At 71.6% G+C, this 114,389-nt stretch carries 100 protein-coding genes, 2 pseudogenes and 2 CRISPR repeat arrays; of the genes and pseudogenes, 47 read left to right on the plus strand and 55 right to left on the minus strand.

Annotated features, from left to right (window positions below):
* The 6 genes and pseudogenes from Sco07f_RS32065 to Sco07f_RS32090 all read right to left on the minus strand — a co-directional run.
* A pseudogene (locus Sco07f_RS32065) lies at positions 1–771 on the minus strand (type VI secretion protein); the annotation flags it as partial.
* On the minus strand, positions 771–2,330 hold the full coding sequence (locus Sco07f_RS32070) for an SCO6880 family protein (RefSeq protein WP_108989887.1): 1,560 nt from the start codon (positions 2,328–2,330) through the stop codon (positions 771–773). The pseudogene Sco07f_RS32065 and the gene Sco07f_RS32070, both read right to left, overlap by 1 nt.
* 3 nt (positions 2,331–2,333) lie before the next feature.
* Positions 2,334–4,178, minus strand: a complete 1,845-nt coding sequence (locus Sco07f_RS32075; RefSeq protein WP_159106998.1) for a TrbL/VirB6 family protein — start codon at positions 4,176–4,178, stop codon at positions 2,334–2,336.
* 109 nt (positions 4,179–4,287) lie between these two features.
* On the minus strand, positions 4,288–4,860 hold the full coding sequence (locus tag Sco07f_RS32080; protein ID WP_244942175.1) for a hypothetical protein: 573 nt from the start codon (positions 4,858–4,860) through the stop codon (positions 4,288–4,290).
* A 208-nt stretch (positions 4,861–5,068) separates the two neighbouring features.
* Positions 5,069–5,398 (minus strand): hypothetical protein, encoded by a 330-nt coding sequence (locus tag Sco07f_RS32085; RefSeq protein WP_108989889.1) that lies wholly within the window; start codon positions 5,396–5,398, stop codon positions 5,069–5,071.
* Between the two features lie 47 nt (positions 5,399–5,445).
* Positions 5,446–6,414: a hypothetical protein gene (locus tag Sco07f_RS32090; RefSeq protein ID WP_108989890.1), complete on the minus strand. Its 969-nt coding sequence runs from the start codon at positions 6,412–6,414 to the stop codon at positions 5,446–5,448.
* A 303-nt stretch (positions 6,415–6,717) separates the two neighbouring features.
* On the opposite strand from Sco07f_RS32090, the gene Sco07f_RS32095 reads away from it, so the two are divergent.
* Positions 6,718–7,761 carry a C40 family peptidase gene (locus Sco07f_RS32095; RefSeq protein WP_108989991.1) on the plus strand — a complete coding sequence of 348 codons (1,044 nt, stop codon included), beginning with the start codon at positions 6,718–6,720 and terminating at the stop codon, positions 7,759–7,761.
* A 29-nt stretch (positions 7,762–7,790) separates the two neighbouring features.
* Entirely contained in the window at positions 7,791–8,360 is a 570-nt protein-coding gene (locus Sco07f_RS32100) for a hypothetical protein (RefSeq protein WP_108989891.1), read from the plus strand.
* An 82-nt stretch (positions 8,361–8,442) separates the two neighbouring features.
* On the opposite strand, the gene Sco07f_RS32105 is transcribed toward Sco07f_RS32100, so the two are convergent.
* Positions 8,443–9,030: a hypothetical protein gene (locus Sco07f_RS32105; protein WP_244942176.1), complete on the minus strand. Its 588-nt coding sequence runs from the start codon at positions 9,028–9,030 to the stop codon at positions 8,443–8,445.
* 302 nt (positions 9,031–9,332) lie between these two features.
* Positions 9,333–11,190: a CRISPR direct-repeat array (repeat unit 28 nt; unit sequence GAGCTACCCCCGCGGGTGCGGGGACGAC).
* 139 nt (positions 11,191–11,329) lie between these two features.
* On the opposite strand from Sco07f_RS32105, the gene Sco07f_RS32110 reads away from it, so the two are divergent.
* The 8 genes from Sco07f_RS32110 to cas2e all read left to right on the plus strand — a co-directional run bounded on the left by Sco07f_RS32110 (position 11,330) and on the right by cas2e (position 21,656).
* Positions 11,330–14,260 carry a CRISPR-associated helicase/endonuclease Cas3 gene (locus Sco07f_RS32110; RefSeq protein WP_108989892.1) on the plus strand — a complete coding sequence of 977 codons (2,931 nt, stop codon included), beginning with the start codon at positions 11,330–11,332 and terminating at the stop codon, positions 14,258–14,260.
* A gap of 335 nt (positions 14,261–14,595) precedes the next feature.
* Positions 14,596–16,287 carry a type I-E CRISPR-associated protein Cse1/CasA gene (casA, locus tag Sco07f_RS32115; protein WP_108989893.1) on the plus strand — a complete coding sequence of 564 codons (1,692 nt, stop codon included), beginning with the start codon at positions 14,596–14,598 and terminating at the stop codon, positions 16,285–16,287.
* Positions 16,284–17,465 (plus strand): type I-E CRISPR-associated protein Cse2/CasB, encoded by a 1,182-nt coding sequence (casB, locus tag Sco07f_RS32120; RefSeq protein WP_108989894.1) that lies wholly within the window; start codon positions 16,284–16,286, stop codon positions 17,463–17,465. The genes casA and casB overlap by 4 nt, the downstream gene beginning before the upstream one ends.
* Positions 17,466–17,582: 117 nt before the next feature.
* Entirely contained in the window at positions 17,583–18,761 is a 1,179-nt protein-coding gene (gene cas7e / locus Sco07f_RS32125) for a type I-E CRISPR-associated protein Cas7/Cse4/CasC (protein WP_108989895.1), read from the plus strand.
* Complete coding sequence (gene cas5e / locus Sco07f_RS32130; RefSeq protein WP_108989896.1) at positions 18,758–19,549, plus strand: type I-E CRISPR-associated protein Cas5/CasD; 792 nt, start codon at positions 18,758–18,760, stop codon at positions 19,547–19,549. The genes cas7e and cas5e overlap by 4 nt, the downstream gene beginning before the upstream one ends.
* Before the next feature lie 4 nt (positions 19,550–19,553).
* Positions 19,554–20,339 (plus strand): type I-E CRISPR-associated protein Cas6/Cse3/CasE, encoded by a 786-nt coding sequence (cas6e, locus tag Sco07f_RS32135; protein WP_108989897.1) that lies wholly within the window; start codon positions 19,554–19,556, stop codon positions 20,337–20,339.
* Positions 20,332–21,315 carry a type I-E CRISPR-associated endonuclease Cas1e gene (gene cas1e, locus Sco07f_RS32140; protein ID WP_108989898.1) on the plus strand — a complete coding sequence of 328 codons (984 nt, stop codon included), beginning with the start codon at positions 20,332–20,334 and terminating at the stop codon, positions 21,313–21,315. Before cas6e ends, cas1e begins: the two co-directional genes overlap by 8 nt.
* Entirely contained in the window at positions 21,312–21,656 is a 345-nt protein-coding gene (gene cas2e, locus Sco07f_RS32145; RefSeq protein WP_108989899.1) for a type I-E CRISPR-associated endoribonuclease Cas2e, read from the plus strand. Before cas1e ends, cas2e begins: the two co-directional genes overlap by 4 nt.
* Before the next feature lie 21 nt (positions 21,657–21,677).
* A CRISPR array of direct repeats spans positions 21,678–22,742; the repeat unit is 28 nt; unit sequence GTCGTCCCCGCACCCGCGGGGGTTGCTC.
* 883 nt (positions 22,743–23,625) lie between these two features.
* Here cas2e and mobF read toward each other — a convergent pair.
* From mobF to Sco07f_RS32170, 5 genes are all read right to left on the minus strand, one after another.
* Positions 23,626–27,780, minus strand: a complete 4,155-nt coding sequence (gene mobF / locus Sco07f_RS32150) for a MobF family relaxase (protein ID WP_108989900.1) — start codon at positions 27,778–27,780, stop codon at positions 23,626–23,628.
* A 210-nt stretch (positions 27,781–27,990) separates the two neighbouring features.
* A complete protein-coding gene (locus tag Sco07f_RS32155; protein ID WP_108989901.1) occupies positions 27,991–28,809 on the minus strand; it encodes a hypothetical protein in 819 nt (272 codons plus the stop codon).
* Complete coding sequence (locus Sco07f_RS32160) at positions 28,806–30,332, minus strand: ATP-binding protein (protein ID WP_108989902.1); 1,527 nt, start codon at positions 30,330–30,332, stop codon at positions 28,806–28,808. Before Sco07f_RS32160 ends, Sco07f_RS32155 begins: the two co-directional genes overlap by 4 nt.
* The gene (locus tag Sco07f_RS32165) at positions 30,325–31,083 is read right to left on the minus strand and encodes an AAA family ATPase (protein ID WP_108989903.1); all 759 of its coding nucleotides are present in this window, start codon (positions 31,081–31,083) and stop codon (positions 30,325–30,327) included. The genes Sco07f_RS32160 and Sco07f_RS32165 overlap by 8 nt, the downstream gene beginning before the upstream one ends.
* Positions 31,084–32,664, minus strand: coding sequence for a Mu transposase C-terminal domain-containing protein (locus tag Sco07f_RS32170; RefSeq protein WP_108989904.1), 1,581 nt, complete (start codon positions 32,662–32,664; stop codon positions 31,084–31,086).
* 293 nt (positions 32,665–32,957) lie between these two features.
* Here Sco07f_RS32170 and Sco07f_RS32175 point away from each other — a divergent pair, with 293 nt between their 5' ends.
* Positions 32,958–33,818, plus strand: a complete 861-nt coding sequence (locus tag Sco07f_RS32175) for a recombinase family protein (protein ID WP_159106999.1) — start codon at positions 32,958–32,960, stop codon at positions 33,816–33,818.
* A gap of 22 nt (positions 33,819–33,840) precedes the next feature.
* On the opposite strand, the gene merB is transcribed toward Sco07f_RS32175, so the two are convergent.
* The gene (gene merB, locus Sco07f_RS32180) at positions 33,841–34,842 is read right to left on the minus strand and encodes an organomercurial lyase (protein ID WP_244942177.1); all 1,002 of its coding nucleotides are present in this window, start codon (positions 34,840–34,842) and stop codon (positions 33,841–33,843) included.
* 62 nt (positions 34,843–34,904) lie between these two features.
* Here merB and Sco07f_RS32185 point away from each other — a divergent pair, with 62 nt between their 5' ends.
* Complete coding sequence (locus Sco07f_RS32185; protein WP_108989907.1) at positions 34,905–35,303, plus strand: heavy metal-responsive transcriptional regulator; 399 nt, start codon at positions 34,905–34,907, stop codon at positions 35,301–35,303.
* A 403-nt stretch (positions 35,304–35,706) separates the two neighbouring features.
* Here the strand turns inward: Sco07f_RS32185 and Sco07f_RS32190 are convergent, their stop codons facing one another.
* Positions 35,707–36,861 (minus strand): ParB/RepB/Spo0J family partition protein, encoded by a 1,155-nt coding sequence (locus Sco07f_RS32190; RefSeq protein WP_108989908.1) that lies wholly within the window; start codon positions 36,859–36,861, stop codon positions 35,707–35,709.
* Entirely contained in the window at positions 36,858–38,021 is a 1,164-nt protein-coding gene (locus Sco07f_RS32195) for a ParA family protein (RefSeq protein WP_108989909.1), read from the minus strand. Before Sco07f_RS32195 ends, Sco07f_RS32190 begins: the two co-directional genes overlap by 4 nt.
* A 222-nt stretch (positions 38,022–38,243) precedes the next feature.
* Here Sco07f_RS32195 and Sco07f_RS32200 point away from each other — a divergent pair, with 222 nt between their 5' ends.
* Together Sco07f_RS32200 and Sco07f_RS32205 are read left to right on the plus strand one after the other, a co-directional pair.
* Positions 38,244–38,699, plus strand: a complete 456-nt coding sequence (locus tag Sco07f_RS32200; RefSeq protein WP_167468291.1) for a DUF6228 family protein — start codon at positions 38,244–38,246, stop codon at positions 38,697–38,699.
* A gap of 434 nt (positions 38,700–39,133) precedes the next feature.
* Positions 39,134–40,129 (plus strand): hypothetical protein, encoded by a 996-nt coding sequence (locus Sco07f_RS32205; protein WP_369695802.1) that lies wholly within the window; start codon positions 39,134–39,136, stop codon positions 40,127–40,129.
* A 445-nt stretch (positions 40,130–40,574) separates the two neighbouring features.
* On the opposite strand, the gene Sco07f_RS32210 is transcribed toward Sco07f_RS32205, so the two are convergent.
* The 3 genes from Sco07f_RS32210 to Sco07f_RS32220 form a co-directional block, all read right to left on the minus strand.
* On the minus strand, positions 40,575–42,692 hold the full coding sequence (locus tag Sco07f_RS32210) for an FG-GAP repeat domain-containing protein (protein ID WP_159107000.1): 2,118 nt from the start codon (positions 42,690–42,692) through the stop codon (positions 40,575–40,577).
* A gap of 585 nt (positions 42,693–43,277) precedes the next feature.
* Entirely contained in the window at positions 43,278–43,601 is a 324-nt protein-coding gene (locus tag Sco07f_RS32215; RefSeq protein ID WP_232249462.1) for a cyclic nucleotide-binding domain-containing protein, read from the minus strand.
* Positions 43,601–44,080 carry a MarR family transcriptional regulator gene (locus tag Sco07f_RS32220; RefSeq protein ID WP_087793168.1) on the minus strand — a complete coding sequence of 160 codons (480 nt, stop codon included), beginning with the start codon at positions 44,078–44,080 and terminating at the stop codon, positions 43,601–43,603. Before Sco07f_RS32220 ends, Sco07f_RS32215 begins: the two co-directional genes overlap by 1 nt.
* A gap of 671 nt (positions 44,081–44,751) precedes the next feature.
* Here Sco07f_RS32220 and Sco07f_RS32225 point away from each other — a divergent pair.
* Positions 44,752–45,384, plus strand: a complete 633-nt coding sequence (locus Sco07f_RS32225; RefSeq protein WP_108989913.1) for an SMI1/KNR4 family protein — start codon at positions 44,752–44,754, stop codon at positions 45,382–45,384.
* Positions 45,385–45,530: 146 nt separating this feature from the next.
* A complete protein-coding gene (locus tag Sco07f_RS32230) occupies positions 45,531–46,100 on the plus strand; it encodes a hypothetical protein (RefSeq protein WP_042821585.1) in 570 nt (189 codons plus the stop codon).
* Between the two features lie 23 nt (positions 46,101–46,123).
* Here the strand turns inward: Sco07f_RS32230 and Sco07f_RS32235 are convergent, their stop codons facing one another.
* The 3 genes from Sco07f_RS32235 to Sco07f_RS32245 form a co-directional block, all read right to left on the minus strand.
* Positions 46,124–46,723, minus strand: coding sequence for a cysteine hydrolase family protein (locus Sco07f_RS32235; protein WP_108989993.1), 600 nt, complete (start codon positions 46,721–46,723; stop codon positions 46,124–46,126).
* 97 nt (positions 46,724–46,820) lie between these two features.
* A complete protein-coding gene (locus Sco07f_RS32240; RefSeq protein WP_108989914.1) occupies positions 46,821–48,065 on the minus strand; it encodes an MFS transporter in 1,245 nt (414 codons plus the stop codon).
* 182 nt (positions 48,066–48,247) lie between these two features.
* Positions 48,248–48,622 carry a MerR family transcriptional regulator gene (locus Sco07f_RS32245; protein WP_108989915.1) on the minus strand — a complete coding sequence of 125 codons (375 nt, stop codon included), beginning with the start codon at positions 48,620–48,622 and terminating at the stop codon, positions 48,248–48,250.
* 66 nt (positions 48,623–48,688) lie between these two features.
* Here Sco07f_RS32245 and Sco07f_RS32250 point away from each other — a divergent pair, with 66 nt between their 5' ends.
* Together Sco07f_RS32250 and Sco07f_RS32255 are read left to right on the plus strand one after the other, a co-directional pair.
* Positions 48,689–49,090, plus strand: a complete 402-nt coding sequence (locus tag Sco07f_RS32250) for an EthD domain-containing protein (RefSeq protein WP_244942178.1) — start codon at positions 48,689–48,691, stop codon at positions 49,088–49,090.
* Between the two features lie 205 nt (positions 49,091–49,295).
* The gene (locus Sco07f_RS32255) at positions 49,296–50,144 is read left to right on the plus strand and encodes a hypothetical protein (RefSeq protein ID WP_108989916.1); all 849 of its coding nucleotides are present in this window, start codon (positions 49,296–49,298) and stop codon (positions 50,142–50,144) included.
* Between the two features lie 22 nt (positions 50,145–50,166).
* Here the strand turns inward: Sco07f_RS32255 and Sco07f_RS32260 are convergent, their stop codons facing one another.
* Positions 50,167–51,216, minus strand: coding sequence for a protein kinase family protein (locus Sco07f_RS32260; RefSeq protein WP_244942179.1), 1,050 nt, complete (start codon positions 51,214–51,216; stop codon positions 50,167–50,169).
* 253 nt (positions 51,217–51,469) lie between these two features.
* On the opposite strand from Sco07f_RS32260, the gene Sco07f_RS32265 reads away from it, so the two are divergent.
* Entirely contained in the window at positions 51,470–52,945 is a 1,476-nt protein-coding gene (locus Sco07f_RS32265; protein WP_159107001.1) for a serine/threonine-protein kinase, read from the plus strand.
* Between the two features lie 119 nt (positions 52,946–53,064).
* On the opposite strand, the pseudogene Sco07f_RS32270 reads toward Sco07f_RS32265, so the two are convergent.
* A pseudogene (locus Sco07f_RS32270) lies at positions 53,065–53,166 on the minus strand (Tn3 family transposase); the annotation flags it as partial.
* A gap of 551 nt (positions 53,167–53,717) precedes the next feature.
* The gene (locus tag Sco07f_RS32280) at positions 53,718–54,746 is read right to left on the minus strand and encodes an RNA polymerase subunit sigma-70 (RefSeq protein WP_108989919.1); all 1,029 of its coding nucleotides are present in this window, start codon (positions 54,744–54,746) and stop codon (positions 53,718–53,720) included.
* Positions 54,747–54,946: 200 nt separating this feature from the next.
* Here Sco07f_RS32280 and Sco07f_RS32285 point away from each other — a divergent pair, with 200 nt between their 5' ends.
* Together Sco07f_RS32285 and Sco07f_RS32290 are read left to right on the plus strand one after the other, a co-directional pair.
* Positions 54,947–55,525, plus strand: a complete 579-nt coding sequence (locus Sco07f_RS32285; protein WP_108989920.1) for a TetR/AcrR family transcriptional regulator — start codon at positions 54,947–54,949, stop codon at positions 55,523–55,525.
* A 103-nt stretch (positions 55,526–55,628) separates the two neighbouring features.
* On the plus strand, positions 55,629–56,510 hold the full coding sequence (locus Sco07f_RS32290) for an alpha/beta fold hydrolase (RefSeq protein WP_167468292.1): 882 nt from the start codon (positions 55,629–55,631) through the stop codon (positions 56,508–56,510).
* A 44-nt stretch (positions 56,511–56,554) separates the two neighbouring features.
* Here Sco07f_RS32290 and Sco07f_RS32295 read toward each other — a convergent pair whose 3' ends face one another.
* Positions 56,555–56,905, minus strand: coding sequence for a hypothetical protein (locus Sco07f_RS32295; RefSeq protein WP_054102607.1), 351 nt, complete (start codon positions 56,903–56,905; stop codon positions 56,555–56,557).
* Positions 56,902–57,405, minus strand: coding sequence for a DUF6232 family protein (locus Sco07f_RS32300; protein WP_054102608.1), 504 nt, complete (start codon positions 57,403–57,405; stop codon positions 56,902–56,904). Before Sco07f_RS32300 ends, Sco07f_RS32295 begins: the two co-directional genes overlap by 4 nt.
* 329 nt (positions 57,406–57,734) lie before the next feature.
* Here Sco07f_RS32300 and Sco07f_RS32305 point away from each other — a divergent pair, with 329 nt between their 5' ends.
* A complete protein-coding gene (locus Sco07f_RS32305) occupies positions 57,735–58,628 on the plus strand; it encodes a GNAT family N-acetyltransferase (protein ID WP_108989921.1) in 894 nt (297 codons plus the stop codon).
* Between the two features lie 31 nt (positions 58,629–58,659).
* On the opposite strand, the gene Sco07f_RS32310 is transcribed toward Sco07f_RS32305, so the two are convergent.
* From Sco07f_RS32310 to Sco07f_RS32320, 3 genes are all read right to left on the minus strand, one after another.
* Positions 58,660–59,034, minus strand: coding sequence for a PIN domain-containing protein (locus tag Sco07f_RS32310; RefSeq protein ID WP_167468293.1), 375 nt, complete (start codon positions 59,032–59,034; stop codon positions 58,660–58,662).
* Entirely contained in the window at positions 59,031–59,285 is a 255-nt protein-coding gene (locus tag Sco07f_RS32315) for a hypothetical protein (RefSeq protein ID WP_007387448.1), read from the minus strand. Before Sco07f_RS32315 ends, Sco07f_RS32310 begins: the two co-directional genes overlap by 4 nt.
* 136 nt (positions 59,286–59,421) lie before the next feature.
* The gene (locus tag Sco07f_RS32320) at positions 59,422–60,036 is read right to left on the minus strand and encodes a TetR/AcrR family transcriptional regulator (RefSeq protein ID WP_108989922.1); all 615 of its coding nucleotides are present in this window, start codon (positions 60,034–60,036) and stop codon (positions 59,422–59,424) included.
* Positions 60,037–60,122: 86 nt separating this feature from the next.
* Here Sco07f_RS32320 and Sco07f_RS32325 point away from each other — a divergent pair, with 86 nt between their 5' ends.
* Both Sco07f_RS32325 and Sco07f_RS32330 read left to right on the plus strand, forming a co-directional pair.
* The gene (locus tag Sco07f_RS32325) at positions 60,123–60,548 is read left to right on the plus strand and encodes a nuclear transport factor 2 family protein (RefSeq protein ID WP_054102612.1); all 426 of its coding nucleotides are present in this window, start codon (positions 60,123–60,125) and stop codon (positions 60,546–60,548) included.
* On the plus strand, positions 60,545–61,393 hold the full coding sequence (locus Sco07f_RS32330) for an NmrA family NAD(P)-binding protein (RefSeq protein WP_087793158.1): 849 nt from the start codon (positions 60,545–60,547) through the stop codon (positions 61,391–61,393). The genes Sco07f_RS32325 and Sco07f_RS32330 overlap by 4 nt, the downstream gene beginning before the upstream one ends.
* Before the next feature lie 59 nt (positions 61,394–61,452).
* On the opposite strand, the gene Sco07f_RS32335 is transcribed toward Sco07f_RS32330, so the two are convergent.
* Complete coding sequence (locus Sco07f_RS32335) at positions 61,453–62,031, minus strand: TetR/AcrR family transcriptional regulator (protein WP_108989923.1); 579 nt, start codon at positions 62,029–62,031, stop codon at positions 61,453–61,455.
* 91 nt (positions 62,032–62,122) lie between these two features.
* Here Sco07f_RS32335 and Sco07f_RS32340 point away from each other — a divergent pair, with 91 nt between their 5' ends.
* On the plus strand, positions 62,123–62,584 hold the full coding sequence (locus Sco07f_RS32340) for an anthrone oxygenase family protein (RefSeq protein ID WP_007387472.1): 462 nt from the start codon (positions 62,123–62,125) through the stop codon (positions 62,582–62,584).
* 55 nt (positions 62,585–62,639) lie between these two features.
* On the opposite strand, the gene Sco07f_RS32345 is transcribed toward Sco07f_RS32340, so the two are convergent.
* Complete coding sequence (locus Sco07f_RS32345; protein WP_244942180.1) at positions 62,640–63,089, minus strand: hypothetical protein; 450 nt, start codon at positions 63,087–63,089, stop codon at positions 62,640–62,642.
* 176 nt (positions 63,090–63,265) lie between these two features.
* Here Sco07f_RS32345 and Sco07f_RS32350 point away from each other — a divergent pair, with 176 nt between their 5' ends.
* Positions 63,266–64,612, plus strand: a complete 1,347-nt coding sequence (locus tag Sco07f_RS32350) for a site-specific integrase (protein WP_108989925.1) — start codon at positions 63,266–63,268, stop codon at positions 64,610–64,612.
* Positions 64,613–64,660: 48 nt separating this feature from the next.
* Here Sco07f_RS32350 and Sco07f_RS32355 read toward each other — a convergent pair whose 3' ends face one another.
* The 6 genes from Sco07f_RS32355 to Sco07f_RS32380 all read right to left on the minus strand — a co-directional run bounded on the left by Sco07f_RS32355 (position 64,661) and on the right by Sco07f_RS32380 (position 70,646).
* A complete protein-coding gene (locus tag Sco07f_RS32355; protein ID WP_108989926.1) occupies positions 64,661–65,047 on the minus strand; it encodes a PIN domain-containing protein in 387 nt (128 codons plus the stop codon).
* Entirely contained in the window at positions 65,044–65,304 is a 261-nt protein-coding gene (locus Sco07f_RS32360; RefSeq protein ID WP_007387454.1) for a ribbon-helix-helix protein, CopG family, read from the minus strand. The genes Sco07f_RS32355 and Sco07f_RS32360 overlap by 4 nt, the downstream gene beginning before the upstream one ends.
* 101 nt (positions 65,305–65,405) lie before the next feature.
* A complete protein-coding gene (locus Sco07f_RS32365; RefSeq protein WP_108989927.1) occupies positions 65,406–66,653 on the minus strand; it encodes a ketosynthase chain-length factor in 1,248 nt (415 codons plus the stop codon).
* Entirely contained in the window at positions 66,650–67,915 is a 1,266-nt protein-coding gene (locus Sco07f_RS32370) for a beta-ketoacyl-[acyl-carrier-protein] synthase family protein (protein WP_007389922.1), read from the minus strand. The genes Sco07f_RS32365 and Sco07f_RS32370 overlap by 4 nt, the downstream gene beginning before the upstream one ends.
* A gap of 10 nt (positions 67,916–67,925) precedes the next feature.
* Positions 67,926–68,732, minus strand: a complete 807-nt coding sequence (locus Sco07f_RS32375) for a thioesterase II family protein (protein WP_108989928.1) — start codon at positions 68,730–68,732, stop codon at positions 67,926–67,928.
* Positions 68,733–68,852: 120 nt separating this feature from the next.
* Positions 68,853–70,646 (minus strand): condensation domain-containing protein, encoded by a 1,794-nt coding sequence (locus Sco07f_RS32380; protein ID WP_108989929.1) that lies wholly within the window; start codon positions 70,644–70,646, stop codon positions 68,853–68,855.
* Between the two features lie 422 nt (positions 70,647–71,068).
* Between Sco07f_RS32380 and Sco07f_RS32385 the strand changes: the two genes are divergently transcribed.
* From Sco07f_RS32385 to Sco07f_RS32435, 11 genes are all read left to right on the plus strand, one after another.
* Positions 71,069–71,845, plus strand: a complete 777-nt coding sequence (locus tag Sco07f_RS32385; protein WP_007387476.1) for an alpha/beta fold hydrolase — start codon at positions 71,069–71,071, stop codon at positions 71,843–71,845.
* Positions 71,846–71,936: 91 nt separating this feature from the next.
* The gene (gene cysC, locus Sco07f_RS32390; protein WP_087793150.1) at positions 71,937–72,491 is read left to right on the plus strand and encodes an adenylyl-sulfate kinase; all 555 of its coding nucleotides are present in this window, start codon (positions 71,937–71,939) and stop codon (positions 72,489–72,491) included.
* A complete protein-coding gene (cysD, locus tag Sco07f_RS32395; protein WP_087793149.1) occupies positions 72,488–73,426 on the plus strand; it encodes a sulfate adenylyltransferase subunit CysD in 939 nt (312 codons plus the stop codon). The genes cysC and cysD overlap by 4 nt, the downstream gene beginning before the upstream one ends.
* Positions 73,427–73,428: 2 nt before the next feature.
* The gene (locus Sco07f_RS32400) at positions 73,429–74,745 is read left to right on the plus strand and encodes a sulfate adenylyltransferase subunit 1 (protein ID WP_007387479.1); all 1,317 of its coding nucleotides are present in this window, start codon (positions 73,429–73,431) and stop codon (positions 74,743–74,745) included.
* 38 nt (positions 74,746–74,783) lie between these two features.
* Complete coding sequence (locus Sco07f_RS32405; protein WP_108989930.1) at positions 74,784–75,887, plus strand: aliphatic sulfonate ABC transporter substrate-binding protein; 1,104 nt, start codon at positions 74,784–74,786, stop codon at positions 75,885–75,887.
* 40 nt (positions 75,888–75,927) lie between these two features.
* The gene (locus tag Sco07f_RS32410; RefSeq protein WP_108989931.1) at positions 75,928–76,776 is read left to right on the plus strand and encodes an ABC transporter ATP-binding protein; all 849 of its coding nucleotides are present in this window, start codon (positions 75,928–75,930) and stop codon (positions 76,774–76,776) included.
* Entirely contained in the window at positions 76,763–77,653 is an 891-nt protein-coding gene (locus tag Sco07f_RS32415; protein WP_108989932.1) for an ABC transporter permease, read from the plus strand. The genes Sco07f_RS32410 and Sco07f_RS32415 overlap by 14 nt, the downstream gene beginning before the upstream one ends.
* Positions 77,654–77,791: 138 nt before the next feature.
* Positions 77,792–79,207, plus strand: coding sequence for an FAD/NAD(P)-binding protein (locus tag Sco07f_RS32420; RefSeq protein ID WP_108989933.1), 1,416 nt, complete (start codon positions 77,792–77,794; stop codon positions 79,205–79,207).
* Between the two features lie 135 nt (positions 79,208–79,342).
* A complete protein-coding gene (locus Sco07f_RS32425; RefSeq protein WP_007389957.1) occupies positions 79,343–79,546 on the plus strand; it encodes a hypothetical protein in 204 nt (67 codons plus the stop codon).
* Between the two features lie 23 nt (positions 79,547–79,569).
* A complete protein-coding gene (locus tag Sco07f_RS32430; RefSeq protein WP_108989934.1) occupies positions 79,570–81,348 on the plus strand; it encodes an ABC transporter ATP-binding protein in 1,779 nt (592 codons plus the stop codon).
* A gap of 134 nt (positions 81,349–81,482) precedes the next feature.
* Complete coding sequence (locus Sco07f_RS32435) at positions 81,483–83,417, plus strand: multicopper oxidase family protein (RefSeq protein ID WP_108989935.1); 1,935 nt, start codon at positions 81,483–81,485, stop codon at positions 83,415–83,417.
* A gap of 84 nt (positions 83,418–83,501) precedes the next feature.
* On the opposite strand, the gene Sco07f_RS32440 is transcribed toward Sco07f_RS32435, so the two are convergent.
* On the minus strand, positions 83,502–83,765 hold the full coding sequence (locus Sco07f_RS32440) for a hypothetical protein (RefSeq protein WP_007389945.1): 264 nt from the start codon (positions 83,763–83,765) through the stop codon (positions 83,502–83,504).
* Between the two features lie 245 nt (positions 83,766–84,010).
* On the opposite strand from Sco07f_RS32440, the gene Sco07f_RS32445 reads away from it, so the two are divergent.
* Positions 84,011–85,186 carry a glycosyltransferase gene (locus Sco07f_RS32445; protein ID WP_007389960.1) on the plus strand — a complete coding sequence of 392 codons (1,176 nt, stop codon included), beginning with the start codon at positions 84,011–84,013 and terminating at the stop codon, positions 85,184–85,186.
* A 71-nt stretch (positions 85,187–85,257) separates the two neighbouring features.
* Here the strand turns inward: Sco07f_RS32445 and Sco07f_RS32450 are convergent, their stop codons facing one another.
* Together Sco07f_RS32450 and rfbA are read right to left on the minus strand one after the other, a co-directional pair.
* Complete coding sequence (locus Sco07f_RS32450) at positions 85,258–86,334, minus strand: glycosyltransferase (protein WP_108989936.1); 1,077 nt, start codon at positions 86,332–86,334, stop codon at positions 85,258–85,260.
* 86 nt (positions 86,335–86,420) lie between these two features.
* Complete coding sequence (gene rfbA, locus Sco07f_RS32455; protein ID WP_087793214.1) at positions 86,421–87,290, minus strand: glucose-1-phosphate thymidylyltransferase RfbA; 870 nt, start codon at positions 87,288–87,290, stop codon at positions 86,421–86,423.
* Positions 87,291–87,481: 191 nt separating this feature from the next.
* Between rfbA and Sco07f_RS32460 the strand changes: the two genes are divergently transcribed.
* Complete coding sequence (locus tag Sco07f_RS32460) at positions 87,482–88,495, plus strand: Gfo/Idh/MocA family protein (RefSeq protein WP_007389961.1); 1,014 nt, start codon at positions 87,482–87,484, stop codon at positions 88,493–88,495.
* A 75-nt stretch (positions 88,496–88,570) separates the two neighbouring features.
* On the opposite strand, the gene Sco07f_RS32465 is transcribed toward Sco07f_RS32460, so the two are convergent.
* The 4 genes from Sco07f_RS32465 to Sco07f_RS32480 are packed head-to-tail and all read right to left on the minus strand — an operon-like array spanning position 88,571 to position 91,415.
* Positions 88,571–89,197, minus strand: a complete 627-nt coding sequence (locus Sco07f_RS32465) for a dTDP-4-dehydrorhamnose 3,5-epimerase family protein (protein ID WP_174855448.1) — start codon at positions 89,195–89,197, stop codon at positions 88,571–88,573.
* Positions 89,198–89,214: 17 nt separating this feature from the next.
* On the minus strand, positions 89,215–89,877 hold the full coding sequence (locus Sco07f_RS32470; protein WP_108989938.1) for a sulfotransferase family protein: 663 nt from the start codon (positions 89,875–89,877) through the stop codon (positions 89,215–89,217).
* A gap of 14 nt (positions 89,878–89,891) precedes the next feature.
* Positions 89,892–90,332 carry a carboxymuconolactone decarboxylase family protein gene (locus tag Sco07f_RS32475; RefSeq protein ID WP_007389950.1) on the minus strand — a complete coding sequence of 147 codons (441 nt, stop codon included), beginning with the start codon at positions 90,330–90,332 and terminating at the stop codon, positions 89,892–89,894.
* Between the two features lie 54 nt (positions 90,333–90,386).
* Positions 90,387–91,415, minus strand: a complete 1,029-nt coding sequence (locus Sco07f_RS32480) for a methyltransferase (protein WP_007389951.1) — start codon at positions 91,413–91,415, stop codon at positions 90,387–90,389.
* Positions 91,416–91,625: 210 nt separating this feature from the next.
* Between Sco07f_RS32480 and Sco07f_RS32485 the strand changes: the two genes are divergently transcribed.
* Positions 91,626–92,252, plus strand: coding sequence for a mycothiol-dependent nitroreductase Rv2466c family protein (locus Sco07f_RS32485; RefSeq protein ID WP_280524575.1), 627 nt, complete (start codon positions 91,626–91,628; stop codon positions 92,250–92,252).
* 16 nt (positions 92,253–92,268) lie between these two features.
* Here the strand turns inward: Sco07f_RS32485 and Sco07f_RS32490 are convergent, their stop codons facing one another.
* Both Sco07f_RS32490 and Sco07f_RS32495 read right to left on the minus strand, forming a co-directional pair.
* On the minus strand, positions 92,269–93,174 hold the full coding sequence (locus Sco07f_RS32490; protein ID WP_159107002.1) for an NmrA/HSCARG family protein: 906 nt from the start codon (positions 93,172–93,174) through the stop codon (positions 92,269–92,271).
* A gap of 93 nt (positions 93,175–93,267) precedes the next feature.
* On the minus strand, positions 93,268–93,996 hold the full coding sequence (locus Sco07f_RS32495; RefSeq protein WP_007389953.1) for an SDR family oxidoreductase: 729 nt from the start codon (positions 93,994–93,996) through the stop codon (positions 93,268–93,270).
* Positions 93,997–94,220: 224 nt separating this feature from the next.
* Between Sco07f_RS32495 and Sco07f_RS32500 the strand changes: the two genes are divergently transcribed.
* The 3 genes from Sco07f_RS32500 (at position 94,221) to hemG (ending at position 98,818) form a co-directional block, all read left to right on the plus strand.
* Positions 94,221–95,699: an FAD-dependent monooxygenase gene (locus tag Sco07f_RS32500; protein ID WP_108989939.1), complete on the plus strand. Its 1,479-nt coding sequence runs from the start codon at positions 94,221–94,223 to the stop codon at positions 95,697–95,699.
* Positions 95,700–95,734: 35 nt separating this feature from the next.
* Positions 95,735–97,234, plus strand: coding sequence for an FAD-dependent monooxygenase (locus tag Sco07f_RS32505; RefSeq protein WP_108989940.1), 1,500 nt, complete (start codon positions 95,735–95,737; stop codon positions 97,232–97,234).
* 114 nt (positions 97,235–97,348) lie between these two features.
* Positions 97,349–98,818, plus strand: a complete 1,470-nt coding sequence (gene hemG, locus Sco07f_RS32510; RefSeq protein ID WP_108989941.1) for a protoporphyrinogen oxidase — start codon at positions 97,349–97,351, stop codon at positions 98,816–98,818.
* Between the two features lie 84 nt (positions 98,819–98,902).
* On the opposite strand, the gene Sco07f_RS32515 is transcribed toward hemG, so the two are convergent.
* The 6 genes from Sco07f_RS32515 to Sco07f_RS32540 form a co-directional block, all read right to left on the minus strand.
* Positions 98,903–100,654 carry an FAD-dependent monooxygenase gene (locus Sco07f_RS32515; RefSeq protein ID WP_108989942.1) on the minus strand — a complete coding sequence of 584 codons (1,752 nt, stop codon included), beginning with the start codon at positions 100,652–100,654 and terminating at the stop codon, positions 98,903–98,905.
* Positions 100,655–100,831: 177 nt separating this feature from the next.
* Positions 100,832–101,314 carry a pyridoxamine 5'-phosphate oxidase family protein gene (locus Sco07f_RS32520; RefSeq protein ID WP_054102567.1) on the minus strand — a complete coding sequence of 161 codons (483 nt, stop codon included), beginning with the start codon at positions 101,312–101,314 and terminating at the stop codon, positions 100,832–100,834.
* Positions 101,315–101,539: 225 nt separating this feature from the next.
* Complete coding sequence (locus tag Sco07f_RS32525; protein ID WP_159107003.1) at positions 101,540–102,835, minus strand: MFS transporter; 1,296 nt, start codon at positions 102,833–102,835, stop codon at positions 101,540–101,542.
* Positions 102,832–104,226: a formylglycine-generating enzyme family protein gene (locus Sco07f_RS32530; protein WP_108989944.1), complete on the minus strand. Its 1,395-nt coding sequence runs from the start codon at positions 104,224–104,226 to the stop codon at positions 102,832–102,834. The genes Sco07f_RS32525 and Sco07f_RS32530 overlap by 4 nt, the downstream gene beginning before the upstream one ends.
* On the minus strand, positions 104,223–105,002 hold the full coding sequence (locus Sco07f_RS32535) for a phytanoyl-CoA dioxygenase family protein (protein WP_007390197.1): 780 nt from the start codon (positions 105,000–105,002) through the stop codon (positions 104,223–104,225). Before Sco07f_RS32535 ends, Sco07f_RS32530 begins: the two co-directional genes overlap by 4 nt.
* Positions 104,999–106,351 (minus strand): formylglycine-generating enzyme family protein, encoded by a 1,353-nt coding sequence (locus Sco07f_RS32540; RefSeq protein WP_141652977.1) that lies wholly within the window; start codon positions 106,349–106,351, stop codon positions 104,999–105,001. The genes Sco07f_RS32535 and Sco07f_RS32540 overlap by 4 nt, the downstream gene beginning before the upstream one ends.
* Positions 106,352–106,808: 457 nt before the next feature.
* Here Sco07f_RS32540 and Sco07f_RS32545 point away from each other — a divergent pair, with 457 nt between their 5' ends.
* Entirely contained in the window at positions 106,809–108,125 is a 1,317-nt protein-coding gene (locus tag Sco07f_RS32545; RefSeq protein ID WP_108989945.1) for a nucleotide disphospho-sugar-binding domain-containing protein, read from the plus strand.
* Between the two features lie 70 nt (positions 108,126–108,195).
* On the opposite strand, the gene Sco07f_RS32550 is transcribed toward Sco07f_RS32545, so the two are convergent.
* Positions 108,196–109,743 carry an alpha/beta fold hydrolase gene (locus Sco07f_RS32550; RefSeq protein ID WP_108989946.1) on the minus strand — a complete coding sequence of 516 codons (1,548 nt, stop codon included), beginning with the start codon at positions 109,741–109,743 and terminating at the stop codon, positions 108,196–108,198.
* A 168-nt stretch (positions 109,744–109,911) separates the two neighbouring features.
* On the opposite strand from Sco07f_RS32550, the gene Sco07f_RS32555 reads away from it, so the two are divergent.
* The 3 genes from Sco07f_RS32555 to Sco07f_RS32565 all read left to right on the plus strand — a co-directional run bounded on the left by Sco07f_RS32555 (position 109,912) and on the right by Sco07f_RS32565 (position 112,775).
* Positions 109,912–110,259: a VOC family protein gene (locus Sco07f_RS32555; protein WP_007389929.1), complete on the plus strand. Its 348-nt coding sequence runs from the start codon at positions 109,912–109,914 to the stop codon at positions 110,257–110,259.
* 165 nt (positions 110,260–110,424) lie between these two features.
* On the plus strand, positions 110,425–111,405 hold the full coding sequence (rfbB, locus tag Sco07f_RS32560) for a dTDP-glucose 4,6-dehydratase (protein ID WP_108989947.1): 981 nt from the start codon (positions 110,425–110,427) through the stop codon (positions 111,403–111,405).
* Between the two features lie 17 nt (positions 111,406–111,422).
* Positions 111,423–112,775 carry an NDP-hexose 2,3-dehydratase family protein gene (locus Sco07f_RS32565; RefSeq protein WP_108989997.1) on the plus strand — a complete coding sequence of 451 codons (1,353 nt, stop codon included), beginning with the start codon at positions 111,423–111,425 and terminating at the stop codon, positions 112,773–112,775.
* A gap of 101 nt (positions 112,776–112,876) precedes the next feature.
* On the opposite strand, the gene Sco07f_RS32570 is transcribed toward Sco07f_RS32565, so the two are convergent.
* Both Sco07f_RS32570 and Sco07f_RS32575 read right to left on the minus strand, forming a co-directional pair.
* Positions 112,877–113,392 carry a carboxymuconolactone decarboxylase family protein gene (locus Sco07f_RS32570; protein WP_007389927.1) on the minus strand — a complete coding sequence of 172 codons (516 nt, stop codon included), beginning with the start codon at positions 113,390–113,392 and terminating at the stop codon, positions 112,877–112,879.
* Between the two features lie 98 nt (positions 113,393–113,490).
* Positions 113,491–114,228 (minus strand): gamma-glutamyl-gamma-aminobutyrate hydrolase family protein, encoded by a 738-nt coding sequence (locus Sco07f_RS32575; RefSeq protein WP_007389928.1) that lies wholly within the window; start codon positions 114,226–114,228, stop codon positions 113,491–113,493.
* Positions 114,229–114,389: the final 161 nt, after the last annotated feature.

Consider the following 114,389-nt stretch of genomic DNA (forward strand, 5'->3'; position numbering starts at 1 on the left):
CTCTTCCTGCGGCAGCAGAGTGCGGCGCGACTGCAGTTCCAGCAGGGCCTTGAGCAGGGTCAGCCGTCTGCGGTGGATCTCCCTGAGCCGGTTGTTCAGCTCGCCCGGGTCCCTGATCGCGTCTAGACCCTGGCCGAGCGGCCCGGCGTCGAGCGGGTTGACGCGGCCGTGCAGGCCAGGGCCGAGCCGGACCGGTTCCACCCCGAGGTGACGGCACAGGGCGGCATATTCGCCCTTCACATCGCCCGCGATCAGAGTCCGGTGGCCGAACGCCATCAGCCGGAAGCACAGCGCCTTGACGTGCGCGCTTTTCCCGCTGCCCGGGATACCGGTGATCATCACGTTCGGGTTGGTGCACAGCCCTTCCTTCACCCACACCGCGGGGTGTGCGCTGAAAGCCTCAGTGGTCAGGGTGTTCTGCCCGATGTACGCACCGACGGGCGGCAGGGAGGCGGCGTGCAGGAAGGGGTAGGCACCGGCTGCGTTGGCGGTATCGGCCCGGACTGCCTCGACGCGGGGCAGCGAGGCGGCACGCCCCGCGTACGGCTGCGCCCAGCCCTTCCTGGGCGCGACCCGCATGGCCGTGCCGGGGTCCTCCAGCAGCCTCGCGCGCCGTTGGTCACGGACGCTCGGCTCGGCCGGCGGCGCCTGTGCAGGACGCCGGTCAAGACCCGTGCCCTCGCCGAACGCGGACTCTTTCAGCAAGGTGTCGCCGGCTTCGCGGCGCTTGAAGGACCCGGACAAAGAGGACAGCAACGAGGGCAATGGCATCAGAATCCGATCCTCCGGTCCGGCAGCCCCTGTCCCAACGGCAGCGCAGCAGCCGCGAAGCCGGCGTCCTGGGCGCCCCACATGCGGCGCAGCTCCAGTCCGGAGGCGGCTGCGTCCGCCTGGAGTTCGGCGCAGGCGGTTTCCAGTTCGCCCGGGTCGGTGACGGTGACGGCGAGCACCGCGATCAGCCGCACCACGCCCTGGCCCGCGGCGCGTGCGACGTCCTGGGCCCTGGCCTTCTGGGCCTCGAGCAGCTCGTCGGCGGACTCGTCGCGGCCGGTCTTGGCACGCAGTTTGCGGGCGGACTCCCGTTTGGCCTTCTCACGGGCGAGGTCCTGCCGGGCCCGGCGCGGCCCGATCGGTTCGTAGACGATGCTCAGGCTGCGGCGGGCGTTCTGCCGGGGCCTGAGCAACGGCTGCAGGAAGGTGGCGTACACGTCCGACTGCGGCCAGGTGCGGATCTGGTACGAGACGGTCCACGCACCGTCGTGACGGTAGGTGCCCCAGTCGGTCTCGGCGTACGCCGGGCCCGCCAGTTCGGGGATCACCCCCGGCTCCAGACCCTGCCAGTCGGGCGCCTGGGCGGCGGCGTTGCGGGTGGCAAGCATCAACTGCGCCTCCGGGTCGTACGCAGTACGCACTACCTGGGCCAGTGCGCGCGGGGCGAGCCACTCGACGATCTGCAGGCTCGCCGACGACAGGGAGCCGTACATCGCGTGCAGCTCGCGCACCAGGACCGCGGCCGCCCCGGCCTGCCCGCCGCCGGCGCCCTTGACGGCCGTTCGGGCCCTGGCAGCGGACAGGGTGACCGACAGATAGGTCTCGCGGGTCGTGGCAGCCGGGCCTGCTCCCTCCATCAACTCCGTGAGCGCGGCGACGGCCTCCTCGGGTGCGTCCGCCGCCAGATGCCGGCCGGTCCAGGAGCGCAGGGCCGCACCGTCGTCGGGCAGGCACCGCTGGTGCACCGCGATCCGGACGATCGGCGAGTCCTCGGTACAGAAGCCGCGCAGGAAACCCGCCCAGGCCGCGACCCGGGTGGTCTGCCGGTCGCTATCGACGAGGGCCAGGCCTGGAAAGGTAATGCGGGCCACAGCCGTGTAGGTGTTCGCCACCGGGTCGTGGGAAACGCCCAGGTCGCCGCCGAGACCGTCAGGGGCCTCCAGGAAACGGAGCCGGGACAGCACACCCGGCAGGTCGGTCGGTTGCCGCCCTGTCGCCCTCGAGCGGGGGGCGAATGCCCCGGACTGGAAGATGTTGCGCCTGGTGGCCACGTTGATCTGATGCCTTACTGCGAGACCGATCCATTCCTCCGCGCTCAACCCCAGCACTCTCCCGAAGGCGAGTACGAACAGCACGGCGGCAGGTGGCAGGCACACGAACGCAGCCGTCCAACTTCCCAGATTGATTGGGGTGAGTATCAGCACACACCCGCCCACGACCAGCGCGAAGCCGGCTCCGGAGAGCCGTCCCATGAAGCCGCTGCGCTCGGACTGCCAGCCTCCGTAGGTGACGGGGAGCGCACCGGATCCGAAGCCGGTACGGGAACCAGAGCCGGGCATCGGCTACGCCTTCCTCGGTGACGGGACGTCGGTGTTGGGCGGGCCGGTGATCACCGGTGCGGTGTCCGGCCGCTGCGCATGTTCCTGGGGTGGCTGAGCGGCCGGGGGAAGGTTCGCCGCGTCCGGACCGCGCGGCGGAACGACCACGTGACGGCCGCCGGGGGACGCGGAGTCGAGCCCGGCGTGCGCGGCGGTGTTGGCCATCCCGGACTCGAGGGTGTCCTTGCCCACGGAAAGCACCTGAAGCCCCAGGCCAAGCGGTCCGGCCACCCGGGCACCGAGGCGGCCCCCGGGCCCCTTCATACGGGCCTTGAGCGACTCGTTGGTCCAAAACCCCCCACCACCCTGGGCATTGGAGCCACTAGCCTGGGTCCAGGTGTTGTCGCGCTCCAGGGCACGGGTATAAGCGGGGCCCCCGCCGACGGCACCCGCGCCGCCGAGTTCGGGTCGGTAGCCGCCGCCCGTCGACGCCGCCGACGAACCCAGCGAACTGATCAGCCCGCCCGCCGCCGCTGCTCCGGAGCCGAGGGTCGAGAAGGTCATGAACTTCGCCAGGACGGGCCAGCAGAAGCAGGCCATCAGGAAGATGACCAGGCCCACGACGACGTTCTGCATGCCCTCGCCCTCGGCGATGGCGAAGAAACCGATCGAGAAACAGAACACGATCATCGGCTTCATGAGGATGAGCGCCAGCAGCGCGTCCCGGGCCTTGGGCCACCAGTCCTTGGTGGCGTCAGACATCTGCCCGACCAGCACGATCGGCATGGTGGCGACCAGGATCATGATTCCGGCCTGCCGCAGGATCACCTCGATCCACAGCGCGCCGATGGCCAGGATGCACACGATGCCGATGACGATGACCACGGCGACGGCAGCCGCAGTGACGCCCTGACCGGTGACCAGCGCCCCACCCGCAGTGGCGGTGCCTCCGCCCCCGGTGATCAGGCCGCCGAACAACTTGCCGAACTGTGCCTTCATGGCCTCGTCCGCGCCGGCGCCCCCACCGCCGTCGAACGAGTAGTCGATGATCCAGGTGGAGATCGCGTCGGACAGCTCCAGCGCTGTCGTGGTGACCGTCCAGTACGCCGCGGTGATCAGCGCCCACTTCGCCAGGCCGAAGACAGCCGTCGCCGCGTGTTCCCCGCGGTGGCTGACGGACATCTTCCCGAACTGCAGCAGTAGGAGGAACACGGCCAGGGCCGCGGACAGCGATGTGGCGACGCCCATCGGTTCCTTGACGCCGGTGTCGTCGAGGTCCACGCCAGAGGCGTCGTTGAAGACGTCCGCGAACTGCTCGAGCAGCCACACCACCGCGTTGCCGATGTACTGCGCCGCCTCTTCCAGAGCGTCCCGGGCCATCTCGGAGACCTTCTCGCCGACCCAGTCGCCGAGGCCCTGCCCGCCCGGAGGCCCGTACTTCTTGTAGGCCGTCTCCTTGCAGAAGACGAGCGACGACCCCTTCTCGACGCACTTCTCGAGGAGCGTGAACCTCTTGTCGAAATCGGACTGGTCGAGTTCGCCCTTCTGCACAAGGCCGAGGTTGGTCCGGCGCCACTCCTCCAGCTTCTTCTTCTCGATCGCCTTCCATTCTCCGTCGCTGCACTCCGGGGACTTCTCGCCGCCGGCGCCCTCGCACAGTCCGACGGCACCCGGCAGATCGCCGGTCTCCGGCAGGCGGCAGAGGCGGTCGTCGTTGATCTGGTCGTAGAGGCAGTAGTCGCCCTGCTTGTCGATGCCGCAGGGTGCGCCGCCGCTCCATTCGACGGGGCACTGCTTGCCACTGTCGGGGCCGAAGTCGAGGTGGTACTTCGGGTCGTCCGCAGCCAGGGCCACCGGAGCAGTACGCACGCTTCCGCCGGTGCCCGGACCATCGATCCCTGCACCTGTGCCTGTACCGAAGCAGGTCAGCAGGACGGCCAGCAGGAGAATGGGACGAACGACGAGACGGGCGAGCCGCTCAATCCGCATGCCTCACCTGCTGCCAGCCGTCTGCCCAGGAGACGTGGGAGTCGGGAAAGTAAGCGCGGGGAAAGGAGCGCTTCTCCCGGTACTCGGGCTCGTTCGTGATCTTCCAGGCGCCGCCCTGCCACTTCAGCAGCAGGTCGGTGGCCTCGCCCTTGAGCGGTTCGTCGTCCGGACTGCCGTCGGCCTGTGTGGCGTACCGGTCGTAGTTCATCCAGACCTGCACGACCTTGCCCTCGGTACCGGTCAGGGAGGTGGCCCGGACGGCGTTGACCGTGGTACTGAAGGTGATCCCGGCCGGCGTGCCACCGGACGGTGGAAGGCCGGCGTTCCCGCGCAGCTTGCGTACCTCGGAGACTTGCTCGTCGACGTATCCCGCGGTGTCCGGTGAGACGATCGCCTCGAGCTGCTGACGAGCCTTCCTGTCGTCGAGGAAGGCGTACTCCTCCCAGAAGTGCACGGCGGTGGAGATCGCTCCGACCGGCCCGTCGGAGAAGCCGGTGGACAGCCCGTCCACCTGGCCGGTCGGCTTCTCGAGTACGAGTTTGCGGGCCTGGTCCGGAGTCATCTCCGCCTGTCGGCTGTGAGCGGTCGACGACGGTCCGGCCGCGGCCGAAGCCGAGGGCGAAGCCGTGCCGGGACGTGAGTCGTCGCTCCTTCCAAGCACGGTAACGGCGGTCACGCCTCCCCCGGCCAGCACTCCGAAGACCAGGAGGCCGAGCCCAGCGAGCGTGATCCGGGCCTTGCGGGTTTTGCGATCGCTCACCGGCCGGCCCTCACTTGCCCATGTTGTAGAAGGTGGTCACCAGCGCGGCGGTCACGCCGATACCGCCGGCCCCGAACAGGCTCCACAGGATGGCCTGCTTGCCGCGCGCGGCTAGGGCGGCCCGCTCGCTGTTGTGTCCGACAGCGACCGCGGCCCAGCCGAGCAGGCCACCGAGGACGGCTGCGGCAAGGCCCAGCCCGGCGGTCCAGTTCAGGAGGGACTGGACCGGCTTGTCGACGTCCTTGGGCATCTGCGGGGTGACGTCGGGGACGGCGTCGGCGAGGAGACGCACATGCGGGTCGGCGGCCATGGTGTGCACAGTGGCCAGGAGCTGACTCATATCCGATACCTCGTCAAGGAGTGGTGACTGCGGGCGTGACGGGGCCGTCACGGTGCCGGAGCCCGCAGTGGGGCAGGGGCCTCAAGGGCAGCGGCAATGGCCACAGCGGGAGCGGGCAGTCGGACGGGAGCGACAGGGGCAGGGTGTGGAGCGCCCGGCAGCGGACGGCCCCAGGCCGTATGCGCCGCGGTCAGGACGGCCCCAGCGAGCTGTGCGCCGGCCTGCCGGGTGCACGAGCGCAGGCGGGTGGCGGCCAGGGAGTGGGCGTGGACGTGCGGATCGTGAGGCACCTGCACCACCGCGGCAGTACGGGACGCGAGCATGGTCGCCCCGGCCCGCACGGCCACCGGCAGGCGACCGTCGCCGGTCGCGACCAGGGCGACGACGGTACGCCGGAGCGGCAGGCCCTCGGCATGCAGGACCATAACCGCCTGCTGCAGGCATCGCATGCCCTGGGCAGTGGCGGCCGCGCACAGAACTGGCACGGCGAACGGCAGGTCGTACCAGCCGCGCGTCCGGCCAATCTTCCCGGCGCAGCGAGCGGCCAGGAGGTCGTGGGCGAGCGGATGGACGGTGTCCGCGACCACGGCCTGCCAGCCACCGATCGCCGCCAGTTGGTACCAGGCAGCGGGATCCTCGGGCAGGTTCAAGGGCCGTGTGTGCCACTCCTGTCCGTCGGACAGGAGGTGCCATGTGGCACCGCCCGCGTTCGAGCCACCGACGGCGCGGCCGTGCTGAACGACGCACGCCTGTTGAACGGCGGACCGGGTGAGAGGCTGGTCCGGCGGCAGCGCGGCCAGCCCGCCGGTCTTCTGCTCGTCGAGCAGAGCGGGCCAGGGGGAAGACAGTCGAGGCCCGAGATCCAGCACCACCGTAGAGCCGCTCGAGGCCAGCCCGGCGCCGAGGAGCCTCGCGACCGTGGTACGTCCGCTGCCCCCGGTGGCGGCCATCACCGGCACCGTCAATCGCGCGCCCATGGGCAGCTCCGGGACGGCGTCGGTCCGTTTGCGCAGCATCCCCCACCCTCTCCAACGAGAGTTGCGTTAGCTAATAGCCCACGCGACCGCTCCAACCATCAGCCGAGAAGCGAACCTTACACGGACAACGGCCCCTCCCAGAAAGGCAGATCAAAGCATCACCTTCATGTGGCGAGATTGCGCAACGTTATGGGCCGTCACGCTACGATTCCGCCGTTGACCTCCGTCCCGGAGCCAGTATTTCGAATTTGAGTGAGCAAATCTGCGAGCCAGTCAAGAGGTGCTCGAGTGAGGGGCAATGCGGTCGGGCGGGGCCTGTTGGCCCTCGGCCTGGGACTCGTCATGACCCCACTCGCGCTCGGTTTGGGCGTGGTTCTGCTGATCTCCACCTTTGATGAGGAAGGCGACGGCAGGGTCGGCAACCCGCTCTGGGGGCTGCGGATCGGCAGGGGCTGGGTGCCCGCCCAGTACGCGCCGCTCATCCTCCAAGCAGCCGCCGACTGCGCCGCAGGCCTGTCCCCTGCGGTACTGGCCGCCCAGATCAAGCAGGAATCGGGCTTCGATCCCGAGGCGGGCCCCAGCACGGCCGGCGCGAAGGGCATCGCGCAGTTCATGCCCGGCACCTGGATCACCTGGGGCGTGGACGGCAACGGGGACGGCCACAAGGACATCTGGGACCCGGAGGACGCCATCCCGGCCCAGGGCCGGATGATGTGCTCCCTGCTGAAGAAGGGCAAGGCACACCCTCGCTACAACGGCTCCCCGATCGAACTCGCCCTCGCCGGATACAACGCCGGCTGGGGTCGGGTCGACCAGTACCAGGGGGTACCGCCGCCCTCGTTCGCCGGCGGCCAGACCTATCACTACGTACAGAACATCATGCGGATGTCGGCCGACTTCGCCGCGCCGACGCCGAGCAAGGACGGCACTCTGCCCACCGGGTACGAACTGTCCGAGGGAACACCGAAAAGGGTGCGCGTGGCCGTTTCGTGGGCGCTGAAGCAGCGAGGGGGCCGGTACCGATTGGGCGGCGACTGCACCGACGCACTGGGCGACAACCCGGCCCGCTGGTGCGACTGCTCCTCCTTGGTGCATCAGGCCTACCGGGCGGCCGGGGTGAACATCCCGCGGGCCACATACGACCAGGTCGCCGTCGGCACCAGGGTCGGAATCGACACGCCCAAGCCGGGCGATCTGGTGTTCAACCCGGGGTCCGCCGGTTCGGACGCCCGTCCCGGACACGTCGGCATGTACATCGGCCAGGGCCTGATCGTCGAAGCGCCGCGTACCGGGCTGAGGACCCGCATCGTCACGTACGAAAGCTGGCGCAACAGCACCAGTCATCTGACCCGCATCACCGAGGTCCGCCGAGTGGTGGACTGGTGAATGCCGAACCACAGCAGGAGAGTCCGACCATGCCCGAGCCCCTCTATCATCCCTGGGGAACGGTGACGCCGGAGTTCTGGCGCACGCCCGAGCCCGGCACCGCCGCGGTCCCGTCCGGTCTCGCCGCCGAGACCCTGCGTGCCCGACTCACCGTGATCGCCGAGACCGCCGGGACCGGTCACCTGCCGGACGCCGCCGCTCTTGCCGCCCGGCTCGACCGGGACACCACCTCCGAGTACGGCGAACTCCACCTGCACACGGTCCAGGTCCGCGAAGTACGCGGCTACCTCGCCGCCCTCGCCGGCGACCACACGTCGGGCCTGTCCTGGTACCTGCACGCCGCACAGCTGCGCGTCACTGTCCAGGGTCCGGGACACCCCGACGTCCAGGCAGCCACCCGCCGCGCCTACAGCCTGTGGCGGGCCGTGCCGACCGAGACGGACCGACAGCGCCTGAGCGCCGCCCTGCTGACCGTCGCCACCGACATCCACGGTCCCGACTCCCCGCTGGTTCATCACATCCGGGGTCAGCTGTACCACCTTGCGGCGCCTCTTCCTTCGTCCGCCGCAACCCCACCTGGGCAGTTGCACAACGTGTAATCCGCCTCGAGGACACCACGAGCCCCCGGGGCCAAGAACCGAAGCAGGATGGGGGCCAGGCTGGCCGTACCCTGCCTCTCTCCTACAGGCCCGTCGTCACAATGTCGGTGATTTTCACGGAGACCTTCGTGCCCGCCGACTTCGTGGAGAGGCTCGTCTCCGTGTAGTTCAGAGTCGTCTGGTCCGAGAGTTCGGCCGTCTCAAGGATGGGCCCGGACTCGTCACCCTTGATCTCGTAGGTGATCTCGTACACGGCGTCCGGGTCCAGGTCATCACTTATGCCCACGTAGGACAGTTCGGGTTCCACGGTGACGCTGCACCCCGCCGATCCGAAGCACTGCCGACTGGTGGTGCGGAGCTCGATGGTGAAGTCACCGACGGCGGGTTCCGCGAAGACGGGCTCGGGGTCGGGTACTGGTACGTCGTCGACGGTTGTGGCCGGGTCGGCGGGGGCGCTGGATTCGGTGGCGGCCGCGGCGGGCTTGTTGCTGTCGTCGTTGTTTACGGCTTGGACGACGACGATGCCCGTGCCGATGATTGCGGCGATGACAGCCGCTGCCGCGCCAATGACCACCCAGTTCCGGGGTCTTCTGGTCGACGTCGGACTGTCCAGGGCCAGGGTTGTGGGTTGGGGCTGATGGTCGGGCATCGGCGGCAGGCTGTCGGTCACTGGTCCCCCTGTGGCTGGCGTGTAGGGAGAATCATGCGCCCATGTGGGGGATTTGTGAAAGTAAGGTGCTGAGATCGTGATCAATCTAGGGGGTGCAGAAATCCGGAGCTGTAGGCCGGGACTACCCCTGCGGGTGCGGGGACGACAACCGCGCCGCCCAGCCCCCGGCGAAGAACGGGGAGCTTTCCCCGGCGTGTGCGGGGACGACGACCTACACCGCCCCGGTCTACCGCCTCCCCGACGAGCTACCCCGCGGGTGCGGGGACGACGCGGTGCACCTCCAGGACCTTGGCCAACTCCTCGAGCTACCCCCGCGGGTGCGGGGACGACCTCGCGTCGTTCGTGGGCGACGCGGTGATCCTGGAGCTACCCCCGCGGGTGCGGGGACGACTCGACGAAGCCGCCCAGGTTGGACGACTCGCGGGAGCTACCCCCGCGGGTGCGGGGACGACAAGGCCACGTCGAACGGGCGGGCCGGGGTGCAGGAGCTACCCCCGCGGGTGCGGGGACAACGTCAGGGCGCCGGCCATCTGCTTGGACAGCGCGGAGCTACCCCCGCGGGTGCGGGGACGACCCGTCGCCGTGCGCGCCCGGCCCGAAGATCAGGGAGCTACCCCCGCGGGTGCGGGGACGACGCGATCTTCCCCAGTGCCGGGAGCGGCCCGTTGGAGCTACCCCCGCGGGTGCGGGGACGACCCCGAGACGACCGCGGCGGACATCCAGGTGGCCGAGCTACCCCCGCGGGTGCGGGGACGACCTGGTCGACGCCACCGGCAACCCGGTCCTGCAAGAGCTACCCCCGCGGGTGCGGGGACGACCGCAGGAGACCGCCGAAGGTCGACATGCGCTGGGAGCTACCCCCGCGGGTGCGGGGACGACTCGCTCGGCCATCCATCCGCCCTCCGTCGACGCGAGCTACCCCCGCGGGTGCGGGGACGACGTGACGAACGGGCGGGCCGCGACGACCTGCTGCGAGCTACCCCCGCGGGTGCGGGGACGACGCGTCGTACTCCTGCGTGCGGACCACGGCCGCGGAGCTACCCCCGCGGGTGCGGGGACGACTAGTCCTCCACGTACACGCCGGTGTCGAGACCGGAGCTACCCCCGCGGGTGCGGGGACGACGGGCGCCATGGTGTCCGGCGCACTCGAGATCTCGAGCTACCCCCGCGGGTGCGGGGACGACCACATCCACCAGCACGACAACGCGGGCTGCCGGGAGCTACCCCCGCGGGTGCGGGGACGACGGCCCGTGACCGGTCACGGCGCAGGCGGCCCCGGAGCTACCCCCGCGGGTGCGGGGACGACTGCGTCCAGTAGGTTTCCAGTAGCTTCGTGAGCGAGCTACCCCCGCGGGTGCGGGGACGACGTCGCCGAGGTCGTCGAGGCCATGGGAAAAGCCGAGCTACCCCCGCGGGTGCGGGGACGACCAGTCGATCGGCGGCCGGCCCGGGCGTCCGGCCGAGCTACCCCCGCGGGTGCGGGGACGACCGGATTGCTCTCGGATCACTTCGAAACACCCCGGAGCTACCCCCGCGGGTGCGGGGACGACTATCCGGCCGGACGGGCAAGGTCGTCGGTGAAGGAGCTACCCCCGCGGGTGCGGGGACGACCGGAACCGGGTCGGGCGGCATGCTCCTCGGCAGGAGCTACCCCCGCGGGTGCGGGGACGACGGCACCTGGTCCAGGTGTCGGACCGTGCCCTGGGAGCTACCCCCGCGGGTGCGGGGACGACGGTTGGTCGTGATGCATAGGTGTGGGGGATCTGGAGCTACCCCCGCGGGTGCGGGGACGACGCGCGACGGCGGGGGTACGGCGGTCCGGGAGGCGAGCTACCCCCGCGGGTGCGGGGACGACATGCCGCCGCCGTCGTACTCGCCCGCGTCCAGCGAGCTACCCCCGCGGGTGCGGGGACGACTCTTGTGCCAGCGGTCTGCTACATACCCCGCCAGAGCTACCCCCGCGGGTGCGGGGACGACTGGGCCTCCGACGCCGGCGGTGACCATGCCGCCGAGCTACCCCCGCGGGTGCGGGGACGACAAAGTGCCGTACGTCAGCTCCGGCGGCTCCGGGGAGCTACCCCCGCGGGTGCGGGGACGACTGTCCGGGAAACCGGTCTCACCCGCGGAACGCGGAGCTACCCCCGCGGGTGCGGGGACGACACTTTGTGAGCTGCGGAGATGTGGGCGAGGGTACCTGTTTTCCTTCACATCGTTTGGGCTTCGGAGAGCATTGTCAGTGGCTCCGCTTACAGTGCCGGCACCAACTGGCTGCGAGCAGCCGAGTCTTCAGGGGGCGGGTGTGGAGGATGAGCGGTCGGTCGTCGAGTTGATGCGGTCGATGGGCCTGGCAGACGAGGACGTTGCGCGCGTGTCGCGGCTGTGGGGGAAGTCGGCTGCACGCAACGACGGCCGAACACACCTGCTGCTGGGACATCTGCTGGACACAGCCGCTGTGGCCGGAGTCATGTGGGACTGGTACGTGTCGGCCGCGTTCCGACGGCGGTTGGACGAGGTCAGCGGTGGCCGGGGCCGGGTGTGGTTCATGTGGGTGTGTGGGATCCACGACTGTGGCAAGGCGTGCCCGGCATTCCAGGCCATGGACGCGGCCGAGGCCGCGCCGGTGCTGGCGGCGGGGCTGTCGTTGGGGCGGTTGCCGGGGGGCCGGCAGAAGCGGTGGCGTCATGACGTCGCTGGAGCCGTGTTGCTCATGCCGCGGCTTGTTGCCGAATGGGGCGGTGAGGAGGCTGCCGGGTGGGTTTGGCCGCTGGTCGCCGGGCACCACGGGGCCTTCCCCTCGATCGCTGCGCTCAGGCCGCCACGGGGTGCCCAGGGGGAGGGAGCCGCGTGGGAAGAGGTCCAGCGGGGCGTCGTGGACGTCTTCACGCGCGCGGTCGGGTTCGAGGATCTTGCGGATGTCCGGCCGGTGCAGTCCCTGCGGAAGGCGGAGCAACTGGCGTTGTCGGGTCTGATCGTGATGGCGGACTGGATCGCAAGCGACAGCAGCCAGTTCCCGGGCCTGGCGGACGCCGACCAGATCTCCTTCGCCGGTGCACGACACCGTGCGGAGGCGGCCTGGGAACGGCTGCGTCTCCGCGGCGGCTGGCGGGATCTCCCACTGCCGGAGGACCCCCTGGCCCCACTGACCCACAGGCTGGGCGTGCAGCCGCGGGCGTCGCAGCGCGAACTGGTGGAGCGGGCGTGGTCGATGCCGTCTCCCGGACTGTTGGTGGTCGAGGCCCCGATGGGCGAGGGCAAGACGAAGGCTGCCCTCGCGGCCGCCGAGGTCCTTGCGGCGAGATTCGGTCTGGACGGCGTGTTCGTCGCGATGCCGACCCAGGCGACGAGTGACCCGATGTACGAGCAAGTGCTGAGGTGGGTGCGCACCTTCGACCCGGAACTCGAACCGCAGGTCGCGCTACTGCATGGCCGCCGTCGGTTCAACGCCTGGTGGCGGGCCATCTGGGATGGGAACCCGCGCCCGGACGATGACGGCTGTGGGGACGGCGACCACCACAGGGCTGCAGGCATGGCCGACGACGACTTCGGTGCGATCGACGAGGATGCCGATTACGACATGGCACCCGCTCAGCCTGCGACGGAGCGAGCCGTCGACCCCGCGACGGACGGTCCGGCGTACTGGTTCCTGGGAGACAAGCGTGGCCTGCTCACCGCGTTCGCGGTCGGCACGGTCGACCATCTTCTGCACGCGGCCACCCGCACCAAGCACGTCATGCTCCGGTTTGCCGGGCTGGCCGGGAAGGTCGTCGTGGTGGACGAGGTGCACGCCGCAGATGTCTACATGCGGCAGTTCCTTGTCGAGGCGTTGCGCTGGCTGGGGCAGGCGGGGACACCCGTGGTGTTGCTGTCCGCGACGCTGCCGCCCGCTCAGCGGCAGCGGTTCGTCGACGCCTATCTCTCCGGCGCGCTCGGCACGGCGGACGTGCGCAAGCCCGTGCCGGCGCCGGCCGGGTACCCGTGCGTCACGGTGGCCTTCGGCGTCAACGGCCGGGCTGTCACCGAGACGTCCGCAGAGGCAGTGAAGTCCTGGCGGGAGTCGGTGCCCGTACGGCTGGGCTGGCTGCCGGACACAGACCCCGGCGGGGCGCGGGTCGCCGCGGCCGTACGGGACGCCACCGTTGGTGGAGGGGTTGTTCTTGTGGTGGTCAACCAGGTCGACCGGGCCCAGGCGATCTACCGCGATCTGCGAGACGGAGGATTCGACGGTGCTCTCCACCTGCTGCACGCCCGGCTGTGTGCTGCCCACCGAGCGGTTCGGACGGCGGAGTGCCTGCACCTGATGGGGCCGGAGGCAGGTGAGGAACGGCCCGAGCGCATGGTGGTGATCGCCACTCAGCTGGCCGAGCAGTCCTTCGACGTGGACGCCGACGTGCTGATCACCGACTTGGCCCCCACCGACCTCCTCCTGCAGCGCATCGGTCGGCTGCACCGGCACAGCGGTACCCGGCGTCCGACTGCACACCAAGCACCAAAGGTGCTGGTCACCGGCGTGGCACAGGGACCGGACGGGGCACCGCAGTTTCTGCCTGCCTCCAAGCACATCTACGGCGAGTGGTCGCTACTGCGAGCAGTGGCCTTGGTGTCGGAGGCTGCGGGCACTTTTGCCGCCGCGGATGCGGGCAAGGGGGAAGCGGCCGGGTGGAGTATTCCTGATGACGTGCCAGGTCTGGTGGCGCGAGCCTACGGGGACACCGGGCTCTGCCCGGCAGGCTGGCACGAGGCCGGCGCGTGGGAGCGGTGTCAGGCGAAGGAACGGCAGCGGGAGAACAACGCCGAGCAGTACTTGCTGTGCCGGCGGCGGGAGTGGGCCTTCACCACCTTGGAAGGACTTCACTACGCAGGCAGTCGGGCCGCCTCCGAGGAGCAGCTGGACGCCGTCGTCCGTGACGGTGACCCGTCGGTCGAAGTGGTCGTCATCCGGCGGGCCTCCGGGGGCTATCGGGCCGTCGACGGAACCTGGCTTGGTGTGCACGGTGAGGTTGACGACGACGAGGCGACCGACCGTCTGCTGGGTGGTCTCGTCCGCCTGCCCCCAACTCTGACGGATGCCGCTCAGACCGAGCTGACCCCACTTTCGGGGTGGGCCGACCGGCCCTGGCTCCGTTACCGCAGAGCGCTCGTACTGGATGAGGGCCAGAGCAGGCTGCTGGGTGCGAACCGAGTGTCCTACGACGACGTGCTCGGGCTGGTCGTCAAGCGGGAGGCGAGATGAATCGGCCGTGGAGCCGGGCCAGAACCGCCTTACCCCGCACATGCGGGGACGGCTTCTCATGCTGACCGAAACACTAAGCGGGAACACCCCCGCTTCCGGGGAGGGCTCCGGCTCCACGACCGTGCGCAGGGTACCTGCTCGTCGCCGGAGCTACGGCGTCCTGGCCGACCCATGGTGCCACATTCGTCCGTTTCGCTTGAAAACATTAAGCGTTGCGTGCCACGCTGTCGGGGACCGAGCAGGAGTCAACTTCGCAACGTAGCCGTGGCGTTGACCCATCGGTCAGCGCGTCCGGGGGGACGCGGGGGCGCTCAGTACATGGAGGGGGAAGAATCATGGCCGACGAGGGGGACCTCGTTAACGACGGATGGCTCGGCGCCGTCGGTCGGGATGGCGCACAGCGCCCCGTCGGGCTGTTGCTCACATTGTCCGAAGCGGACACCATCCGGCGTCTCGAACTGCCGGTGCACACGATGCTGCCAGTGGTTCTCAGGCAGCTCTTACTACCCGTGGTGATCGATGCGCTTGGGCTGCCTCGCACTCGGCAGGAGTGGAGCGAGCGGTTCCATCGAGGCCACTTCACAAGTGACGAACGGGAGCGCCTCGCGCACTACCTGGGTCCCCGATACGGAGACCGGTTCCGTCTGTTCGACGCGGAGCGCCCGTTCGCACAGGTCGCTGGCCTCGAGGCGTTGAGCGGAGAGACGAAGACGGCTGCTCAGCTGGTGCCGTCCGTGGCGTCCGGCAACAACGTGCCCCTGTTCAGCACGCTCAGCGAGGCCGACGAGCTGCTGCTGGCGCCGGGGGACGCCGCGCTGTGGCTGCTGCACACACACTGCTGGGACACGGCGTCGATCAAGACGGGTGCGGTGGGCGACCCGCAGGCGAACAAGGGAAAGACGACCGGCAATCCGACCGGGCCCCTCGGTCAGATGGGAGTGGTCGTACCCACCGGACAGACCCTGTACGAGACGCTGCTACTGAACACGCCGATCTGGCCTGACGGACTGGAGCCGGGAGACAGGCCGCAATGGGCTTGGGACGAGCGCCCGGCCGGTTTGGGCTGCAAGTCGCCGTCCGAGGTCGCCTGGTCCCAGCGTCCGGTGACCGGTCTGCTGGATCTGCTGACCTTTCAGGCCCGCCGGATCCGTCTGATCACCTGTGAGACGGAACAGGGGTTGCGGGTGCACCGGGCGATCGTCTCGGCCGGCGACCGGTTGACGCAGACGTCCGAGGTGGAGCCGCACACGGCGTGGCAGTACACCGCCAAGCCGAAGAAGGGGCAGTCTCACCGGCGGCCCCGCCGGCATGCCTCGGGCCGCGCCGCCTGGCAGGGACTGGGAACGCTCCTGGCGATGGCGCTGCCTGAGCAGAGCGACGGCCCCTACACCTCGCTGTTGCTGCGCCAGATCGGAGACTTGCAGGTCGGCAGGGTGCTGTCCGAGCAGTATCCACTCGGTGTCGAGACCTCGGGCCTCGAGTACGGCACGCAGTCCGCCGTGGTGGAGAACGCCATCGGCGATGAACTGCCCCTGCCGGTCATGGCTCTACTCGCCCAGGACGACTGGCTCCGTGTGGCTCTGCTGGAGTGCGTGGCGCAGGCAGACCAGGTCGCCCGTGCCCTGGACGGTCTCAACAATGACCTGCGACGTGCCGCCGGTGGCGATCCGCTGCCCCGCGACAAGGGCAGCCGTCCGTCCATGCAGTTCCTGCATACCCTCGACGGGACCATGCGCCGTCTGCTCACCGGGTTGCGAACCGTCGACGCGGACGACGAGGAGCTCCTGGAGCGAGCCCAGCTCGCGTGGGAACAGTCCGTGCAGATCAACGCCGACCGGGAGGCGAATCTTCTGCTCGCGGCAGCCCCGCCGAGGGCAGTGGTGGGACGCACGGTGCGCAACGGTGACAAGGAGTTTGTCTACCGCAGCGGCAAAGCCATCGGTATCTACCGGACCAGGCTCGCCGACATCCTGCCGCGGGCCGCTGAGGAACACCGCGCCAAGCGCGAGGAGACCGCCGCAGTATGACGACCACCGGCAAATCCTGCAGCTCTCGCCCCACTGCGAACCGGAACCGTCTGTTCTTCTGGGAAGAAGCGGTCGAAGGCTGGCAGTCCGCGCGCAAGGCTGGGCAGCGTCCCGAATTCTCCGAGTACACCACGCGAAGCCTGCGAGCCTTGCGCGAGGGAGTCGGCCGGGAGGCGGGCACCGTGCCGTCCATGCGGTCCCTCCACCGCGTCCCCCTGCAGGGCGACGGCTCCGATCGCCTCCCGGAGCGCTACGTCGCAGAGCACCACACACTCGCCTTGTTCGGACTGCACCAGCACACCGCGTCCGAACCCGTCCATCAGCCGGATATCGGCCTGGGAACCGCCTGTCTGATGTTGCGCCGCGGCGAAGCGCTGACGGAGAGCGCCGTCGAGCGGCGACTGATCGCAGCCGCGACCGCCCAGGATCTTCACGAGCTGGTGCAACACCTGCGGCGGATCGTGCCGCTCCTGCGCCAGGCGGGCGTCGGCCTGGACTACACGCGCCTGTTCCACGAGCTGACCCGGTGGGACGGGGCCGGGAGGGACCGAGTGCTGCGGTCGTGGGGCCTGCAGTACACCGATCCGGGCGCACCAGGACAAGCAGACGCGCGGAGTACCGGTCAGGCGCACGCGCCGTACTGGGTGACGTTCGACTCCGGCAGCCCGAACGCCGCAGCGGAGCTGGCCGCGCTGCGCTCGGGCACCGGCCGTGAGCCGGGAACGGTCGCCGCCATGTGGCCGTTCCACCGCACCTACATGGCGTCCGAGTGGCGCAACAAGGGCGCCCTCACCCGGGACCTGGTGGCAGAACACACTGCGCTCACCCTGTTCGCCCGCCATCAACAGACACACGGCGCCCCCATGCACGTTGCGGGCAACAGCCCGGGCACAGCCGCCGGTCAGCTCGCGCGCAAGGAGACCGTTAGCAACGAGAGCAAGGCCTCCACGGCAGCGCTCGAACGGCGCTTCGGCGTGCTCCTCACCTCCGCCGACGCCGACGAACTCGCCATGCATCTACGGTCCTTCGTTTCGCTGCTCAACCGGGCCGGCATCGGGCTCGACTACAACCTGCTTCGAACCGCTCTGCGGACCTGGGATGACCCCCGCTGTCCGGACACCGCCACCGACTTTCGGCAGCGGTGGGACCGCGACTTCCACTTCGCCGCCTCTGCCTGACACCACAGTGCGGACGGACCCAGGAGCGGGTCCTGCCCCAGCGTGCCCGACCAGTACCTCCTCTTCGTTGCGTGCCCTGCTCGAGCGGCGCGCCCCCTGTTTTCAAGGAGTCAAGCCATGAGCCGACCCACTCTTTTCGTCGAGGTTCACATCCTGCAGAGCCTGCCGCCGTCCAACGTGAACCGCGATGATTCGGGCACCCCCAAGCAGGCCCTCTACGGCGGTGCCCGTCGTGCCCGCGTCTCCTCCCAGGCGTGGAAGCGGGCCACCCGCACCGAGTACGCCAAGCACATGCCGGAGGCCGACCGGGCCACCCGCACCAAGCGGATCGTCGCCCTGCTCGCCCAGCGCCTCGCCCGTCCCGTCGACACGGGCGGTGCCGGTCTCACCGGTGAGCAGGCCGACCGTCTGGCCACCGCTCTGCTGGAGCCGCTCGGCATCGCCAAGTCCGCCAAGAAGGACGACCAGTCCGCCTACCTGCTGTTCTTCGGAAAGAAGCAGCTCGACTCCCTGGTCGAGCTGCTCGACGGCCGAGCGGCCGAGGTTGCCGCTCTGCCCGACGACGACCTCAAGAACGAAGTGAAGAAGCTCTCCGTCGTCGAGGCTCTGTCCACCGGGCACCCGGCCGAGGTCGCCCTCTTCGGGCGCATGGTCGCAGACCTGCCCACCCTGAACGTGGATGCCTCCGTCCAGGTCGCTCACGCGCTGTCCACCCATGCTGTGCGCACCGAGTTCGACTACTACACCGCGGTCGACGACGAAAACACCGATGACCATGGCGCCGGCATGATCGGCACCGTCGAGTTCAACTCCTCCACGCTGTACCGGTACGCCGTTCTCGGCGTCCACCAGCTGCGTGACAATCTCACCGACGCCGAGGAGACCCGCAGCGCAGCAGTCCGGTTCGTCGACGCGTTCGCCCGGTCCATGCCGACCGGGCACCAGAACGCCTTCGCCCACCGCACCCTCCCCCACCTGGTACTGCTGACTCTCCGAACCGACCAGCCGGTGAACCTGGTCTCCGCCTACGAGGAGCCCGTCACCGGTGTCACCGGCCTGGCCTCGGAATCCGTCGTTCGTCTCGCCGACGAGCTCAAGGCGGTCGGCGGGACGTGGGGCAACGAGCCGCTGCGGACTCTGGCCACCTACACGACCGAAGGGGACAAGATCACCGAGGTGTTCGGTCCATCCCTCCCCTTCCCTGCTCTGCTCGACTCCGTCGGCACGCTAGTCGGAGAATGGCTCGCCGACGGAGAGATCGCCAACGCCGGGGCGGCGAAGGCCGGCACCCGATGACCGGCACCGACCACGCCGTCCTCATCCTGCGGCTAGCCGCCCCTCTCCAGTCCTGGGGCGGCCCCTCGCGCTACAACCGTCGCGAAACGCGCTCCCAGCCCACCAAGTCCGGCGTCCTCGGCCTCCTGGCCGCCGCCGAGGGACGCACCCGCGGAACCTCCCTCACCGATCTGCTCGGCCTGCACCTCGGTGTCCGGGTGGACCAGCCCGGCACCCTGCTGCGGGACTACCACACGTCCAGTGACTACCGCGGAGTGCCGCTGCTGTCGGCCAAGACCAACGCCAAGGGACAGCAGACCAGGACCGCACCAGCCAAATACACCGGCGTCACCCAACGCTTCTACCTCCAGGACGCCGTCTTCGTCGCAGTTCTACGCGGCCCCAAAGCCCTGCTGCAGAGCCTGGACGAAGCTGTCCGCAACCCCGTCTTCCCGCTCTCTCTCGGCCGCCGTTCCTGCCCGCCCACCGGACCTGTCAGCCTCGGACTCTGCGCCGACGCCGGGCTGAAGGAGGCCCTCGAGGGTGTGCCGTGGCAGGCGAGTGCCCATCGCCGCCGACAGGCCCAGGGCGCCACCGTGGCCCTGGAGGCCACCATCGAGGACCCGGCCGGCGACCAGCTCACCGTCGACGTACCCGACACCTACGACCTCAAGACCGGAACGCGGTTCGACCGGCGCACCGTACGTCACCTCTGGGTCACCCTACCCAGCGGCAACGACCGGCCCGCGACAGAATCGGCCCCCGCCGGACAGCCCGACCACGACCCGTTCGCCCTCCTGGGCTGGTGACCGCATGCCCTACCTGTCGAAGATCGCTCTCAACCCGCGCCGTCGCGCCGCTGCGGCCCTCCTCTCCAGTCCACACCGCCTGCACGCCGCCGTCCTGTCCGGACTGGCCGTGCAGCCCGTCACCGAACGCGTCCTGTGGCGCCTGGACGGCAGTACTCCGCACCGGGCGGACGTCCTCGTCCTGACCGAGAGCCGCCCTTCCTGGGCCCATCTCGTCGACGAAGCCGGCTGGCCGGGCGCCGACGGAGGCACCCCGCTCATCGCCGACTACACACCGCTGCTGGAACGTCTGGTCCGGGGCCGCGAGTTCGGCTTCCGTCTCACCGCCAACCCGGTCCGGAACACGATCCAGCCCAGCAAACCGAGCGAACAGCAGGCCGCCCGTCTGAAGGAGGTGGCCGACAACGGCGGTCGGCCTCGTGGCGCGCGGGTCGCCCACCGCACCGCCGCCCAGCAGCTCGAATGGCTCCTCAAGCGGTGTGAGCGCCACGGTTTCACCATCCCCGACGCCACCGTCGCTCCCCCTGCCCTCGGACTGCAGAGCGAAGGCCAGGACCTGTCCGCCGGGCCGGCGGCGACCGTCGTCGCCCGCGACATCCTCCGCTTCCGCAAGGGCGCCGACGGTCCGCGCGTCACTCTGTCCACCGCCACCTTCGAAGGCCGCCTTCACGTGAGCGACCCCGACGCGCTGCGCGCCTCCCTCCTGGGCGGCATCGGCCCCGCAAAGGGATACGGACAGGGCCTGCTCACCCTCGCGCCGCTCCGCACCGCCGAGGCGAACCATGGCTGACCCCTGGTGGCGTACCGGCCCACAGGACCTGCACCGACTTGAAGACCGCATCTCCAGCCTCTACGCCGAGCGCTGTCACATAGACCGGGACGACAACGCCATCGTCCTGGTCAACAAGGTACGTACCGTACATGTCCCGGCCGCTTGGCTCGCCGTGCTTCTCATCGGCCCCGGCAGCCGTGTCACCCACCCCGCCGTCACCCTGCTCGCCGACTCCGGCACCGCCGTGTGCTGGGTCGGCGAGCAGGGCGTCCGCCTCTACGCCACCGGCACCAGCACGGCGCGCGGCTCCCAGCTCCAGCTTCGCCAGGCATGGCTGGTCACCCGTCCGAAGGAGCGCGTCTCCGTCGCCCGCCGCATGTACGACATGCGCTTCCCCGGCGAGAACACCACCGGCCTCACCCTCCAGCAACTCCGCGGCCGCGAAGGCACTCGCATCCGCAAGCTCTACGCCCAGCACGCCGAACGCACCGGGGTGCCCTGGACCAAACGCGACTACAAACCGGGCGATGCCTTCGCCGCCGGCGACGACGTCAACCGACTCCTCTCCGCCGCCAACTCGGCCCTGTACGGCATCTGCCACGCCGCGATCACCGGACTGGGAGCCAGCCCGGCTCTCGGCTTCGTTCACACCGGCAACGCCCTGTCCTTCGTCCTGGACATCGCCGATCTCTACAAAGCCGAGTTCACCATCCCTCTCGCCTTCGACCTCGCTGCACAAGGCCTCACCTCGGAGCGTGACGCGCGTACCGCCCTGCGGGATGCCGTCGTGCAGGGGAAGCTCCTGCCCCGCGTCGTCGCCGACATCAAGCAGCTCCTCGTACCCGACGGCAGCGACCTCCCAGACGAGGACCTCGGCGCCCTCTGGGACGACGGCAACAACGTCGTCAGCGGCGGCCGCAACTGGAGCGCCACACACCACCTCGACATCATCCCTGAACTCACCGACCCCACCCCCGCGGAGCCGGCCCCGTGAGCGCCGGGACGACTGTCGTCGTGCTCATCGCGGCTCCTCCCGGGCTCAGGGGACACCTCACCCGCTGGTTCGTCGAAATAGCCGCCGGCGTCTTCGTCGGCAACCCCAACGCTCGCATCCGCGACCGCCTCTGGACCGTCCTCGCCGAACGCATCCACGACGGCCAAGCCGTCATGATCGAACCGGCGACCACAGAACAGGGCTGGTCCGCCCGCACCGCAGGCCGCGACCGCTGGACCCCCGTCGACTTCGACGGCCTGACCCTCATAGCCCGTCAGCGCCAGAACGGACAACCTTGGCGTGCTGCGAGCGAGGTAAAGGAAAACGGCATGATCACCTGACAACACCGCAGGTCGTAAAGTGTCGTCCCCGCACCCGCGGGGGTTGCTCCCTCCTCCGGTCCCTGCCCGACCTCACCTCCCAGTCGTCCCCGCACCCGCGGGGGTTGCTCCGACGGAGGAAAGCCACGTGACGTTGCCGAGAGGTCGTCCCCGCACCCGCGGGGGTTGCTCCCAGCTCGGGCTGACCGAGGACGAGGCCGCGCGGTCGTCCCCGCACCCGCGGGGGTTGCTCCTTGGCGCGGCGCTGGTACTCGGCGATCCCGGAGTCGTCCCCGCACCCGCGGGGGTTGCTCGAGGGTCGGGTTCTGGCGGCCGGATTCGATCTTGTCGTCCCCGCACCCGCGGGGGTTGCTCGCCGTCGGTCTCAGCGTCCGCGCCGTACCTGTCGTCGTCCCCGCACCCGCGGGGGTTGCTCCCCTGGTGAAGCCTGTGCCGTGGCGGCCGCAGCGTCGTCCCCGCACCCGCGGGGGTTGCTCTGGGGGACGTGAAGTCGGTCTCTGAAATCACGCGTCGTCCCCGCACCCGCGGGGGTTGCTCCACGACGCGGGACTCGCCGGACGTGCTGAGCGCGTCGTCCCCGCACCCGCGGGGGTTGCTCCCTGGTACCTCCCCGAGGACGCCGTGGAGAACGGTCGTCCCCGCACCCGCGGGGGTTGCTCGGCATACCTCATCGAGGGCGCCCGGGAGGGCGAGTCGTCCCCGCACCCGCGGGGGTTGCTCTCATGGCACCCAGCTCAGGGGGCTCGGTGCCATGTCGTCCCCGCACCCGCGGGGGTTGCTCCTCCTGCTGCTCCTCGGTGAGCCGGTCCATGTAGTCGTCCCCGCACCCGCGGGGGTTGCTCCTCCTAACGCCCCGGCCACCTCATCTCGTGTTCGTCGTCCCCGCACCCGCGGGGGTTGCTCCACCGGCTCCGGCCGGCCCGTGCCGTTGTACGCGTCGTCCCCGCACCCGCGGGGGTTGCTCCTGACGGTCTGTGTCGTCCATCTTGCCCACCTTGTCGTCCCCGCACCCGCGGGGGTTGCTCCATCCCGTACCTGGCCAGGGCGGTGTCACGACGTCGTCCCCGCACCCGCGGGGGTTGCTCGTCCACCCCTACCTTCGGTAGGGACCACCACCCGTCGTCCCGCACCCGCGGGGGTTGCTCCTACGTGGCCGGCACCTCGGGTCGTCCCCGCACCCGCGGGGGTTGCTCCCGGCAGCAGTGGGCCGAAACCCAGTACGGCATGTCGTCCCCGCACCTGCGGGGGTTGCTCCTTGTCGCGGCCGGGGAATGCCGGCGCGCTCGGGTCGTCCCCGCACCCGCGGGGGTTGCTCGGCGCAGCTGCAGCCCGAGGACGTCACGGACCCGTCGTCCCCGCACCTGCGGGGGTTGCTCGATGAGCGAGGCCGACGCCCGCCAGGCCGTCGCGGCGTCCCCGCACCTGCGGGGGTTGCTCTGCGCGTATCCGTGATCGGCTGTGGCCACCTCGGTCGTCCCCACACCCGCGGGGGGGGTGCTCCCACTACCAGATCAAGGGGCGGTGATGGCTGCCGTCTCCCCGCACCTGCGGGGTTACTCAGCCGGCCCCTGCCGTTCGGCCTGGACGACGAGGTCGTCCCCGCTCCCGCCGGGTTTGCTTCTTCGACTCCGTGCCGTTCCAGACGAGGCTGACGTCGTCCTCGCGCCCGCACGGCTGCTCCAAGGGCGCCGCCGACGCCTACCCCGTGCTGTGGTTGTCCCCGCACCCGCGGGGGTTGCTCCGTGCTGATCGGCCCACTGCCCCAGGTTGTGCATCCGCGCCGACGTTGGCGGGGGGTTGCTCCTCCTTCCATGCGGGTGCAGCTGACGGAGTGGGTGGTGTTGCATTTGCATCTCTGGCGCGCTCGTTACGTCTGCTTCCGTCGTAATCAGTTCCGAATGACGTCCATCGGTTGCTGGTAGGCAACGCACCTGCACGTGACAGGTGGCCTCGAAGCTCAGTGCTCGCCCTACCTCCTGCTCTGCCCATTGGATTGCTTCGGTTGCAGGTGTACGACGGCGGCCTGCTGGTGCTGTACGGTCCGCTTCGCCTGTTCCTGCTGCACGGTGCGGCGTCCCGTTGTCTCCCTGGCGTGCAGGTCCGGGAGCTTCTCGGCGATCGTGGTGCGCAGGGCCTTCTCGGCGCGAGCGTTGGCGACTTGGGCACGGTGGCTAGCGGCGAGCTTTCGCAACTCCCCGGCCTGGCGGGTGGCGCGACTGACGTCGTCGCGGTCGCTTTTGTCCATGTTGTGGCCGTGCCGGGCGGCGGTGGAGCGCATTTCCAGGAGCCGCTCGGTGGCCTTGTCCGCGCGGTCGGGCACGGGCTGACCCGCTGCACCGAGGGGTTGGGCGATCAGGCTGTCCCGGACGGTCTCCCACGTCTTCTCCAGCGCCTGTCGGGCGTCGCGCCGGGAGTCGGCTGCCGCGTTCCAGTACGCGGCGCGGTCTGCGGTCAGGCGCTGGGTCAGCTCGCGGTGTTCCTTCAGCGACGTGCCCGCCAGGCGCAGCGCGAGGCGGCTCTTGCCCTCCCTTTCGGCGAGCTTGCCGAGCTGGCTGGTGTGTTTCTCGGCTTGGCTGGCCGCGGTGTAGGCGGTCCTCTCGTGCTCCCGTGCGGTGGTGAGGTGGGTCTCCGCCTGGTCGAGGATTTGTCCGGCCTCGGCGGCGAACCGCTGCCCCCGGGTTGGCTGGCCGGTGGCCCGCTCCTGGTCGAGGCGGTCGGCGAGTTCGCGGGCCGTGGCCTCGGCCTTGGCGGCTTCGGTCTCGGCGTCGGCGGCAAGCCGGTCGCCCTCGGCGATGCGGTGGTTCAGCGCCTGCGGGGAGAGCGTGCCGTAGACGCGGGTCCGCCACGACGGCACCGCGCGTTCCTCGGCGCCGGCGTTCAGACGGGCGAGGAGCTGCTCGGCCTTCTCCTCGTCGAGCCGGGCCTGTTCCTGGCGCTGGGCTTCGTCCTTGGCCCGGCGGTGGGACAGGCTCACCGACTTCGCGCGGGCGGCCTTGGCCGTGCTCGTGGTCGTGGTCGTGGTCGTCTGGCGGAGCCTGCGTTCGGACTCGGCGCGGGCCTGCTCGGCGGACAGCTCGCGCTGCCGGGGCAGCGGTGCGGGCGTTGGCGGTTCACGCAGGAGGTCGGAGACCATGCTGTCCGGCCGGGACTGGCCCAGGAAACGGGCGAACGCGTCGATGGCGCGCTCCAGTCGTTCCTTCTCGCTGCGGGCCTCTCCGAGCCGGGCCTGGGTCCGCTCGTCCTCGAGGACGGCCAGCGGGAGCCACAGGTGGTTCTGGCGCCGCGCCCGGGTGATGCCGGGGTAGGTGGCGAAGGCGTTCGCGCCGTGGCCGTACGTCAGGGACGTGTTGCACGTGAGGCCCTGGCTCGCGGCGATCGTCATGGCATAGCCCAGGGACAGGGCTCCACCGGTGACCTTCCGGGTCGACACCCAGGCGGACTCCTCGCGGTAGCCGCCGGGGGCCTTGACGTCCGTCACGCGCCAGGTGATCTCGACGCGGTGGCGGTCGTCCAGGTCGGTGATGACGGCGCGGTAGCCGTTGAGCATGTCGGGGCCTTCGCCGCGGCGGGAGCGGTAGTCGTTCTCCCTGACGCGGACGACATCGCCCACGGCGAGGGTGAGGGTATCGCCACCGGGCAGGGTGTAGGTGTGCTCGGCGCCGAGTTCGCCGGCCTCGCGGCGGATCACCTGCGCGCCGAGGTTGAGGGCGTCGACGTCGCTGTTGCGGGCGGCGAGCACCACCATGTGGGCGATGAGGTCGTGCGGGTCGGCCCACTCCTGCAGACGCAGCTCGTCCCAGGCCATGAGGATCTGAGAGCGGGCCTCGTCGGCGCTCTCGGCAGGGTGGATGCGCCCGCCCTCGGCGAGCATCCGCAGCGCCAGCTCGTGGTTGCCGGTGCGCCACACGTCCAGCGCGGCCCGTTCGGCGGCGTCTTCCTGGCGGCGGTTCTCGGTGAGGGTGAGCCCGTGCACCAAGCGGTGGGTCCCCTTGAACCAGCCGCCCGGCCCGATCGCCTGAAGCTGGAGGTGGTCGCCGACGCAGACGACCTTCGTGCCGGTCCGGGCGGCCTCGCCCATCAGCAGGGCCGCGGTGCGGTCGTCGACCATCGTCGCCTCGTCCACGACCAGGACATCGACGCCGCGAAGACCGTTGCCGTTCTCGATCTCGCCGAGCCAGGCCGCCACGGTCCTGGCGGGGATACCGGAGGCGTCGTGCAGCTGCTGGGCGGCGACCGCGGCGAGGGTCGCGCCGGCGTACGTCGCACCGGTCGCGTCCCAGCCGATCCTGCACGCCTCCATCAGCGTGGACTTGCCCGCCCCCGCGACACCCACCAGGGCATCGACGCCGTGCCCGGCGGTGAGCACCCGGGTCACCGCGGCCTGCTGCTCGGCAGACAGCTCGAACCCGGCGGCGACCTGGAAGACATCGATGGCGGCGGCGGCCTGGCCCTCGGTGAGCTGCGCCGTGCCGGTGTCGAAGCGTTCCAGTGCCTGGACGCGCACGGACTTCTCCGCGTCGAGGATGTCCTGGGTGGTGTAGCGGGCGGTCGAGGACATGACGGTGGAACCGAGGGTGGGCACGCGCACCGCGTAACCAGTGACCTCCAGGACGTCGTCGCACAGCCGCTCCAGGCTGTCCGGGTCGGCGTCGAGGCCGTACTCCAGCGCGTTCGCCACGGCCGCGAGGAGCTGCGCGCGGGTGAACGTCTTCTCGCTCGCGGTCAGTCCCGTCTTCGGGTCGAACACGGCGGCCGCGAGGTCAGCGGGCGGCGGGATGTGCGGTCCGCCGCCTGGACTGTCGACGCCGGCGCCGCCGTCCGGGCCGGGCGGGCCGGGGGCGGATGCGGCCACCATCGCGTCGACGTCGCCGACAACGGCCTCGGCACGCTCGCGCCAGCTGTCGCGCATCGTCGTGGCGTCGACGTCGACCTTGTCGCGCTTGGTCGCCATCGAGGCGGCTTGCTTCTCGGTGCGGGAGGCGTCGGTGCCGGCCTTCTCGTCCACGAGCGCGGCCCGGCGGCTGAACGCGTCGCGCAGTTCGGCGGGCACCCCGTGGATCTCCCAGGCGCCGGTCCGCTCGACCCGTTCGCGCCGTACCCCGAACCGGCTGTAGGTCAGGGAGCGGACGCGGGCCTTGAAATAGGCGTCGGCGGCCGACGCGTGCCGGTGCAGGTCGTGCCCCGAGTTGGCGATCGAGCGCCACTCGCCGTCCGAGCAGAGCGCCATGTTGGCGATTGTCGCGTGCAGGTGCAGGTGGGGGTCGCCGGCCTCTCCGACCTGGATCGGTCGGGCGCTCTGGTGCTCGACCGACCATGCAAGCAGCCCACCGGTGCCCACCCGCACCGGTTCCCCGTCCCTACTGCCGACCGCGTACCCGGCCCACCTCTCCAACTGGCGGAAGGTGTCGCGCTTGGCCTCGTGCACCAGGTCGCGCAGCTCCTGCCCGCCGAGCGCGTCCATGAGCCCTTGCAGGACGCTGTCGCTCTTAGGGAGGTCGAGGACCAGGTCCCAGCCACGCACCCGATCGTCCACGCGCAGGTCTTTGTGCTCCCACGCGGTGGCCAGCTCCTCTTCGTCGTACACGTCGGCGAGGCGGAGGCCTGCGGCGCGCGCGAGCCTGTGCAGGGTGGCAACCTGCATCCGGTGAGCCTCGCCGAACCTGTTGACGTTGCGCTGCTGCGCTTGGAAAACACGAAACTGCTTGGGCCTGCCGTCGAACAGCTCGGCAGTCTTCACGCCTTGCTCCTCGGCCGCCTGCTCGATCGCCTCGACCAGCCGGGCGGTGGTGAGCTGTGCCTTCTCGTGAGCGCGGACCGACGTACGTGAGGTAACCAACCGGGCCCCGGTCGCCGGGTGGCAGCCCGCCATGATCCGCCGGGCGGCCGCCTTGCCCTCCTCGTCCAGAGCGGCACCCTCGACCAGCTCTAAGGCCTCCAGGCCGCTGCCCATCCAGACCAGCGAGGCCCCGCCCTCCGGTCGCAGCCGGTAGTCGACAGCCGGGATCCCGGCGTCGTCCAGGACCACCGTCTCGCCTCCACCGGTCTCCACCACCGCGCACCCGGCGTGCTCCTTGAGCCGGTACTCGACCTGCTCATCCGCCACGATCTTCGTCAGCCAGGCCACGGTTGTCCCTCTGTTCCCCACGTGCGCTTGTGCTTCCCCGCGTGCCGGGGTCCCCCGCGAGGGGAACCCCCTTTGTCCTCATGTCGTTTTTGATCTTTATGCCGCTTATGATCCTTGCATCTGCCGAGGCGAAGATCAGGCATCTGGTGCCCGCGGTCGGACGACGTTGTCGGACGACGTCAGAACGTCAGTGGCTGGCGACACGAAATGTCAGCGGACGGCGACATGAGGTGTGTCAGTAGGCGGTGACGGCTCGGAGAGCATCCGCAGGCTGTACGCGACGTTGTCGGGCAGGGCGTCGACGATGTCGCCGCGAGCGACCATGTCGGCGGCGGCGAGGTCTTCGAGGGCCTGGCGCTGGGCGGCGTCGGCGGTGTCGATGCCGCCGTCGACCCACACGCGCAGGAGGACCTCGGCCTCCACGGGCTGGATGGGGCCGCGGATGTCCGGGCGGGGGTTCTTCCTCCCGGCGATGGCTTCCACCTGATCGGGCCGCAGGACATTCAGGCGCGGGGCGGCCGTGTACCCGTCGGGCGGAACGTGCCGCAGGACGAGAGCGCCGCCGGTGTCGGGGTGGGTGCGCGCGTGGTCGAGCGCGAGGTCGAGGCGGGGCCCGGACCAGGACAGGGCGAGCGCGATGCCGTCGGCCGTCAGGGGCTTCTCGGCGTGCGCGAGTGCGGTGATCAGGGTCAGCGCGTCGCGGGCGGCACCGGGCCGTCGGCGGTCGAGGACTTCTCGCTGGCGGGGAAGCGCGAAGAGTTCGTCCGCTCCGGCGAGCAGGTCGGCCGGGTGGAGGTCCAGGCGGCGGGCGAGGTCGAGCAGGACGCGGACGGGCAGGTCGGGAAGCTCGTCGAGGTCGAGCTGGTGCTCGTGGACGCCGAGGAGGTCTGCGAGCTGCCAGGCGGTCATGCCGGCGGCGAGCAGGCGCCGCTTGAGGACGTGGGACTTCTGAACGGTGGCGTACTTGCGGCGGGCGCGGGGACCTTGGCGGCCGGGGCGGGGGCCGAAGCTGGCGTCATTGCTGATCACAGGCGGCTGCGGATGTCGTCGCTGAGGGCGGTGAGGTCGAGTCCGCGGTGGTGCATCCATCCGGCCTGTCGGGCGTCGTGGTGGTCCTCGTCGCCGTGGCGGCAGTGGGAGCGGTGGAGCCAGGCCGGGTTGAAGTGGATGCGGTAGCAGGTCCGCATGACGGCTTCGCGCAGACCGGGCTCGGGGCTTTTGCTGCCGGGGCTGTCGGGGTGGATGAACAGCGGGTCGGCGTCGGCGGCGCCTTGCTGGCGGCGGTAGGCGAGGTGGGCGGCGAGGAGCGGGGCGGCGTGCTCGGGCAAGGTGACGGGGTCCTCGGATTCGAGGTGGAGGACCTGGAGCGCGGTGAGCTCGATGCTGGCGTGGCGGTGGGTCCTCCATCGCCAGGGGACGCGCAGGTAGCGGGTCTCTTCGGTCTCGTACGGGCTGCCGGTGACGGGGAGGCGGATGCTGCTGCCGTCGGGGGCGGTGTTGCCGCAGGTGATCAGGCCGAGTCCGGTGGGTTCGTGGGAGAGGTGGATGGACAGGGCGGTGGCGGCGGCGTCCTCGATCGTGGCTGCGGCCCGGATCTTGTCGCAGGTGCGGGAGTCGAGCTGGCTGAGGAGGCGGGTGGTGGGGCGGGCGCCGAGGGTCTCCATCTGCCAGCGCAGCAGGTAGCCGCGGAAGAAGAGGGCGGTCTGGATGCCTCGGAGCCGGGTGAGGGCGTGGGCCTGGTCGGGGGCCGGGCCGATGCGGTGGTCGCGGAGGTAGAAGGTGAGGCGGGCGGACAGGGCGCGGGTGTGGCCGGGGCTGCCGGGAATCCGGGTGTGGCCGGCCAGGCCGCGGCGGGTCAGCCACTGGTCGGCGAGGTGGACCTCGCGGTCGTAGACGGCGCGTACGGCGGTGAAGGTGTTGCCGGGCAGCTTCGCGCGGCAGTGGGCGAGGAAGACGGGGAAGTCCTGCATAGGCAGGGCGGGGCCGGTGCCTTCGGCCCAGGAGGTCTTCGCGTCGGCTTGCAGCCCGCCTGTGAGGACCCGGGAGGGCGGCGGGAGCTCACGCATGAACGCGGGGAAGTCGATCGCGCTGAACCGGTATCCGTCCTCGCGGAAGGCCCGCAGCGGGGCAGGGACGTACGCGTTGTCCTCGGTGGTCGGCCAGATCAGCCAGACGGTGCACAGGGCGCGGCGCCCGAGCTGGGCGAGGAGTTCCAGGGCTTCGCCGGGCAGGCGGTGGGCGCGGTCGATGACGAGGTGGCGAGTCTGGTCGGCGGACAGTTGGGCGGCGGCCTGGCGCCAGGCGTCATCGGCGGGGGCCCGGTCGGCGAGGAGGGTGGAGGGGCTGCGGCCGGTGGCGGTGAGGATGTCGAGGACGAGGTCGCTGGTCCGGCCGCCGGGGGTGGGGCGCACGACGAGGCGGCCGGGGCCTTCGACGGCGGCCAGGCGGCGCACGATGCGGTGGTCGTCGCCCGCGTTGCGGACCAGGACGAGCCGGGGCCCGGGGCGCCGCTCGCAGTTGGGGACCGTCTCCGCAACGGTGGTCTCAGACATGGACGCCGCCGCCGAGGAGGGTGAGGGCGTTGTCGATGACCTCGGTGTCGATGCGGGAGCGTCCGGCGTCCTGGCAGAGGCCGGCGGCGGTGTGGGTGAAGGCGGCCCAGTCGCGCATGGTGCCCTGTCCGTACAGTTCGTCGATCTGCCGCAGCAGTGCGGCGTCGGCTTCCGCGTAGATGGGGTGGTAGCCGCGCATCAGGTCGGGGACTTCGTCGGCGGCCAGCGGGCGGAAGGGCAGACGGCGAAAGACCCGGGAGCGGAGCATCGGCTCGCGGGAGAGGACTTCCCAGCAGCCGTCACCGCCGACGTAGAGGAGGGCGAACTTCGTCTTCGGCTCGTCGTGGAGGTGGCGCAGCAGCTCGATGCAGTCGCTGTTGAGGCGCTGCGCCTCGTCGACGACGAGCAGGCGGCGGGGGTGGGCGAGCAGGTCCAGGAGCTTGTTGGTGATGTGGAACCGGTTGCGGCTGTTGGAGGCGGTGGTGCCGGTCAGTGCGGCCAGGAGCTGGTCGGCGACCAGGCGCATGGTGGGCCGCGCGGTGAAGGACAGCGTGCACACGGCCGGGCCGCCGCGGACTGCCTGTTCCTCCAGGGCGGACTCGACCGCGTACGTCTTGCCGGTGCCGGCCGGGCCGTGGATGACGCCGGTGGCGTTGTTCTTCACGAGGTCGTCGACAACGCGGTGGGCGAGCTGGAAGGTGCCGGTCGGCAGCGTCGCGGCGCCGGTGAGGTCGGCGAAGTGCCGGGGCATTCAGCTCTCCTTCTTGTCGGGCGTGGTGAGCGGGGTGATGCCGAGCAGGGAGGTGGAGGAGCGGGCCCGCAGGGCGGCGTCCAGGGCCTGGCGGGAGGCGCCGCGGCCGGTCTTCTGGTCGACGAGCCGGGATTCGGCGGCCGGGGCTCCGTCGCCGGTCATCGGGGCGAGGGTGCGCCGGGCCCGGTGGGAAGCGCGGCGGCGCTCCTGGCCAAGGCGTTTGGCCTCGGCGGCCGCGTGGATGCGGAAGGCGTCGGTCTGCTCGGCGGTGAGTAGACCGGTGGGGTGCGCGGTGCACAGATGCTTGCCCGCGAGGTAGACCTCGATCTGCCGGTCGTCGTGCGGCATGTAGCGGATCTGGACGACCTGTCCGCCGCGGCCCTGGAGCTCGGGGGCGACGTAGGACAGGGAGTTGAAGCTGATCCCGTCCTTGCGGATCGTGCGCTCGACGTCGGCGAGCATGAGGTGCCGCAGCTCGTCGGCGGGGATACGCCGCAGGGGCGCGGGATCGTCCGTCCATGCCTGGAGGGGGGTACGGCCGCCGAGCATCCGGTGCGGGCGCTCGGTGTTGTACCAGCGGGCCCAGGCGGCGAACCGGTCGACGAACCGCTCGATGCGCATCGGCCCGCCCGCTTGGCCTTCGGCTGCCTGCTTGGCGGCCACCGAGTCCTTGATAGGCCCGTACAGCTTGCCGCCGGCGTCGCGCGGCCCGCCGGTGAAGCCGGGGAGCTGGGAGATCAGCATCTGCTCGATGGTCAAGTTCAGGCGCTCTACCTTGCCCTTTCGATGCGGCTGAAAAGCGGGAAGTCGGTGCATGACGACGGCCAGGGTGCCGAGCGCCGCCTCGACGGCGTCAGCCGCGAACTCCAGGCCACGGTCGATGCGCACGCGTTCGGGCACCGCGCCGAACGGCGAGACGTCCGGGTCGTGCAGCATGGCCATCCGCATCGCGGTGAACACCGTCCCCGACGTCGGGGTCAGGGCTACGGCCCAGCCGAGCAGGGCGCGGGTGCCGTCGTCGACGACGGTCGTCATCCACGGGCAGAGCGCTTTGCCCTTCGGCGGCAGGACCAGCAGCGGGATCTGCTTGTGGTCCATCTCCCAGCACCGGCCCCGCAGCGCCGACGGTCGGCTCAGGTACACCGAGGCCGCGCGTCGGCCAGACTCCCCGCTCTGCCACGCCGCCCGCTCGGCCGGGGTCAACTCCCCGGCGAACGCGCGCTGCAAGGTCCGCAGGGTCACCGACCGCGTCCCTGTCCACCCTTCAGCCAGGAAGGTGGGCACCGGCGCCCCGGCCGTGGTGCCGTCCCCGGCGACCACCGCCTGCCGGGCGCGGTGCAGGGCTGCGATGTTGCCCCGGTAGAAGGCGAACGCCTCACGGTCGGTCTCGCTCAGGACGTAGTGCGGCCGTGGCTGCCGGACGGTGCGGTCGGCCGGCGGGGACATCCACCGCCACACGGTGCGCTCGCTCACCCCGCAGCTCCGCGCGACGATCCGCACGTGTCCGGCCGTCAGCGCCCCGTCGGCGCGCAGCTCCTCCAGCCGTGCCACCGCCGTCTGTCGAACTTCCGCCGCGATCATCGCCACGTCCCGAAGTGTCAGTGGCCTGTCGCCGCGGCGACAGGCCCGCGACATCGGCACCGCTCGAACCGGTGAACCCTCCCCGAACCGCTTGCGGCGAGGCCCGTCCAGCCGCTACTCCGGACACCGGTGTCCGCCGTCCCGGAAACGACCGATTCCGGGACGGTCGCCCGCAGGGCGGCCGGAGCACGAGAGGCGTCCCGAAAGGCGTCCCGAAACCGATGGGCGCGGCGGAGAAGCGGGACGGGTATTCGGGACGAGCCGCTTCGGCGGGCCAAGCGGGAGGGGAACGCGTGAACGAGGTGGACGAGATCGCCCGCGCCGAGCTGATCGAGCGCGAGCCGTGCCCGCGGTGCGGGGCGCCGCCCGGGTCGGTGTGCCGGGCGAACTCCGGCGTCGTCGCCGTCGACTACCACACCGGCCGCTACGGCAAGATCCCCGCACTCAAGTCCGGCCCCGCGATCCGTATCCCCGCCGCACGCGGCCCCGGCCGCACCTGGCAGCCCGGCCCCGAACCCAACCTCGACCCCGCAGTCCTCACGCGGGCCGGCGACCGCATCGGGTATGCCCGCGTCTCCAGCAAGGGCCAGGACCTCGCCGGACAGGTCCGCCTCCTGAAGAAGGCCGACTGCATCCGCATCTACGTCGAGAAGATCGGCACCCGCGAGAAGATCCGCCCCGAGTACAACGCGGCGCTCGCCGACCTCCGCCCGGCCGACACCCTCACCGTCACCATGCTCGACCGCCTCGGCCGCAACATGATCGAGCTCATCACCTCCGCACAGGACCTCGCCGAACGCGACCACCGCCTGGAGATCCTCGGCGGCCCTCTGTCCGGCATCTACGACCCGCAGGGTGCGGGCAAGGTCCTCTTCGTGGTGTTCGCTGCCATGGCTGAGGTCGAGCGGGAGTTCATCCACGAGCGGACCCTGATCGGCCTGGACACCGCTGCGGCGAACGGCAACCACGGCGGCCGCCCGCCCGCAATCGACGGCGATCAGCTTGCCGTCGCCCTGCGGCGCCGCGACGCCAAGGAACCCGTCACCTCGATCGCCCGGCACCTCGGCGTCGGCCGCTCCACCCTCTACCGCACCCTGGCCGCGTATGACGAAGCCGCCGCGACCACCGACGCACCGCGCGACGCCGGGCGCTGACGCCCCACGCGCCCGCCGGAGTTCAGGCGTCGCGCAGCAGGGGGCCGAAGGTCTCGCGGCCAAGCTCCTCTGCCCGCGTCTGGCTGACGACGGCACCCTTCACCTGCGGGTGTCCCTCGGCCCATGTGCGGGCGGAGGCGTCGCCGGTGAAGAAGTTCAGCGCGTCGCAGCACACTGCGGCGGCCGGTCCCGCATACCCGCGGTGGCCGACGAACACGACCGTCCCCGCCGGTTCCCATACCGTGGTGCCGCCCGTCATGGTGATGGTGACCGGCTCGGCGGTGACCGGGTCCGATGAAGAGATCACCACGTCCTGGTCGAGCATGGCCGCGATGCCGAGCGCGTCGATCGCGCACATCGACCACACCTGGACCCCGTCGGCGAAACTGACCCGGTGCCGGGTCGCCACGGTGGAGAACGGATACGCGGCCAGGATCTGTCCGTTCTTATCAAGGGTCAGGAAGTCCTCGCGGTCCAGCTCGGCGAGTACCTGGGTGGCCGTGCGCCCGGCGGTGGCGGCTGGCGCCTCCAACTCGGCCGGTGCCGGGGCGCTCCCGGTCGAGGCGAAGTGCCGCAGCACCGCCTGGTGCACCGCCCGCAGCCCACCCTCAACCGGGGCACGACGCCCCCGGCCGCCGCGCCCGATCGGGTCCAGGATGTCCGGGTCGCAGCAGTCCTCGCCCGTGACCGCGGACGAGCCGATGCTCAGGCCCGCGAGAGCCTGTCGCAGGAGCTCCACGCTCGGTGCCCCGTCGGTGCGGCCGTCCGCGTCCCGGTACAGGCGGCACGACACACTGGGCGCCGAACCCGCGACCGCGAACGGGTCGACGCCGTCGATCAGCACCGTGGGCGAGCCGGTCATGCCCCAGTGCGCTGCATCGGCTTCCTCCCGCACCTCGACAAGCTGCACTTCCGCCGCCCGGCCGTCCAGCGCGGCAGCGATCCTCTCCTGGGCAACCGGCGCGTTCGGGCAGTCGGGAACTGTCAAAACGGTGATGCGCATTTTCGTGGCCTTCCAGCTCATGGTCTGTGCGTCCGACGCTAGACCTTCCACCGCACTGGAAGGTCAAGGCGTAGCCTGGACGCATGCGCATCGGGGACCTCGCCACCGCCAGCGGACTGACCACCAAGACCATCCGCTTCTACGAGCAGGCCGGACTGCTGCCCGCACCACCCCGTACAGCGTCCGGGTACCGCGACTACGCCGATGAGACGGCCAACCGGCTCGCGTTCATCCGCGACGCCCAGGGCGCCGGCCTCACCCTCGCCGAAATCCGCTCCGTCCTCGCTCTGCGAGACAGCGGCGAATCCCCCTGCGAACACGTCACCGGCCTGATCAGCCAGCACCTCGGCGACATCGAAGAACGCTTGGCCGAACTCCGCAAGACCCGCACCGCACTGCGCGATCTCGCTCAGCGGGCAGCCCAGACCGACTCCGCCGCGTGCGGCGAGAACGGCATCTGCACCATCCTGTCGCCGCACTGACCAAGTCGAAGCCTCCGCCACTGACACACCACATGTCGCCGGGCACTGACACTCTCGTGTCGCCCGACAGACGTCGGAACGCAATGGGTAGCGACGTCAGATGTCATCGGCGACATGGGGTGCGTCAATGTGTCGGCTCGGTGAGCGCCCACAAGTTCACGAGGCCGGCCGGGGACGACGTCGCGTGATGTCGGCGTAGGTGACCATTCGGCAGCAGCAGGGACTTCGAGGGCATGACGCTGGGCGGCGGGCGGCGTACGGAGGCGTGCGGCTAGCTTCTGTACTTTTCCGGGATCAGCACGATGCCGCGAGTTCAGCCTCTCTGAAGACGACGCAGCCCCCGTTCGCCGACACAGAGGAAGGCGAAGGGGGGCCGGCCGGGACCAGGCAAGGGGCTGCGCTGCTAACGGGCTGCCAGCTCGGTCAGCAGCGCCGTGTACTCGTCCGGGTGCTGCTCCCGCAGGATGTCCATCCACACTCGGGCGCCTTGGACGAACGTCTCGGCTGTCATCTTCTGGTGCAGGTGGTGAACGCAGTAGAAGGCGTCGTCGTAGGGAAGTCGCTTAGGCTGTTTCGGCTGCGCCGCCTCCGCGTTGGCCGGGTCGGTCTCCTCCGCGCCGGCGCGCGGTTCCGGGATGGACTCGGGAGCAGCCTGCTCGCGCTCGGCGGGCGGTGCAAGTGTGGTGGGCCGAGGCGCTGCGGCCTGTGTCAGGGCCGACGCAGCAGCGGGTGCAGTGGCGGGCTGGTCGGCGACCTGACCGCCTGGCGTCTCCGGGATTATCACGCCGTGATAATTGGCAGGGCCGGCCGAGCGCTCGACCACTTCCCGGCTCTGGGCCTCCGTCCTCGCCCGGGCCGCTTCCGCCCGTTCGTCCGCTTTGGCTCGCTGCTCCTCGGCGGACAGCTTGCCGAGGTTGCGGACGTGTTCCACCTTCCGCGCCCCGGTGACCAGGTCCTTCTGAAGCTCGGGAGCGAGCTTCAGAAGGGACAGCTTGCTGGAGATGGTGTTCTGCGGAATGCCCAGCCGCTTGGCCGCCTTGGTCTGGGAACCGTAGTAGTCGACCAGGGACTTCAGGGCGTGGGCCTCCTCCAGGTCCGTCATGTCGTCGCGGTGGTAGTTCGCGACGAACGCGGCCTCGAGCAGGGCTTCGTCGGTGGCGACCCGTCCGTTGTCGACGCGGACGGGGATGGTGGCCAGACCGACGCGACGAGCGGCCTCGAGGCGCCGGTGGCCGTCGACGACGATGTACTGCGCCCCGTCGTCGAGGTCGCCGGCGCGGTCCGACCGGTTGCGCAGGTAGGCGTCGACCGTGGCCACGGCGATCGGGATGATGAGGCCGACCTCGCGGACGCTCTGCACCGTCTCGTCGAGGTTGCGCAGGTGGTTGCGCGGGTTGTCGGGGTTCTCGCTGATGAGGGTGACCGGCAGCTCGGTGATGGCCGCCGCGGTCGACTCCTCGCCCCCGATAGTCTGGTCGATGAGATTGCGTCGGGAGGACCGCGCTCCACGTGCTGCACCGAACGCGGGTGCCGATCCCAGGGTGTCGGCCTTGCTCACCGGGTGGCTCCCCTCGCTACTTGCCGCATGGCTTCCGCCTGATCACTCTGGGGCGCGTAGGAGAGCAGCGGCATCCGCTTGCGGACCGCTTCCCGCTGCTCCTTCAGGTCGCCGATGACGGCGAGGACCTTCGGGTCGCCGAGCGACTTCCAGTTGTCCAGGGACGACGTGGCGACGTAACCGCGGCGTGAGTCGTAGAGGTTGACGACCAGGCCGAGGTAGTCGATCTCGAGGGACAGGTCGTCGCAGAGGTCCTCGATCTGCTGGGCGAGCATCCCGTAGGCGGTGGCGGAGGAGTCCTCGGCGAGTACGGGGATGACGACCCCGGAGCCACCGGCGGCCTCGCCCCGGCGCCGGCGCCCGTAGTAGAGGGCGGCGTCCATGGCGATGCCGAGGCTGGGCGGGCAGTCGACGATGATGACGTCGTAGTCGGCCTCCAGGGGCCGCAGCGCCAGCTCGAGCGCGGCCTCCTTCTGGAACCCGCGCTTCTGCGTCGCCACGACGGCGATCTTCGCGTCGAGGAGGAAGCCGTCGAAGCAGGCGGGCAGGACGTGCAGGCGCTTCTCGAACCGCGGGTCCCTTATCTCGACGACGAGGTCGCGCAGGTCTCCGCTGCCTTCGCCGCACATGTGGGAGACGAGGCTGTCGTGGTCCGGCTCGATCTGGGGGACTCCGAGCTGTTCGCTGAGGTGTCCCTGCGGGTCGAAGTCGACGACGAGGACGCGCTTGCCCGCCTCGGCGTAGGCCTCGCCGATACCGGCGGAGATGGCGGTCTTGCCGACGCCGCCCTTCTGGTTGCCGACGATCTTGCGCTCGGGGTCGGTGCCGCGGGCACCGTGCCGAGGGGAGGGGTTGGCGTCGAGCCAGCCGCGGATCGACTGGGCGAGTCCCTGGGTGTAGGAGACGCCACGGTCGGTGCAGGTCTCCTTGAACTGCTCGTACAGCCCTGGCGGAAGCCACGTGGAGAACGACCTCGCACCGGCGGTGTCCACGTCGGCACTACCGCCCGCGCTCTCCCGCCAGTCGTTGATGGCCGCCTCGACGGCGTCCTGGATGTCCAGGCTGAGCTCGGCGGCGCGAACCTTGAGTGCTTGCTGGAGCGCCGAGGGCAGCTTGGACGCTACCTTTTCCCGGTCTCCGTCGGGGTAAGGAGATGCCATGACGTCAGCATACTGACTCCAGTTGGCGCGATGACAACCGCTTTGCATGTTCTGACGGAGTTTCACCCGATGGGCGCCCGGCCTGTCTCGCCGAAGGTGTGCCAGTCTCGGTCTGTCCGGGTCGTCATCGCGGACACCATCAAGGCAGCAGCCACCGGGAATCGTAGGGACGACAGTCTTGGCATTGGCCCAACTCGACCCGCATGACCTAGCGTTCCGCGCATGGCATCCCCAGGCGCCCGCCTCGATGACAGGCCCGGCGTAACCGTCCGCTGTCAGGAGAACCCCTCTGTGGACGTGACGTTCTGCGACCGGTTCAGCTTCGACACGGACTCCGTGCGCTATGCCGTCGAGCTGCGAGCCCCGGGGCTGACCGCTCGGGTCGACGAGGTCGTCGCCTGGATCTGGGACAGCGATCTCACGACGTTCCTGGAGGAACTCGCTGCCGAGTACCGAGGGTGGGACGGCGAACGGAGCTGGCAGACCAACGACCGTGACCTGACGGTGTCGGCGGTCTTCCGGTCCAGGGGCCATGTCGGTCTGACCTGGTCCCTGCAGCCGTGGCCGCAGGCCGCCGGCCGCTGGGGCGCCTCAGTGACCACCTGGCTGGAGGCCGGCGAGCAGATGACGTCCCTTGCAGCCGACGTTCGACACTTCCTCACCGGAGAGCAGTCGTGACGTCCGGCATCCGAGCCACCCAGGCCGGCTCACCGCTGTAGCCCACGCCGGAGAGGCAGGAGAGACCTCCGGCGTGAATTATCACGCCGTGATAATCGCCACGACTGACGCCCCACGCGCCGCCCGCCTCCACTCCCGGCATGTCGGGCTCCGGTCCCGGACGTGTCCGCTCGGCAATGCAGTTGCCCTGTGCGGACATTGCTTCTCCTGCTGACCGGGGCCCCGTCCCTGCCCTGCCCTGCCCAGGATGACGGAAACCCGTTGGCTCCTCCGTCGCCGAACTGCGACGATGCCCTCGTTCCCAGCCCGGAGGACGTGTGATCGTCTTCGTATGTGCGGAGTGCGGCGCCGAATTGACCGCGCCTCTGTCCCAAGTCGCCCTGCCCGCTCACACTCATCAGAACTATGGGGACGGAGTCCAGCTCCCCGTGCTCATGGAGCCCGGCACGTTCGCCGTGGAGTCGGAGTCCTGGGGGCCGTCATGGCCCAGCCGGGAGAAGGGCGCCCCGGATGCGGCGGCCGTCCTCGGTATCCACGCGTCCGCTGACGGGCTGCTGTCCGGCAACGTGACCGACTCGTTCGTCGTCGCCCCGGGAGACACTCGCGGCACCGTGCTGATCCCGGAGAAGAGCAGTGGCTACTGCTGCGGCCTCGACGGAGCCGACGGTCCCAACATGGCCTGCGAGGTGTGCGGCCTGCCGGTGGCGAGCAGGATCGACGACTGCTCGCTCTGGCAGGCGGTGTGGCTCGCCTCGAACGCCGTGCACCGGCACGCCGTCAGCGATGCCACCCCCGCACCGCTTCCCTGGGCAGACGTGACAGCCGCGGCGGTGGGCACGCCTCCGTACGAGCCGATCACCTCGTGGGGAGGACGACAGCTCGGGCTGTACCACTGGTGGTCATGGAGCCCGCAGTGGGAGGCGGCAGCCGGCCAGGCGCTCGCCCACCTGCTCACGGCCTCTGGAGGCCAACCCGTGTCCGTCCCGCACGGTCTGACCGCGGAGGTCTTCCAACGCGCCCTGAATGCACTGCTTTCCACGGACGGCCCGACCTTGCACGCCGCCCTGGCCGGTCCGAACCTGCCCTCTCCCGACACAGACGCCGGCCTCCTGCTCGTACCGGAGCATCCACAGACGGGGGAGCCATGGGCCCCGGCCGGAGGTACCTCGGCGTACCTGGTCCCGCTGCCGCTCGGTGTGTGGCTGTGGCTGGCCTTCCCCGAGCCTCACCTGCCCGCAGACCCTCCGCCGCAGGCCCTGCCCCGCGAACTCCTCCGGGACGACCCGCCCTCGCCTCGGCCCGGGCACCTGTTCCGAATCGACGCGGGAGTCTTCCAGCACACCCTGCTGCGGCTGCCGGGCGCCTGTGATCCGTGGCTGCACAAGGTCCTTGAGAACCTGCCGACGCACGTGCGCACCGGCCTCTTCTGAGCACGTCGCGAGGGGCGTGGCTTGGGCGTTCGCGCACGGGGGCAGCCACCGAGCCGCCTCCAGCGGGAGGGATTATCACGCCGTGATAATTGCCTGCCCAGCAGATCCGTGATGCTCAGGCTGATTCGCCGGCGGAGAAACGATCCGACTCCAGAGTCGGATCGCTTCACATCTTGATTCGCTGCAGCGCTGGGAAGCACGACTTGCCGTACGGAGGGGGAGGGGAGCTGCTCCCACTGGATGCGCGTCCGGAGGGGCGGCGTCTTCACTCGCCTTGGGGCGGGGCACACCCACGAACGTCCGGCTTGGATTATCACGCCGTGATAATCGGCGGCTGCTTGTCGAGCTCGAGCGGGCCTTGAAGTGGGATGGATCCCGCATGCCCCCCAACACCTGGCCCTCGGGAGTGAAGTACAAGGCCAGGGGTGGGGGGCGGCAATCGCCGTCAGGCGAAGAGGTCGTACGTGTGGTTCCCGTAGAAGACGGTCGGCACGTTGGAACGGACGGCGAACGGCGTACGCCAGGCCCCTGTAGCCCGGTGGAGGAAGGGGGAGGTCGGCTCGTTCCGATTGATCCCGTACAGATCGGGCCGGTCGTCGAGGTTGGCGTCGCCGATGTTGACGAGGTGGGTGTAGGCGTTCCAGCCGCCTCCGATACGGCTTCGCGGGGCGAAGTGGCCGTCGCCGTATCCGAGGTAGAGCCAGAGGACGCCGGAGCGGTCGCGGGCGACGAGGTCTCCTGCGGGGGCGCCGGCGACGTCACCGACTGCGAGGATCTGGTTGTACGTGCCCCATCCGCCGGTGCCGATCTTCACCCGCTTCTCGAAGGGGGCTTTGTAGTTGCCGGTGCCGCGGTACAGCCACAGAGCACCGGACTTGTCGGCGGCGACGAGGTCGGCCCGGCCGTCGCCGTTCAGATCGCTGCCGCCGGTCAGCTGGACATACGTGTTCCAGCCGCCGCCGATTCTGATGCGAGATGCGAAGGGGGACTTGCTGTCGCCCGTGCCCAGGTAGAGCCAGAGCACTCCGTTGCGGTCGCGGGCCACCACATCGTCCACGGGGGCCCCGCCGAGGTTGCCGGACGCCTCGATGCGGTCGTAGACGTTCCAACCCCCTCCGACGATCGTCTGAGGGTTCTGGTAGAGCTCGTCGTAGGACTCGTAGGTGGTGTCGGAGAGCCACAGCCGTCCGGCTGTGTCCCGCTCGAGGATGTCGGGCTGGCCGTCACTGTCGTAGTCGTGCGTGCCGGACTTGCGTTTGACCGTGAACGATCCGGAGGCGGACAGGTCGGGGCCGATGCCGTTGCGCGGCCTGACGTCGATGCGCCACGTGTAGGTGCCCGCCGAGGCCGGTGTGTAGAAGTCCGGGTCGTTGTGCCACGCGAGTTCACCGTCCCAGTCGAAGGAGAAACCGTGCGGGTCGTCGACGCTCGCGTACGGGTGCAGCGATGTCTGCTTCGTCTCGCCGGTGTATGTGTTGCGCAGGGTGACGTCCACCAGCACGTTGAGCCGGGACAGTCGCCATGCGAACCGGGCAGGGCCGGTAGCGTCGAGGTCGATCACCTCGGGGACCGAGTCCCCAAGGAAGGTGACTCCCACCGACTCCCCACTGCTCGCCGCCCGGGTGGCGACCGGGGCTCCCGCAGATCCCATGGAGACCCGGTACAGGCCCTCACCGCCGCTGACCGTGCCGCCGCTCGCGTACAGGGTGCCGTCGGGGGCCGTGGCCACTTCGCCCGTGTGGTCGAGGAGCTTGCGAGTGGCGTCCGTGGTGAGGTTGCGAGCCGTGAGGGCGTACAGCGGGTTCGGATTGTCTTCCCAGGCCAGGTCGCTGTTCACGCCGTAGGTGACCCAGTTGCCCACCAGCCCGACCGCCACGTCGCCGCGCACCTTGCCGAGTACCGTGCTCCGGTCGGGACCGGGGTTCGTGCCGCGGGCGGTGACGACTACGCGGTCCGTGCCGTCATCGTCCGTCTCGTGCCAGGCCACGTGCGTGTCGGACACGGCGACGGAGTCGGAGGCGGACCGCATGTCGTGGCGCTGGACCACGGTGGCGGTGGCCAGGTCGACCAGGGCCCACTGCCAGGTGCGCGACGTCTGGTAGACCAACACCGCGTGCTCGGGAGTGGCCGCGGCCAGAGTCGCCTCCTTGGCGTCAACGGGCAGGCCGGTCACCAGGCGCTTCGTCACCTTGCCGTCGTCGGCCGTCTCGAGCAGCCGCACATCCTGATCGCCGGCGGCGTTCGCGCTCCGCACGAAGTACTTGAAGCCGACGCACCCGGCCAGGATGCCGCCCGGAACGTAGAGGTGGGGAGAGATCGACACCGATCGTTGCGTGCTCATGTCACGCAGCTCGGTGATCTTCGCGCTGCTCTCCCAGTGCACGATCTCGACCACGTCCGACGCCAGCGTGGGGGAAACGGAGGCATCCACGTACCCGCCGGCCCAGGATTTCGCCTTCACCACGCTCGTCGAGCCGTCGGCGAAGCTGGTCCACAGGGGCTTGCCATTCTCGTGTACCAGGAACCCACTCGACCCGACACTGTTCAGCCGGCTCCCGCTCACGCTCGGATAGGGAACCTGAACCTCGGCGGCTTTCGCGGCTGTGACCGGCATGGACGAGGGCTCCGACACGGGCGCCGCCACGGCATGGCCGCCGACCAGGACCACCGCGAGGACAGTGCCGATGGCAGCGGTGAGCCGCAGCCCCAAGACATGAGAACGGTGCAACGTACATTCCCTCCCCGGTAAGAACCGCGGCAAGGACGTGTGCGCGCGGCGACGCGCGCGACGACCGTTGGCCCCCACCCCCGTGTCGCCGCACGCGATGATCAGCTCGGACGATAACAGCGCGCACCGACAGCGAGCGAGACTCCTGGTACGTGCACCAGCGCGGCAAGCAGCCGTCGCGCTTGGAGTTCCGCACCGGCACCGGCCGTCCTGCTGTCACTCAGGACTGGCTTGGAGCGTCGGCGAGCGTCTGCCTCGGGCTTCCGGTGACCGAGGTACCTGGGTCGGACGGGCGCTGTGGCGCCGGATTATCACGCCGTGATAATTGCCCGCCGCAGCAGGTCCAGGAAGCCTCCGCTGCTGGACTCGTGGAGAGGCGATCCGACTCCGGAGTCGAATCGCCTCACAGCACCGGCCCCTTCAGCCGCCGACGGCCCGCAGGTGACGTCCGGCCTGGCCCCGGTCCTCGAAAAGGGCCGGGGCCAGCCGGTAGTGCTTGACGCTTCCCACACTGCCGGTCACCTCCAGCCAACCCGCCTCGAGCAGTTCCTTCCGCGTCCGGGACAGCACCGGCGGGGTCATCCCCGCCGTGGCGGCCAGCGTGCTGGCCTTGATCATCACCGTTCCGTCGGGACGCTGTTCCGAGGATGCGTAGAGCATGACGACGATGCGCTGGTTCGGGCTGAGGACGCGCCCGGTCTTCTTCAGCAAGTACTGCACGTCTGCCGCGTCGTGAATCCTCATCAGGCCTCGCCCTTCTTCCCACGCCGACGATTACGGGGCTCGCGCACCTTGGTCTCCGGAGGGTTCCAGTCCTTCACGGCTTCGCGGTGGGCGAAGCCGGTACCGATGAATGCAAGGTAGGGCGTGCACCTGTAGAAGGTGGTCCGCCCCAGCCCGCCCGCCTCAACAAGCAGCCGAGCCTGCTTGAGTACTTTCACTGCCCTGGACAGAGCATCCGCGCTCATGCCCAGCTCCTCTGCGATGGCGGAGCCCGTACGCATGACGGCCTCCTCGCTCGTCTCCGTGGCGAACCAGTACCAGACGAGGACGCGAAACTCCCGGTCGGTCAGACCGGATGCGGCCGAGGCGAGCTCCCGGCCCTTGCGGATGCCCACGTTGATGTGAGCGCCGTCGAACGCATAGTTGGCGCGGGGTACCTCCTCGAACTCTCCTGTGTCCTGATCGACCAGGGCGAGGATCTTTCGCGCCTGCTCTGCCATGTGAGGGCCGTCCCTGCAAGTCGGTTTGGGGGTGGCAAGTGATCGGACTCGGGGAACGGATCACTTACCAGGAAGAGCATTACCACATTGCTAAGCGATCCCGCTGCACAGTCGGATCGCTGGGCTATGTGCGCAGGAGGCAGAAGTGTGCACATAGCTAACTGATCCGACTCTAGCGTCGGATCAATCCGATCCTGGAGTCGGGTTGATCCGACTCTGGAATCGGGTAACCCGACTCCAGGATCGGCATACCCGATCCTGGAGTCGGGTCGTCTACTGCGTTTCCGCAGGTCAGAGGCGTCTTCGGGGTTACGCCCTCTTAATGCATGAAGGTGCCCAAGGTTCCGCATCCCTGGGGAGGCCCTGCGGGCCGACGCAGGCGTCGGTCCTCGGGCGTGTCGGGTATCAGCCGTCAGTGCCCTGCGGGTTGACCGGGGCTCAGCTGACCTGGCAACTGGAAAGGGTGGCTGGTCGAGTCTGTGGTCCAGGTGGCATACGCGCACCTGCTCGGTCGGCGCCCGCGCCGTCGTGGCGGACTGGTTTGTGGCTGGGGTCTTCATGGGCTTCCGGGCCGGGCCATCAACGACAGCGGACACCGGAACACGGCAGGGACGTGCTCAAGGTCGGGTGCAGGGCCAATGACTCCTCCCACTCGGCTCTAACTTGGAGGGATGAGCGATCAACGGAACCTGGAAGCGGCCTGGATGCGACTCACTGCCTGGCTGAAGGCGAACGCGCCGGTCTCCTACGCATCGCTGCTACCTGGCGCCCCGGAAGTGGCCGTTGTGTCGGCCGACGCAGCACTGAGGCAACATCTGGGTTTCTCACTTCCTGCCGAGCTGGCCGCGCTGTGGCGGATATGTGGTGGCGTAGAGCACCAGGAGCTCGAGGACGACGAGGAGGGCGAAGTCGGCTCGGGGGCGTTTCTTCCCGGCGGGGTGATCATGTCCCCGCTGGACGCGCTGAGGCCCCGGTTGCCCGACCGTGCCGACCCCGACTGGTGGGGCGGCGCCCCGGTGGTGCCATGGCTGACCGGCGACGAGGCAGGGCCCGAATCCGGGCACTGGGTGGGCGACAACGGCGTGGGCCGGTGGAGCTTGGACAGCTTGATCGACGTCGGGCGGAAGGCCGCGTACCCGTCGATCGCCGCCTACTTGGATGCGGTCCATCGCACGCTGACCGACGGTCCGGCCGATGCGATGGGCCCGGGCGTGCCGGGCGTGGTGTGGGGGTGCTTGATATGGGATTGGCCTGAAGTGCCGTTGCTGGACGAAGCGTTGCCGTACTGGACACCCGTCCACTGACACCGCCGCTGGACCTGGGGATCCTTGCCGGACCGGCAGAGCCCCCAGAAAGGCTGGGCGAGGTCACCTGTACTCCCGCCGCGCGTGCGCGCCTCAGGCAAGAGTCGAGGGGGAGCGGCGTCGGTGGCAGCCGCCATGATGGACGTGTGGACTACAGCCTCGTCATCGCAGCCGCTCAGGCGGCCGGCCCTTGTCCGGTCGGAGAAGAACCGTCCTGGGGCCGTCGCGTGCACGCCCTGACCGTCGACCTGCATCTGATCGCCCAGCAGGCGGCGCAGGACATCGACCGGTTGGAGAGCGCCTCGCGGTTCGTGGCGTTCCTGGAGGACGTCGGGATCGAGGAGTCCAGCCGCCGGGGCCTGCTCACCCTGCGCTCTCCGGCCGGGGAGACCGAGCACATCCGGACCGAGCAGCAGGAGACCGACCGGGGCCGCGACCTCATCGAGCGGGCCCGCGGCCTGCGGGGGCGATGGGTGCTGGTCTTCCGGTACAACGAGAAGGCTTCCGCGACCAGGAGCGTGCGCATGCTCGCCCACCTCATGGATCTGGGCGACGGCGCCATCGCCGTGAACCTGGCGAAGAAGATCCTGCTCGACGACGCCGACGGAGCCGTCCCCCGCGCACAGGCCGCCTGGGCCGAGGCAGGCCTGCCGGACTCCGGCGCGGTCTCCGTCGAGCAGTTGCAGCAGGCCAGGGCCGGGCTGCGCGGCGAGTGAACGGCCTCGGCTCCCGGTTCGGGTCAGTCGGCGCGGAGCAGGGTGTGCAGTTCGGTGGTGTCGATCAGGTGGGCCCGTGAGGGAAAGACCTGGTGGAGCAGGACGTTGTGGACTTCGGTGTCCGGGTCGGCCACGCCGTCGGACAGGACGTAGAGCAGGTAGTCGCGGTCGGCCGCGTCGGTGACGGTGGACAGGACGGCGCCGCTGGTGCTGACGCCGGAGACGACCAGAGTGGTGATACCGCGCTCGCGTAGCCGCTGGTCGAGGTCGGTGGTGGACATACCGCCGTAGCGGACCTTGCGTACGACGATGTCGCCGTCCCGGGGGGCCAGGCGCTCGTGGACGGCAGTGGCAGGGTCCTCGTGGTGCATGACGCGGTGTCGGGCCAGCGGGGCGAAGGACTTATTGGAGGCCGGGACCGCGTCCCAGTCGGCGTCGGTGAAGGCGACGCGTACGTAGGCGATGGTGCCGCCGTGTGCGCGGACGTCGGCGATGGCTCCTTCCACGCGGCCGAGCAGGGCGTTTCGGGCCTCGCCTTCGGGCACGAAGGCCAGGATCGCGGGCTGGTGGTCCAGGACGAGAAGAGCGGTGCGGGTGGGGTCGAGTGCGGGGGCGGTGCTCACGCGAGTGTTCTCCTTGCTGGCGGTGTGCCCGTCGACGCGGACGCGCACCGGTGGACACGGCTGAGGGCTGCGGACTTCAGCGGTGCGTCGCGGCGTCTCATGAGTGGCTGCGGGACAGTTCCGGCTCGTGCCGCGACGTCTGGTCCTGCCGGGGAAGCAGGAGCGGGGTGGTCAGGACGAGCAGTCCCGCGACGGTGAGCGCGGTGCGTGGGCTGGTGGCGTCGGCGAGCAGTCCGGCGAGTGCGGTGAGGACGGCGATGGACGCCTGCTGGCCGATCGACCAGGCCGTCAGGGTGCGGGCGACGAGATGCTGGGGGGTGTGTTCGAGCCGGTAGGTGGCGAGCACCGGGCTGTACAGGCTCATGTTGACGATGATCGCCAGCTCGACGGCGATCACGGTGACGAGGCCGACGACGCCGGGACGGACGAAGACCAGGCCGATCAGCCAGATGGCGCGCAGGGTGCCGACGGTCCGGAAGACCCGGTGCCGGCCGAAGCGGGCCACGACGCGGCGGGCCAGCCGGGAGCCGATGAGTCCGCCGAGGCAGGGGGCGGCGAAGGCGAGGGCGTACTGCCAGGGTGGGAATCCGAGTTGGCGCAGCAGGAGCACGGCCAGCAGCGGTTCGGTGGCCATGATCAGACCGGCGACGAGTATCTGGTTGAGGTAGAGAGGCCGCAGGCCGGGGTGGGCCATGATGTGTCGCCAGCCGTCGAGCAGTGCGCCCGCCCGGACCGGGCTCTTGCCGGTCGTTCGCGGTGCTTCTTCCTGGCGGCGGATCGCGGTGATGCCCAGGGCGGAGAGGAGGTAGCTGAGCGCGTCGGCCACCACGGTGGTGACCGGCCCGAGCAGGCCGATCGCGGCCCCGCCCAGCGGTGGTCCCACTGCGATGGAGCTCCAGTTCGTGGACTCGAACCGCGCGTTGGCGACGAGCAGGTCGTCCGGTCGGACGAGGGCCTTGAGGTAGGCGCCGCTGGCCGCGTTGAAGGCGATCTTGGCCGCGGCGACCACGGCCGAGACGACCAGCAGTTGGACGAAGCCGAGCCGTCCGAAGGCGTAGGCGACGGGGATGGTCGCCATGGCCGCGAACCGGACCAGGTCCATCATGATCATGACCGGGCGCTTGCGCCGGAACTCCATCCACGGCGCGAGCGGCACCGCGATCAGCGCACCCACCGCAGGCCCTGTCGCGGACAGCACGGACACCTCGGCGGGTCCGGCGTGCAGCACCAGCACGGCGATCAGTGGCAACGCCCCGAACCCGAGCCCGGACCCGTAGGCGCTCACCGCGTAGGACGCCCACAGCCAGCCGAACTGCCGGCCCAGCCGTCTCCTGCCCACCATGCCCGGCGCACTCCCTTGGCTCACCCAAACAAACCGGCGTTGACCAATGAGAGACAAGCGGGCGGGACAACAGCAGGTCAAACAACTGACGTGCCGGTCACTCACAACTTCTGGTTGTTCTCCAAGGTGGATCGGTGTGGACCGGCCGGTTCAGCCCGCACGCCGATTCGAAGGTCTCCGGGTCACGCATCGTCCTCCGCCGACCGTTCCAGGTACGCCCGGTTGTCCTCGATGAGGCCGTCCAGCGCGTCCCTGGCGGCGGCGAGGCCGTCGATGGCCTGGGACAGCCGGGCCCGCTCGCGGTCCATGATCTCCAGAGCCTGCCGCGCCCGGCCCTCGTTCGGCTCGGCCATGCAGGGCACCATCTCGGCGATGGTGCCGCTGGACATGCCCGCCGCCAGAAACGCCTGCACGAGGCGCACCCGCCGGACGTGCTCGTCCTCGTAGTGGCGCTGTCCGCTGGGCGAACGGGAGCTGACGAGCAGTCCCTGCTCCTCGTAGTAGCGCAGCGACCGACGGCTGGCTCCCGTCCGGGCGGACAGGTCACCGATCCGCATGCCGAACTCCCCCCATGCTCTTGACGACTTGCCCCTCACATTGATGTGAGCTTTTAGGTTAACTCCATGCTGAAGCTCATCTTCATGATCAACCGCGTCGAGGGAATGTCGTACGAGCGTTTCGTCGAGTACCACCGGGACCGGCACGCGCCGCTGTTCACCTCCATCCCGGAGGCGGGAAGCTACGTGCGCAGGTACACCGTCTCCCACCCGGTCCCCGCCGAGAACTACCCGCCCCGGGCCTACGACGGCCTGACGGAGATCTGGTTCGAGGACTGGGAGGACCACGATGCCTTCTTCACCTCCGAGAACTACCGGACGCTGGTCAACCCCGACGAAGCACGCTTCATCGACATGGACTCGGTGGCCGTGATGGTCACCGAGGAGAAGGAGGTCGTCCGACGGACCGACCCGGCAGACGGACACCACCGCCGAGAGGCGGTATCGGCAATAACAGCAAGAAGCTAGAGGGACCCGCCCGGGGCCGCAGGCCCCGGTTCCCGGGTCGCACGGGGGTCGTACAAGGACCGTACCGGGCCTGCACGGACCGTTTTGGTCCGACACGGACCGGGACGGGACCCGCAGTCGGACAGGTGAGGCGGCGTGTTCGCTTCTTGCTGTTATTTCGAATGTCAGGAAGACTGTTCCCGCCGGCTTCCGTACGCTGTCGGACATGCCGACCCCGCCGCGCACCGCCGACGCCCGCACCGCCATCGGCACCTTCGTCCAGGCCCAGCAGGACGCCGGATACGCCGGCCCGACCGTGCGCCTGCGCGGCACCCTCCTCGTCGAGTACCTGGAACACGTCCTCGGCGAGGAGGAGACCACCTCCCTCACCGCCGAAGAACTGGTGCGGCCCGAGCGCGCGGACTCCTGGCTCGACGCCGCCGACGCCGGCGAGACCCGCCGCCGCAACACCCTCGCCGGACCCGACGCCCCCGCCGCCCACGACTCCCAGCGCGCCCGCATCCAGACGTACAACACCTTCGTCGGCCACCTCGGCCTGCCCGGCCTCCAGCGCCCCTGCCCGGCCCCCGGCCACGGCGACCGCCTCGAACCCCACCAGGCCCACACACTGCTGCACACCCTCGCCGTACGGCGCCCCACCGGAGCCAACGCCGCCACCGCCCTCCGCACCGCCGCAGTCGCCGCCCTCGTCGCCGCCACCGGCCACTCCGTACCCCAACTCCACAGACTCGACGTCACCGACGTCGACCTGGAGCGCCGCCCCGTCCCCGTCGTGACCGTCGCCGGCACCGACCACCCCCTCGACAAACACACCGCCGACATCCTGCGCCGCTGGCTCGACGCCCGCGCCCGCATCACCGCGGCCCTCGAAGGCAGCGACCCCGGCTACCTGTGGATCCCCACCAAACCCGGCCGCGAACGCGCCGGCGTCCAACCCCCCAAACCCGGCCTGACCCGCGCCGCCGTACGCACCCTCCACGCCGCACACCGCACCCTCGTCCTCCAGGTCGTCGGCGTACCCCTGCGCCCCTACGCACTCCTGCCCCGCCCCTGACCCCGCCCCCCTCCCGACCCGCTCAACACGGGTACGGAGTCCGCCTGCTGCTCCCCCGGAACCGGTTGACGAAGTCGGACATCACAGCAGCGACGGGAGCGTTGCGGGCGATGACCTCCGCCGTCGCTTCCGGCAGGCCCGCGGGGTGTGCGGGACGTGCGGGGCGCCGGCCATCGGCGTAGGCCCGCACCAGGGCGTAACGGCCCTCCCGGTCCTGCACCGGACAGCCGTGCAGAGCGGTGACGAGCCAGTTGACCAGGTACATGGCGGTGTACGAGCGGTCGTAGCTCCGATGCCGGCCGAAGAAGTCGGTCTCCTCCGGTGACAGGTCGAAGCCGGACGACACGGCGAGGCCGAAGTCCGCGAAGTAGAGGCGCCGGCCATCGGTCAGGATGTTCTCGAAGTGGGCGTCGAAGTGCAGCAGCCCGCGGCCGTTCATGAACGCGGTGCCGTCCTCCAGCGCCGACTCCACCATGACGGACGCCCGGTCGGTGCTCTCGCCTCCTGCCTCGACCCGGGCGCCGAGCCACTGGTGCAGGTTCTGCGGGATGTACTCCAGGAAGAGCGCGACGCTCGCCGAGGCCCGCCGAAGGGCGTGGATCCGCCCGCGCACCTGCGGCGCGCCGCCCCAGTAGGCGACGGCCCGTTCGACGTCGGCCAGTTCTGCGGGCAGCGGCGTCGAGTCCGGCAGCACACGCCAGTGGTACATCAGCGGGAAGCCCTCGTGTTCCGCCGCGAGCACCCAGTCCGTCGTCATGATGTGCGCCGCCAGTTCGCGCCAGGCTCCGAAGCCCGGCCCACCGAGGGCACCGACGCCGTAGTGGCAGAAGAGCGGCAGATCGAACAGGTTCGCCGTGGACCGGACGTGTTCGGGGCGACGCTCCAGGTCGGTGAGAGGCACCCGCTTCACGAAGACCGGCGTGCCGGCGACGTCCACCAGGACCGACGTGCCGCCGATACCGGAACCGACCGGTGCGGCCCTGCCCAGGAGCTCGTGCAGGGCGTGGTCGCTGTACGAGGCGAGGGAGGCGGAGACGGCCGCGTGGGCTTTCAGGCGCGCAGCACGCGACATGTCTGGGTGTCTCATTGTGTCTCTCCCCGGGTGCCGAACGGCCATGATCCCTGGCCCTGGCCCTGGCCCTGGCCCTGGCCCGTCAGCATGCCAGCCCCTGACACTGGTGAGCTCGTGTAACGAGCGGACAGACGGCGCCCGCTCCCGCGTACTCGTGGGAGCGGGCTCTCGGTCACCCCTGGTTCTCGACCTCCTCCAGCTTCGCCGCACCCGCCGTCTTCGCAGGTGTGGAGGCGTCTCGTATGCTGACCCCGTGGAGCGGGGGAAGTTGTTCGCGGACCGTTACGAGCTGATTGACCGTCTGGGCCGAGGCGGCATGGGCGAGGTGTGGACCGCGCGGGACCGCGTGCTCCACCGTGAGGTCGCACTCAAGCTGCTGGATCCCGACGGGATCGCCCAGGCCGACCTGCCCCGGCGGTTCGAGCGCGAGGCGGTCGCCGCCGCCCAGATCATCCACCCCAACGTCGCCGCCCTGTACGACCGGGGCATCCACGACGACGTGTTGTTCCTGGTCATGGAGAAGGTCGACGGCCAGACACTCACAGCGCGTCTCCAGGCTGAGAATCCCTTACCCCTGACGCGTGCCGTGGCCATCGCCAGCGGCATCTGCGCCGCGCTGGAAGCCGCCCACCGGGCCCAGGTCATCCACTACGACATCAAGCCTCACAACGTCATCCTCACCGGCGACGGACTGGTGAAGGTCATCGACTTCGGGATCGCCGGGTTCGTCCAGGCCGCGTTCACCGTGGCGCGCTCCACCCAGCTGACCCCGGCCGGAACGCCGGAGTTCGGCGCACCGGAGCAGTTCCTCACGGAACGCGGCGACGAACGCTCCGACCTGTACGCACTCGGTGGGACGCTCTTTGCGATGCTCGCCGGCCGGCCGCCCTTCACCGGGCACAACAGCCTCGCGGTCGTGCGGCGCAAGCTCGACGAGGAGGCCCCGCCCCTCGACGCGTTCCGCCCCGGCCTGCCGCCGGAGCTCACCGCGCTCGTCGCCGAACTACTGGAGCGCGACCCCGACCGGCGCCCCCAGTCGGCACAGCAGGTCCAACAGCGGCTTCAGGCGCTCCTGGCCTCGTGCGCGGCAGCGGAAGCTCCCACCGCGACGATGCCCCCGACCCCGCGTACCCGTCTGATGGACGACACGCAGCGCGCGCCCCGGTCGCCCTCTCCCGACTCCTGGAACCGCGCCTCCACCGACGAGACACCGTTCACTGCGGACGCCCTGTTGCCGCGGCGGTTCACCAACGACATGAACATCGAGTTCGCCCGGATCGCCGCGGACACCCGCCTCTCCCGTGAAGCGGGCCCCAGCGACCTGGTCGGGGAACTCGCGCGCCGTGACTGTTCCGGATTGGTCGTCGGCGTCTACGTGGAGCAGCCCGGTCCCCACGCCACGCCCGGGAACCCTGTCTACGTCTGCGTCCAGGTCTTCGCGTTCCCCGACTGGGCGATGGCCCGGGACGCGCACGGGTACCTGGGCGACGGGGGCGGGGTCTGGCGCCTCACCCTCTGGAGCGCCCGCGACGGGGGCGGCCTCACCCCCAGTCCCGACGAGGTCCACCGCAGCCACCGACGGCGGTACAGCTGGAGAGAAAACCGCTACCTGAGGGTGGCGGTGGCCTACCGCGCCGACCTCACCAACGACGGCTCCATCGGGCCCTGGCTCGACTCAGCCGCCCGCAGGGCCGCGCTCTCCGCCGGGCCGCAGAACCACGACGGCTAGTCCGGCTCTCCCTCGTCGTCGTCCTCGCCAGCTCGGGTGGGTCAGGGTCGCGCAGCGGGCACGATGGCGTTGAGGACCAGGCCGAACGCGCCGAGCTGGTCCTCCATGCCGTCGCGCTACGCCTGGTGGATGGTGCCGCGCTTGCCATGGCACACCTCCCGGGCCAGCTTGTGGCGGGACTCCTGCACGGTGAGCTGCCGGTTCATCTGCCGGCGGTAGGTACCGCTTGACCACCGACGGGTCCTCGATGCCGAGCTGCACGGCCAGGTCCCCCCTCCGGTGCGAAGCCCGTCGTCGATGACGTGGTCGCGGCGCCGGAGGAGGACCCGCGCGGCTCGGCGTTCGGGTCCAGCGAGCTGCCGCTGGCCCTGGCCGGTGTGATCGCCGGCGCCGGCGTCACCCTGCTGGGACTGCGCGGTTCGCGTGCCGTCGTCGCCCTCGCCGGTGCGGCATCCGGCATCGGCCTCGTCGGCGCCGCGATCACGGACAGCTGGCTCGGCGTCCTCGGCGGCACCTGGTGGGCGGAGGCCGGGGCCTACGCCCTGACGGCGCTGGCAGGCAGCGCGGTGGTGGCCGGGTGCGCTGCCGTGCTCGGAACCGCCGGGATCGGCCTGGGAGCCGTGATCAACGTCTTCCTCGGCAACCCGTTCTCCGGCGTCACCACCGCACCGGAGATGAGCGAGGACAGTGAGGGCCGTGAGGTGCCGTTCTCCCGTCTTCCGCGATCACGGCGATGCGTGCGCCGGCGCGCAGCGCGAGCGCCGGCACCGGGTTACTCGGTGCCATCGGCCGGCAGGCGCTCCGGCAGTCCGAGCCGCGGGAACCGGTCGGCGTGGAAGGTGGTGATCTCGGTGATCGCCCCGCCGGTAACGCGCAGGACGTCGATCGTCAGCGGCAGGTACGCGCCCTCGGACCGCTGCCAGAGGTAGAAGGCCAGGGCGGGCTGCCGGTTCACCGAGGTGGGAACGGCGCGCAGGCCGGTCATGCCCTCGAAGCCGCTCTCGACCAGGAAGTCCACCACCGCGTCGCGGCCGACGTACAGGCCGGGCGTGGGCGGCATCGAGAAGCGGACGTCGTCCCGCAGCATCGAGGCGAGCGCCTTGACGTCCGTGGCCACGCTGGCCTCGGTGTAGCGGTGCACCAGCTCGCGCATGGTGGCGTCCTCCTCTCCGCCGGTCCAGTCCTGCCGCTCCGCGGGCAGGTGTTCGCGCATCCCGGCCCGGGCGCGTTGCAACGCGCTGTTCACGGAGTTGACGGAGTCGCCGAGGAGTTCCGCGACGTCCTTCGCCGGCCAGCCGAGCACGTCCCGCAGGATCAGTACGGCCCGCGGGCGCGGCGCGAGGTGCTGGACCGCGACCAGGTACGCCAGCTCGATCGTCTCCCGCGCGACGGCGAGGGCCTCCGGCTCGTCCGCGCCGCCCGCGGGCAGTTCGTCGAGCAGCCGGTCCGGGTACGGCTGCAGCCACCGCGCCTCGCCGCCGGTCGCGGGCTCGGGGCGGCGCTTGGCGAGCAGGTCCAGGCAGGCGTTGGTGGCGATCCGGTACAGCCAGGCCCGGAACGTCGACCGCCCCTGGAAGGTCTCCCGCCGCCGCCAGGCACGCAGGAACGTCTCCTGCACGGTGTCCTCGGCGTCCTCGAACGACCCGAGCATCCGGTAGCAGTGCACGTGCAGCTCCCGCCGGTGCCGCTCGGCCAGCCCCGAGAACCCCGACTCGTCGGTCCCGCCCAGACCGCGCGCATCCGGCCCGCTCGTACCCGGCCCGCTCATACCCGGCTCCTCCAGCATGGTGCCCGCGCTCATCGCGTCATCCTTCCGTCTTCCGTCTTCCGTCTCACCCTGTCCGGTCATACATGTGACGGCTGCGGTCGCGAGAACTCATCACCAGGGTCGGTCGGCACCGCTGAGCGGCCGGCATGCCCCGCCGTCCAGGCCGGCGAACGGCCGGGCGGCCACAGATCCCTTTTCTTGAGCGTTCGATCCAGATACGTTACGGTGAGGCCATGGCGAGGACCCGGGAGTTCGACACGGAAGCGGCGGTGAGCCGCGCGATGGAGCTGTTCTGGACGCGCGGCTACGAGGCCACCTCGGTGCGCGACCTGACCGGACACCTGGGGATCGGACAGGGGTCCCTGTATGCCGCGTTCGGCGACAAGGACGGCCTGTACCGGGCGGCACTGGAGCACTACCGCACCACCCTCGCGGCGGCCGCCCTGCGCAGTCTGGAGGAGGGTGCGGACGCCCGGTCGGCGATCCGCGCGATGCTGGTCGAGCGGGTCCGGATCGCCGTGGCGGACGACGGCCGGGGCTGCCTGGTGGTCAACGCCGCCTGCGAGCGCCTGCCGGAGGACGCGGCGACCCGGCGCACCGTGCGCGACATGCAGGACGCCGGCCGGGAGGCGCTCGCCGAAGTGCTGCGGGTCGCGGCGGAGCGGGGCGAGATCGCGGAGCGGCACGACCCGTACGCCCTCGCCGCTTTCCTCGTCACCTTCCTCAACGGACTGCTGGTCTCCGCGAAGATCACGCCGGACGTCCGCACCCTCGAGCCCCTCGTGGAGGTCGCGCTGGCCGCCCTCGACTGACTTTTTCATGCCCGGAATCTGTAACAGACGATCCAGAAAATCACCCCGCCCTGACACCCCACTGCCACCCGCATCGCGACGCACACCGAGAAGGTTGACGAACATGATGTTCGACCACGAAGGAACGCCCGTCCGCACGGGCCGGGCCGCCGTGAACGGAACGAGCCTGCACTACCGCACAGCCGGGTCCGGCCCCGCGGTGGTGCTCCTGCACGGCGTACCCAAGACCGGCTACCACTGGCGCCACCTCGTTCCCGAACTGACGCCCCACTACACCGTCGTCGTGCCGGACCTCCGCGGTCTGGGCGACTCCGCCCGGCCGTCGGACGGCTACGACTCCGCGACCATGAGCGACGACATCGCCGAGCTGATGAACCACCTCGGACACCGGACGTACGCCGTGGCGGGCGAGGACTGGGGAGCGGTGATCGGCTACCAGCTCGCCGCCCGCCACCGCGACCGCGTCACCGCTCTCGTGTTCGCCGAGGCGCTGTTCCCCGGATTCGGCTTCGAGGACCACACGGCCCTCACCCCCGAGAACGTCTCCAGCGGCATGCACCTGTGGCATCTGGGCTTCTACTTCCAGCCCGACGTACCCGAGATGCTGATCGCCGGACACGAGCGCGAGCTGATCACCTACATGATCAAGTACGAGCGCGGCCGGCCCGACAGCGCCACCCCCGACGCGGTCGACGAATACGTGCGCTGCTACTCCATGCCCGGTGGCATCCGCGCGATGCTCTCCGTCTACCGGGCCATGCTCGTCGACGCCGAACAGAACCGGCGGACCGCAGAGAAGAAGCTGGACATCCCGGTCCTGGCGCTGGGCGGATCCGCGTTCATCGGCGACCGCAACGAGGCCCAGATGCGGCTCATGGCTCACGACGTCACCGGGCACGTCTTCGACGCCGGCCACGACCTCGCGGAGGAAGTGCCCGACGAGATGGCCGACGTCCTCCTGCCGTTCCTGGCCACGCACCGGTAACCGCACCCGGCCGCCGGGGCCGGCGGACGGCCGGGGCAGGTCCGTCAGCCCAGCAGTGCGAGCAGCCGTCCCAGCGCCTCCATGACGGGCCTGCCCACCTCGCCCACGGTCGCCGCGATCTGTGAGACGGAGGCGAGGACCATGCCGCGCTCACGCAGGGCGGCCCGGTCGGGGGTGAGCTCGGGCAGCGCGTCCGCCACCGTCCGGGCCTGGTCCGGGGAGAGCTCCGGGCGCAGGTCCTCGAGGAGGCGGGTGAGGTCCGTGACGGCGGCCTGGAGTTCGGCGTCCTGAGCGGTGCCGTCGTTGTGGAGGACGGTGCCGTGGTTGATGCCGATGACCTTCTCGCCGCCGTTCACATTGACGACGTCTCCGTAGTAGTTCGATGTGTCGCTCACAGCTTGATCCCCGTGTTTCCCCTGCCGCCGTTCATGTTGACGACGGAACCGAAGTTGTTCGTGGTGTTGTACTGCTCGAGGACCGCGGAGAACTCGAATTCGGGGTGGTCCATCGCGTACACGATCTGCCCGGCGATCGCCCGCAGTTCATCCATGGTCGGCAGGGTCAGGACCACCCTGGAACCGCTGTTCAGCTCGACGACGAGGACCGGCTTCCTCGACCGGAACAGCACGGCGCAGACAACGGCCAGGGCGAGCACCGCCCAGATGCCCGGGATCGCGGTGCCGTCCCCGTCCGTGGGGTCGCCCCTGGCGGAGACCAGGAAGACGATGAGCGCCAGCAGCAGGAAGTAGACGCCGGCCTTGCCCCAGGCGGGTTTCAGCCTGAACACTTCGACCCAGCTGACGTTGCGCACCGGAACCGCCGCCGAACCCACCCACAGGATCTGCCGCTGGACCCGGAGTTCCAGCGGCTTTCCCCTGCGGGGAGGCAGCGGCATCGGCGGTATCTGCGGTGTCTGAGGAGGAGGCTGCTGCGGCGGCTGAGACGGGGGCCGGGGCGGCGGAAGCGGCGGCGGAGGCCCGGGAGGTGGTACGCCATTGCCGCCTGTGTGGTCCATGGTCCCCCCGTGCTGTCGCCACAACGTGCTGTCGTCACAACCACCTGCGGGGCGCGCGCAGTGCACGTGGCGCAGGAGCATCATTAAGCCTGTGCGGGATCTGGGACGGCAGACGAGATACGGCCAAACCTTCGCCCTGCACCCGCTCCTGCTCCTGCTCCTGCACCGGAAGCGGCCCCCGGGCCTCGACCCGTCCGGGATCATGAAGGATGCTTCCGGACGACTGGCACCTCACCCACGACGTCGACGACTTCCTCGCCCGGGCCGGGGACTTCCTCCGCTCGCGCGCCGCCCTGCACAACACGCCGCTGACGGACCTCGAGAAGCTGCGGACGAGCAGCGGGGCGGCCGGTCGGCACGCCGGCACCGCCGTCTTCGGCCTGCTGGAGTCGGAGGGCGGGGTCCGCGCCGTCTTCTACCTCACTCCCCCGGGGCGCCTGGGCCTGACACCCCTGTCCGCCAAGGAGACCGGGACCCTCGCCGCCCGCCTGGCCTCCCTCGGGCACGCCCCCGCCCACGTCATCGCGGACCACGCCACCGCCGGCGCGTTCGCGACGTCGTGGCAGCGGCACACGGGGGTGCCGTCGGTGCCGTTCTGGCGGACGCATCTCTATCGCCTCGGCACGCTCACCCCGCCGCGGCCGCGCCCCGGGGGCCGGGGCCGCCTCACCACCGGAGAGGACCGCGAGCAAGTCGTCCGCTGGTGCCGTGAGTTCTGCGTCGACGTCGGGGAGCGGCACTCCCTCGGCCTGATCGACGCCGGTTCCTTCGAGGACTCGCGCTTCGGCGACCGGCACTTCACGTTCTGGGAGACCCCGGACGGCACCCCCGTGTCGATGGCCGCCTCGACCACGGTCGTCGGCGGCATGGTCCGGGTGGACCCCGTCTACACCCCGGCCCGCCATCGGGGGCGCGGGTACGCGGGAGCCGTGACGTTCGAGGCGAGCAGGGCCGCGCAGGCCGCGGGGGCGACGGACGTGGTCCTGTTCACCGACCCGGACAACCCCACCAGCAACGCCCTCTACCGGCGCCTGGGGTACGTCCACGTCGACGACTTCGCCGGGTACAGGTTCTCCTACGGTGCTGCGGAGGGCGCCGGGTGAGGGTCGTCGCCGGAGAGCGTGGCCGCTGCGCTCAGGTGGGGTTCAGCGGGGTGATCCCGGTGCCCGTGTACAGGTCGGGCTCGAGGGACAGGACGGTGAGGGGGTCGCCCGCCTTGACGGCGTTCCAGGCGATCGCCGCCGTGTGGGCGACGGGCCAGTCGACGTCGGGCCAGCTCATCGCGTCGGTGGCGTGCGCGGCGGTGAACGGGGCGCTCTCCGCGTACCGCAGGGAGGCCGCGTGGGTGCCGGCCCCGGCGACGCGCCGCTCGGCGGCCACGACGGCCAGGGACGGGACGATGACGCGGCCCGTGCCGCGTGAGGCCTCGATGTAGAGGCCGGTGAAGAAGGGATCCGCCCGGTACAGGGCGGCCAGGGCGGTGTGGTCCAGGACGGCCGTCAGGTTCACGCGGCGGCGCCGCCCTGGTGGGCGCGGATCCTCGCCCAGGCGGCCCGGCCGGCCTGCTGGACCTGGTCGCTGTACTCCACTCCCAGCTCACGGGCCGCCTCGGCGGCGCGCTCGTCCCGTTCCGCCCGGGTGAGCTCGCGGGAGGCGAGCTCTTCCAGCAGCTCGGTGATGGTCGTACCCCGCTCCTCGGCGAGGACCCGCAGCCGGTCGCGCACGTCCTCGCTGGTCTTGATGCTCGTCGGCTTGCTCATGGCGTCGATTCTACCGCCGGTAGAACGGAACGGGAGTGCCCGGTCCGACATGGGCGGCGCGGCCACGCCGGTCGGGGATTCGCCCAGTCCTCGGTCACTGCTCCTCGGTCACTGCTCCTCGGTCACTCCTCATTGGTCACTCCTCGTCGGCCGGGCCTTGCGGGGGCGGGCCGGAGGCCAGGACTTTGGTGACGAAGTGCGCCAGCTGCTGCCGCATGCTTTCCCGCGCCAGGTGCTCTTCCCGAACCAGGTGTTCGACGAGGTCGGCTCGTGTGGCCGCCAGCAGGGCGTGGGCGGTGAAGCCGCTGTCGGTCAGGCCGGGGATCTGCTCCAGTACGGCGCGGAGCAGGCCGTGCCACCGCTCGTAGTGCTCCGCCCGGTACGGGCTGCCGCTCCCGTCCTCCTCCAGGGCCAGCGCCAGGCGCCGGTTGTCGAGCTTGAAGCACAGGACGGCGTCGAGCAGGGCGGGTACGCGCTCCCGCGGCGGGGTCGCGGGCCCCAGGGGCGGCGGGCCGGTCTCGATGGCCTGCCCGACCGGTTCGAGCCGTGACTCGTACAGCGCGCGGAGCAGCCCGGCGCGATCGCCGAAGGCCCGGAAGAGCGTGCCCTTGCCGACGCCGGCCGCGGCCGCGACGTCGGCCATGGTGACGTCCTCGGGGCTCTCCCGGCGGGTGAAGAGGGCGTCGGCGGCCGCGAGCACGGCCTTCCGGTTGCGGATGGCGTCCTTGCGGGACGACTGGCGTTCGGGCACGCCGCTCCTTCCGTTTGTAAAACGGACCGGCGGTCCGTATCGTCGAAACGGACCCTGGGTCCGGATTCTTTGACTGGAGGATACCCATGTCCGCACCGACTTCCCCGGCGGATCTGTACCGCCACAGCCTGCGGCTGCTGCTCGACAAGGACATCTCCGCGTGGGTCGCCCTGTGGGCCGAGGACGGCCTCATGGAGTTCCCCTTCGCCCCCGAGGGCTGGCCCAGGCGCCTGGAGGGCAGGGAGGCCGTCGCCGCCTACATGCGCCACTACCCCGACCACATCGACCTGCACGACTTCCCCGACCTGCGGATCCACCGGACCACCGATCCGCAGACCATCGTGGCCGAGATGCGCGGCGTCGGCCGCCTGGTGGAGAGCGACGCCCCCTACGACATGACCTACATCGCCGTCGTGACCGTTCGGGACGGACACATCACCTCCTACCGCGACTACTGGAACCCCCTCGCCGTCCAGCAGCCCGGCGCCGACTTCACCGGGAGCAGCCGATGACCACCACCGGCACCACGCTGGTCATCGGCGCCACCGGCACCACCGGAAGCCGCACCGCCGCACGGCTGACGGCCGCGGGCCACCGTGTCAGAGCCGCCGGCCGCCGGGCCACCCCGGTCGCCGGCGCCGAGCCGGTCCCCTTCGACTGGCACGTCCCCGCCACCCACGCGGCCGCCCTCGACGGCGTCGACCGCGTCTACCTCGTACCGCCCGTGGGCGACTCCGACCCCGCGGCGGCCATGCTGCCGTTCCTCCGGCAGGCCCGCACGGCCGGCGTGCACCGCGCGGTGCTGCTGAGCTCCTCGGCCATCCCCGAGGGAGGCCCGGCGGTGGGAGCGGTGCACCAGGCCCTGCCCGGTCTGTTCGAACAGTGGGCGGTACTGCGGCCCTCGTGGTTCATGCAGAACTTCACCGGCACGCACGCCCATGCCCGGAGCATCCGCGAGGAGGGCGTCATCCGGACCGCCGCCGAAGGCGGACGCGTCGGTTTCGTCGATGCCGAGGACATCGCGGCCGTCGCCGTCCGCGCCCTGACCGACGGGCAGGCCCCCAACACCGATCTCGTCCTCACCGGACCCGAGGCACTGAGCCACGACGACATCGCCGCGATGATCACCGAGGTCACCGGCCGGGCCGTGATCCATCGCCGGCTGCCCCACGAGCGGATACGCGACCGCCTCGCGACGCAGGTGCCGGTGGAGTTCGCCGCCATGCTGGCCGACCTGGACCGTGCCATCGCCTCAGGGGCGGAGGACCGCGTCACCGACACCGTCCAACGCCTCACCGGCCGGCCCCCGCGCGCCTTCCGGGCCCTCCTCGAGGAGGAGATGCGACGCGGCGGCTGAGGCCCTTCAGGACCTCGCCGCCCGCCCCCGGCCGGCCGCGGGCCCGCCGGGGCGGCGTGTCAGACCACGGCGAGCCGGTCCACCAGCAGTTCCACCCTCCGCGCGGCGTCCTCCGGCAGCAGCCGTCCCGCCCGGGTCAGGGTCGCGAGGCCGTGCAGGGACGCCCAGAACACCTCGGTGAACAGCGCCGGGTGAACACCGTCCCCGGCGACCTCGCCCAGGCTCTCGAGGAGCGCGGCGAAGGCGTCCTTGAGCGGCTCCGGGGTGTCCTCCCGCGCGTACGGCAGGCCGCCGTCGAGCTGGAACAGGGCGTCGTAGACCGCCGGGTTGCGTGCGGCGAAGTCGAGGTAGATACGGGCGAGCGCGACGACCCGCCCGCGGGGGCCGTCCGCGGCGGAGGTCGCGGCACGCACCGCCGCGGCCATCTCGGCGGCGCCCTCCAGGGCGACGGCGCCGATGATCTCCCGCTTGCCGCGGAAGTGGCTGTAGAGGACGGGCTGGCTGTACTCGATGCGCTCGGCGAGCCGGCGGGTGGTGACCGCGTCCCAGCCCTGCTGCTCGGCGAGTTCACGGGCGGTCGCCACGATGAGGCGCTCGCGCTCCGCCCGTTCGCGCTGCTTGCGTTCCTGTACCGACATGACTCGACCCTAGCATCGCTAGACAAGCGAGCGGCAGCAGTACTAGCGTTGACTCGTCATCTAGCGACGCTAGCTTCCCGGAGGGGTCGTCATGCTCACCGCACTCGAGGTGTTCACCACCGTGACCGTCGGCCTGATGGTGGGGGTGGAGTTCTCGGTCGCCTTCGTCATGAACCGGATCTTCAGCGCCCTTCCCGAGGACAGTGGCCAGCTCGCCCGCGCCCACGGGGGCCGGATGCTCGGCGCCCTGATGCCGTTCTGGTACATCGGCTCGCTCGCCCTCGGCGCGGTCTGGGCCGTCGCGGAATGGGGCCACCCCGGCGCCCGGCTCGTCGTCGTCGCCGCGGCGCTGCTGATGGTCAGCGTGATCATGTCGATCCTGCTGCTCGTCCCGATCAACAACCGGGGCAAGACGTGGACCCCCGAGAACCGGCCCGCGGACTGGAAGGAGCAGATGAACCGCTGGGACCGCTACCACTACGTCCGCGTCGCCGTCATCGTCGCCGCCTTCACGCTCCTGGTCACCGCCCTCGTCCGAGGCGGATCCGCGTGAACGCGCGGGCTTCCGGCCTCGGTGGCCGAGCCGGCTTGGAGCGCGCGGGTCGTGGTCAGGGGTTCTCGGAGGGCTGGGCCTTGGCAACGGCGAAAACGAACAAGTCCCTAACGTCGTCGCGGAGTTGGTAGCCGACGACCGGGCCGTAGCCGGGGCCGTGGTAGATCAAGGGCTGCTCGATGCCCTGGGGCAGCCAGCCCTCCGTCACGCCTTTGAGGAGCGTGGTCGTCAGGGGGCCGGAGTGTCCGCGCAGGCCCTTGCCGTCCTCGCGGAGGGCGTCGGCCGGCACGTAGCCGCCGCGCCGCACGGCCTCGCGGACGATGCGGGCGGCGCGGGGCGGGAGCGCGCGGTAGTAGCGCTCGGCCCGTACGGGCGTCCAGTCGGTGTCGACCTCGACGGCGGCCGCGTGCCGGGCGAGCAGTTCCAGCAGCTCGGTCCGGAACGCGTCGGTCGGTTCCTCGACGGTGACGGTGATCTTCAAGAGGGCTTCCGTTGCATCAGACATGGATAGAGGTCGGTCAGACGTGGAGCGGCCCACGGTAGCGCGTACCGCCTCGGTCGTCCTCGGCTTCGGCCTTGTCCGGCGACCGTGGGCGTGTTAGGTGACCCTTACCTCCTATTCCCCGTAGAATACGAGGTAGTGAAAGGCAGTCAGCCAGTCGGGCTGGACGGAGGGCGCGCGTGTCGGCAGTGGCGACGTCGGAAGCGGCGGAAGGAACGGCTGCGGAAGCGACCGCGACGGACGGCGAGATCCGTGACGCCGAGATTCACGACGCCGAGATCGTCGGCGAGGACGAACGGCTCCTGCCCGCCGTCCCGGTCGACGACGCCGCCCCGGCCACTCCCCCGGCCCCGGCCCCCTATCACGTCACCCGCCACACGGTCCTCGCCGAGGGCGAGCTGCCGCCGCGCTCCGACGGCCAACCCGCCTTCACCGCAACGGACTTCACCGTCCCCGACCGGGTGAAGAAGCGGATCGCCGAGCGCGGCGCGCGCAACACCCGGGTCAACCGCGACTCCACGCGTACGAGGTTCGAGCAGTGGTGCCGGGAAGAAGGACGGGTCGCCCGGCCCACGACCACCACGGCGAACGTCGCCGCCTACTTCGGCCACCTCATGGAGAGGGGCAAGCCGGACGGCGGCGGCAGGTACAGCCCGGACAGTCTGCTCGCCTACTGCTCCCGGATCGTCTCCTGGTACCCGAAGGGCGAACGGCCGGACGCGTCCCTCGTGCGCGAGATGATCGAGGACTACCGGCTGGAGGAGTTCATCCCGGCCGGAGGGGAGACGGAGCGGTCGGCCGGACTCACCCTGAAGTACCTGGTCCGGGTGCTCGCCGGGATCGACGAGACCACCCGGATCGGGCGCCGCGACGCGGCCGTGCTCGTCCTTCAGTACGGGATGCTCTACCGCTCCGTCGAGGTCGCGAACCTGCTGGTCAAGCACGTCCGCGTGGACGCCGACGGGGTGTGGGTGTGGACCGCGATGAGCAAGACGCGGCGCACGGGCAGGGGCCGTTGGCGGTTCGTCCGCGACCGCGCCGATCTGCGGACCGTCGCCCGGGTACGGGCCTGGCTCGCCGATCTGCGGGAGCTGCGCGAGCCCGTCGCGCAGGATCAGAACCCGGTGGACGGGGAACCCGCGTACCTGCCGGCCAAGCCGCTGTTCCGGGCCCTCACCACGACCGGAAATCTGAAACGCCGTCAGAATGCCACCGTGCGAGGGCTCTTCCTCACCGGACGGGCGGTCAACGAGATGGTCAAGGCGCGCGCGGCCGCCGCCGGTGTCGCCCTCGTCAACGGCCTCAAGGTCACCTCCCACAGCCTGCGCGCGGGACCGAACACCGACATGACCGAGGCCCTCGTCCCGCTCGCCGAGCGCAACACGGCCGGCGACTGGTCGGCGGCCTCCACCCTCGCCGACGACGTCTACAACCGCCCCGACGGCACCATCGACACCAGCAAGCACGACCCGCTCGACGCCGTTCCCCTCTGGGGGCGATCTCAGCGGGAGGAGACCGTCCGCTGAGATCGCTGTCGCACGACCACTCTCCGGCGCTGTGGAGAGCCCGGCCGCCTACCGGTTGAGGTCCAGAACCGGGGCGCCGAGACCGTCGTAGTCGGTGGGGGTCACCGTGGCGACGAGTGCGCCGTCGGGGCGGTCCAGGGTGGGGCGGGCGGCGTGCACGGCGGCTCCCACGCCGAAGGGGACGTTGCGTCGGTGCAGTTCGGCGACCGTGTGCGCCGTTGCGTAGTCGGCGTCCAGGACGTGCAGGACGTCGAGGATGCCCAGGTAGTCGACGATCCCGGACCGTTCCCGCTCGGCCTCCAGCACGCAGACGACGGGGACCCACAAACGCACCGTGGGATCTCCCGCGGCGATGTGGATGAGCCCGGAGACCTGCTTGTTGCCGCCCAGGGCGAGGAGCGTGGGGCTGTCCAGGACGTAGTGCTCGAGGATCATGCCGCCGTGCCACGGCTCGCGTTCTGGGCCTGGCGCATCCGGTCGCGCAGGGCGTCGGCTTCGCCCTCGCCGACCCGGTGTCCGAACTCCGCGGCCAGGAACGCGTCCGTGCGCTCGGCCCGCTCACGCAGCTGCGCGGGAGTGAGCGCGGTCGCGGCGAACTCCTCGATCAACGCCCGCATCGACATGTTCCTGGCCTCGGCCAGGGCCGCCAGTTTGTCGCGGGTCTCCGCATCGATCTTGATCGTCGTGTCCACACGGAGAGTGTACAGAAGTATTCTGTCGCGAATACCGATGCGGCCCGGGCCGCCGGAACGCGGGGGATGTCGTTCCGGCGGCCGGTTCGGTCAGGCCGTGATCAGAGCGTGCTGAGGACGGCTGCCGAGTTGAAGCCACCGCGGCCGCGGGCCAGGACGAGGGCGTGGCGGACGCCGGTCTCCCGGGCGGTGGTGACGAGGTCTACGGGACAGTCGGGGGCGGGCTCGGTGGTACCGGTGGTCGGCGGGATCACCTGGTCGCGCAGGGTCAGCAGGGCGGCGGCCACGTCGAGCGGGGCGCCGCCGGCCAGCAGCCGTCCGGTCATCGACTTGGGGGCGGTGACCGGCACGCCCCGCGGGCCGAACAGGGCGGCGAGCGCCTCCGCCTCGGCGCGGTCCGCGGCACGCCGGCCGGCCGCGTCGGCGAAAACCACGTCGATCTCGTCGGGGCGCACCCCGGCGTCGGCGAGGGCCAGCCGGGCGGCGTCGCCCAGGCGCGGGGTGCCGGGGCCGTCGAAGGTGGCCGCGTACCCGGTGAAGGCGCCGTACACGCGGGCGTCGCGCTCGCGGGCGGCCGAGGCGTTCTCCAGGACGAACAGGGCGCCGCCCTCGCCGACCACGTGCCCGCACGCCTCCGGGTCGAAGGGGAGGTAGGCGCGGCCGGGATCGGCGACGGGGCTCAGTTCGCCGGCCGCGAGGTGGGCGGCCCAGCCCCACGGACACAGCGCCGAGTCGACTCCGCCGGTCACCATCAGCCCGGCACCCTTGCGGATCTGGCGCCGTGCGTGGGCGAGGGCGTCCAGGCCGCCCGCCTGCTCGGCGACGACGACGCCGCTGGAGCCGCGCAGGCCGTGCCGGATGGAGATCTGGCCGGTGTTCACGGCGTAGAACCAGGCGAAGGACTGGTAGGCGCTGACGTGCTGGCCGCCCTTGGACCACAGGGCCTGGAGCTCGCGCTGCCCGAACTCGAAACCGCCCGCGGAGGAGGCGGTGACCACGCCGGCGCCGTACTCGGGCAGAGCCGCCGGGTCGCCGCCGAAGTCGTCGAGGGCCTCCTTGGCCGCGGTGAGCGAGAGCCGGGTGACCCGGTCGGTCTGCGGCAGCAGCCGGCCCGGCAGGTGGTCCTCGTCGACGAAGCCGGGCACCTCGCCGGCCAGGCGCACCGGGTAGCGCGCGGCGTCGAAGCGGGTCACCGGCCGGATGCCGCTCTCGCCGCGCAGGGTCGCCGCCCACCAGGCCTCGGTGCCCAGCCCGTTGGGGGCGGTGACGCCGATGCCGGTGACGACGGAGCCGGTGGTGGGCCGGGCGTTCCGCCGCAGGGCGGGGCGGTCCAGTGTGGCCGTGGTCATGCCGCCTCCTGAAGTCGCGGCCGGGTCAGGACGATGGCGCTCTGGAAGCCGCCGAAACCGCTGCCGACGCTGAGTACGGTGTCCGTGCGCTGCTCGCGCGCGGTCAAAGGGGTGTAGTCGAGGTCGCAGGCCGGGTCGGCCTCGTGCAGGTTGGCCGTCGGCGGGACGGTGTTGTGCTCGATGGCCAGGGCGCTGGCGGCCACCTCCAGCGAGCCGATCGCGCCGAGCGAGTGGCCGATCATCGACTTGATGGAGCTGACCGGCACCCGGTGCGCGTGCTCGCCCAGGCTGCGCTTGAACGCGGCGGTCTCGTGCCGGTCGTTCTGCTTGGTGCCGGAGCCGTGGGCGTTGACGTAGTCGACGGCGGTCGGGTCCAGGCGGGCCTCGTCGAGCGCCGCGCGGATCGCCTCGGCCATCTCCGCGCCGTCGGACTTCAGCCCGGTCATGTGGTACGCGTTGCTGCGGCCGGCGAACCCCGCGACCTCGGCGTACACGTGGGCGCCGCGCCGCCGGGCGTGCTCGAACTCCTCGAGGACCAGGACGGCCGAGCCCTCGCCGAGGACGAAGCCGTTGCGGGAGCGGTCGAAGGGGCGCGAGGCGGTCTCCGGCTCGTCGTTGCGCGGGCTGGTCGCCTTGATGGCGTCGAAGCAGGCCACGGTGATCGGCGAGATCGGCGCCTCGGTCGCGCCGGTCACCATCACGTCGGCGCTGCCCTCGCGGATCAGGTCGACGGCGTGGCAGACGGAGTCGATGCCGGAGGTGCAGCCGGTGGAGACCAGCGACACCGGCCCCTGGGCGCCGACGGCACCGGCCACCTCGGCGGCCATGGAGCTGGGTACGAAGTAGTCGAAGAGGTGGGCGACGGCCCGCGTGTGGTCGACCTCCCAGACGCTGCCGTTCTCGCTGACCACCCCGTACTCGTTGTCGAGGCCGGTGGTGCAGCCGACGGCGCTGCCCAGGGTGACGCCCGTGCGTACGGCGTCCAGGGCGCCGGTCAGTCCGCTGTCCTCGACCGCCTCCCTGGCGCTGACCAGGGCGAACTGGGCGGCGCGGTCGAGGCGGGCGGCCTCGGCGGGATCGAATCCGTGCGCCACGGGGTCGAAGTCCGCCTCGGCGGCGATCCGCGACCGGAACGCGCTCGCGTCGAACAGTGTGATGCCGCGTGTGGCGGTGCGGCCCGCGGTCAGCGTGTTCCAGAACGCGCGGGTGCCCACACCACCCGGGGCCACGACCCCGATGCCGGTGATGACGACCCGCCTCATCGGTTGTCCCTCACAGTTGTCCTCCAGATATGAGCCCAGGTACGCGCCGGGTGCGCCGCACCACGCGGCAGGCGCGCCCGATCAGTCGGGGTGCGTGCGGGCCGCGGACGAAGAAGTGGTCACCGGGGACGGTGCGCCGGACGAACCGTCCGTCGGTCCAGCGCGCCCAGCCGTCCAGGGCCGCCGCGCCGACGAGGGGGTCGTCCCGGCCGTCGACGGCCAGGACGGGTACCGGGAACGGGGTGCCGCGCGCCTCCTCGGCGAGCGCGGCGGTGCGCAGGGCGCCGGCGAGCAGGAGGTCGTCCCGCAGTACGGGCAGCACGGTGCGGTGCCAGAGGCTGCCGGGGGCGGCGAGCGTGTCGCCGGGTGCCGCACCGAGGTCGGCCGCGAACCGCAGCAGCCGTTCGTCGGTGATGTCGTCGCGGCTCGGCGCGGCCGGGGGTGCCTCGCACACGCCGGGGACGGTCGGGAAGTGGGGCGGGGGGCTCGCGCCGACGGCGAGCAGGGCGGGGGCGGGCAGCCCGCGGTCGACGAGCGCCCGGGCCAGGGTGTGGGCGACGACGCCGCCCAGGCTGTGGCCGTACAGCGCGTACGGGTGACCGTCGGCGACCTGGTCGGCCAGCGGGCCGAGGAGTGCGGCGAGCAGCTCGTCGCGCGAGGTCGCGCGGGGCTCGCGGCGCCTGCCGCCCCGTCCGGGCAGCAGTACGGGCACGGTTGTCACGCCGGGTCCGGTGCCGGTGCGCCAGTGCCGGAACCCGGACACGCCCGCGCCGGCGTGTGCGAAGCAGTAGAGCGTGCACGGTGGACCGTCCCGCATGGTGTGTCGCACCTCCTCGGCCGCCGTGGGTGGGAGCGCATCGGCTGCCTTCGAGCCTCGCCGACGTACCTGGAGCACGACTCGAATCGGCCACGTGCGCGAACCTTCCGGGCGGGCGGCTCAGGCAGGTGAGTCGCGGGCGGCGGGCGCGGGGGCCCGGGCCATCCGTATCCGCGGCTCGTCGGCGAGGGTGGCCAGCGCGTCGGCGACGGTCGCCGAACCGCCCTTCAGCCGGGGCAGTTCGCGCAGCAGCCGGACACACTGGCCGACCAGGCGTGTCGCGTCGTCGTCGGTGAGCCGGGCGCGGTCGTGGACGGCGGCGAGGGCGAGGCCGCCGTCGGGGTCGCGGTGGGCGAACAGGGAGACGGGGAACAGGCTGTGGACACCGGTGGTGCGGGGCGGCTCGACGCCGACGCCCTGCGCGGCGAGCGCGGAGTACAGGTCGTCGAAGCGGCGGCGCCGGTTCTCGAAGACGATGAGGCTCTCGGCGAGCGAGTCCTGCGCGCGCCGCCCGCTCCACTCGTGGATCTGGCCGAGCGACACCCACTCGTAGGAGGCCAGGTCCAGGGCGCGGTCGCACAGTTCGGCCAGCAGCCGGGGCACGGCCGTGGCGGGGTCGACGCGGACGGTCATGGGCAGCGAGTTCATCAGCGGTCCCGGAAGCCGCTCGACGGAGTCGAGGGCGATGCCCCGGCCGGGGACGGTGACGCCGAAACCCACCAGGGCGGGATCACGTGTGACGGCCGCCCGGTACAGCAGCAGCGCCCACGCCACCTGTAGTGCGCCGGCCTCGGTGGCCGCACAGGACGCCGCCCAGGCGCGCAGCCGGTCGGCCGGCCCGGCCTCGAGCCGGGCCTCGGCCCGGCCGGTCCCGCGCAGTCCGGTGTCCGGGCCGGGCACCGCGGGCAGGACCAGGGCGGTGGTGGCCGGGATGGCCGAGGACCAGAAGTCGCGGGCGGGCGCGGTGTCCTGGCGGGCGAGCCAGCGGGCGTAGTCGCGGATGTCGGGGCGCCGTTCGCCGCCCGGCAGCCGGCCGCCGGCGAGGTAGGCGCGGTAGAACTCCTGGAGCAGGACCGACACGCTCCAGCCGTCCAGCATGACGTGGTGGAAGGTGAGCAGGACGCGTGCGCCCGCGGGGCCGCCGCCGGCCGGGTGCGGTTCGTCGACGAGGTTCAGCCGCAGCAGGCCCGGACGGCGCAGGTCGAAGCCGCGCAGCCGGTCGCGTTCCCTCAGCCGGTCGAAGTCCACGGAGCCGGGCGGGTGCCGGACGACCTCGACGCCGGCGTGCTCGTGCAGCACCAGACGCGGTCCGCTCCCCCAGTCGAAGGCGGCGCGCAGGACGGTCTCCCGGTCGAACACGGACTGCCAGGCCGCGGTGAAGCGGTCGGTGTCCAGCGGTCCGCGCCAGCGCCAGTCGAGCTGCTCCACGTGGCGGCCGGTACCGCGGTGGGCCAGCGCGTCCAGGAGCAGGGTGTGCTGCTGCGGGGTGAGCGGCACGGTCTCCGGCGGCGGCGCGGGGATCGCGGTGCCCGGCTCGGGGGCGGCGGTGCCCGGCTCGGGGGCGGCGGTGCCCGGCTCGGGGGCGGCGGTGCCGGGCTCCGAAGCGGCGTCACCCGGCTCCGGGACGGGCCGTGCCGTCAGTGCCGTCAGTGCCGCCAGTGCCTGCCGGTCGGTGCTGCCGTCGGGCAGCAGGGGGATGTGCGGCACCCGGTGGAGACGGGCCGGAACCAGGTGGGCGGGCAGGCTCGACTCCAGGGCGGCACGCAGCTCGGCGAGCGGGGCGTGCGTCACCATGTGCGCGACGATCCGCCGGCCGCCCGAGGCGTCGCGGGTCACGTGGACGGCCGCGTCCCGCACACCGGGCAGCGACACGAGTGCGGCGTGCACCCGGCCGAGTGCGACCCGGTCGCTCATGTCGGTCTCCCGGTGTTCGACGGCAGGACGGGACGGGACGGGCCCGGACCACTGTCGCCGCCGGTGCGGTCGGATGACCGACGCGCCGCTGACGGCTGCCCCCACGCCTCACGTCGTCGCACCCATGACACCGTGCGCGGGTCGAGTCCGGCTGTGGCCCGGCTCGCGGACGGGTCGGGTCCGCGGGCCAGAGAGGCCGAAACGGCCGGAGGACGGGAGGGCCGGGGAGGGTGAAAGGGCGGCGAAGGCCGCCGGGGAACGGCAAAGCGCGTGGTCCGGGGCGGTCGCGCACACCGGGACGGGCGAACGACCAGGATCCGGTGGACTCACGACCGGTCCTCGACCGTTGGTCCAGCGAAGCACTCGAGGATGCCGCAAGACGGGGAGGTGAGAGCACCTCCGTTCGGCGTGAGGAGTGCGTGATGCGCAAGGTCGTTTCCCGGGACGGCACGACGATCGCTTACGAGAAGACGGGCGACGGCCCGCCGATCGTGCTCCTGAACGGCTCGTTCCGCGACCACACCATCTTCGACGCGCTCGTGCCGGAACTGGCGCCGCACTGCACCACGTACGTCTACGACCGCCGCGGGCGCGGCCAGAGCGGCGACAGCCCGGAGTACGCCGTCGGGCGCGAGATCGAGGACCTCGAGGCGGTGATCCAGGAGGCCGGCGGATCGGCGGTGGTGTTCGCCGGGTCGTCGGGAGCCAACCTGGCGGTCGAGGCGGCGCTCGCCGGCGCCCCGATCTCGAAGCTGGCGCTGCACGAGCCGTTCTACCGGGTCGACGGGTTCCCCAAGCCGCCGTGGAACGTGGCCAAGACGCTGCGTGTCCTCATGGAGGAGGACCGGCGCGAGGAGGCGGTCGAGTACTACCTCGGCAGCTTCCTGGGCCTCACGCCGGACACGGTCGCGCAGTGGCGGCAGGGCCCCATCTGGGCCGTGAACGAGGCGAACGCCCACACCCTCGCCTACGACCTGGCGATCTGCGGCGACTGCACCGTCCCGGCCGAGCGGCTCGCCGGGTACACGACGCAGACCCTCGTCCTCAACAGCTCCGGCACCAGCGAGTGGCTGCGGGCGGCGGCGCGGGCGACCGCGGCGGCCCTGCCGGAGGGGCGCTCGCTGGAGCTGCCCGGTTCCTGGCACCGGATCGACATGGACGTGCTCGGCCGGACCCTGGCCGAGTTCGCGACCGCCTGAACACCGCGCGGACCGCGGACCGCACGCCCGTCGCACACTCCGTCGCGCCGTCCCACGTCCCACGTCGTCCCACGTCCAGGAGGGCACCATCGTGACCACAGCTCACGACCCGGCCACCGGGGCCACCGTGTGGCTGACCGGGTTGCCGAGCGCGGGCAAGTCCACGCTCGCCCGTGCCGTCGCGCAACGGCTGCGCGTCGCCGGCCGCCGGGTCGAGGTGCTCGACGGTGACGAGATCCGCGCGTTCCTGTCGGCGGGCCTCGGCTTCGGCCGCGCGGACCGGCACACCAACGTGCAGCGCATCGGTTTCGTCGCCGAACTGCTCGCCCGCAACGGTGTGACGGCGTTGGTCCCGGTGATCGCGCCGTACGCGGACAGCCGGGAGGCCGTGCGCGGGCGTCACGAGGCGAACGGCACGGCGTACGTCGAGGTGCACGTGGCCACGCCCGTGGAGGTGTGTTCGGTGCGCGACGTGAAGGGCCTGTACGCCAAGCAGGCCGCGGGCGAGCTGACCGGCCTCACCGGGGTCGACGACCCCTACGAGGTTCCCGAGACACCGGAGCTGCGGATCCGGACACAGGGCAGGTCGGTGGCCGACACCGCCGCCGTACTGCACACCTTTCTGACCGAGAGGGGCCTGGCATGACGGTTGCGGCGCAACCCCTGATCACGGTGGCCGAGGACACCGCGGCAGTCCCGCACCTGGACGCCCTCGAATCGGAGGCGGTGCACATCTTCCGGGAGGTGGCGGGTGAGTTCGAGCGGCCGGTGATCCTGTTCTCCGGCGGCAAGGACTCGATCCTGATGCTGCACCTGGCGCTGAAGGCGTTCGCGCCGGCGGCGGTGCCGTTCTCGCTGCTGCACGTGGACACCGGGCACAACTTCCCCGAGGTCCTGGAGTATCGCGACCGCACGGTCGAGCGGCACGGGCTGCGGCTGCACGTCGCCTCCGTGCAGGACTACATCGACCGCGGTGTGCTGCGCGAGCGCCCCGACGGGACCCGTAATCCGTTGCAGACGCTGCCGCTGACGGAGCGGATCCAGGCGGAGAAGTTCGACGCGGTCTTCGGCGGCGGGCGCAGGGACGAGGAGAAGGCGCGGGCCAAGGAGCGGGTGTTCTCGCTGCGGGACGAGTTCTCCCAGTGGGACCCGCGCCGCCAGCGTCCCGAGCTGTGGAACCTCTACAACGGCCGGCACGCGCCGGGCGAGCACGTCCGGGTCTTCCCGCTGTCGAACTGGACCGAGCTGGACGTGTGGCAGTACATCGCCCGCGAGGGCATCGAGCTGCCGCAGATCTACTACGCCCACGAGCGCGAGGTCTTCGCCCGCTCCGGCATGTGGCTGACGGCCGGTGAGTGGGGCGGGCCGAAGGACGGCGAGACGATCGAGAAGCGGCGGGTGCGTTACCGCACGGTCGGTGACATGTCCTGCACCGGTGCCGTCGACTCCGGCGCCGACACCATCGAGAAGGTCATCGCGGAGATCGCCGTCACCCGGCTCACCGAGCGCGGTGCGACGCGGGCCGACGACAAGATGTCCGAGGCCGCGATGGAAGACCGCAAGCGCGAGGGGTACTTCTAACCATGACCAGCACCCAAGAGCCCGTCGAGCCGGTGTCGGTGTGGCAGTTGTCGGAGTCGACGCTGTTGCGGTTCGCGACCGCCGGGTCGGTCGACGACGGCAAGTCCACGCTGGTCGGCCGGCTGCTGCACGACTCCAAGTCGGTCCTCACCGACCAGCTCGAGGCGGTCGAGCGGGCCTCCGCCAGCCGCGGCCAGGGCGCCCCGGACCTGGCGCTGCTCACCGACGGTCTGCGGGCCGAGCGTGAGCAGGGCATCACCATCGATGTGGCCTACCGCTACTTCGCCACCCCCCGCCGCCGCTTCATCCTGGCGGACACGCCGGGGCACGTGCAGTACACGCGGAACATGGTCACCGGCGCCTCCACCGCCGAACTCACGGTGATCCTGGTGGACGCCCGCAACGGCGTCGTCGAGCAGACCCGCCGCCACGCCGCGATCGCCGCCCTGCTGCGCGTCCCGCACGTCGTCCTCGCCGTCAACAAGATGGACCTGGTGGACTACCAGGAGTCCGTGTTCGCGGCGATCGCCGAGGAGTTCACGGCGTATGCCACCGAACTGGGCGTGCCCGAGGTCACCGCGATCCCCATCTCGGCCCTCGCCGGGGACAACGTGGTGGAGGCGTCGTCCGTCATGGACTGGTACGGCGGCCCCACCGTCCTCGAACACCTGGAGACCGTGCCGGTCAGCCACGACCTGGCGCACTGCCACGCCCGGCTGCCGGTGCAGTACGTGATCCGGCCGCGCACCGCCGAGCACCCCGACTACCGCGGCTACGCCGGCCAGATCGCCGCCGGCACCTTCCGCGTCGGCGACGAGGTCACCGTGCTGCCCTCCGGCCGCACCTCGACCGTGTCCGGCATCGACCTCCTCGGCACCCCCGTCGAGGCCGCCTGGACACCGCAGTCGGTGACGCTGCTGCTCGAGGACGACATCGACATCTCCCGCGGCGACCTGATCGTGCCCCGCGAGGACGCCCCGGCCACCAGCCAGGACGTCGAGGCCACCGTCTGCCACGTCGCCGACGCACCCCTCACCGTCGGCCACCGAGTCCTCCTCAAGCACGGCACCCGCACGGTCAAGGCCATCGTCAAGGACATCCCCGCCCGGCTCACCCTGGACGACCTGTCCCTGCACCCGCACCCCGGACAGCTCGTCGCCAACGACATCGGCCGGGTGAAGATCCGCACCGCCGAGCCGCTGCCCGCCGACTCCTACGCCGACTCCCGACGCACCGGCTCCTTCATCCTCATCGACCCCGCCGACGGCACCACCCTCACCGCAGGCATGGCCGGCGCCAACCGGATCGGCCGACCGTGACCACCGGGCGCCGGCGGGCCGACGGGAGGAATCCGTCCGTGTCCGCCTCCTTCGCCCTCCTCCGTGCCCTGGCGGCCCTGCTGGCCCTTCCGCTGCTGTCCCTGACGGCCTGCGGCTACGGGTCCCAGGCGAGGGACTCGGGTGCGGCGAAGATCGCGGCCGGTGCCGAGAAGACCGACGGTCTCGACTCCGTGCGGATCGGGTACTTCGGCAACATCACGCACGCCACCCCGCTGGTCGCGAACCAGAAGGGCTTCTTCCAAAAAGCGCTGGGCGGCACCGAGGCCAAGTACGCGGTCTTCAACGCGGGCCCGTCCGAGATCGAGGCGCTGAACTCCGGTTCCATCGACATCGGCTGGATCGGCCCGTCCCCGGCGATCAACGGCTACACCAAGTCCGGCGGCAGGAACCTGCGCATCATCGGCGGCTCCGCCTCCGGCGGCGTGAAGCTGGTGGTCAACCCAGACAAGATCAAGACCCTCGACGACGTCAAGGGCAAGCGCATCGCCACCCCGCAGCTCGGCAACACCCAGGACGTCGCGTTCCTGAACTGGGCCGCCGAACAGGGCTGGAAGGTCGACGCGCAGAGCGGCAAGGGCGACGTCACCGTCGTCCGCAGCGACAACAAGGTCACCCCGAACGCCTACAGGTCCGGTTCCGTCGACGGCGCCTGGGTGCCCGAGCCGACCGCGTCCCGGCTGGTCGCCGAGGGCGGCAAGGTCCTGCTCGACGAGTCGGCACTGTGGCCGGACGAGGAGTTCGTGATCACGAACATCATCGTGTCGCAGAAGTTCCTCAAGGAGCACCCCAAGGCCGTCCAGGCAGTCCTCCAGGCGTCGGTCGACACCAACGCCTGGATCACGGCCAACCCGGACGAGGCGAAGGCCGCGGCCAACGCCCAGCTGGAGAAGGACTCCGGCAAGGCCCTGCCCGCCGACGTCCTGGACCCGGCGTGGGAATCGATCAGGGTCACCGACGACCCGCTGGCCGCCACCCTCGACGCCGAGGCGGACCACGCCGTGAAGGCCGGCCTCCTCGAGCAGCCCGACCTCAACGGCATCTACGACCTCACCCTGCTCAACAAGGTCCTCAAGGCCAAGGGCAAGCCCCCGGTCGACGACGCCGGACTCGGCGTCGAGTAGAGCACCCACCCGGAACCCGACCACCCAGGAGGTGACGACCATGGCCACGACCACGACCGCGCCCATCGCCGAAGGAACCCGGTCCACACTCGACCGCGGGCCCTCCGGGGCGGCCCCGGCCCAGAGGAGCGGGGTGGCGACGGCCGCCTGCGCCGCCCGGATCGAGCACGTCTCGAAGTCCTTCGCGGGCCCCGCCGGGCAGCAGCTCGTCCTGGACGACATCACCCTCGATGTCGCCCCCGGCGAGTTCGTCACCCTCCTGGGCGCATCCGGCTGCGGCAAGTCCACCCTGCTCAACCTCGTCGCGGGCCTCGACAGACCCACCACCGGCGACATCACCACGGACGGATGCCCCGCCCTCATGTTCCAGGAGCACGCCCTGTTCCCCTGGCTGACCGCGGGCAAGAACATCGAACTCGCCCTGAAACTGCGCGGCGTGCCCAAGGCGGACCGCCGCGACAAGGCCGAGGAACTGCTCGAACTCGTCCGCCTCAAGGGCGCGTACGGCAAGCGGGTGCACGAGCTGTCCGGCGGTATGCGCCAGCGCGTCGCGATGGCCCGCGCGCTCGCCCAGGAGAGCAAGCTGCTGCTGATGGACGAGCCCTTCGCCGCGCTCGACGCCATCACCCGCGACGTCCTGCACGACGAGCTGACCCGCATATGGCGCGAGACGCAGCTGTCCGTCCTCTTCGTCACCCACAACGTCCGCGAGGCCGTACGCCTGGCCGAACGGGTCGTCCTGCTGTCCTCCCGCCCCGGACGCGTGGCGCGCGAGTGGACGGTCGGCATCCCGCAGCCGCGCCGCATCGAGGACACCGCCGTGGCCGAGCTGTCCGTCGAGATCACCGAGGAACTGCGTGGGGAGATCCGCCGCCATGGCCAGCACTGAGCCCCGCATCGAGGAGCGCGCCGACCTGGCGGGGCTGGAGGCGGGCCTCGACGCCCTGGAGACCCGGCAGCGGATCCGTACCCCGTTCCGGCAGACCCTGGTGGAGAAGGTCCTGCCGCCCAGCGTCGCCGTGCTCCTCGTGCTGGCGGTGTGGCAGGGCCTGGTCTCTTTCAAGATCGTCGACGATCCGACCAAGCTGCCCGCCCCCTCCGACGTGTGGGACATGGTCCACCAGGCCTGGCTCCAGGGCGAGTTGCTCGGCTACATCTGGACCAGCGTCTCCCGCGGCCTGCTCGGCTTCTGCTTCGCCCTCCTCATCGGCACCCCGCTGGGACTCCTCGTCGCCCGCGTGAAGTTCGTCCGCGCGGCCATCGGCCCCATCCTCTCCGGCCTCCAGTCCCTGCCGTCGGTGGCCTGGGTACCGCCCGCCGTGATCTGGCTGGGCCTGAACAACACGATGATGTACGCCGTCATCCTCCTCGGCGCCGTGCCCTCCATCGCCAACGGCCTCGTCTCCGGCGTCGACCAGGTCTCCCCGATCTTCCTCCGCGCCGGCCGCACCCTCGGCGCCACCGGACTCAAGGGCACCTGGCACATCGTGCTGCCCGCCGCACTGCCCGGCTACGTCGCCGGCCTCAAACAGGGCTGGGCCTTCTCCTGGCGCTCCCTGATGGCCGCCGAGATCATCGCCTCCTTCCCCGACCTCGGCGTCGGCCTCGGACAACTCCTCGAGAACGGCCGCAACGCCAGCGACATGGCCATGGTCTTCGAAGCCATCCTCCTCATCCTCACCGTCGGCATCGCCATCGACCTGCTCATCTTCAGCCCGCTCGAACGCTGGGTCCTGCGCAGCCGCGGCCTGCTGGTGAAGGGCTGAGACACGGCGTGTCCGCGCCGCCTCCAGCCGTGCTCGACGCGTCGGCTGCCGGTTCTCGAGCGGTGCCCAGCAGGGTGACGGTGACCGGCCGGCCGGCGAAACGGAGACCGACATGCGGATACGGCACAGGAGGCGGACGTGACGCGCCGCGTCGCGGTGGTGGGCGCCGGTGCGGCGGGGGCGCTGACGGCGGTCCAGCTGATGCGGCGGGCCGAACGCGCCGGACGCGACACCCGGATCTGGCTGATCGACCCGGCCCCGCACACGGGCCGCGGGGTCGCCTACGGCACCTCGGACCCCCGCCATCTGCTCAACGTGCCCGCCGCCCGTATGAGCGCCTTCCCCGACGATCCCGGGCATTTCCTGCGCACGGTCGCCGGCCGGTACCCGCACGTCGCGCCCGGTGACTTCGTCCCCCGCCGGGAGTACGGGCGCTACCTGGGCGACCTCGTCGAGGAGACCGCGCGGCAGTGCCGGTACGCCCGTCTGCACCGGGTGCGGGAGCGGGTCGTGGCCGTCCGGGACTGTTCCGGCGGGCCGGTGCTGCGCCTCCTGGGCGGGGGTGAACTGCGGGTGGACGGCGCCGTACTGGCGCTGGGCGGCCTGGGTCCCGAGCACGCCTGGGCGGGGCCCGCGCTCCGGGCGTCCGGGCGTTTCGTCGGCGACCCCTGGGCGCCCGGGGCCCTCGGCGGTCCGGCCACGGAAGGGGACGTCCTGCTCGTCGGCACCGGTCTGACCATGGTCGACCTGGCCGTCACCCTGGCCCGCCCCGGCCGGGTCCTGCACGCCGTGTCCCGGCACGGGCTGCTGCCCCGGGAGCACCTGCCCGTCGCGGGCGCGCCGGCCGAGCCTCCGGAGCTGGACGCCGCCCACGGTCTGGACGCGCTGCGCCGCGGCGTGCGGCGGCACCTGGCCGCCTGCCGTCGTGCGCGCGGGGACTGGCGGCCCGCGATGGACGGGCTGCGTCCGGTGACGGCGGCCCTGTGGCGGCAGTTGTCCCCGGCCGACCGCCTGCGCTTCCTCGAGGAGGACCTGCGGACCTGGGAGGTGCACCGCCACCGCGTCGCGCCCGCGACGGCGGCCGCGCTGCGCGCGCTGCGGGCCGCCGGCCGGCTGCGGGTGGCCGCCGGTGAGGTGGTGGGGGCCGTGCCCGGCGAGGACGCGGTGACCGTGGCACTGAGCGACGGCAGGAGGCTGCGGGTCGGCGCGGTCGTCGCCTGCACCGGAGCGCGTACGGACCCGCGCCGCACGGACGATCCGCTGGTGCGCTGCCTGCTGGAGCGCGGCTGGGCCCGCACCGGCCCGGCCGGCCTCGGCCTCGACACCGGCGACGACGGGCGGTTGGTGCCCGCGGCCGGGGTCCCGGCCGCGCGGCTGTGGACGCTCGGGGCCGCCCGGCGCGGCAACCTCCTGGAGACCACCGCCGTACCGGAGATCCGGACGCAGGCCGCCGAGGTCGCCGGCGCGGTGTGGGAGGCGCTCGCCTCCCCTCCGGCCGCGCCCCGCACCCGACGACGGCCGCGTACGGCTCCCGAAGCGGCCCTGCGCCGGTAGACGTGCGGTCCGGCACCTCGGTCCGGCCCCCGCTCGGTTCGGCCTCCAGCCGGGCTCGACGCATCGCCCGCCGGTCCTTGAGCCGGGTCCACCAGGGTGGCGGTCAACGGGTTGGCCGGCGAAACGGAGACCGTCATGCGCACACCGCGCGCGTCCGCCATGAGCGCCGTCGGCAGGAGCCTCGGCGAGGGCCTGATGTGGATGGGGTTCGGCTGGTACGGCACGCAGCCGCCGCACCCCTGGAGCGGGTACGCGATGCCGCCCGCCGAGCCGCCGTGCCTGCCCCCGCAGTCGGAGCGGGAGTTCGCCCGGTGGACGGCCCCGTCCACGCCCCTGTAAGGACCGAGGACAAGGAGAACAGGGTGACCACCACCGGGTCGGCCACTGCGCGTGTTCCCGTGCCCAAGCGGCGCATACTCAAGCTGTTCCTCCCGTACCGCCGGAGCCTGCTGTTCGTCGCGTTCCTGGTCGTGGCGTCCTCCCTGGTCTCCCTCGTCAACCCCTTCCTGATCCGCGAGATCATCGACGTGGCGCTGCCCCAGGGCAGGACCGGGCTGCTGTCCGCGCTCGCCCTGGGCATGGTCGTCGTGGCGGTCGCGAACAGCTCGTTCAACGTGTGGCAGACCTATCTGTCCGCCAAGGTCGGCCAGCTCGTCATGCACGACCTGCGCACCGCCGTCTACTCCCACCTCCAGCGCATGTCGCTGGCCTTCTTCACCCGGACCCGCACCGGTGAGGTCCAGTCGCGCATCGCCAACGACATCGGCGGGATGCAGGTGACCGTGACGACCACCGCGACGGCGCTGGTGTCGGACGTGACCACCGTCATCACCACGGTCACCGCCATGGCCCTGCTCGACTGGCGTCTCACGCTGGCGTCGCTGGTCGTCCTGCCGGGCTTCGTCTGGGTGAGCCGGCACGTCGGGGACGAGCTGCGCGTCCTCACCCGGGCGCGGCAGCGCCAGTTCGCCGACCTGTCGTCGAACGTGCAGGAGTCGCTGTCGGTCAGCGGCATCATGCTCGGTCACACCATGGGCCGTTCCCGCTCGCTGAGCGACGCGTTCGCCGGGCAGTCCCGCAAGCTCACCGACATCGAGGTCCGCGCGAGCACGGCCGGCCTGTGGTACCAGTCGACGATCTGGATCGTCATGGCGGCCATGCCCGCGGTGATCTACTGGGTGGCGGGGCTGGCCTCCAGCGGCGGCCGGATGTCCATCTCCATCGGCGCGCTGGTCGCGTTCGCCACCCTTCAGCAGATCCTGTTCCGTCCGGCGCAGCGGCTGCTGACCATCGGTCTGGACATCCAGAGTTCGCTGGAGTTGTTCGGACGCATCTTCGAGTACCTCGACCTGCCCGTCGACGTCGCCGAGCCCGAGCGGCCGGTGGTGCCGGCCGCCCTGCGGGGGGAGGTGCGGCTGCGCGGCGTCGGTTTCCGCTACGCGGGTGCCGAGCGGCCGACGCTGGAGGGCGTGGACGTGACGGTGCCCGCCGGGCACAGTCTCGCCGTCGTCGGGGAGACCGGCTCGGGCAAGACCACGCTGAGCTACCTGATACCGCGGCTGTACGACGCGACGTCCGGCACCGTGACGATCGACGGCGTCGACGTGCGGGACCTGTCGTTCGACACGCTCGCCGCCGCCGTCGGCGTCGTCTCCCAGGAGACGTACCTCTTCCACGCGACGGTCGCGGAGAACCTGAGGTTCGCCAAACCCGGCGCGAGCGACGAGGAGCTGGTCGCGGCGGCGCGGGTGGCGCACATCCACGACTACCTGATGTCCCTGCCCGACGGCTACGACACGGTGGTCGGCGAGCGCGGCTACCGGTTCTCCGGCGGCGAGAAGCAGCGGCTGGCCATCGCCCGCGCCATCCTGCGCGACCCGCCCGTCCTGGTGCTGGACGAGGCCACCAGCGCGCTGGACACGCGCACCGAGCTGTCCGTGCAGCAGGCCGTCGACGCGGCGAGCGCGGGGCGCACCACGATCACGGTCGCGCACCGGCTGTCGACCGTCCGCAACGCCGACGAGATCCTCGTCCTGGACCGGGGGCGCATCGCCGAGCGCGGCACCCACGACGAACTGCTCGCCCTCGACGGCCACTACGCCACCCTGGTGCGCCGGGACACCGAGATGGCGGTCGTGTAGGCGGTCGTGTAGGCAGTCGTGCGGGGCGGCCGGAGGGCCGGGCCGCGCGGACCCTTCAAGTCCGCTCGAAGGACGCTGCACGGGGCAGCGGGCTTCGAGCGGATCTGGAGGGGTCGTTGCCTACGCTCCGGCGCATGGAGACCTCGTCTGGCGCAATACCGGCCCCGTCCGGGCTCGACCGGCGCACCCTGCTGCGGGGCGGCGCCGTCGCCTCGCTGGGCGCGCTCGTGTCGTCGTCCTCCGCCTTCGCCGCGCCCCGTGCGGCGGCCCCCGGCGGCCCCGAGCCGTCGGCGGACGGGCTGCTGCTGACCAAGTTCAGGGACCCGCTGCGCACCCCGCCGGTGCTGCGCCCGCGCGGGCGCGGCGACCACGACGAGCTGACCGTGCGGCTGCGCACCGCCGACGTCACCGTGCACTCGGAGCTGGCGCCGGTGCGGATGTGGACGTACGAGGGCAGCTACCCGGGGCCGACGATCGAGGCGGTCCGCGGCCGCCGGCTGCGGGTGGCCTGGGAGAACCGGCTGACGGGGAACATCCCGGTCACCGCCGTCGAGTTCGGCCGGCCCGGCGGCCCCATGGCCGACCCGCTGACCAACTACCCGGGCACCGAGGGCTGCCGGGAGGTGCCCGGGGTGGCGGACCTCGAACCGTGGGCGGCGGTGCACCTGCACGGCATGCTGACCGGCGGCGGCAACGACGGCTGGATGGAGAACCTCGTCGCCCCGGGCGAGGCCCAGCTGTCGGCGTACCCGGACGACCAGGCCGCCACCACGCTCTGGTACCACGACCACACCCACCACGTGAGCCGCTTCAGCGTGTACGCCGGTCTCGCGGGCCTGTACGTCCTGCGCGATCCCGGGGAACGGGCGCCGGACCTGCCCCGCGGCAGGTACGAGGTGCCGCTGGTCCTCAGCGACCGCAACTTCGCGCTGGACGACTCGGGCGCCCTGACCGGGCGTCTGGTGCACAAGGTGGAGATGGTCAACGCGAAGCTCATGCGGGTCCACGCGGCCCCCTACACCCTGGTCAACGGGGTGGTCTGGCCCTACCTCGAGGTCCAGCCGCGCTGGTACCGGTTCCGGATCGTCAACACGGCCAACGCGCGGATCTACCGGCTGATGCTGCTGGCCGACGGCCGGCCCGTGCCCGGGGCCCTCCAGGTCATCGGCACCGACCAGGGACTGCTGGACCGGCCGCGTCCGGTCGAGGGGGCGCTGAACCTGTCCTCCGGCGAACGCGCCGACGTGCTGGTCGACTTCGGCGCGTTCCGCGGCCGGTCCGTGAAGCTGGTCAACACGATGGAGGGCGTCGTGCCCGGCGACTCCAGCGTCCGGCACGACCTGCTGGAACCGGACGTGATGCAGTTCCGCGTCGCCGGCCGCGGCTCCGGCGGCCGGTACACCCCGCCCAGGACGCTCTCGCCCGCCTTCGAGCGGCCCACCCACCACGACCTGCCGCACGGCGAGCGCCCCCGCTGGGTGGTGCTGGTCGGACCGGGAACGGCCGACGTGCCCGAACTGTGGGAGATGGAGGAGGTGGAGCCCGCCGAGGCCGGCGGGATCACGCTCCCGTCCCCCGGGATCGTCCAGGTCGAGGACGCCGCGGGGACGGTGACGACGCTGCGCCGGACCGCCCTGCGCTACGACGACGGCAACGCGTTCACCGCGGCGCACGGCGGCGTGGAGGTCTGGAAGTACCTCAACCTCGCGGCCTCTCCGCACCCCATGCACATCCACCTGGCCCACTTCCGGGTGCTGTCCCGCGAGAACTACGACGTGACCGGCTTCGACCGGACCGTCCGCGGCACCGCCCGGCCGGCCACCCACATGGGGGCGGCGGAGCTGGAACCGCACGAGCTCGGGGACAAGGACACGATCAGGGTGGGTACGGCCGGTCAGATCGTCCCCGGCCCGAACGGCACGCCGGGCGAACTGGTCACCGTGCTGGTCCGTTTCCCGGTCGTGGGCAGGGGTGTCCACCACTGCCACATGCTGGAGCACGAGCAGCACATGGTGCGCCCCCTGGTCGTCTCCCCGGCGGCCCACCGGCACGCGGGCAGTCACCACTGACCCTGACACGGCCAGGCCGCGGACACGACGAGTGCCCGCGGCGGTGGTCGGCGCGGGCACTCGGGGACCGGTCGGGCGGTGCGGTCAGGCGGCCTTGCGGACGATCTCCACGGCACCGGCGTCCAGCAGGGTCTTCACGGCCGTCTCCCCGCCGTCGACGTCCAGGTCCATGTCGTGGAGCCGGCCGATGACGTTCCGGACGACCTTCTCCGGCTGCGTCTTCTCGGTGCCCTCCCAGACCAGCTCCGGGAAAACGGTCAGATAGACCTTGTCGTTTCCCTGGCTGTAGATGTTCACTTCCATGACGTCACGGAGAGCCATCCGGGCCTTGTAGATCAGGTTGTTCATGCGTGCCACCGACTTTCGGTATCTGTTTTCTGAAGGCTTCCTGACCACACGTACCGACCTCATGATGGTCAGCGGCGGAGAGCTGCGCAATGAGACCCGGAGAATACTCCGTTCAACTGCGGGAAATCCGCGATTGAACGGGCTTGTCAATTGCTTTTGTTTGACAGAAAAAGGCCGCGCTGAGGACCATCGGTACCGTCCGCCCATGCTGTTGGCCGCGTCCCACGAAAAGCATCCGGAGTGCCATGAAAATCCTGTTCATCACCACGGGCAGTCAGGCCACCTACTACGCCGCTGCCCCGCTGGCGACGGCCGCGCGCAACGCGGGCCACCAAGTCATGCTGGCCGCCCACGAACCGTGGGTGGAGACCGCGGAGGCCATCGGCCTCCCCACCTTCTGCTTCACCGTCGACCCGATCCGGCACTTCATGCGGATCACCAACCCGGGCAAGGGCCTGCGCTTCCCCCGGGAGCTGGGCGACGAGGAGATGACCGGGCAGGGCCGCGGCTTCGCGAAGATGGGCCTGGCCGGCGTCGAGTCCCTGCTGGAGCTGTCGAAGGACTGGACCCCGGACGTGGTCGTGGGCAGCTCGCAGAGCTACGCCGCGATGCTGCTCGCCGCCCACCTGAAGGTCCCCTACGTGCGCCATGTCGAGTACCTGGGCATTCCGCTCACCGGCATCGACCCGGGCGCCGAGGCGGAGCTGCGGCCCGAGATGGAGCGCCTCGGCGTGGACGGGCTGCTCAAGCCCGACCTGCTGCTGGACTCGACCCCGCCGTCGCTGCGCCCGGCCCACGACCCGGCCGCGCAGTCGATGCGCTGGATCCCGAGCAACCCGCAGCGCCGCCTGGAGCGCTGGATGTACACCCGCCCCGAGGGGCGCCGCCGGGTGGTCATCACCTCCGGTTTCCGCAGCCTGATGTTCCGCGACCCGGGCTGGTCCATGCCGCTGCTGGTCAAGGAGCTGGAGAAGCTGGGGGCCGAGGCGCTGATCGCGTCGAACCCCGGCGCCGTCGAGCGGTTCGGCGACCAGCTGGGCGACGCGCGCGTCGGCTGGATCCCGATCGACGTCACCGCCGCCACCTGCGACCTGGCGGTCCACCACGGCGGCGCGACCACCGCCACGACGCTCATGGCCAACGGCGTGCCGCAGCTGGTCATCCCGGAGAACCCGCCGGAGTTCCCGCCGAACTACCACCGGGAGGCCATCGCCAAGGCCATCACCGACTTCGGTGCCGGCAAGACGCTGTGGCCGCAGGCGCAGGAGCCCGACAAGGCCCCCGGCGAGGTGATCGCCGCGGCCTGCCGGGAACTGCTGGAGAACCCCAGCTACACCGAGCGGACGCAGCACCTCGCCAAGGAGATCGCGACGCTCCCCACCCCCGCCGAGATCGTGCCCCGGCTGGAGGCGCTGGTCTGACCGCCGGCACCGCGCACGAGGCCGCCCCGGGACCGGGAGTCCCGGGGCGGCCTCGTGTGCGCGGGTGCGGATCAGCGGGCGGCGAGGGCCTCGATGTCGCGCAGCACCTGGTCCGGGGTGGGCAGTGCGGCGGCCGCCGCGGCGAGGGTGCGGGTGCGCTCAGCATACCCCGGGTCGGCGAGGATCTCCCGGCAGGCCGCGACGGTCACCTCGTCCGGGTCCTGCCCGGCACCGGGCCGGTGCGGGTCCACCAGGACGGCCGCGCCGTAGCCGCTGACAGCCTCGGCGACGGCCTTGCCGTAGCCGTTGTCGGGGACGATCACCTGGGGCACGCCCGCGTTGATCAGCGTCATGGCCGTGGTGGCGCCGCCGTGGTGGACCGCCAGGTCCAGGGTGGGGGCGACGACGTCCAGGGGGATCCAGCCGATGCGTACGTGGCCCAGTTCCGCCCCGTACCGCTCGGCGGCCTCCGGCAGCGCGGCGATCAGCACCTCCGCTCCCGCGCCGGCCAGCCCGTCCACCAGCCGGCGCAGCGAACTGCCGGGGGTGTCGAGCATCAGGTTGCGGGTGCCCGCGGTGATCAGCGCCCGGCGGCGGCCCTCGGGCCGGGTGTACATCCACGGCTCGATCCGGCGCTGGCTCACCCGGGGCACCCAGCGCATCGCCCGGCCGTCCGGCGCGCCGGGCGGGCGCAGGGGCGGCGGGCACAGGTCGACGAAGAGGTCGGGCGGCGGCAGTTCGGCCAGGCCGAGGCGTTCCAGCTGCGGCTGGAGCTCCGCCACCGCCGTGCGGTCCCGGCGTGCCATCGGGGCGATGTGCCAGATGTGTCGGACGAAGGGGACCTTGAGGGCCGCGGCGAGCACCCGGGGAACGTGGGAGAGGCCGCCGACGACCAGGTCGGGGGTCCACTGCCGGGTCAGTTCCAGGAGGGCGTCGATGCGGACGGCGGCGGTCATGGCGTCCTGGCCGTAGCGCATGCGCTCGGGGGTGATGCAGACCGCGGGGAGGCCGACGGACTGCGCGGCCGCCATCAGCGGTTCGTCGGCGGCCAGCAGGATCTCGTGCCCGGCGCTGCGGGCGGCCGAGGCCAGGGGTGCGACGCCGAAGACGGCCGCCTGGCTGCCCCCGACGGTGAACAGTATTTTCATGGCTGTGCGCTTCTTCCGTTGACGGATGCGGGGGCGCCCGGGAGGCGGCGCGGGAGGGGCGTTGGGGATGTCGGGGCGGCGTCGGATCAGCCGGCCTGGGCCATCTCCATGACGTACCGGCCGTAGGAGGAGTGCGCGAGGCGGCTGCCGAGCCGGTAGCAGGACTCCTGGTCGATGTAGCCCATGCGCCAGGCGATCTCCTCGAGGCAGGCGATGCGCACGCCCTGGCGGTGTTCCAGGACCTGGACGTAGTCCCCGGCCTCCATGAGCGCGTCGTGGGTTCCGGTGTCCAGCCAGACGAATCCGCGGCCCAGCGGGACCAGCGTGGCCTCGCCGCGCTCCAGGTAGACCCGGTTGAGGTCGGTGATCTCCAGCTCGCCGCGCTCCGAGGGCCGCAGCCGCCGGGCGATGTCCACGACCTGGTTGTCGTAGAGGTACAGCCCGGTGATGGCCATGTTGGTCTGCGGGTTCGCGGGCTTCTCCTCGAGGGCGACGAGTCTGCCCCGCTCGTCGAGGGTGCCCACGCCGTAGCGCTCGGGGTCGCGCACCGGGTAGCCGAACAGGACGCAGCCCTTGATGTCCCGGGCGGCCCTCTGGAGCATGGGCCCGAACTCGTACCCGTGGAAGATGTTGTCGCCCAGCACCAGGGCGACGGAGTCGTCCCCGATGTGGTCCTCGGAGACCAGGAACGCGTCGGCGAGCCCCCGGGGCTTGTCCTGTTCCGCGTAGGTCAGGGTGAGGCCCAGCCAGGACCCGTCGCCGAGGAGCCGCCGGAACATGTCCGAGTCCTCGGGCGTCGTGATGATCTCGATTTCGGTGATCCCCGCCAGCATCAGCGCCGACAGGGGGTAGTAAATCATCGGCTTGTCGTAGACCGGGAGCATTTGCTTCGAGACTCCGAGGGTGATCGGATGGAGTCTCGTGCCATTGCCGCCGGCCAGGATGATGCCCTTCACCGTGGCGCCTCCTCAGTGACTTCGTGCCCGTCAGGCGTGCCCGCACTTTATCGGTGGCCGGCGCCCGCCCGAAAGTTTTCCCGGGGGCCGTACGAATAGCGTTCCTGTTGACAGACTCGGGCCTGCTTACTCAGGCTTGCGGCGTACCCGGTTCAGGCATGCGCATTTACTGTCTTCGTTTAGGTGGACCTGTGGAAATCGAAGATCTGACGCCCGTTCTCGAATCCGGGCAGAGCGCCGGTATCGGCATCATCGGGTGCGCCGACATCGCCGTACGGCGGGCCATCCCCGCGATTCTCCGCTCGCCCTTCCGGCTGGCGGCGGTCGCGAGCCGTTCCCGCGGGAAGGCCGAGGACGTCGCGGCCGGGGCCGGCTGTACGGCCGTCGAGGGGTACGAGCGCCTCCTCGAGACCCCCGGCGTCGACGCGGTCTACGTCCCGCTGCCGAACAGTGAGCACGCCAAGTGGGCCCGGCTGGCGCTGGAGGCGGGCAAGCACGTCCTGCTGGAGAAGCCCGCGGTGCCCGACGGGGACAGTGCCCGGGAACTCGTCGCGCTCGCCGAGGAGCGCTCCCTGGCCGTGATGGAGAACTTCGCGTTCCTGCGCCACCCCCAGCACGAGCAGGCGCGGGCCCTGGTGGCCGACGGGGCGATCGGTGAACTGCGCTCCTACAACGGGGCGTTCGGCATTCCGCCGACCGACCCGGGACAGATCAAGTACCAGGCGGACCTCGGCGGCGGGGCCCTGTGGGAGGTCGGCTGCTACCCGGTGCGCGCCGCCCAGGAGTACCTCGGCGAGTCGGCCCGGGTCCTGGGCGCGGGCCTGAAGTCCGATCCGGAGCTGGGTGTGGACGTCTCCGGGGTGGCGCTGCTGGGCGACGACGAGGGCGTCACCGCCCACTGCGCCTTCGGCCTGTCCCACGGCTACCGGTCGACGTACGACCTGTGGGGCAGCGAGGGGCGGCTGGTCCTGGAGTGGGCGTTCACGCCCTCGCACAGTGCCCGTCCGGTGCTGCGCCTGGAGCAGAGGGACCGCGAGACGCGGATCCTCGCCCCGGCCTTCGACCAGTTCCTCGGCGTGTTCCGCACGTTCCACGACGCCGTGCGCGATCCGGCGGCACGGGCGGTGCACCACCGCGACCTGGTGCGGCAGGCGGGACTGATGGCCGGCGTCCGCGCGCACGCCCTCGGCGCGCGGCCCCGGTGAGAACAACGAACGGACGAGAACAACGCGGAACGGCGGTCGGCACCTGGCTGGGTGCCGACCGCCGTTCCGCGTGCGCTACCGTCCGGCTCCGGCTCCGGCTCCGGCCCGTGCCGCGCCGAGCGGGCGCGGGGGGCACTGCTCCCAGGTGGGCAGCAGTCCCGCCGCCGCGGCCTCGGCGAGGGTGGGTGCCGCGGCGTCCTTGTCCGAGCGGATCGGCGGCTCCGTCAGGTCCCAGGGCAGGGCGAGCGCGGGGTCGAGCGCGTCGACGTCGATCATCGTGCCGGGCTCGTACTCCTGGGAGCACAGGTAGCTCATGCACGTGTCGTCGGTGAGGGCGAGGAAGGCGTGCCCCACCCCGTCGGGCAGGTACACGGCCGTCCCCGTCTCGGGGCTCTGGTGGGTGACGTCGTAGTGGCCGAACGTCGGCGACCCCACCCTCAGGTCGACGGCGATGTCCAGGGCGGCGCCCCGCACGCACGTGACGAACTTCGCCTGGCCCGGCGGGACCTTCGTGCCGTGGATGCCGCGCAGGGTGCCCCGCCGGGACACCGAGTAGTTGACCTGGCGGACCGTGAACTCCCAGCCGGCGCCGGCCAGCAGGGCGCTGGCCCGCACGGACTCGAAGAAGTGGCCCCGCCGGTCGTGCAGGGGCTCGGGTTCGACGCGGTACGCGCCGGGGACCGTCATTTCCGTTGTCAGCACCTGGGGCTCCTCGCGGTTCAGCCGGTGGCCGCCGCGGCGGCCCCGGCCGCCGCCGCGACCCGCTGCCGCATGGAGGCGGTGTCGTTGGTCCGCGGGAACTCCTCCCGCGGGGCGTCGACGCCGAGGAAGTCGCACAGCGGCTCCCAGCCGTCGCGCACGTCGTACACGAGGACGTTGTCCGCGCCCAGGGCGCGCACGACCTCCTCGTTGTGCCGGTGGTAGACCTCGATGGCGTGGTCCTTGTCGGAGAAGCGGCCGCCGAACAGGCCGTCCCAGACCATGGTGGTGGTGACGCGGAACAGCGCGGCCTGCGGGCTGCCGGGCTCCGGCGGGTGCGCGGCGCTGCGCAGGGCGAACTGGTACAGCGTGTCGTGGGTGCTGCGGTACCAGCTCTCGGCGTCGCGCACCGTCAGGATCACCTTGGCGTCCTCGAACGCCTCGCTGATCTGCCGGTAGTACACGGCGCAGGGGCCGTCCACGGCGGAGCGGTAGCCGGCGAAGAGGGCCTGCCAGTCGGGGCTCTCGCCGTCGCAGACGACCCGCTCCCACTGCCGGAGCCGTTCCGCGTCGCCGACGATGTCGAACATGTGGAAGGAGGGGCCGAGGCCGAGCCGGTCCAGGGCCGCCTTGAGCGAGGTCGTGCCGGTCCTGCCGAGGCCGGCGTTGACGATCTTCAGCACGGTGTGTCCCTTCCTCAGCGCCAGGCCGCGGCTTCCTGGCGGGTGGCGACGTTCACCCGGTTCCAGAAGTTGACCAGGCCGATGTGCATGACCAGGGCGCCGAGCTGCTCGTCGGTGTAGTGCCCGGAGGACTTCTCCCAGATGTCGTCCGACGCCATGTCCTGCGGGTCGGTCATCAGCGTGACGGCCTCGGCCATCTCCAGCGCGGCGCGCTCGGCGTCGTCGAAGCAGGACTCGGTGCGCCAGCCGGCCACCCGCGGCAGCCGCTCGTCCGCCGGCTGCCCGGGGCCGTCCGGGAACGTGTACTCGCGGCCGTTGATCTCGCTGACGCGCAGCCGGACCAGGTCGAGGGTGCTCTGCGGTACGCCCACCTTGCCGATGACCTCGGTCAGGTCGAGCAGGGGCTGCAGTGCGCCGGGAACGACCAGGGAGGGATTTTCCATCCGTGGGGTCATCGGGTCTTCTCCTGTGCGGTATGCGTGGACGGGTCGGTTGCTCGCGGCGGGGTCTCAGACCGGGATGCCCTCGACGATCGAGATCGGCGAGCCGGTGGGGACCACCCTGGTGAGCTCGAAGCCGGCCTCGGCGAACAGCGCGGCGTACTCGGCGCGGGTGCGCTCCTGGGCGCCCAGCATGAGCATCAGCCAGAGGTCGACGGTGTGGCCGATGTGCTTCTCGTTGTGCTCCGGGAGCACGTACTCGAGGACGAGCAGCCTGCCGCCGGGGGCGATCGCCTCGCGCGCGTTGCGCAGGGCCGTGACGGCGTCGGCCTCGGAGAAGTCGTGGATGATGTGCTTGAAGAGGTAGGCGTCGGCGCCGGCGGGCAGCTTGCCGAGGTAGCCGCCGTGCTCGATGGTGAGCCGGTCCGCCACTCCGGCCGCCTCGAAGAGCGCCGGCGAGTCCACGGTGGCGACCTCGGAGTCGTACAGCACGCCCTTGGTGTCGGGCGCCTGGCCGAGGATGCCCGCCAGGAGGTTGCCGCGGCCGGCGATGACGTCGACGACGGTGCCGAAGCCGGAGAAGTCGTAGGCGGCCAGGATCGGGTCGGTCTCCGAGGCCGACAGCTCGCCGAACGCCTCGAAGAACACCTTCGCGTAGCCGGGGTTGGCGTGGAAGAAGTCCAGCGCGCCCATGCCGCGCAGCTTGGGCAGGTTGGCCTCGCCGCTCTCCACGGTGTCGTACAGGTGGCCCCACTCCTCCCACAGCGTGGGGTGGTTCATCAGCAGGGCGAAGCCGCGCATCGAGTCCGTCGCGTCCTCGCGGAGCTTGTCGGACAGCGGCGTCTGCTCGTACCGGCCGTCCGGGCGGACGGCGAACACGCCGTGGCCGGTGAGCGCCCGCAGGACGCGGTGGGTGGCCCTGGCGTCGGAACCGACCCGCGCCGCGATGTCCGGGGCGGACAGCGGGCCGTCGGCCAGCACGTCCGCGATGCCGAGCCGGGCCGCGACGGAAATCGCCTGGGTGATCACCGCACCCTGGACGAGGTGCAGCAGTGCATACGATTCGGACTGGTCACGAACCTCGGGCAGCACGGACATGCCATTCCTTTCCCAGCGCCTCTTCTCGCGGATTCCAGACGATAGGCGGGGCCTTCTCAAAACCGCAACCAAGGTATTCACGCAATGACCGGAAGGACGTTCAACCGGGGAATTTGAGCGGTTGAACAGGACGGATCCAGTACCGCTCCAGCGGCATTCCGGCCCCGCTTGTCAAATTGTTCCGGCCCGGCTATATCGAGGAGGCCCCCGTTGCGGCACCTGCGGCACGACAACCCGACCACGGTGGATTTCTGGTTCGACCCGACCTGCCCCTGGGCGTGGCTGACCTCCCGCTGGGTCCTCGAGGTCGCCCGCCTGCGGCCCCTGGAGATCCGCTGGCACCTGATGAGCCTGACGGTGCTCAACGAGGGGCGCACCGACCTGCCCGAACGCTGGCACCGGGACCTGTCCGTACGGATGGAGGCGGTGCGGGTCTGCGCCGCCGCCGAGGAGGCGTACGGCCCCGGGGTGCTGGGCGGGCTCTACACCGAGCTGGGCACCCGGTTCCACCTGGAGGGGGCGCCCAAGGAGCACGCCACCTACGCGGCCGCCCTCACCGCCGCGGGCCTCGATCCCCGTCTCGCCGACGCGGCCGGCTCCGGCGCCCACGACGCCGCGGTGCGGGCCTCGCACCAGGACGCCGTGGACCGGGTCGGCACCGACGTCGGCACGCCCGTGGTGGCGGTGGGGGACGTCGCGTTCTTCGGGCCGGTGGTGTCCCCGGCCCCGCGCGGTGAGGCGGCGACCCGACTGTGGGACGGCGTGCTCGCCGTGGCCGCGACCGACGGGTTCTTCGAGCTCAAGCGCACCCGCACCGGGAAGCCGGTCCTCACCTGAGGCCGGGGCCGCGCCCTCAGCGGCCCGCGGCGGCCACGGGGGCAGCGGGGGCCGCGGGAGCCGCGGGGGCCGTCCAGTTGGCGGCCAGCCAGGTCTCCAGGGAGACGAGGCCGGGCCGGCCGCGGCGCAGTTCCCCGAGGTCGGCGCGGTAGCCGTCCCGCTCGAACCAGTCGAACATGTTGGCGAGGTCGGGGCGGGCCGAGCGCAGCGGCTCGATCGGCAGCCGCCGGTAGCTGACCGGTACGCCGGCGACCGCCTCGAACGCCGCGGCCATCTGCGGTCCGGTCAGGCAGTCCCCGGCGATCTCGACCACCCGGCCCAGCCACGCGTCCGGGTCCTCGAAGGCGTCCGCCGCGAACACGCCGATGTCGGCGGTCGCGATGAGCTGCACCGGGGTGGCGGGGTCCAGCCACATGGAGAGCACGAGCTCGCCCTCGACGGGGCGCGGGGCGATGTCGAGCAGGATGTCGTGGAACATGACCGGCCGCAGCACGGTCGTCGGCAGGTCGAGGGTGCGCAGGTACTGCTCGGTGCGGTGCTTGCTCTCGAAGTGCGGGACGCGGGTGTCGCGGTCCGCGCCGCCGACCGAGCTGTAGACGAAGTGCCGCACCCCGGCCCGTACCGCGGCGTCGGCCACCGCCCTGGCCTGGCGTTCCTCGGCCTCGACGCCGCCGGGTCCCCGGAAGGTCTGGACGCTGAACACGCCGTGGACGCCGTCCATGGCCGCCGTCAGCGACGCCTCGTCGTCCATGTCGCCGCGGACCAGGACCGCGCCCGCCTCCCGCAGTTCGGCCGCCCGCTCCGCCGCGGGGTCGCGGACCAGGGCGTGCACGGTGTGTCCGCGCCGCAGCAGTTCGCGGGCCACGGCCCCGCCCTGCCGGCCGGTCCCGCCCAGCACCAGGATCGTCTGGTCAAGCGCCACTGTCTTCTCCAAGTCTCGTGCCCGCCGGCGCAGGTCCGGCGGTGCGGTCGGATGCGGCGGCCGCACCGCGGCCGCCGTGCGTCGGAGGGCGCGCTACCAGGGCACGGGTCCCTCGTCCGCCAGGCACGCGCCCGACGGGCCGTCCTCGTCCAGCAGGGCGAGCCGGACCACGATCGCGGCCCCCTCGGCGGGTGTGCGGCGCCCGCGGTGGTGGTTGATGTCGGTGGCCACCACCCCGGGCAGGGCGGTGTTGACCTTGACCGGGGTCCCCCGCAGCTCCTTCGCGTAGGCGACCGTGACCGCGTTCAGCGCGGTCTTCGAGGACTGGTAGGCGATCATGTTGACGCCCGCCAGCGGGGAGCCCGGGTCCGACTGCAGAGTCAGCGACCCCACGTGGCTGGACAGGTTGACGACGCGTCCGGCCGGGGAGCGCAGCAGCAGCGGCAGCATCGCGCCGGTCACGGTGACCACGCCGAAGACGTTGGTCTCGTAGACCTCCCGCAGGTCGGCCGCGCCCGCCTCGCTCGGCGCGCCGGTGAAGCCGCCGGCGGTGCCCGCGTTGTTCACCAGGATGTCCAGGCGCCCGTACCGCCGCTCGATCTCGCCGGCCGCCTCGGCCACCCGGGCCGGGTCCGTCACGTCGAGCCCGATCGGTGTCGCGGCGATGCCGTCGGCGGCCAGCGCGTCGGCGGCCCGCTTGCCGAGGGCCTCGTCCCGCGCGCCGACGAGGACGGCGATGCCCCGCTCACCGAGTTGCCGCGCGGCGGCGAAACCGATGCCCTTGTTGGCGCCCGTGACCAGGGCGACCTTCTCGAGGGTCACGTCAGCTTCCTTTCTGCGGCCGAAAACGCGCACAATTCCCACCGCCGATATTGCTGCGGCGCACTCCTCCCGTTCAAGCGTTCACCGGCACGTTCAAAAGGCACCGGTCCGCGGTCGAACACGGCGCGGGGTGCACCGGCGAATTCCGGAATCGTTGCGGCCGCACTTCGCCCTGAGTAGCTTCACAAGGCCAACCATTGCCACAGCGCAAAGGGCCTCATGAAATGAAGAGAACTGACGTCATAGTGGTCGGTGCGGGGCCGGCCGGCCTGATGCTGGCCGGGGAGCTCCGGCTGGGCGGAGCGGACGTGACCGTCCTGGACCGGCTGCCCGCCCCGCACGGGGAGTCCCGGGCCCTCGGCTTCAACCGGCGGGCGGCCGAGTCGCTGGCGCAGCGCGGACTGCTGGAGCGGCTGGGAGAGGTCCGGTGGGGCCCGATGGGCCACTTCGGCGGGGTCCGTTTCGACCTCGGCATGCTCGACGAGGACCACAGCGGTGTGCTGGGCCTGTCCCAGGCCAGGACCGAGGAGGCGCTGGGCGGCCGGCTGGCCGAGCTCGGCGTGCCGGTGCGCCGCGGCCACGAGGTGACCGGGCTGCGGCAGACGCCCGAGGGTGTCGTCGTGTCCTTCACCGGCCCCGACGGGCCCGGCGAGGTGAGCGCCGGGTACGTGGCCGGCTGCGACGGGGCGGGCAGTGCGGTGCGCGCGCTGGCCGGCATCCCCACCCGGGACCGGGAACCGACCCGGGGCATGTTCACCGCGGAGATCAGCGGCGTCTCGCCGCGTCCCCGGCCGATCGGCGAACGGCTGCCCGGCGGACGCATGGTGGTGTGCACCCCGCTGGGCGGCGGCCGGTTCCGCGTGGTCGTCCACGACCCGGACCTGCCCGCCCGCCCGGAGCCGGGCGCGCTGACCTTCGCCCAGGTCGCCGACGCGTGGCGGCGGCTGACCGGCGAGTCCATCGACGGCGCGGACTGCCAGTGGCTGTGGGCGTGCGGCAACTCCGCGGCGCTGGCCGCCGAGTACCGGCGCGGGCGGGTCCTGCTGGTGGGCGACGCGGCGCACGAGATCCCGCCGCTGGCCGCGTGGGGGCTGAGCGCCGGGTTGCAGGACGCGGTGAACCTCGGCTGGAAGCTGGCGGCGGTGGTCCGCGGCCGGGCCCCCGAGGGCCTGCTCGACACCTACCACGCCGAACGCCACCCCGTCGGCGAGCAGTTGGTCCGCGACTCCGGCGCGGCGTCGAAGCTCTACCTCGGCGACGAGGCCATGGACCCGGTCCGCGAGGTCGTGGGCGAACTGCTGGCCCACAAGGACGCCGCCGAGCGGATCGCCGGGATCGTGAGCGGTCTCGGCATCCGCTACGACCTGGCCAAGGGCGACCACCCCCTGCTCGGCCGGCGCCTGCCCCCCGACCGCACCCTCACCCTCCCCGACGGCACCCGCACCCGCGTCGCCGACCTCCTGCGCACCGGCCGCGGCCTGCTCATCACCACCGGCGACACCCCCGCACCCCAGCACACCGACCACACCGCCTACGCCGATCGCGTCGACACCGTCACCGGCACCTGGACCGACACCGCCCCCGATGCCCCCGACGCCCTCGACGCCGTCCTCGTCCGCCCCGACGGCTACGTCGCCTGGACCGCACCCGGCACCACCGACGACCTCGGCCAGGCCCTCGACCGCTGGTTCGGCGGCCGGTGAGCGCCCGGCGGCACCCTTCGAAGAGGAGTGAGCACATGGCCAGGGATGTCATCGTCGTCGGGGCCGGCCCGGTCGGGCTGATGACGGCGGGCGAACTCGGACTCCGCGGCGTGGACGTCGTGGTCCTCGAGCGGCTGCCCGCCCCGACGCGGCAGTCGCGCGGCGCGAGCTTCACCAGGCGCACCGCCGAGTGCTTCGACCAGCGGGGCCTGCTCGGCCGTCTCGGCGCCACCGAGCCCGCCGACAGCCACTTCGGCGGGGTCCCCATCGACCTCGGCATGCTGACGCAGGACCACTACGGGCACCGGGGCGTCTCCCAGTTCCGCACCGAGCGGATGCTGGAGGAGTGGGTGGGCGAACTCGGCGTACCGGTGCTGCGCGGCCGGGAGGTGACCGGGCTGCGGCAGGACGCGGACGGCGTCGTGGTGGACGTCGAGGGACCCCACGGGCCGGCCGCGGTGCGCGCCGCCCACCTGGTGGGCTGCGACGGCGGGCGCAGCACCGTCCGCAAGCTCGCCGGGATCGGCTTCCCCGGCACCGACGGCCGGCGCGGCTTCCTCACCGCCGACGTCACCGGGATCGACACCCGCAAGCGGCGCATCGGCGAGGACCTGCCGGGCGGCAGCATGGTGATGGCCATGGACCTGGAGAACGGCGTCACCCGGGTCGTCGTCCACGAGGCCGGCACCCCGCCGCCGCGCGACCGCGACGCGCTGTCCTTCGCCGACCTCGCCGACGCCTGGCAGCGGCTCACCGGCGAGTCCATCCACCACGGGCGGTGCCGCTGGATCAGCTGCTTCACCGACGCCTCGCGGGCCGCCGCCGAGTACCGGCGCGGGCGGGTCTTCCTGGCGGGCGACGCGGCGCACGTGCAGCCCCCGGCGATGGCGCAGGGGCTGAGCGTGGGCGTCCAGGACGCGGTGAACCTCGGCTGGAAGCTGGCGGCGGTGATCGGCGGCCGGGCCCCCGAGGGCCTGCTCGACACCTACCACGCCGAACGCCACCCCGTCGGCGAGCAGCTGGCCCGCAACGCCCGGGCGGCGATCGAACTGCGGCTCACCGGCGAGGACATGGACCCGGTCCGCGAGATCGTGGGCGAACTGCTGACCCACCGCGACGCCGCCGAGTACGCGGCCGGCATGCTGAGCAACCTCGGCGTCCGCTACGACCTGGCCAAGGGCGACCACCCGTTGCTCGGCCGGCGCCTGCCCCCGGACCGCACCCTCACCCTCCCCGACGGCACCCGCACCCGCGTCGCCGACCTCCTGCGCACCGGCCGCGGCCTGCTCATCACCACCGGCGACACCATCCACGACATCACCGCACGCCACCACGACGACTACGCCGACCGCGTCGACACCGTCACCGGCACCTGGACCGACACCCCCGGCACCGCACCCGACGCCCTCGACGCCACGCTCGACGCCGTCCTCGTCCGCCCCGACGGCTACGTCGCCTGGACCGCACCCGGCACCGCCGACGACCTCGGCCAGGCCCTCGACCGCTGGTTCGGTCCCGCCCGCACGGCCCTCTAGGCGCCCTCGACCGGGGGGCCGGTCCCCCCGGTCAGACTGCCAGGCACCTGTCCCGGCGCCGGGCGCCGGAGCCGGGACGGCCTCTACGACACTAACCGCGAAGGATCTGGTGGAATGGCTGGCACCGAACAGGATCAGGTGAGTGGAAAGCCCCATGTGGTCGTCATCGGGGGTGGTATCGCGGGACTGGCGGCGGCGTTCCTGCTCCGTGACGAGCCGGTCCGGGTGACCGTCCTGGAGGCGTCGTCCCGGCTCGGCGGGAAGCTCTCGGTCTCCGAGGTGGCGGGGGTCGCGGTCGACGAGGGTGCCGAGTCCCTGTACGCCAACCGGCGCAGGACCACCGGCCTGATCGAGGACGCCGGGCTCGGCGGGACGATCAGGTCGGCGGGCGAGACCGCGTCGGCGATCTGGACCCGGGGCGGGATCCGGCGGCAGCCGGACCGTCAGTTCATGGGCGTGCCCTGCGACATGGACGACCTCGCCCGGTCCGGTGTCGTCTCCGCCGAGGGGGTCGACCGGGCCCGGCAGGACCTCGTACTGCCGTCCTTCGACCGGGAGGGCGACGTCTCGGTGGCGGACCACGTCGGCGGGCGCTTCGGCCAGGAGGTCGTGGACCGCCTCGTCGAGCCGTTCCTCGCCGGGGTGTTCTCCGGCCGCGCCGCGGACCTGTCGTTCGAGGCCACGCTGACGCCGCTGGCCAAGGCGTCCCGCGCGCACGTCTCGCTCGCGGACGCGGCGGGCTCGCTGGTGCCGGTGCTCGCCGAGGGGCAGAAGCCGCCGCCGGTACGGGTGGCCACCCTGGACGGCGGGTTCGGTTCGCTGCCGCCCGTGCTGGTGCGCCAGGTGCTGGCGTCCTCGCCCGACGCGTCCATCCGCACCGACGCCCCCGTGCGGGAGCTGGCCCGCCGCGCCGACGGCTGGCGGGTCACCGTCGGTCCGGCCGCCGCGCCGGAGCACATCGACGCCGACGCCGTCGTCGTCGCCACCCCGGCCGGCCCCTCGGCCCGGCTGCTCGCGGGTGTCCCCGGGGCCTCCGCGGCGGTCGCAGCGTTCGAGGAGGTGCCGTACTCGAGTGTGGCGATGGTGACGCTCGCCTACCCGCGCGCGGCGTTCCCCGGCGGGCTGCGGGACCGCGGATACGCCGGCTACCGGGTGCCCGCGGTGGAGGGCAGGGCGGTCAAGGAGGTCACGTTCACCACGGTGAAGTGGCCGCACCTGGCCGGCGAGGTGGAGATCGTCCGCTGCTCGATGGGGCGGTTCGGCGAGGAGGGCCTGCTCCAGCGCGACGACGGCGACCTGGTGGCGCTGGCGGCCGCCGAACTGGCCGAGGCCACCGGCGTGACGGGCGTCCCGGTGGCGACCCGGGTCAGCCGCTGGCAGGACGCCCTGCCGCAGTACACCGTCGGCCACTTCGAGCGGGTGCGCCGGATCCGGGAGACGGTGGCCGCCCAGCCCGGACTCGCGGTGTGCGGCGCCCTGTACGACGGTGTGGGCGTCGGGGTGTGCATGGCCTCCGCGCGCCGGGCCGTCGAGCAGGTGCTGGCCGGGATCAAGCAGCGCGACGCGGTCGCGGCCGGCGCCTGAGCCGTCCCGGTACCACGTGGAAGGGGCCGTGCCCGGAGTTCCCGGGCACGGCCCCTTCCACGTGTCGTGCTTCTCGGCGAGGCCTCAGCGCTCCAGCACCGCGGCGAACGCCTGGGTCAGTGCCTGCTCCGGGTCCTCGCAGGCGTCCGTGCCGCGCCAGGCGACGTGCTGGTCGGGACGGACCAGGAGCGCGCCGTCGTCGGTGATGCCCCGCACCGCCTCCCAGCCGCCGTCCACGTCGGCGTACTCGCCGCCGGCGCCGATGCGCACCACGGCGAGGCGGACCGAGAACTTCTCCGCCACCCGCGCGGCGGCCTCGGCCCACACCGTGCCCCGCCCGCTGGTGATCAGCGTGAAGTCGGTACCGCCGGTGGTGTCGAGGGTGGACAGGCGGCGGCCGTCGCGGGTGATCCAGGCGTGCGGCAGCCGGTGCCCGGGGCGGGACGTCGGCACGTGCTCGTTGCGCATCGGGACGCGGGCCGGTGCCTCACTGCCGTCCGGGACGAGTGCCCCGTCCTCGTAGTGGAAGCCGACCTCCATGTCGAGGGACTGGCAGCCCCCGCGGTGGGTGTGGAAGATCTCCAGGGCGCGGGCCCGCACGGTGTCGCCGAGCGGCGAGGGGTCGAAGTACGCCTCGAGGCGCTGCCTGCGGCGCCCCGCCGGGATGTTGTGGCCGGCGCCCACGGCGTCGATGACCGCCTGGTGGTGGACGGCGGCGGACACCGCCCAGTCCACGTTCTCCCGGCCCACGGGCCGGCGTTCGGCCTCGTAGGTGTCGATCAGGGCGTCGGTGGCCCGGCCGTCGAGCACCGCGGCCAGCTTCCAGGCGAGGTTGTGCGCATCCTGGATGCCGGTGTTGAGGCCGAGACCGACGGCGGGCGGCTGGCGGTGCGCGGCGTCGCCGGCGATGAGCACCCGGCCGACCCGGTAGCGGTCGGCGAGGTGCGCGTGCACGATCCAGTCCGTCACCTTGTGCACCGTCACCTCCAGGTCCGGCAGGCGCAGCAGCTCGCGGATCCGGGGGACGACCGTCTCGTTGTCCCAGCGTCCGGGCGGGCCCGGGGCGAAGTGCAGGCCCCACTGCTCGCAGTCCTTGCCCCAGCTCGGCCCCATCTCTATGAGGTTGCTGGACAGGTCGGGGTCCTCCGGGCTGAGGAAGTGCGTGATGAGCGTGCCCTCCTCCCACCACTGCGACAGGTCGGCGGAGAAGTACGCGGTCGTGGTGTTGACCAGTCCGGGCGGGCCCTGCATCTCGATGCCGACCTCGGCCCCGACCATGCGGCCGCCGTCGGCCCCGATGAGGTACTTCGACGTGACCGTGGTGGTCTCGCCGGTGTCGAGGTCGCGCACCTCGGCGACGACGTGGTCGCCCTCGTCGGAGAAGGAGAGCAGCTCGTGGTGGAAGAGGATCCGGCCGGGATTGCGGTCCTCCGCGTGCCGGCGCAGGATCGGCTCCAGCCACATCTGCGGCAGCTTGGCGGGCAGGACCGGCCCGGCCGCCGCGTAGGCCGCGGTCAGTTCACCGCCGCCGAAGGCGTCCATCTCGTGGATCAGGCGCCGGTCCAGCGGTCCGTCGCCGGCCAGCGTGGTCTGCCAGCGCACCTTGCCGAACTTCTCCAGCGGCGCCGCCTCGGCGAGCACGTCGTCGGCGACCGAGTGCTGTCGGTAGATCTCCATCGTGCGCTGGTTGAGGTAGTGCGCCTTCGGCACCCGCGACGTGTCCGGGTGCCGCTCCACCAGCAGATGGTCGACGCCCTGGTCGGACAGGAAGACGGAGGCGGACAGACCGCATCCGCCACCGCCCACGATCAGAACCGGAACCTCGACTGATCCCATGTTCGTCCTTTCGGAAGGTGACAGACAGACCCGCGCCGGCGTTGCGTCTCGGGGGAACGGGGACTGCCGTACGTGCCGGGCTTGGTAGTGCTCGCAGCATGGCAAGGGCGTCTCCACCCCGGGTCAAGGACGGGTGGACCGCGCCGCTCGAGAAGCTGCTCGGGGGCTGCTCGGAGGTCAGCGGGCGCGCCGCCACCACCGCTCGCGCCGCGGCCGGTCGGGCTCGGCGGGCAGGTCGCTGAAGGCCCAGCCGAGCCAGTCCTTGATGTCCACCGCCAGCACCGGCCCGCCGTCCCTGAGGTAGCGGGCGCCGTCGAACTGCGCGTACTTGCGGTCGATCAGGCCGAGCGCGTGCGTGCGCTCCGGGCTCTCGCCGACCACCCGGCCGGTGCCGCGCAACCGCACCCACCACGCCTTCAGCCAGTCGTCGTCGTAGAGGTCGGCCAGCACCGTGACCCGCTGGTCGTGGTCCAGGTTGCGCAGCCGCTTGGGCCGCGGGTTCCCGTTCTTCGGCCGGTCGGTCGGCGAGTAGAGGACGTCGCCGTCGACGACGAAGATGACGGGCACCAGGTGGGCTCCGCCGCGCGCGTCGACCGTGCCCATCCGGACGGACCGCTCCCGCTCGAACCGGCTCCGCATCTCGTCCTGCCCGAGTTTCATCTCCACCCCTCCTTGTCCCTTGGCGCGGGTGGTCCCGGCGCCGAGAAGACCGGCGCCGAGGTCTCGGCGCCGGTGCGCGCGGCCCGTTCGGGGGCGCGTTCAGATCCGGTCGGCTGTGTGCGGCCCAGATCCGGTCGGCTGTGTGCGGCCCAGATCCGGTCGGCTGTGTGCGGCCCAGATCCGGTCGGCTGTGTGCGGCCCAGGTGCGGTCGGCCTGTGTGCGGTCTAGGTGCGGTCCGCGTGCTCCCGTTGCCGGTCGGTCACCGGACGTGGCCCGCCGCGCTGCCGGCGCAGCCGTACCAGCAGGATCAGGACCGCGCCCAGGACGGCGAGGCCGACCGTGGTCAGGCCGGACAGCTTGATCGTGCCCGCCGGCCCGAACGCCCCGACCAGGGGTCCGCCGAGCGCCGCGCCCAGCGGTGTCGCGATCACCAGGATCGCGCTGCGGAAGGCGCTGAGGCTCACCAGTTCCTCCAGGGGCGCCTTCTTCTGGAGCAGCGTGATCGTCACCGGCCCGTAGGGCGCGTAGATCAGCCCGCCGAGGCCGAAGCCCACGACGCCCGCGGCGAGCGTGCCGAAGTGCGCGAACGGCAGGATCGCCAGCCCCCAGCCGGCCACGATGGCCAGCGCGGTCGGCCACAGCGGCAGCCGCCGCAGGGTGCCGGCGACCAGCGCGCCGACGACCGCGCCGACGCCGAAGGTGCCCCAGATCCAGCCCAGCGCGGTGGGGTCGCCGCCCATCCGCTCGGCGACGAAGACCGGGACCGCCACCTCGATCGGCCCGTACAGCAGGTAGAACACGAAGGTCAGCGCCAGCAGGCCCATCAGCTCCGGATGCCGGGCGAGGGTCTGGCCGCTGCGCCGCAACGGGACCGCCGGACGGCGGGCGACCTTGCCCTCGCCGCGCACCCGGGCCGACACGGCGGCGAGGTACACGTAGCTGAGCGCGTCGCCGGCCAGCACCGCGGCCGGTCCGAGCGCGGCCGTCACCAGACCGGCCAGCGGCGGCCCGATGATGAACGACAGCTGCTCCTGGCTGCCCACCAGCGCGTGCCCGGCCAGCCGGTCGTCGGCCGGCAGGGTCTCGGCGACGAACGTCTGCCGGCCGGCGATGCCCCAGGCGTGCAGCACCGAGGAGGCCGCGAGCAGCGCGATGTACGTCGTGACGTCCAGCAGGTCCAGCCAGTACAGGGCCGGGATCAGCGCGAACACGGCCGCGCGCAGCACGGAGTTCAGCAGGATCAGGCTTCTGGCGTTGCGCCCGCTCAGCCAGCGTCCCAGCGTGAGCGAGCCGATCGCGGCGGGCAGGCTGTAGGCGGCGACGGCCAGGCCCACCACGGTGGACCGGTCGGCCGGCGCGGCCAGTTCGACGGCCAGCCAGGCCACGCCGACGAAGCTCATGCCGTCGCCGAGGAAGGAGACCAGGAAGCCGGGCTGGAGCCGGCGGAAGTCGGGGTTGGCGAGGCAGCGGGCGTACCCCTCGGGCAGCACCCGCCGCGCCCACCGTGTTCCGGTCGTCACCGCTGCGCCTCGGCTTCGCTCACCGCGCAGCGGAAGCCGATCTCCGGGCTTCTGGCCGTCAGGACCTTCCCGGCCCGGCTCACGGCCGTCAGCAGCGCGGGGGGCGAACTCCACGCGCCGCCGCGCACGCTGACCTCGGCCGACCACTCGCCCCACAGGTCGCCGGGGTCCATCGTGCCGAAGCGCGGCTCGAGCGGGAGGCCGTCCAGGTAGCGGGTGGACGTCCATTCCCACACGTTGCCGCACAGGTCGCGGATCCCGAACGGGGACTCGTCGCCCGGCAGCGCGCCGGCCGGGCCGGTCGACGCCGACGGCTCGGTGCCGCGCAGGTCCGCCAGCCGGCGCAGCCACGTGGCGCGGTCCGGGGCCTGTTCGCCGTCCGGGGCGACCGTGTGCAGGCCGCGCACCAGGGCGGGCCGGAACTCCTCGCCCCACGGGTGGCGGCGGTGGTCGTCGCCCCGCGCGGCCCGCTCCCACTCGTCCTCGGTGGGCAGCCGCTTGCCGCACCAGTCGGCGTAGGCGACCGCGTCGTACCAGCTGACGCCGGTCACCGGGTGGTCGCCGGCGAAGCGGGGGTCGTCGGCGGTGGAGCGGGTGTGGTCGGTGCCGCGCGGCTCGTCCGGGTGGCACCACAGGTGGCCGTGGGCGGCGACGTCGGCGACGAACGCGTCGTAGGCGTCGTTGGTGACCGGCAGGGTGTCCAGGTAGAAGCCCGCCACGTCGGCCTCCTCCACCGAGGAGCCGCCCGGGTCGCCCCAGGAGCTCTCCCCGCCGGGGCGCGGGCCGCGCCGCAGCCGGCCGGCCGGGACGTGCCGCATCCCGTCGAGCGAGAGCCTGCTGGGCAGCCGGTCGGCGGACAGCGGGACGGGCAGGTCGTCCAGGACCGCCCCGGCCACCGCCGGGTCGGCGAGCAGCGTCCGCGCCGAGGCGAGCGCGTGCGCGTCCGCCACCGTGACGAAGCTGCCGGCGCCCGCGGCGATCTGGTCCGGCGAGCGGCCGAGCACGGCCAGCAGGGCGTGCAGCGCCGACGGGCCGCCCGCGGAGCGCAGGGCGGGGGTCCGGGCCAGCGAGGCGAGGGCGGGGGTGCGCACGGTCTCGTCCGGGTCGGCCAGCGCCCACCCGACGGCCTCGGCCGCCAGGTCCGGACAGAGCCGTACGCAGGCCGCGAGCGCCTGCCGGCGGACCTCCGGCGCGTCGTGCAGCAGGCCGACGGCCAGGCACTCCCCGAGGAGTTCCGGGTCGCCGGTGAGCCGTTCCAGCGCGCCCAGGTAGCCGCCGAGCAGCGCGTCGCGTTCCGCCGCCGGGCCCTCGGTCCAGCCGGCGATCCGCAGGACCTCGTGGGGCGTTCGTGCGGTGGAGGTCTCCGGTGAGAACTGCTCGGTGACGGTCATCGCGTGCCGGCCTCCGCTCCGGTGATCATGCTTGCGAAATCCTCGCCCGCCCGGTGGCTGTACGCCGTGCCCGCGGTGGGCTTCTCCCCCGCCGAGTAGTACACGTACAGCGTCGCCCGGCTGGTGTCGTCCAGCACCGGGCCGGAGTGGTGGAGGATGTTGTAGGTGTGGCAGATGACGTCGCCCGCCTCGGCCTCCAGCGCGAGGCCCTCGGACTCCAGCCGCCGGGGCGGATACCGGTGGGAGCCGGGCACGAGGACCAGGCAGCCGTTGCGGACGGTGGCGGCGTCCAGGTAGATGCCCACGTTCACCAGCGGTGTCACCGGGAGGTCGTGCGGGAAGTCGAGGTGCCAGTCCAGCGCACTGTACGAGCTGCGCCTGCCCCGCTTCATCTGCCACACGGCGCCGTCGATGGCGTCCTCGAACCGCCAGGTCGGCCCGCCGAGCAGGCCGGGGCCGAGCGCGTCCAGGTTCCGGCGCCCGATCAGTTCCCGGGTGTCGGCGCAGTGCAGGGTGAAGTAGGGCAGCCGGTGCAGGGTGGCCCGGCCGTCCTCGTCGTAGGACGGCTTGATCACCTGGTCGCGGTGCTCGGCGGGCACCTTCCCGTCGAGGGTGTCGCGCTCCAGGCGCCGGGCGTCGCGGCGGACGACCTCCACGTCCTCGGCGTCGAACACGCCGCGGTAGATCACGAAGCCGTACTGCTCGTAGAAGGCGCGTTGTTCCGCGGTGACCGTGCCGTCGTAGTGGAAGCGCGGGACGCGCTGCGGGGCGCTCACCGGATCACTCCCCGGAAGCCGATCTCGTTGTGCCGGTCCGTGAAGAGGTCCTTGCCGCGGAAGTACGTGGTGACCTGCTCCAGCATGGAGGTCCACGCGCCGCCCCGGATGACCACCGAGGTCTCCTCGGCCGTGGCCCACTCGGTGCGGGGCCGGCCGGAGATCATCGGTTTCATCCGGTCGCGGGTGAAGAAGTTGGTGTCCGTCCACTCCCAGCAGTTGCCGACCATGTCCACGACGCCGTAGGGGCTGACGTTGCGGGGGTGGGAGCCGACCGGGACGGTGGTGACGGCGGGGGTCGTCGCGTCGAAGGTGCTCAGGACGTCGCGCCAGTGCTCCAGGCTCCGGGCCGGTCCGAAGGACGCGCCGAACCAGCGCAGGGCGTCCGGGTCGAACTCGTCGCCCCACGGGTAGCGGGCCCCCTGCTCGCCCCGTGCGGCCTTCTCCCACTCCAGCTCGGTCGGCAGCCGCTTGCCGAGGTGGGCGAGGTAGGCGTAGGCGTCGAACCAGTCGACGCCCGTGGCGGGGTGGTCGGGGCCGAACCGGGCGTCGCCGGCGATCCCGCGGCGGTGGTCCTTGCCCTCGGGCTCGTCGGGGTGGCACAGCGCGTGCTCGGCGGCCTGCGGGCCGTCCGCCCACGCGTCGTACTCCCGGTTGGTCACCGGGTGGCGGTCGATGAGGAAGTCGGGCAGGTGGCGGACCTGCCGGGGGACCGCGTCGTCCACGTCGTACAGCGGGTGGACGACGTCGTCCATGCCGATGCCGGTGACGAAGTCGGAGGCCGGGACGCGCACCATGCCGTCGGGGACGGCGCCGGGCAGGTTCTCCGGGTCGTAGTCCCAGTGCTCGTCCAGCGCGGTTCCCGGCGGCAGCTGACCGGTCTCGGCGTGCTCCCGCTCGATCCCGAGGCGGGCCGCGCGGTCCTCGGCGCCCAGGATCCGGTCCATCGCCTTGGCCACCACGGCGGCGCCGATGCCCACCGGCTTGGTGCTGCGGAACAGACCGGCCTCGGCCGGCCCGGTGATGTGGACCAGTTCCTCGTAGGCCTCTCCGACGCGGTGCCGGCCGGCGATCGTCGCGGCGGTGAACACGACGAAGTCCTCGTCGTCGCCGAGCAGCCAAACCAGGAACTCCCGCGCCGCGGGGTGGGTGGCCAGGAACGGCTCGACGCCCTCGAGCACCGTCAGGCGGACGTCCGCGCGCGGGTGGGTGGCCGCCATCGCGCAGATTTCCTCAATGATCCTGGGGTGCCGGAAATCGGCGATCTCCGCACGCAGTTCGGCGCGTTCCGCGTCGGTCAGCGGATCGCGCGATTTCTGCCACGGTTCGTGGGCCAGGAAACGATCCACCAGCCCGTTCAAGGTTTTCTGTTCAACGGCAAAGCGCTCGTAACTCCATCGGTGCACTGGTTTCACCTCGACTGCCGGTTTCTCGGATATTCATCAGGCCCACAGCCCAGTCCGTGGAGGGCCGCACGGCCCTCCACGGACTATGAGATCTGCCCTGGTCAGGCGGCCCACTTGAAGTGCGAACCGGCCGGGCGGACACCGCCCTTGCGCTGCGAGCGCAGAGCGTTCCACTGACGAAGCGTCTTCATCTGTTTCACCTCCTGAGGATGACTCGGCAACCGAGTGCACCGACGGTCCCTTTGTGCGCTCGGCCCTGTCAAGTTCCCGCATTCACCGGCGTTGCCGAACGGGCCTTCCACTTGTTCAACCGCGGCGGCCGCGCGGTTGAACACCGGGTTCGCGACCCCCTTTCCTGGACGCGTTGATCCCATCCCCCACGATTCGAAAGGGGTGCGTCGTGCGCGTTCTCGTCGTGCCGTTTCCCTGGAAGACTCACCTGTACAACCTGGTGCCGCTGGCGTGGTCGCTGCGGACGGCCGGGCACGAGGTGCGCGTGGCCGGCTGGCCCGACCTCATGGACGCCGTCACCGGCGCCGGCCTGCCGGGGCTGGCCGTCGGCCCCGGCGAGACGCCCGAGGTCCGCGGCCGCCGGGACCGGCGCCAGACCTCGGAGCGCGCCGCCGCCGCGAAGCGGGCCCCGCAGCAGGGGCTCGGCCCGCTGTTCGACCTCCGGCCGGACCGCGAGCGGCTGGGCTGGGAGCAGGTGTCCCGGGTCTTCGACGACCTGGTGCTGCCGCAGGCCCGGCGGTCCAACGACCCGATGATGGAGGACCTGGTCGCCCTGGCCCGCTCCTGGCGTCCTGACCTGGTGCTCTGGGGCGCCAAGGCGTTCGCGGGGGCGGTGGCCGCCGCCGCGGTGGGCGCGGCCCACGCCCGGGTGCTGTACTCCGTGGACGTCTACGCGCGGCTGCGGGAGGACTTCCTGCACGCCCAGGCCCTTCAGCCGCCCGGGCGGCGCCCCGACGCGCTGCGCGACTGGCTGGCGGGCTGGGCGGGCCGGTACGGCGTGGAGTTCTCCGAGGAGCTGGTGGACGGGCAGTTCACCGTCGCCCCGTTCCCCGAGGCGTTCCGGCCCGACCCGCGGCCGGCCACGCTCCCCGTGCAGTACGTCCCCTACAACGGCCCGGCCGTCGTGCCCGGCTGGCTCACCGGGCCGCCGCGGGCGCCGCGGGTGCTGATGACCTTCGGCGACTCGGTCGACGACGGGCCGCTGCGGCTGCTGCCGGTCGCGCGCGTGCGGGAGATCCTCGACGCGGTGGCCGACCTGGAGATGGAACTGGTGCTGGCCCTGCCGCCGCAGGCCCGGCGGGAGCTGCGCGAGGTGCCCGCCCACACCCGTGTGGTCGAGTCCGTTCCGCTGTCCGAGGTGCTGCCGACCTGCTCGGCCGTGGTGCACCACGGCGGCACCTGGTCGTTCGGGTGCGCCCTGCGCCACGGCGTTCCGCAGCTGCTCGTCGGCCGGGCGTTCGACGCCCCGCTGAAGTTCGGCTGCCTCGAACGCGCCGGCGCGGGCACGGCCATGACGCCGGACCAGGCGGACGGGCCCGCGGTCCGCTCCGCGCTGCTGCGCCTCCTGACGGACCGGGACCTGCGCGCGAACGCCCGGCGCCTGGGCGAGGAGACGCGGGCCATGCCCTCCCCCAACGACCTGGCGCACACCCTGGAAGACGTGGTCGCCGCCCACCGGGCCGGACGGGCACCCGCCGTGCGCTGAGGACGCCGGCGCACCGGGACACCGGACGGGCCCCGCACGGCGATCGTGCGGGGCCCGTCCGGTGTGCGGGTCAGGACGTGGGCACCGGGTCCGGTGCCGCCTGGCAGACGGCGTCGACGCCCCGGCGGGAGTGCGGCCGGGTGCCGTCCCTGAGGAAGTCGCCGACGTACTCGTTGAGGCAGGTGTTGCCGTTCGCCGACAGGGCCGCGCCGACGTTGTGGCCGCCCTTCTCCAGGACGAGCCGGGAGTTCGGGAACAGCCGGTGCGTCTCGACGGCGCCGGCCACACCGTGCGCGGTGTCGAACTGGGGCTGCACCAGCAGGACGTCCACCTTGCGGTTGCCGACGTCGACCGGCTCGCTCCGCGCGGGCTCGGGCCAGAAGGCGCACGGGGCGTTGTACCAGGCGTTGGTCCAGGTCAGGAAGCGGTTGCCGGCGTTGTACTGGCGGGTGTAATCACGGTGCCACCGCTTCCAGTCGGTCGGCCAGGGGCCGTCGGTGCAGTTGACCGCGTTGGTCATCGCGTGCCGGTTCTGGTGCGGGAAGCCCGGCGGCGAGTAGTTGGCCCGCAGTGACGCCGGGTCCTTCTTCACCACCCAGTCGGAGAGGATCTTCGCGCGGGACAGCCAGGTCCAGCTGCGGTAGACGACCGGTTCGAAGACGTCCGCCCACTCGGACGGGCCGATCCGCCCGTCGACGGGCGCCGCGCGGAGCGCGTCCTGTCCCTCGTAGTAGTTCGCCTCGACCTCGGCCTGGGTCGTGCCCAGGTGGTAGACGTCGTCGTACTTGGCGATCCAGTCGAAGAAGATCCCGGCGTTGCGCTCGGAGAGCACGTTCTTGCGCAGGGCGTCGCGGTATCCCACGCCGCTGGGGCGCACCACGCTGTCCAGCACCATCCGGTCCACCCGGCGCGGGAACAGCGAGGCGTACACCGAGCCGAGGTAGGTGCCCCAGTCGGTGCCGAAGTAGGTGATCTTCTCCTGGCCGAGCGCGATGCGCATCCGGTCCAGGTCGCGGGCCGCGTCCTCGGTCGTCAGGTGCTCGAGCACGTCGCCGTACTTGTCGCCGCAGCTGTCGGCGTAGGCGCGGGCCCGCTCCTTCCACTCCCGCTCGGCGGCGGGCGTGGACGGCACCGGGTCCGGCTGGGCGTGCCCGGGGTCGAGGTAGTCGCTGTCGCAGACGACGGACGGCTCGCTGGCCCCGACGCCGCGCGGGTCGAAGCCGATCCAGTCGTAGGCGTCGCCGACGTCCTTGGCGAGACCGGTGGTGCCCTGGGCGTACCGGGTGGGCAGGTCGCGGCCGATGCCGCCGGGCCACTGGCCGCGGTTGAGCACGACGACGCCCTTGTACTCGCTGTCGGGAGCGGTGTGCTTGGCGCGGGTCAGTGCCAGGCTGATCTTCCTGCCTCCCGGGGCGTCGTAGTCGAGCGGCACCTGCACCGAGCCGCACTCCAGGCCCACGAGCATGTCGCCGAGGACCGGGTCGCCGCCCTCGCAGGGCACCCAGTCGACGGTGCCGGCGGCCGGGCGGGCCGTCTCCTCGGCCGCCGCCACCGGGACGACGGCCGAGCCCATCAGGGCGGCCGCGACCACCGTTGTGACCAACGCAAGCTTTCTCACGTAATTCCCCTCCTGAATTCAGCGCGCTGGCAGCGTGGCACCGGCTTGTCGGCTTCGGCTCAAGAACGCCTGGAAGTCCGGTGGAGGCAGGGCGCGTGATGACGCGGGGAATGCGGGGACTTCCTTAGCATGAGGGGGCGAGGAAACCCCCAACCCCCGGGAGTGAGAATGGCTGACGAGGCCATCCAGGGAATCAGGACCGTGCTGCACCCGGTGGCGGACGTGGCAGCGGCCAAGAAGCTGTACACCGCCCTGTTCGGCATCGAGCCGCAGACCGACTCGGAGTACTACGTCGGCTTCGACGTGGCCGGCCAGCACATCGGGCTGGTGCCGGCCGGGGCGCAGGACGCGCAGGTCGCCTACTGGCACGTGGCCGACATCGAGGGCAAGCTGGCCGAGGTCACCGCCGCGGGCGCCACGGTGACCAGCCCCGCCAAGGAGGTCGGCGGCGGCCGCCGCGTGGCCACCTTCACCGACCTCGACGGCAACGTCCTCGGCCTGCTCCAGGACGGCTGAGACACTCCTCGGCCCCGGCCGCCCCCGAAGCCCTTCGAGTCCGTCTCGAGAGGGCGTCGAGGGCGGCCGTCCACTGTTCGAAGCGCGGTACACCATCCTCCTCCCCTCGTCGAAAAGGGAAAAGGGCATGCTTCGAGCGTGGCATTCCGACTGCGATGTGGTCTCATGAAAATCCTCGTCACCGGCGGCGCCGGATTCATCGGCTCGCACTACGTACGGACCATGCTCGACGGCGGATATCCGGAATTCGAGGACGCGCACGTCACGGTCCTGGACGCGCTGACCTACGCGGGAAACCGCGACAACCTCCCCGCCGCGCACCCGCGGCTGAGCTTCGTGCACGGGAACATCCTCGACCGGGACCTGCTGCGCACCCTCGTCGAGGGCCAGGACGCGGTGGTCCACTTCGCGGCCGAGAGCCACGTCGACCGCTCGATCGCGGGCGGCGCGGTGTTCGTCCGCACCAACGTGGAGGGCACCCAGGCGCTGCTCGAGGCCTGTCTGGCCGCCGGTGTCGGCCGGGTGGTGCACGTGTCGACGGACGAGGTGTACGGCTCCATCGAGGAGGGCGAGTGGACCGAGGAGTCCCCGCTCCTTCCCAACTCGCCCTACGCCGCGTCCAAGGCGGCCTCCGACCTGGTCGCCCTGGCGTACGTCCGCACCCACCGGCTGAACCTCTCGGTCACCCGCTGCTCCAACAACTACGGCCCCTACCAGCACCCCGAGAAGTTCATCCCGCTCGCCGTCACCAACCTGCTCGAGGGACGTCCCATCCCCGTCTACGGGGACGGCGGCCAGGTCCGCGAGTGGCTGCACGTGGACGACCACTGCCGCGCGGTGCACCGGGTGCTCACCCGGGGCGGGGCGGGCGAGGTCTACAACATCGGGGCCGGCACGGCCGTACCGAACCTGGACCTGGCCCACCGGCTCGCCGAACTGTGCGGGGCCGGGCCGGACATGATCCGGCACATCACCGACCGCAAGGGCCACGACCGGCGCTACGCCCTGGACCAGTCGAAGATCGAGCGGGAGCTCGGCCACCGGCCGCTGACCGCCTTCGACGCGGGGCTGGCCGACACCGTGGCCTGGTACCGGGACAACCCCCGCTGGTGGAAGCCGGTCAAGGACAGCGGCGGCAGGCCGTGAGCGCGCCGGCCCGCCCCATGGAGCGCTCCTGGGCACCGACCGCGGAGCGCCTGGCACTGTCGGCCGCGACGACCGCGGGGGCGCACGTCCCCACGGCCGGGGTACCGGCCTGGCTCGAGGAGCACCGCCGCTCGGGCGGGACGGTGGTCCGGCGGATCCCGTTCGCCGAGCTGGCCCACTGGTCGTTCGCCGCGGACACCGGCAACCTGCGGCACAGCAGCGGACGGTTCTTCACCGTCGAGGGCCTCGACGTGCGGCGGCCCGGTGCCCAGTGGCAGCAGCCGATCATCGTGCAGCCGGAGATCGGCATCCTCGGCATCCTCGCCAAGGAGTTCGACGGGGTCCTCCACTTCCTCATGCAGGCCAAGATGGAGCCCGGCAACCCCAACCTGGTGCAGCTCTCCCCCACCGTGCAGGCCACCCGCAGCAACTACACCAAGGCCCACGGCGGCACGGCGGTGAAGTACCTGGAGCACTTCCTCGACCCCCGGCGGGAGAGCGTGCTCACGGACGTCCTCCAGTCCGAGCACGGCGCCTGGTTCTACCGCAAGCGCAACCGCAACATGATCGTCGAGGTGGACGGCGACGTGCCCCACGACGACGCGTTCCGCTGGCTCACCCTCGGTCAGATCCACGAGCTGCTGCGGCTGGACAACGTCGTGAACATGGACGCGCGCACCGTGCTGGCGAGCGCGCCGTCCGTCCCGGCCGGCACCCGAGCCCTGTCGTCCGACGCCGGCCTGATGACCTGGTTCACCGGCGAGCGCGCCCGGCACGACGTCCACGCCCGCCGCATGCCGCTCGGCGAGGTCTCCGGCTGGCGGCGGGACGCGTACTCCCTGGACCGGGCCGACGGCAGGTTCTTCCGCGTGGTGGCGGTGTCGGTCGAGGGCGCCGGCCGTGAGGTGGCCGGCTGGACCCAGCCGATCCTCGAGCCCGTGGAGCGGGGGGTCGTCGGATTCGCCTACCGGGAGTTCGGCGGTGTCCCGCACGTCCTGGCGCACGCCCGCGTCGAGGGCGGCTTCCTCGACACCGTCGAGCTCGCGCCGACCGTGCAGTGCGCTCCCTCGAACTACGCCCCGCTGCCGGCCGGTGAGCGCCCGCCGTTCCTCGACGCGCTGCTGAACGCCGCCCCCGAGCGCGTGCGCTACTCGACGGTCCACTCCGAGGAGGGCGGCCGGTTCCTCGACGCCGAGAGCCGCTACCTGGTCGTGGAGACCGACGAGGCCACCACGCCCACCCAGCCGCCGCCGGGGTACCACTGGGTCACGCCGGGCCAGCTGAACTGGCTCGCCGGGCACAGCCGCTACGTCAACGTGCAGGCCAGGACGCTGCTCGCGATCCTCGGCACGGTCACCGCGGGCCGCTGAGCCCCCGCACCGGGAAACGCCACGGGCCCTGTCCGGCAACTCGCTGCCGGACAGGGCCCGTGGGAGACCCGGCTGCTGTGCCCCCTGCTGCGCTACTGCGCCTACTGCGCCTGCTGCGCGGCGGGGAGCCGGCTGGTCATCGGGGTCCACTTCTTGGGGTTGATCCGCCAGTCCACCGGCTCCTGCTTGGTGACGACGTTGACCCGGTTCCAGAGGTTGACCAGGCCTATGTGCAGGACCACGGCGGCCAGCTGCACCTCGGTCCAGTGCTTCGCGGCCTCTTCCCAGACCTCGTCCGACACCGGGTCCTCGCGGCCGTCGATGCGCGTGGCGGCCTCGGCCAGCGCCAGCACGGAACGCTCGGCGTCGGTGAAGCAGGTCTGCTCCCGCCACCTCTCCACCAGCGGCAGGCGGTGATCCTCCTCCCCCGCCTCCTCGAACTCCCGCTGCTTCTTCGGCAGTTCCACGGTGCGGCCGTTGATCTGGCTCACCCTCAGGTGGACGAGCACGAGCGTCTGCAGCGGCACGTCGACGCTGTTGACGGCCTTGACCAGGGCGCGCATGGGCGGAAGAACGTCGGGCACCACCAACGAGGGGTTGGGCATCCGCGGCGACATGATTCTCCTTCGCATGGGGAATTCGGAAAACAGTTTGCTCAGGGCGGCCGCCTTTTCTCAATCGACACGAAACAGAGAAAGTGCGGTTCCACGTGTTCTCAAGCGCGTGCGGCCGCTTTCGCGAGGGCCTGGTGAAGCCGGCGGTCGGCCGTCTGCCCGGATTCCCATTGCACACCGAGCACAAAGGGGTGGTCCGTCGCCTCCACCGCCTCCACGGTTCCGTCCTCGGCCCAGCCGGTGGCCGCCAGGCCCGCGCCGAGCCGGTCCACCGCCTGGTGGTGGTGGCAGGCCGTCTCGGGCTCGTCCTCGTCGAGGACGCCGGCGATCCGGCTGCCGGGCAGCAGCTTGAGCGGACGGCGGCCGAGGGTGAAGGAGGGCGTGCGGGGGCGGTGCCCGTCGTGGCCGGTGACGTCCGGCAGCTGCTGGTGGAGGGTGCCGCCGTGCAGCACGTTGAGCAGCTGCATGCCTCGGCAGATCGCCAGGACCGGGATCCCCGCCTCGAGCGCCCCCGCGACCAGGGCCAGTTCGACGCGGTCGGCGTCCGGGGTCATCGCCCGGGTCGCCGGGTGGGCGTCCTGGCCGTACAGCGCCGGGTCCAGGTCGGGGCCGCCCGGGACCAGCAGTCCGTCGAGCCGGCCGGCCAGGTCCTCGGCCCCGGGCAGCAGCGGGAGCAGCAGGGGCGTGCAGCCCGCCTCGGACAGGAACGCCGCGTGCGACTGGAGCGCCAGGGAGACGACCAGGTCGCTGCCCTGGAGGGTGACGGGGGCCGTCCGCGCGCAGATTCCGACGACCGGACGCCGGCCGGTGGACGCCGGACGGTTCGTGACTGAATTCATGACCACCCTCGTGGGTCTGCGGGTTCAACCGTCAACGGGTTCAACCGAGGAAAGTCGGCAGATGAAACACGGACTTCCCTGGACCGTCCGAACCGTCAAAATATCCGGGCCCCGATGCGCGGGCCATGCGTTCACGGCCCGCTCCAGGCTGCGACTACTGA

The organism is Streptomyces coelicoflavus, assembly GCF_003112555.1.
GTDB classification, from domain to species: Bacteria; Actinomycetota; Actinomycetes; order Streptomycetales; family Streptomycetaceae; genus Streptomyces; species Streptomyces coelicoflavus.

Coding starts and splice junctions, on each gene's coding strand:
- Sco07f_RS32220 (WP_087793168.1), bottom strand. CDS start 44,080: ATGGCAGAGCAGGCGCGAAAGATCCTCGCCCTGGTCGATCAGGACACA.
- Sco07f_RS32345 (WP_244942180.1), bottom strand. CDS start 63,089: ATGTCTGATGCAACGGAAGCCCTCTTGAAGATCACCGTCACCGTCGAG.
- Sco07f_RS32425 (WP_007389957.1), top strand. CDS start 79,343: ATGCGCACACCGCGCGCGTCCGCCATGAGCGCCGTCGGCAGGAGCCTC.
- cas5e (WP_108989896.1), top strand. CDS start 18,758: ATGACCGGCACCGACCACGCCGTCCTCATCCTGCGGCTAGCCGCCCCT.
- Sco07f_RS32185 (WP_108989907.1), top strand. CDS start 34,905: ATGCGCATCGGGGACCTCGCCACCGCCAGCGGACTGACCACCAAGACC.
- Sco07f_RS32505 (WP_108989940.1), top strand. CDS start 95,735: ATGGCCAGGGATGTCATCGTCGTCGGGGCCGGCCCGGTCGGGCTGATG.
- Sco07f_RS32160 (WP_108989902.1), bottom strand. CDS start 30,332: ATGTCTGAGACCACCGTTGCGGAGACGGTCCCCAACTGCGAGCGGCGC.
- Sco07f_RS32240 (WP_108989914.1), bottom strand. CDS start 48,065: ATGGTGGGCAGGAGACGGCTGGGCCGGCAGTTCGGCTGGCTGTGGGCG.
- Sco07f_RS32415 (WP_108989932.1), top strand. CDS start 76,763: ATGGCCAGCACTGAGCCCCGCATCGAGGAGCGCGCCGACCTGGCGGGG.
- Sco07f_RS32570 (WP_007389927.1), bottom strand. CDS start 113,392: ATGTCGCCGCGGATGCCCAACCCCTCGTTGGTGGTGCCCGACGTTCTT.
- Sco07f_RS32380 (WP_108989929.1), bottom strand. CDS start 70,646: ATGAGCGACCGGGTCGCACTCGGCCGGGTGCACGCCGCACTCGTGTCG.
- merB (WP_244942177.1), bottom strand. CDS start 34,842: ATGAGCTGGAAGGCCACGAAAATGCGCATCACCGTTTTGACAGTTCCC.
- Sco07f_RS32480 (WP_007389951.1), bottom strand. CDS start 91,415: ATGTCCGTGCTGCCCGAGGTTCGTGACCAGTCCGAATCGTATGCACTG.
- Sco07f_RS32255 (WP_108989916.1), top strand. CDS start 49,296: ATGCCGACCCCGCCGCGCACCGCCGACGCCCGCACCGCCATCGGCACC.
- Sco07f_RS32435 (WP_108989935.1), top strand. CDS start 81,483: ATGGAGACCTCGTCTGGCGCAATACCGGCCCCGTCCGGGCTCGACCGG.
- hemG (WP_108989941.1), top strand. CDS start 97,349: ATGGCTGGCACCGAACAGGATCAGGTGAGTGGAAAGCCCCATGTGGTC.
- Sco07f_RS32290 (WP_167468292.1), top strand. CDS start 55,629: ATGATGTTCGACCACGAAGGAACGCCCGTCCGCACGGGCCGGGCCGCC.
- Sco07f_RS32305 (WP_108989921.1), top strand. CDS start 57,735: ATGCTTCCGGACGACTGGCACCTCACCCACGACGTCGACGACTTCCTC.
- Sco07f_RS32565 (WP_108989997.1), top strand. CDS start 111,423: ATGGAGCGCTCCTGGGCACCGACCGCGGAGCGCCTGGCACTGTCGGCC.
- Sco07f_RS32100 (WP_108989891.1), top strand. CDS start 7,791: ATGCCCGAGCCCCTCTATCATCCCTGGGGAACGGTGACGCCGGAGTTC.
- Sco07f_RS32370 (WP_007389922.1), bottom strand. CDS start 67,915: ATGAGGCGGGTCGTCATCACCGGCATCGGGGTCGTGGCCCCGGGTGGT.
- Sco07f_RS32245 (WP_108989915.1), bottom strand. CDS start 48,622: ATGCGGATCGGTGACCTGTCCGCCCGGACGGGAGCCAGCCGTCGGTCG.
- cas1e (WP_108989898.1), top strand. CDS start 20,332: ATGGCTGACCCCTGGTGGCGTACCGGCCCACAGGACCTGCACCGACTT.
- Sco07f_RS32475 (WP_007389950.1), bottom strand. CDS start 90,332: ATGACCCCACGGATGGAAAATCCCTCCCTGGTCGTTCCCGGCGCACTG.
- Sco07f_RS32260 (WP_244942179.1), bottom strand. CDS start 51,216: ATGTCGCGTGCTGCGCGCCTGAAAGCCCACGCGGCCGTCTCCGCCTCC.
- casB (WP_108989894.1), top strand. CDS start 16,284: ATGACGACCACCGGCAAATCCTGCAGCTCTCGCCCCACTGCGAACCGG.
- Sco07f_RS32090 (WP_108989890.1), bottom strand. CDS start 6,414: ATGCTGCGCAAACGGACCGACGCCGTCCCGGAGCTGCCCATGGGCGCG.
- Sco07f_RS32355 (WP_108989926.1), bottom strand. CDS start 65,047: ATGATCCTCGAGCACTACGTCCTGGACAGCCCCACGCTCCTCGCCCTG.
- Sco07f_RS32165 (WP_108989903.1), bottom strand. CDS start 31,083: ATGCCCCGGCACTTCGCCGACCTCACCGGCGCCGCGACGCTGCCGACC.
- Sco07f_RS32410 (WP_108989931.1), top strand. CDS start 75,928: ATGGCCACGACCACGACCGCGCCCATCGCCGAAGGAACCCGGTCCACA.
- Sco07f_RS32440 (WP_007389945.1), bottom strand. CDS start 83,765: ATGAACAACCTGATCTACAAGGCCCGGATGGCTCTCCGTGACGTCATG.
- Sco07f_RS32520 (WP_054102567.1), bottom strand. CDS start 101,314: ATGAAACTCGGGCAGGACGAGATGCGGAGCCGGTTCGAGCGGGAGCGG.
- casA (WP_108989893.1), top strand. CDS start 14,596: ATGGCCGACGAGGGGGACCTCGTTAACGACGGATGGCTCGGCGCCGTC.
- Sco07f_RS32400 (WP_007387479.1), top strand. CDS start 73,429: ATGACCAGCACCCAAGAGCCCGTCGAGCCGGTGTCGGTGTGGCAGTTG.
- Sco07f_RS32315 (WP_007387448.1), bottom strand. CDS start 59,285: ATGAGCAAGCCGACGAGCATCAAGACCAGCGAGGACGTGCGCGACCGG.
- Sco07f_RS32335 (WP_108989923.1), bottom strand. CDS start 62,031: ATGTCGGTACAGGAACGCAAGCAGCGCGAACGGGCGGAGCGCGAGCGC.
- cysD (WP_087793149.1), top strand. CDS start 72,488: ATGACGGTTGCGGCGCAACCCCTGATCACGGTGGCCGAGGACACCGCG.
- Sco07f_RS32555 (WP_007389929.1), top strand. CDS start 109,912: ATGGCTGACGAGGCCATCCAGGGAATCAGGACCGTGCTGCACCCGGTG.
- rfbB (WP_108989947.1), top strand. CDS start 110,425: ATGAAAATCCTCGTCACCGGCGGCGCCGGATTCATCGGCTCGCACTAC.
- Sco07f_RS32170 (WP_108989904.1), bottom strand. CDS start 32,664: ATGATCGCGGCGGAAGTTCGACAGACGGCGGTGGCACGGCTGGAGGAG.
- Sco07f_RS32080 (WP_244942175.1), bottom strand. CDS start 4,860: ATGACTCCGGACCAGGCCCGCAAACTCGTACTCGAGAAGCCGACCGGC.
- Sco07f_RS32375 (WP_108989928.1), bottom strand. CDS start 68,732: ATGCGGGACGGTCCACCGTGCACGCTCTACTGCTTCGCACACGCCGGC.
- Sco07f_RS32365 (WP_108989927.1), bottom strand. CDS start 66,653: ATGACCACGGCCACACTGGACCGCCCCGCCCTGCGGCGGAACGCCCGG.
- Sco07f_RS32285 (WP_108989920.1), top strand. CDS start 54,947: ATGGCGAGGACCCGGGAGTTCGACACGGAAGCGGCGGTGAGCCGCGCG.
- Sco07f_RS32250 (WP_244942178.1), top strand. CDS start 48,689: ATGCTGAAGCTCATCTTCATGATCAACCGCGTCGAGGGAATGTCGTAC.
- Sco07f_RS32195 (WP_108989909.1), bottom strand. CDS start 38,021: ATGGCATCTCCTTACCCCGACGGAGACCGGGAAAAGGTAGCGTCCAAG.
- Sco07f_RS32515 (WP_108989942.1), bottom strand. CDS start 100,654: ATGGGATCAGTCGAGGTTCCGGTTCTGATCGTGGGCGGTGGCGGATGC.
- Sco07f_RS32330 (WP_087793158.1), top strand. CDS start 60,545: ATGACCACCACCGGCACCACGCTGGTCATCGGCGCCACCGGCACCACC.
- Sco07f_RS32445 (WP_007389960.1), top strand. CDS start 84,011: ATGAAAATCCTGTTCATCACCACGGGCAGTCAGGCCACCTACTACGCC.
- Sco07f_RS32340 (WP_007387472.1), top strand. CDS start 62,123: ATGCTCACCGCACTCGAGGTGTTCACCACCGTGACCGTCGGCCTGATG.
- Sco07f_RS32450 (WP_108989936.1), bottom strand. CDS start 86,334: ATGAAAATACTGTTCACCGTCGGGGGCAGCCAGGCGGCCGTCTTCGGC.
- Sco07f_RS32500 (WP_108989939.1), top strand. CDS start 94,221: ATGAAGAGAACTGACGTCATAGTGGTCGGTGCGGGGCCGGCCGGCCTG.
- Sco07f_RS32200 (WP_167468291.1), top strand. CDS start 38,244: ATGGCATCCCCAGGCGCCCGCCTCGATGACAGGCCCGGCGTAACCGTC.
- cas7e (WP_108989895.1), top strand. CDS start 17,583: ATGAGCCGACCCACTCTTTTCGTCGAGGTTCACATCCTGCAGAGCCTG.
- Sco07f_RS32205 (WP_369695802.1), top strand. CDS start 39,134: ATGGAGCCCGGCACGTTCGCCGTGGAGTCGGAGTCCTGGGGGCCGTCA.
- Sco07f_RS32085 (WP_108989889.1), bottom strand. CDS start 5,398: ATGAGTCAGCTCCTGGCCACTGTGCACACCATGGCCGCCGACCCGCAT.
- Sco07f_RS32575 (WP_007389928.1), bottom strand. CDS start 114,228: ATGAATTCAGTCACGAACCGTCCGGCGTCCACCGGCCGGCGTCCGGTC.
- Sco07f_RS32300 (WP_054102608.1), bottom strand. CDS start 57,405: ATGCCGCTGCCTCCCCGCAGGGGAAAGCCGCTGGAACTCCGGGTCCAG.
- Sco07f_RS32225 (WP_108989913.1), top strand. CDS start 44,752: ATGAGCGATCAACGGAACCTGGAAGCGGCCTGGATGCGACTCACTGCC.
- Sco07f_RS32070 (WP_108989887.1), bottom strand. CDS start 2,330: ATGCCCGGCTCTGGTTCCCGTACCGGCTTCGGATCCGGTGCGCTCCCC.
- cas6e (WP_108989897.1), top strand. CDS start 19,554: ATGCCCTACCTGTCGAAGATCGCTCTCAACCCGCGCCGTCGCGCCGCT.
- Sco07f_RS32095 (WP_108989991.1), top strand. CDS start 6,718: ATGACCCCACTCGCGCTCGGTTTGGGCGTGGTTCTGCTGATCTCCACC.
- Sco07f_RS32325 (WP_054102612.1), top strand. CDS start 60,123: ATGTCCGCACCGACTTCCCCGGCGGATCTGTACCGCCACAGCCTGCGG.
- Sco07f_RS32530 (WP_108989944.1), bottom strand. CDS start 104,226: ATGACCGTCACCGAGCAGTTCTCACCGGAGACCTCCACCGCACGAACG.
- Sco07f_RS32280 (WP_108989919.1), bottom strand. CDS start 54,746: ATGAGCGCGGGCACCATGCTGGAGGAGCCGGGTATGAGCGGGCCGGGT.
- Sco07f_RS32385 (WP_007387476.1), top strand. CDS start 71,069: ATGCGCAAGGTCGTTTCCCGGGACGGCACGACGATCGCTTACGAGAAG.
- Sco07f_RS32215 (WP_232249462.1), bottom strand. CDS start 43,601: ATGAGGATTCACGACGCGGCAGACGTGCAGTACTTGCTGAAGAAGACC.